This is a genomic window from Flagellimonas eckloniae (assembly GCF_001413955.1).
GTDB lineage: Bacteria > Bacteroidota > Bacteroidia > Flavobacteriales > Flavobacteriaceae > Flagellimonas > Flagellimonas eckloniae.
The window spans coordinates 2,219,900-2,335,242 of the sequence record NZ_LCTZ01000002.1 but is presented as its reverse complement, the minus strand read 5'-3'; the positions used below and the strand labels follow the sequence as shown (position 1 = coordinate 2,335,242).

General features: G+C 37.3%; 100 protein-coding genes and 1 tRNA gene (2 of these 101 running past the window's edge). 81 read left to right on the top strand and 20 right to left on the bottom strand.

Annotated elements, in window-relative coordinates; all coding sequences use genetic code 11:
• The 31 genes from AAY42_RS09880 to AAY42_RS09730 form a co-directional block, all read left to right on the top strand.
• Positions 1-349: the final stretch of a tetratricopeptide repeat protein gene (locus AAY42_RS09880; RefSeq protein WP_055394701.1), read on the top strand. Its footprint begins 791 nt before the window's first position; 349 of the gene's 1,140 nt are visible here — the last part of the coding sequence; the start codon falls outside the window, past its left edge; it ends in the stop codon at positions 347-349.
• A 92-nt stretch (positions 350-441) separates the two neighbouring features.
• A complete protein-coding gene (locus AAY42_RS09875) occupies positions 442-915 on the top strand; it encodes a hypothetical protein (protein ID WP_055394700.1) in 474 nt (157 codons plus the stop codon).
• 3 nt (positions 916-918) lie between these two features.
• Positions 919-1,470, top strand: coding sequence for a crossover junction endodeoxyribonuclease RuvC (gene ruvC, locus AAY42_RS09870; RefSeq protein WP_055394698.1), 552 nt, complete (start codon positions 919-921; stop codon positions 1,468-1,470).
• 21 nt (positions 1,471-1,491) lie between these two features.
• Positions 1,492-2,646, top strand: coding sequence for a radical SAM family heme chaperone HemW (gene hemW / locus AAY42_RS09865; RefSeq protein ID WP_055394696.1), 1,155 nt, complete (start codon positions 1,492-1,494; stop codon positions 2,644-2,646).
• Positions 2,643-3,389: a cyclase family protein gene (locus AAY42_RS09860; protein ID WP_055394694.1), complete on the top strand. Its 747-nt coding sequence runs from the start codon at positions 2,643-2,645 to the stop codon at positions 3,387-3,389. The genes hemW and AAY42_RS09860 overlap by 4 nt, the downstream gene beginning before the upstream one ends.
• 2 nt (positions 3,390-3,391) lie before the next feature.
• Positions 3,392-3,754 (top strand): DUF4260 domain-containing protein, encoded by a 363-nt coding sequence (locus tag AAY42_RS09855; protein WP_055394692.1) that lies wholly within the window; start codon positions 3,392-3,394, stop codon positions 3,752-3,754.
• A complete protein-coding gene (locus tag AAY42_RS09850; protein ID WP_055394690.1) occupies positions 3,747-4,373 on the top strand; it encodes a DUF4230 domain-containing protein in 627 nt (208 codons plus the stop codon). The genes AAY42_RS09855 and AAY42_RS09850 overlap by 8 nt, the downstream gene beginning before the upstream one ends.
• A 2-nt stretch (positions 4,374-4,375) precedes the next feature.
• Positions 4,376-4,774, top strand: coding sequence for a Dabb family protein (locus AAY42_RS09845; RefSeq protein ID WP_055394688.1), 399 nt, complete (start codon positions 4,376-4,378; stop codon positions 4,772-4,774).
• A gap of 2 nt (positions 4,775-4,776) precedes the next feature.
• Positions 4,777-5,133 (top strand): MmcQ/YjbR family DNA-binding protein, encoded by a 357-nt coding sequence (locus tag AAY42_RS09840; protein ID WP_055394686.1) that lies wholly within the window; start codon positions 4,777-4,779, stop codon positions 5,131-5,133.
• A gap of 133 nt (positions 5,134-5,266) precedes the next feature.
• Positions 5,267-5,665 (top strand): response regulator, encoded by a 399-nt coding sequence (locus AAY42_RS09835; protein ID WP_055394684.1) that lies wholly within the window; start codon positions 5,267-5,269, stop codon positions 5,663-5,665.
• A gap of 78 nt (positions 5,666-5,743) precedes the next feature.
• Positions 5,744-6,286 carry a heme NO-binding domain-containing protein gene (locus tag AAY42_RS09830; protein ID WP_055394682.1) on the top strand — a complete coding sequence of 181 codons (543 nt, stop codon included), beginning with the start codon at positions 5,744-5,746 and terminating at the stop codon, positions 6,284-6,286.
• The gene (locus AAY42_RS09825) at positions 6,279-8,666 is read left to right on the top strand and encodes a PAS domain-containing sensor histidine kinase (protein WP_055397881.1); all 2,388 of its coding nucleotides are present in this window, start codon (positions 6,279-6,281) and stop codon (positions 8,664-8,666) included. The genes AAY42_RS09830 and AAY42_RS09825 overlap by 8 nt, the downstream gene beginning before the upstream one ends.
• Complete coding sequence (locus tag AAY42_RS09820) at positions 8,656-9,783, top strand: FIST signal transduction protein (RefSeq protein ID WP_055394677.1); 1,128 nt, start codon at positions 8,656-8,658, stop codon at positions 9,781-9,783. The genes AAY42_RS09825 and AAY42_RS09820 overlap by 11 nt, the downstream gene beginning before the upstream one ends.
• Entirely contained in the window at positions 9,784-10,842 is a 1,059-nt protein-coding gene (locus AAY42_RS09815) for a sensor histidine kinase (RefSeq protein ID WP_055394668.1), read from the top strand.
• Positions 10,832-11,158 (top strand): Hpt domain-containing protein, encoded by a 327-nt coding sequence (locus AAY42_RS09810; protein WP_245625611.1) that lies wholly within the window; start codon positions 10,832-10,834, stop codon positions 11,156-11,158. Before AAY42_RS09815 ends, AAY42_RS09810 begins: the two co-directional genes overlap by 11 nt.
• Before the next feature lies 1 nt (position 11,159).
• Complete coding sequence (locus AAY42_RS09805; RefSeq protein WP_055394666.1) at positions 11,160-11,870, top strand: LytR/AlgR family response regulator transcription factor; 711 nt, start codon at positions 11,160-11,162, stop codon at positions 11,868-11,870.
• Positions 11,871-11,971: 101 nt separating this feature from the next.
• Positions 11,972-12,274, top strand: a complete 303-nt coding sequence (locus tag AAY42_RS09800) for an STAS domain-containing protein (RefSeq protein ID WP_055394665.1) — start codon at positions 11,972-11,974, stop codon at positions 12,272-12,274.
• A 27-nt stretch (positions 12,275-12,301) separates the two neighbouring features.
• Positions 12,302-13,147 carry a glycosyltransferase family 2 protein gene (locus AAY42_RS09795; RefSeq protein WP_055394663.1) on the top strand — a complete coding sequence of 282 codons (846 nt, stop codon included), beginning with the start codon at positions 12,302-12,304 and terminating at the stop codon, positions 13,145-13,147.
• A gap of 272 nt (positions 13,148-13,419) precedes the next feature.
• The gene (locus AAY42_RS09790) at positions 13,420-13,785 is read left to right on the top strand and encodes a response regulator transcription factor (protein WP_055394661.1); all 366 of its coding nucleotides are present in this window, start codon (positions 13,420-13,422) and stop codon (positions 13,783-13,785) included.
• Positions 13,786-13,790: 5 nt separating this feature from the next.
• Entirely contained in the window at positions 13,791-14,990 is a 1,200-nt protein-coding gene (locus AAY42_RS09785; protein WP_055394658.1) for a sugar transferase, read from the top strand.
• On the top strand, positions 14,990-15,727 hold the full coding sequence (locus tag AAY42_RS09780) for a TolC family protein (RefSeq protein ID WP_055394656.1): 738 nt from the start codon (positions 14,990-14,992) through the stop codon (positions 15,725-15,727). Before AAY42_RS09785 ends, AAY42_RS09780 begins: the two co-directional genes overlap by 1 nt.
• A gap of 2 nt (positions 15,728-15,729) precedes the next feature.
• Entirely contained in the window at positions 15,730-17,961 is a 2,232-nt protein-coding gene (locus AAY42_RS09775) for a GumC family protein (RefSeq protein ID WP_055394654.1), read from the top strand.
• Between the two features lie 50 nt (positions 17,962-18,011).
• On the top strand, positions 18,012-19,304 hold the full coding sequence (locus AAY42_RS09770; RefSeq protein ID WP_175288748.1) for an oligosaccharide flippase family protein: 1,293 nt from the start codon (positions 18,012-18,014) through the stop codon (positions 19,302-19,304).
• On the top strand, positions 19,304-20,779 hold the full coding sequence (locus AAY42_RS09765; RefSeq protein WP_055394650.1) for an O-antigen ligase family protein: 1,476 nt from the start codon (positions 19,304-19,306) through the stop codon (positions 20,777-20,779). The genes AAY42_RS09770 and AAY42_RS09765 overlap by 1 nt, the downstream gene beginning before the upstream one ends.
• 18 nt (positions 20,780-20,797) lie before the next feature.
• Positions 20,798-21,694, top strand: coding sequence for a glycosyltransferase family 2 protein (locus tag AAY42_RS09760; protein ID WP_055394648.1), 897 nt, complete (start codon positions 20,798-20,800; stop codon positions 21,692-21,694).
• 131 nt (positions 21,695-21,825) lie between these two features.
• Positions 21,826-23,178 (top strand): UDP-glucose dehydrogenase family protein, encoded by a 1,353-nt coding sequence (locus tag AAY42_RS09755; protein ID WP_055394646.1) that lies wholly within the window; start codon positions 21,826-21,828, stop codon positions 23,176-23,178.
• Positions 23,179-23,195: 17 nt separating this feature from the next.
• Entirely contained in the window at positions 23,196-24,404 is a 1,209-nt protein-coding gene (locus tag AAY42_RS09750) for a glycosyltransferase family 2 protein (RefSeq protein ID WP_082433392.1), read from the top strand.
• 3 nt (positions 24,405-24,407) lie between these two features.
• Entirely contained in the window at positions 24,408-25,565 is a 1,158-nt protein-coding gene (locus AAY42_RS09745) for a glycosyltransferase family 4 protein (RefSeq protein ID WP_055394644.1), read from the top strand.
• Position 25,566: 1 nt separating this feature from the next.
• Positions 25,567-26,760 carry a glycosyltransferase gene (locus AAY42_RS09740; protein ID WP_055394642.1) on the top strand — a complete coding sequence of 398 codons (1,194 nt, stop codon included), beginning with the start codon at positions 25,567-25,569 and terminating at the stop codon, positions 26,758-26,760.
• A gap of 9 nt (positions 26,761-26,769) precedes the next feature.
• Positions 26,770-27,411 (top strand): acyltransferase, encoded by a 642-nt coding sequence (locus AAY42_RS09735; protein WP_245625610.1) that lies wholly within the window; start codon positions 26,770-26,772, stop codon positions 27,409-27,411.
• Between the two features lie 26 nt (positions 27,412-27,437).
• Entirely contained in the window at positions 27,438-28,646 is a 1,209-nt protein-coding gene (locus tag AAY42_RS09730; protein ID WP_055394640.1) for a glycosyltransferase family 2 protein, read from the top strand.
• On the opposite strand, the gene AAY42_RS09725 is transcribed toward AAY42_RS09730, so the two are convergent.
• Complete coding sequence (locus tag AAY42_RS09725) at positions 28,643-29,761, bottom strand: hybrid sensor histidine kinase/response regulator (protein ID WP_055394638.1); 1,119 nt, start codon at positions 29,759-29,761, stop codon at positions 28,643-28,645. The genes AAY42_RS09730 and AAY42_RS09725 overlap by 4 nt on opposite strands.
• 219 nt (positions 29,762-29,980) lie before the next feature.
• Here AAY42_RS09725 and rfbB point away from each other — a divergent pair, with 219 nt between their 5' ends.
• The 4 genes from rfbB to rfbD are packed head-to-tail and all read left to right on the top strand — an operon-like array spanning position 29,981 to position 33,325.
• On the top strand, positions 29,981-31,018 hold the full coding sequence (rfbB, locus tag AAY42_RS09720; RefSeq protein ID WP_055394636.1) for a dTDP-glucose 4,6-dehydratase: 1,038 nt from the start codon (positions 29,981-29,983) through the stop codon (positions 31,016-31,018).
• 10 nt (positions 31,019-31,028) lie between these two features.
• Positions 31,029-31,889 (top strand): glucose-1-phosphate thymidylyltransferase RfbA, encoded by an 861-nt coding sequence (gene rfbA / locus AAY42_RS09715; RefSeq protein WP_055394634.1) that lies wholly within the window; start codon positions 31,029-31,031, stop codon positions 31,887-31,889.
• Between the two features lie 2 nt (positions 31,890-31,891).
• The gene (gene rfbC, locus AAY42_RS09710) at positions 31,892-32,440 is read left to right on the top strand and encodes a dTDP-4-dehydrorhamnose 3,5-epimerase (protein WP_055394632.1); all 549 of its coding nucleotides are present in this window, start codon (positions 31,892-31,894) and stop codon (positions 32,438-32,440) included.
• Positions 32,441-32,455: 15 nt separating this feature from the next.
• The gene (rfbD, locus tag AAY42_RS09705) at positions 32,456-33,325 is read left to right on the top strand and encodes a dTDP-4-dehydrorhamnose reductase (RefSeq protein ID WP_055394630.1); all 870 of its coding nucleotides are present in this window, start codon (positions 32,456-32,458) and stop codon (positions 33,323-33,325) included.
• Positions 33,326-33,680: 355 nt separating this feature from the next.
• On the opposite strand, the gene AAY42_RS09700 is transcribed toward rfbD, so the two are convergent.
• The 10 genes from AAY42_RS09700 to AAY42_RS09655 all read right to left on the bottom strand — a co-directional run bounded on the left by AAY42_RS09700 (position 33,681) and on the right by AAY42_RS09655 (position 43,695).
• A complete protein-coding gene (locus tag AAY42_RS09700) occupies positions 33,681-33,995 on the bottom strand; it encodes a YdhR family protein (RefSeq protein WP_055394628.1) in 315 nt (104 codons plus the stop codon).
• A gap of 107 nt (positions 33,996-34,102) precedes the next feature.
• Positions 34,103-34,969: a helix-turn-helix domain-containing protein gene (locus AAY42_RS09695; protein ID WP_055394627.1), complete on the bottom strand. Its 867-nt coding sequence runs from the start codon at positions 34,967-34,969 to the stop codon at positions 34,103-34,105.
• A gap of 242 nt (positions 34,970-35,211) precedes the next feature.
• On the bottom strand, positions 35,212-36,216 hold the full coding sequence (locus AAY42_RS09690; protein WP_055394626.1) for a hypothetical protein: 1,005 nt from the start codon (positions 36,214-36,216) through the stop codon (positions 35,212-35,214).
• 193 nt (positions 36,217-36,409) lie between these two features.
• A complete protein-coding gene (locus tag AAY42_RS09685; protein ID WP_055394623.1) occupies positions 36,410-36,859 on the bottom strand; it encodes a hypothetical protein in 450 nt (149 codons plus the stop codon).
• 80 nt (positions 36,860-36,939) lie between these two features.
• Positions 36,940-37,413, bottom strand: a complete 474-nt coding sequence (locus AAY42_RS09680) for a Crp/Fnr family transcriptional regulator (RefSeq protein ID WP_055394621.1) — start codon at positions 37,411-37,413, stop codon at positions 36,940-36,942.
• 168 nt (positions 37,414-37,581) lie between these two features.
• Positions 37,582-38,043, bottom strand: coding sequence for a hypothetical protein (locus tag AAY42_RS09675; RefSeq protein WP_055394619.1), 462 nt, complete (start codon positions 38,041-38,043; stop codon positions 37,582-37,584).
• Between the two features lie 107 nt (positions 38,044-38,150).
• Positions 38,151-39,251, bottom strand: coding sequence for a DUF4407 domain-containing protein (locus AAY42_RS09670; RefSeq protein WP_055394617.1), 1,101 nt, complete (start codon positions 39,249-39,251; stop codon positions 38,151-38,153).
• A gap of 121 nt (positions 39,252-39,372) precedes the next feature.
• The gene (locus tag AAY42_RS09665) at positions 39,373-41,802 is read right to left on the bottom strand and encodes a M56 family metallopeptidase (protein ID WP_055394615.1); all 2,430 of its coding nucleotides are present in this window, start codon (positions 41,800-41,802) and stop codon (positions 39,373-39,375) included.
• A 2-nt stretch (positions 41,803-41,804) separates the two neighbouring features.
• Entirely contained in the window at positions 41,805-42,170 is a 366-nt protein-coding gene (locus AAY42_RS09660) for a BlaI/MecI/CopY family transcriptional regulator (protein ID WP_055394613.1), read from the bottom strand.
• A 136-nt stretch (positions 42,171-42,306) separates the two neighbouring features.
• A complete protein-coding gene (locus tag AAY42_RS09655) occupies positions 42,307-43,695 on the bottom strand; it encodes a dipeptidase (RefSeq protein WP_055394611.1) in 1,389 nt (462 codons plus the stop codon).
• A 184-nt stretch (positions 43,696-43,879) separates the two neighbouring features.
• On the opposite strand from AAY42_RS09655, the gene AAY42_RS09650 reads away from it, so the two are divergent.
• The 21 genes from AAY42_RS09650 (at position 43,880) to AAY42_RS09550 (ending at position 77,268) form a co-directional block, all read left to right on the top strand.
• The gene (locus AAY42_RS09650) at positions 43,880-48,256 is read left to right on the top strand and encodes a response regulator (RefSeq protein WP_082433390.1); all 4,377 of its coding nucleotides are present in this window, start codon (positions 43,880-43,882) and stop codon (positions 48,254-48,256) included.
• A 38-nt stretch (positions 48,257-48,294) separates the two neighbouring features.
• Positions 48,295-48,672 carry a response regulator transcription factor gene (locus AAY42_RS09645; RefSeq protein ID WP_055394609.1) on the top strand — a complete coding sequence of 126 codons (378 nt, stop codon included), beginning with the start codon at positions 48,295-48,297 and terminating at the stop codon, positions 48,670-48,672.
• Between the two features lie 8 nt (positions 48,673-48,680).
• Positions 48,681-50,375: an adenylate/guanylate cyclase domain-containing protein gene (locus AAY42_RS09640; protein WP_055394607.1), complete on the top strand. Its 1,695-nt coding sequence runs from the start codon at positions 48,681-48,683 to the stop codon at positions 50,373-50,375.
• Positions 50,376-50,397: 22 nt separating this feature from the next.
• Positions 50,398-50,976 carry a Pycsar system effector family protein gene (locus AAY42_RS09635; protein ID WP_055394605.1) on the top strand — a complete coding sequence of 193 codons (579 nt, stop codon included), beginning with the start codon at positions 50,398-50,400 and terminating at the stop codon, positions 50,974-50,976.
• Positions 50,977-51,051: 75 nt separating this feature from the next.
• A tRNA-Leu gene (locus tag AAY42_RS09630) sits at positions 51,052-51,133 on the top strand.
• Positions 51,134-51,263: 130 nt separating this feature from the next.
• Positions 51,264-52,319 (top strand): helix-turn-helix domain-containing protein, encoded by a 1,056-nt coding sequence (locus tag AAY42_RS09625; RefSeq protein ID WP_055394602.1) that lies wholly within the window; start codon positions 51,264-51,266, stop codon positions 52,317-52,319.
• A 94-nt stretch (positions 52,320-52,413) separates the two neighbouring features.
• Positions 52,414-52,986 (top strand): NUDIX hydrolase, encoded by a 573-nt coding sequence (locus tag AAY42_RS09620; RefSeq protein WP_055394600.1) that lies wholly within the window; start codon positions 52,414-52,416, stop codon positions 52,984-52,986.
• A 266-nt stretch (positions 52,987-53,252) separates the two neighbouring features.
• On the top strand, positions 53,253-56,009 hold the full coding sequence (locus tag AAY42_RS09615; RefSeq protein WP_055397870.1) for a helix-turn-helix and ligand-binding sensor domain-containing protein: 2,757 nt from the start codon (positions 53,253-53,255) through the stop codon (positions 56,007-56,009).
• Between the two features lie 240 nt (positions 56,010-56,249).
• Complete coding sequence (locus tag AAY42_RS09610; protein ID WP_313777881.1) at positions 56,250-59,303, top strand: SusC/RagA family TonB-linked outer membrane protein; 3,054 nt, start codon at positions 56,250-56,252, stop codon at positions 59,301-59,303.
• Between the two features lie 11 nt (positions 59,304-59,314).
• Positions 59,315-60,865, top strand: coding sequence for a RagB/SusD family nutrient uptake outer membrane protein (locus AAY42_RS09605; protein ID WP_055394595.1), 1,551 nt, complete (start codon positions 59,315-59,317; stop codon positions 60,863-60,865).
• Between the two features lie 12 nt (positions 60,866-60,877).
• Complete coding sequence (locus AAY42_RS18285) at positions 60,878-62,656, top strand: LamG-like jellyroll fold domain-containing protein (protein WP_055394593.1); 1,779 nt, start codon at positions 60,878-60,880, stop codon at positions 62,654-62,656.
• Between the two features lie 36 nt (positions 62,657-62,692).
• Positions 62,693-64,057 (top strand): glucoamylase family protein, encoded by a 1,365-nt coding sequence (locus AAY42_RS18280; RefSeq protein WP_055394591.1) that lies wholly within the window; start codon positions 62,693-62,695, stop codon positions 64,055-64,057.
• A gap of 2 nt (positions 64,058-64,059) precedes the next feature.
• Positions 64,060-65,433 (top strand): glucoamylase family protein, encoded by a 1,374-nt coding sequence (locus AAY42_RS09590; RefSeq protein WP_082433574.1) that lies wholly within the window; start codon positions 64,060-64,062, stop codon positions 65,431-65,433.
• 47 nt (positions 65,434-65,480) lie between these two features.
• The gene (locus AAY42_RS09585) at positions 65,481-67,217 is read left to right on the top strand and encodes a family 43 glycosylhydrolase (RefSeq protein ID WP_055394587.1); all 1,737 of its coding nucleotides are present in this window, start codon (positions 65,481-65,483) and stop codon (positions 67,215-67,217) included.
• Between the two features lie 27 nt (positions 67,218-67,244).
• Entirely contained in the window at positions 67,245-69,500 is a 2,256-nt protein-coding gene (bglX, locus tag AAY42_RS09580) for a beta-glucosidase BglX (RefSeq protein WP_082433572.1), read from the top strand.
• Between the two features lie 46 nt (positions 69,501-69,546).
• Positions 69,547-71,169 (top strand): sulfatase family protein, encoded by a 1,623-nt coding sequence (locus tag AAY42_RS09575; RefSeq protein ID WP_055394585.1) that lies wholly within the window; start codon positions 69,547-69,549, stop codon positions 71,167-71,169.
• The gene (locus AAY42_RS09570; RefSeq protein WP_055394583.1) at positions 71,166-72,005 is read left to right on the top strand and encodes an endonuclease/exonuclease/phosphatase family protein; all 840 of its coding nucleotides are present in this window, start codon (positions 71,166-71,168) and stop codon (positions 72,003-72,005) included. The genes AAY42_RS09575 and AAY42_RS09570 overlap by 4 nt, the downstream gene beginning before the upstream one ends.
• A gap of 475 nt (positions 72,006-72,480) precedes the next feature.
• Complete coding sequence (locus AAY42_RS18150; protein WP_055394581.1) at positions 72,481-73,104, top strand: hypothetical protein; 624 nt, start codon at positions 72,481-72,483, stop codon at positions 73,102-73,104.
• Positions 73,105-73,131: 27 nt separating this feature from the next.
• Complete coding sequence (locus AAY42_RS18275; protein WP_055394579.1) at positions 73,132-73,752, top strand: collagen-like protein; 621 nt, start codon at positions 73,132-73,134, stop codon at positions 73,750-73,752.
• A gap of 19 nt (positions 73,753-73,771) precedes the next feature.
• A complete protein-coding gene (locus AAY42_RS09555) occupies positions 73,772-74,185 on the top strand; it encodes a lipocalin-like domain-containing protein (protein ID WP_055394577.1) in 414 nt (137 codons plus the stop codon).
• A gap of 134 nt (positions 74,186-74,319) precedes the next feature.
• Positions 74,320-77,268, top strand: a complete 2,949-nt coding sequence (locus AAY42_RS09550) for a response regulator (RefSeq protein ID WP_175288747.1) — start codon at positions 74,320-74,322, stop codon at positions 77,266-77,268.
• 59 nt (positions 77,269-77,327) lie between these two features.
• Here the strand turns inward: AAY42_RS09550 and AAY42_RS09545 are convergent, their stop codons facing one another.
• Positions 77,328-78,230 carry a universal stress protein gene (locus AAY42_RS09545; protein WP_055394572.1) on the bottom strand — a complete coding sequence of 301 codons (903 nt, stop codon included), beginning with the start codon at positions 78,228-78,230 and terminating at the stop codon, positions 77,328-77,330.
• An 87-nt stretch (positions 78,231-78,317) separates the two neighbouring features.
• Complete coding sequence (locus AAY42_RS09540) at positions 78,318-79,007, bottom strand: Crp/Fnr family transcriptional regulator (RefSeq protein ID WP_055394570.1); 690 nt, start codon at positions 79,005-79,007, stop codon at positions 78,318-78,320.
• Positions 79,008-79,126: 119 nt separating this feature from the next.
• Here AAY42_RS09540 and AAY42_RS09535 point away from each other — a divergent pair, with 119 nt between their 5' ends.
• From AAY42_RS09535 to AAY42_RS09495, 9 genes are all read left to right on the top strand, one after another.
• A complete protein-coding gene (locus AAY42_RS09535; RefSeq protein WP_055394569.1) occupies positions 79,127-81,499 on the top strand; it encodes a heavy metal translocating P-type ATPase in 2,373 nt (790 codons plus the stop codon).
• 69 nt (positions 81,500-81,568) lie between these two features.
• A complete protein-coding gene (gene ccoS, locus AAY42_RS09530; RefSeq protein ID WP_055394566.1) occupies positions 81,569-81,799 on the top strand; it encodes a cbb3-type cytochrome oxidase assembly protein CcoS in 231 nt (76 codons plus the stop codon).
• Entirely contained in the window at positions 81,780-83,960 is a 2,181-nt protein-coding gene (gene ccoN / locus AAY42_RS09525) for a cytochrome-c oxidase, cbb3-type subunit I (RefSeq protein ID WP_055394564.1), read from the top strand. Before ccoS ends, ccoN begins: the two co-directional genes overlap by 20 nt.
• A 24-nt stretch (positions 83,961-83,984) precedes the next feature.
• A complete protein-coding gene (locus tag AAY42_RS18480; protein WP_055394562.1) occupies positions 83,985-84,170 on the top strand; it encodes a cytochrome c oxidase subunit IV in 186 nt (61 codons plus the stop codon).
• 4 nt (positions 84,171-84,174) lie between these two features.
• Entirely contained in the window at positions 84,175-85,128 is a 954-nt protein-coding gene (locus tag AAY42_RS09515) for a cbb3-type cytochrome c oxidase N-terminal domain-containing protein (RefSeq protein WP_055394560.1), read from the top strand.
• A gap of 72 nt (positions 85,129-85,200) precedes the next feature.
• On the top strand, positions 85,201-86,610 hold the full coding sequence (ccoG, locus tag AAY42_RS09510; RefSeq protein ID WP_055394558.1) for a cytochrome c oxidase accessory protein CcoG: 1,410 nt from the start codon (positions 85,201-85,203) through the stop codon (positions 86,608-86,610).
• An 11-nt stretch (positions 86,611-86,621) separates the two neighbouring features.
• Positions 86,622-87,068: a FixH family protein gene (locus AAY42_RS09505; protein WP_055394556.1), complete on the top strand. Its 447-nt coding sequence runs from the start codon at positions 86,622-86,624 to the stop codon at positions 87,066-87,068.
• Entirely contained in the window at positions 87,068-87,781 is a 714-nt protein-coding gene (locus tag AAY42_RS09500; protein WP_055394554.1) for a sulfite exporter TauE/SafE family protein, read from the top strand. Before AAY42_RS09505 ends, AAY42_RS09500 begins: the two co-directional genes overlap by 1 nt.
• A gap of 10 nt (positions 87,782-87,791) precedes the next feature.
• A complete protein-coding gene (locus AAY42_RS09495) occupies positions 87,792-89,060 on the top strand; it encodes an acetyl-CoA hydrolase/transferase family protein (protein ID WP_055394552.1) in 1,269 nt (422 codons plus the stop codon).
• A 92-nt stretch (positions 89,061-89,152) separates the two neighbouring features.
• On the opposite strand, the gene AAY42_RS09490 is transcribed toward AAY42_RS09495, so the two are convergent.
• Positions 89,153-89,974 (bottom strand): universal stress protein, encoded by an 822-nt coding sequence (locus AAY42_RS09490; protein ID WP_055394550.1) that lies wholly within the window; start codon positions 89,972-89,974, stop codon positions 89,153-89,155.
• A gap of 17 nt (positions 89,975-89,991) precedes the next feature.
• Entirely contained in the window at positions 89,992-91,350 is a 1,359-nt protein-coding gene (gene hemN / locus AAY42_RS09485) for an oxygen-independent coproporphyrinogen III oxidase (RefSeq protein WP_055394548.1), read from the bottom strand.
• Positions 91,351-91,511: 161 nt separating this feature from the next.
• Here hemN and AAY42_RS09480 point away from each other — a divergent pair, with 161 nt between their 5' ends.
• Together AAY42_RS09480 and AAY42_RS09475 are read left to right on the top strand one after the other, a co-directional pair.
• Positions 91,512-93,359: a glutamate-cysteine ligase family protein gene (locus AAY42_RS09480; RefSeq protein ID WP_055394546.1), complete on the top strand. Its 1,848-nt coding sequence runs from the start codon at positions 91,512-91,514 to the stop codon at positions 93,357-93,359.
• A gap of 3 nt (positions 93,360-93,362) precedes the next feature.
• Positions 93,363-94,559: a succinylglutamate desuccinylase/aspartoacylase domain-containing protein gene (locus tag AAY42_RS09475; protein ID WP_055394544.1), complete on the top strand. Its 1,197-nt coding sequence runs from the start codon at positions 93,363-93,365 to the stop codon at positions 94,557-94,559.
• Positions 94,560-94,616: 57 nt separating this feature from the next.
• Here AAY42_RS09475 and AAY42_RS09470 read toward each other — a convergent pair whose 3' ends face one another.
• From AAY42_RS09470 to AAY42_RS09460, 3 genes are all read right to left on the bottom strand, one after another.
• Entirely contained in the window at positions 94,617-95,342 is a 726-nt protein-coding gene (locus AAY42_RS09470; protein WP_055394542.1) for an energy transducer TonB, read from the bottom strand.
• A 91-nt stretch (positions 95,343-95,433) separates the two neighbouring features.
• The gene (locus AAY42_RS09465; protein WP_055394540.1) at positions 95,434-96,150 is read right to left on the bottom strand and encodes a DUF2490 domain-containing protein; all 717 of its coding nucleotides are present in this window, start codon (positions 96,148-96,150) and stop codon (positions 95,434-95,436) included.
• Between the two features lie 78 nt (positions 96,151-96,228).
• Entirely contained in the window at positions 96,229-97,215 is a 987-nt protein-coding gene (locus AAY42_RS09460) for an ROK family protein (protein WP_055394538.1), read from the bottom strand.
• Between the two features lie 181 nt (positions 97,216-97,396).
• Here AAY42_RS09460 and AAY42_RS09455 point away from each other — a divergent pair, with 181 nt between their 5' ends.
• The 6 genes from AAY42_RS09455 to AAY42_RS09430 all read left to right on the top strand — a co-directional run bounded on the left by AAY42_RS09455 (position 97,397) and on the right by AAY42_RS09430 (position 104,082).
• The gene (locus AAY42_RS09455) at positions 97,397-98,188 is read left to right on the top strand and encodes a universal stress protein (protein WP_055394536.1); all 792 of its coding nucleotides are present in this window, start codon (positions 97,397-97,399) and stop codon (positions 98,186-98,188) included.
• A gap of 22 nt (positions 98,189-98,210) precedes the next feature.
• Positions 98,211-100,049, top strand: coding sequence for an SLC13 family permease (locus AAY42_RS09450; RefSeq protein WP_055394534.1), 1,839 nt, complete (start codon positions 98,211-98,213; stop codon positions 100,047-100,049).
• Positions 100,050-100,066: 17 nt separating this feature from the next.
• Positions 100,067-101,695 carry a phosphoenolpyruvate carboxykinase (ATP) gene (gene pckA, locus AAY42_RS09445; protein ID WP_055397851.1) on the top strand — a complete coding sequence of 543 codons (1,629 nt, stop codon included), beginning with the start codon at positions 100,067-100,069 and terminating at the stop codon, positions 101,693-101,695.
• 12 nt (positions 101,696-101,707) lie between these two features.
• Positions 101,708-103,027 (top strand): ATP-dependent 6-phosphofructokinase, encoded by a 1,320-nt coding sequence (locus tag AAY42_RS09440; protein WP_055394532.1) that lies wholly within the window; start codon positions 101,708-101,710, stop codon positions 103,025-103,027.
• A gap of 84 nt (positions 103,028-103,111) precedes the next feature.
• Positions 103,112-103,411 (top strand): ribosome hibernation-promoting factor, HPF/YfiA family, encoded by a 300-nt coding sequence (hpf, locus tag AAY42_RS09435; RefSeq protein ID WP_055394530.1) that lies wholly within the window; start codon positions 103,112-103,114, stop codon positions 103,409-103,411.
• Between the two features lie 41 nt (positions 103,412-103,452).
• Positions 103,453-104,082 (top strand): hypothetical protein, encoded by a 630-nt coding sequence (locus tag AAY42_RS09430; RefSeq protein WP_245625609.1) that lies wholly within the window; start codon positions 103,453-103,455, stop codon positions 104,080-104,082.
• Positions 104,083-104,427: 345 nt separating this feature from the next.
• On the opposite strand, the gene AAY42_RS09425 is transcribed toward AAY42_RS09430, so the two are convergent.
• Entirely contained in the window at positions 104,428-105,660 is a 1,233-nt protein-coding gene (locus AAY42_RS09425; RefSeq protein WP_055397842.1) for a 3-deoxy-D-manno-octulosonic acid transferase, read from the bottom strand.
• A gap of 89 nt (positions 105,661-105,749) precedes the next feature.
• On the opposite strand from AAY42_RS09425, the gene AAY42_RS09420 reads away from it, so the two are divergent.
• The 6 genes from AAY42_RS09420 to odhB all read left to right on the top strand — a co-directional run bounded on the left by AAY42_RS09420 (position 105,750) and on the right by odhB (position 113,862).
• On the top strand, positions 105,750-106,904 hold the full coding sequence (locus tag AAY42_RS09420; protein ID WP_055394528.1) for a DegT/DnrJ/EryC1/StrS family aminotransferase: 1,155 nt from the start codon (positions 105,750-105,752) through the stop codon (positions 106,902-106,904).
• Between the two features lie 2 nt (positions 106,905-106,906).
• On the top strand, positions 106,907-107,923 hold the full coding sequence (galE, locus tag AAY42_RS09415) for a UDP-glucose 4-epimerase GalE (protein ID WP_055394526.1): 1,017 nt from the start codon (positions 106,907-106,909) through the stop codon (positions 107,921-107,923).
• Positions 107,924-108,059: 136 nt separating this feature from the next.
• Positions 108,060-109,337 (top strand): metal-dependent hydrolase family protein, encoded by a 1,278-nt coding sequence (locus AAY42_RS09410; protein WP_055394524.1) that lies wholly within the window; start codon positions 108,060-108,062, stop codon positions 109,335-109,337.
• 53 nt (positions 109,338-109,390) lie between these two features.
• Positions 109,391-109,723, top strand: coding sequence for a hypothetical protein (locus AAY42_RS09405; protein WP_245625608.1), 333 nt, complete (start codon positions 109,391-109,393; stop codon positions 109,721-109,723).
• Positions 109,724-109,821: 98 nt separating this feature from the next.
• Positions 109,822-112,617, top strand: coding sequence for a 2-oxoglutarate dehydrogenase E1 component (locus tag AAY42_RS09400; protein WP_055394520.1), 2,796 nt, complete (start codon positions 109,822-109,824; stop codon positions 112,615-112,617).
• Positions 112,618-112,644: 27 nt separating this feature from the next.
• Positions 112,645-113,862 (top strand): 2-oxoglutarate dehydrogenase complex dihydrolipoyllysine-residue succinyltransferase, encoded by a 1,218-nt coding sequence (gene odhB / locus AAY42_RS09395; protein WP_055394517.1) that lies wholly within the window; start codon positions 112,645-112,647, stop codon positions 113,860-113,862.
• Positions 113,863-113,889: 27 nt separating this feature from the next.
• Here the strand turns inward: odhB and AAY42_RS09390 are convergent, their stop codons facing one another.
• The gene (locus AAY42_RS09390) at positions 113,890-114,330 is read right to left on the bottom strand and encodes a retropepsin-like aspartic protease family protein (protein ID WP_055394515.1); all 441 of its coding nucleotides are present in this window, start codon (positions 114,328-114,330) and stop codon (positions 113,890-113,892) included.
• 37 nt (positions 114,331-114,367) lie between these two features.
• On the opposite strand from AAY42_RS09390, the gene AAY42_RS09385 reads away from it, so the two are divergent.
• Positions 114,368-115,135 (top strand): TatD family hydrolase, encoded by a 768-nt coding sequence (locus AAY42_RS09385; RefSeq protein WP_055394513.1) that lies wholly within the window; start codon positions 114,368-114,370, stop codon positions 115,133-115,135.
• A 7-nt stretch (positions 115,136-115,142) separates the two neighbouring features.
• Positions 115,143-115,343 carry the 5' portion of an asparaginase gene (locus tag AAY42_RS09380; RefSeq protein WP_055394511.1) on the top strand. 831 nt of this gene lie beyond the right edge of the window, so 201 of the gene's 1,032 nt are visible here — the first part of the coding sequence; the start codon lies at positions 115,143-115,145; the stop codon falls past the right edge of the window.

Genomic DNA, 115,343 nt, shown 5'->3' with positions numbered 1-115,343 from the left:
AGAAAAAAAATTGGATAGTGCAGAGACCTATTTTAAGAAATCAATAGAAGAACGAAAGTATGTTTTTGACAATGAGTATAGGAATCTGGGACGTATAGCACGCTTAAAAAATCAACTTAAAAAGTCATTGGACTATTATACCAAAGCTTGGGAAGAAAACAAAGCGAATTTCATCAACTACTATCAAGTCTGTGTTTTGGCAGACGAGTACTATAAAGATCCCAAAACTAGATTAGAGTATTATGAGAGACTATTAACCGATTTTAAAAATGTCCCATTGTTTATATCCGAAAGGGTAAAAAAACGTATTTCCGAATTGAAAGAGGAGATTCACTATAAATCTGATTGAAGATTGATTAGGTGTTACTCTTCCATTTCTATTGTTGGGTTAAATTTATTTTGTCCAAAAAATCGTAATTTCAGCCAAACATTTGGGGCTGTATGCAGAAGTTTTTATTGATATCTTGTTTAGCTTTGTTTGCCTCCTGCGAACTGTTTATGTCCAAAGAGGACAAGACCCAAAGAATTGTCAATGAAGAACTTTTGGCGATTGATTGGAACGATGTGGACCAATATCCACTATTTGATAATTGTGATGAAACAGCAGCCAAACAAGCTCAACGGGATTGCTTTCAAAGTGAAATTTTGAATCATTTTTCACAAGCATTGGACAGCTTGCAATTTCAGGTTGATACTGATTTAAACGATACCTTGTATGTTGATTTTTTAGTAGATGAGCATGGCTTTATCACTGTTTTAAACATAGAGGAAAATCCAAATATCCTTAACGAAATTGAAGAATTCAATGCTGAGGTAACTAGTAGGTTGCGAGATTTAACAGTGGCCCCAGCACTAAAAAGAGGAACACCGGTAAGTTTACGATTTAGACTTCCCATAGTAGTAAACACCAATTAAAATTTGGCAGAGGAGAAAATCATTTTAGGGATAGACCCGGGAACAACAGTTATGGGTTTTGGAATCATTAAAATTGTGAACAAGCAAATACAGTTTGTTCAAATGAACGAGTTGTTGCTAAAAAAGTACAATGATCCCTATACTAAGTTAAAACTGATTTTTGAACGTACCCTTGAATTGATAGATACGTTTCACCCGGATGAAATAGCCATTGAAGCTCCTTTTTATGGCAAAAATGTGCAATCCATGCTCAAACTTGGAAGGGCTCAGGGAGTAGCGATGGCTGCGGGACTTTCAAGACAAGTTCCCATAACCGAATATATGCCCAAAAAAATCAAAATGGCCATTACCGGTAATGGAAATGCTACTAAAGAACAAGTAGCTAAAATGCTTCAAAGCATGTTGAAGCTAAAAACCTTGCCTAAAAATTTAGATAGTACGGATGGATTGGCCGCTGCGGTTTGCCATTTTTACAATCAAGGGAGGGTAGATGTTGGGAAACAATATACAGGGTGGGAGGCTTTTGTAAAGCAGAATCCTAAAAAAGTCAATTAGCATTGATAATTGAACACTGAAATGAGCGGAATTTACATTCACGTGCCGTTTTGCAAACAAGCATGCCATTATTGCGACTTTCATTTTTCCACACAATTGGGAAAGAAGGAAGCGATGGTAAAATCACTTCAAAGAGAGCTTGAATTACGTAAAGCCGAGTTTCAAAAGGAACAAGTGGAAACCATATACTTTGGAGGAGGTACGCCATCCGTATTAACAAGTACGGAGCTTGAGGCCATATTGCAATCTGTTTATGACAATTATAGTGTAGTTGAATATCCAGAAATTACTTTAGAAGCTAACCCCGATGATTTAATGTCAGTTCGAGCGCAGTCGAGAACTATTTTTCAAGACTATCAAACTATTGGAATCAACCGTTTAAGTATTGGAATCCAATCTTTTTTTGATGAAGACTTAAAATTGATGAATCGTGCGCACTCATCTGATGAGGCTGTTGAGTCATTATCAGCAGCAACCAGACACTTTGATAATATTTCCATTGACTTAATTTATGGAATTCCAGGAATGGACAATAAGAAGTGGAAAGCAAATATTGAAAAAGCACTTTTATTTAAACTACCACATATTTCAAGCTACGCGCTTACCGTCGAGCCAAAAACTGCACTTAAAAAGTTCATTGAAAAAGGAATTATAAATGATGTAAATGATGAACAGGCACAGGAACAGTTTCATATTTTGGTAGATGTATTGGAGCAACAGGGGTATATAAACTATGAAATATCCAACTTTGGAAAGGAGGGGTATTTTTCAAAAAACAACACCTCCTACTGGCAAGGAAAAAAATATATGGGTATTGGTCCTTCGGCACATTCTTTTGATGGACAAAACAGAGGCTGGAATGTGAGAAATAATTCGAAGTATATAAAAGCGTTGCAGCAGGATACATTGTCAATGGAAACCGAGACCTTATCAAGAAAAGACAATTACAACGAATATGTTATGACCGGATTACGTACTATCTGGGGTGTGTCCTTGAAGAGAATTGAAAATGATTTTGGCATTAGCTATCTAAAATATATCAACCAACAGGCTGAAAAATATTTAGAACAAGAATTGCTTTTTGTGGAGGATGGAAAATTGCTGTCCACCAAAAAAGGCAAGTTTTTAGTGGATGGTATTGCTTCAGATTTATTTATGCTTAATTTGGGTCAATGATTGTTTCAATCAAATACAACTCAAAGAACATAAAGATTGATTTGTCCAAACCTTTGGATATTTCTATTCCACTTCAAGGAGGAGATGGTAATGTAAATGCCTGGTATTTGGACCCGCCTAGAATAGAGCCCCATCAAGAAGAAGGTTTTATTGGAAAGGTGTCAGAAGGAGCTTCAACCAACTTTAATAATATTTGGTTCAATCCTCATTCCCATGTGACGCATACGGAATGCCTGGGTCATATAACCAAAGAGTTTCATTCCATAAACCAAAAGCTAAAACAATTCTTTTTTTTGGCTGAGGTTATTACCGTCGCTCCGGAAAAACAAGAGGAAGATTTTGTGATATCGGAAAAGCAATTGAAATATGCGCTAGGAAACAAAAAAAGGGAAGCATTGGTTATTAGGACCATTCCAAATCTGGAAAACAAGAAATCAAGGCAGTACTCCAATGCGAACCCACCCTATTTATTGGAAGAGGCTGCACGTTTTTTGGCGACTAAAGGAATTCAACATTTGCTAATTGACCTTCCTTCGGTGGATAAGGAAAAGGATGGCGGGGCTCTTTCGGCACACAAAGCATTTTGGAACATGGATGGGAAACCAAGGGAATATGCAACAATAACCGAGTTTATTTATGTGGCAAATGCTATTGAAGATGGTTGCTATGTACTGAACCTTCAAGTTGCCCCTTTTGAAAATGATGCCAGTCCTAGTAGGCCTGTTTTATATAAAATTGAATAAATATGAAAGGTATTTTAAGGTTAGAAGAATTCTCACTCTTACTCCTTGGTTTTTTTCTTTTTATGAGAATGGATTTATCTTGGTGGTGGTTTTTTGTGCTGCTGTTAATACCTGATATCGGAATGCTCGGTTATTTGGCTGGAAATAGGGTAGGAGCATTTACCTATAATTTGTTTCACCATAGAGGTATTGGTATTTTGCTATACCTTGTTGGTGTAAGTTTTTTAAACCTTCCAATTTTGGAATTGATTGGGATTATCATTTTTTCGCATGCTGCTATGGATAGAATGTTTGGATATGGTCTTAAATATGAAAAAGGATTTAAATTCACCCATTTGGGAGAAATAGGAAAAAATAATGGATAGCATTTTAGAAGCTTTTTTAGGTTTACTTCTAGGAGCGATACTTATGTATTGGCTATTCTCCTTGTTTCGAAAGAAAAAAAGCAAAGAACTCACCAAGCAGCAATCCACTGTATTATTGGATAAGATACAAAGCGTTTGTAAGTTGATTTCCGTTGAGGGTGATTTTGCAGAGATTTATCATTACGAAAACACTAAAGAAGGTTTTCTTAGTCTTTTAAGTAGTAAGAAAAAGGCGCTGATTGTGGTGAAGGCCAAAGCACATATTGGATACGACCTAAAAAAGTTGAACCTTAAAGCTGATAACGAAAAGAAACGCATTATTCTTGAAGATTTTCCACAACCTGAAATTTTATCCATTGAACCGGACCTTCAGTTTTACGATATTAAAAATGGATTGTTCAACAGTTTTTCCCCAGATGATTTAACCAAACTAAATGTGGAGGCCAAAGAACACATCAAACAAAAAATACCGGAAAGCGGATTAATGGATACCGCCAGAAAGGAAGCATTGCAAGCTGTATTTTTGGTAGAGAAAATTGTGGAAACCATCGGGTGGACCTTGGATTACTCCGCTTTGGAAATTAAGAATATTGAAAAACATTTTTTAGAAGAAAACTAATTATGAAAAGAGGAATTGTAACTTTAGTATTGATTGGCGTTGCTTGCGCCACAAGTTTTGCACAAACCAAAGACACTATGAAAACTTTTGACCCTGCTTTTGCGCATACCGTTTATTTTTGGTTTAAAAACCCAGATAACGAAGCCGATAAACAAAAGTTTGAAACTTCACTAAAAACATTTTTAAAGAACTCCAAATATGCCAAGACCAATTTTATTGGCACACCCCCACCAGCTATTCGGGATGTGGTTGATGGATCATTTACCTATTCGTTAATAGTAACGTTTGAGTCAGCTGAGGCACAAGAAGGTTATCAAGGTGAAGAAGCTCATTTAATCTTTATTGAAGAGTGCAAGGATCTTTGGGACAAGGTTATTGTTTATGATTCCAACGGAATATAAAAATGAACGTTGAAGAGTTAAGGAATTTTTGCGTCAGTAAAAAAGGTGTTACGGAAGAGTTTCCTTTTGATGAGCATACATTGGTATTTAAAGTAATGGGCAAAATGTTCGCTCTACTACCTTTGGAAAGAGTACCAAGTCAGTGCAATTTAAAATGCGACCCAGAAAGAGCCGTAGAACTTAGGGAAGAATATGATGGAGATATTACTCCGGGCTATCATATGAGTAAAAAACATTGGAATACCTTATTTTTGGAAAACCTCCCCCCAAACATAATCATTGAATTGGTGAATCATTCATACGAGCTTGTAGTATCAGGTCTTACTAAGAAGTTAAGAGCCGAGTTATCAATGCTCTAAGGTTGATACTAAAAATATTTTATAATTCACCGTATGATTTCGACCATTCGTCGATAGTTTTTTTTAATTTGACTAAATTGTAGTCCTTTTCTTAATGTGAATTTGGACTTTTGTATACTAAATGTAAAACGCCATGAATGTACTGTTCATTGAAGATGATATGATAGAGACAATGAAATTGCAACGAGCAATTTCAAAATTTCAGTCAAAACATAAAATTATCGAAGCCAAAAATGGGGAGGAAGCCATGGAAGTTTTAAAGAGTGGTGACCTGCCTGAAATTATTCTTCTGGATCTTAATATGCCAAGAATGAGCGGAATAGAATTCTTAACTCTTTTGAAAGCAGATGATAAACTTAAATATCTTCCTACAATAATTTTGACCACATCGGAAAATAGAGTGGATTTATTGAAGTGTTTTGAAATTGGCATAGCAGGATATATCATAAAACCCTTAAAATATGAGGATTACGAGTCTAAACTTAAAAAAGTTTTTGACTATTGGGAGGTTAGCGAGCTAGTTAAAGCCTAACAAAATTCTTTATTTCACAACATTCTTTTTTTAATTAGGTAGTACAATTCCTACTTTTAATCATAATATTCTCACATTATGAAAGGAATTGTTTTTACAGAGTTTCTGGAAATGGTCGAGTCAATTTATGGCCTTGAAACCGTTGACTCTTTACTGGAAAATTGCGATCTCCCTTCTGGAGGTGCATATACTTCAGTAGGCACATACGATTTTAACGAAATGGTAAGCTTAATTTCTGAGCTCAGCCAAAAAAAGGATGTTCCCCAAGAAGACTTACTTTATTCTTTTGGGCATCATTTGTTTGTAGGTCTTGTAAGTGCTCATCCAGATGTGGTCTCAAGTTATAGAACTCCAATAGGTCTTCTCAACTCCATTGAGGATCATATCCACATCCATGTAAAGAAACTCTATCCAGATGCTGAACTTCCACAGTTCAAAATTCTGTCTAAGACAGATACAGCACTAGAGCTCATATATAGCTCATCACGTGGGTTATATGCCTTGGCGCATGGACTTATAGTGAAAACATTTGAACATTTTGAGAGATCCGCTACTATAGATTACAAATTATTAAATGAAGACGGTACAGAAGTCAAGTTTACTATCTCACAAAATGGATAGTAATGAAATCCCCATATTAAAACGTGCTTTGGCCCGAGAGAAAAAGGCCAGAAAAAGCGCTGAAAACCTTCTTGAAAATAAGGCAAAAGAGCTTTATGATGCCACCTTGCACCTTAAGGAGGCAAATGGCCGTTTGGAGACTCTGTTAAATGATGGGGGAACTCGCCTGGACAATGCTTTTGTAAATATTATTGACCCCTATGTGGTCATGGATATGATGTCCAATGTGATCAACATGAATACCTCTGCAAAGGAATTCTTGGGATACGATCATACAAAGGAGAAAATATGTCTTTCAGATTTAGTGCATCCAGACTATTTGGAATACACCGCAGAATCGTTTCAAACACTGTTGCAGGTTGGGATTCTTAAAAACTACAATGCAAAGATTGTTACAAAGGGACTCGAGGAACGATTTGTAAATATTAATGCCAGTCTTGTTTATAATGATAATGGCAGCCCAATAGGCGCCCAAGGTGTAATTAGGGATATTACTAGTGAGGTTGAGATAAAGCAACTTTTAGAAAGTCAAAAGAAACAACAAGATATCATTGTTGAAAATTCTTCTCTTGGAATCTTACTAATTGTAAAGGAGAAAATAATAAAGGCAAACAAGGCTTTTATTGAGCTTTTAGGATACTCAGAAATAGAACTGAAAAAAATGTCATTAAATGATATATCCACATTGGAGGATAGCAATTTGTATGATGATTTATTTCAAAAAAGTTTGGTGAGTGACACCAAGAAATTCTCTATAGTTAGAAAATTTCATAAAAAGAATGGTAAAACTTTATTTGGAAAAACTTCCATGAGCTCTGTTATGGATTCCAAAGGTAATATTGAGTACAGTGTTGCCATGATAGAGGATATTACCCATGAAAAAATCTCTGAGGAAAAACTAATAGCATCAGAAGAACGAATGGCGACCCTGATCAAGAATTTACAAACAGGGATTTTGCTTGAAGATGAAAACAGGAAAATAGTTCTGGCAAATCAGAAATTTTGTGACCTATTTGGAATCCCAGTTTCTCCAGATGTTCTAAAAGGAGTATGTAGTGAAAAATCCATACATAAGTACAAAAGCTTGTTCTTGGAGCCAGCCCTCGAAATAGATAGAATAAATGAGGTAGTTGATCAAAAAGACTCCGTCACGGCAGATGAAATGGAGCTTGTGGATGGTAGAACTTTTGAACGCGATTATATTCCATTATTTAATAATGGAGAATACCAGGGTCATTTATGGAGCTATAGTGATGTTACCTTAAGAAAGAACTATAGGAAGAATCTAGAAATTCAAAAGGAAAAGTATGGAAGTATTATCGCCAATATGAACCTTGGCTTGGTTGAGGTTGATATTGATGGTAATATTTTAATGGTCAATCAGAGTTTTAGCGATATGGTTGGCACCACTGCAGATGAATTGATAGGAAGAAATGTTTATGAAGCTGTACCTATTATTAATAATAGTACGGAAGAGCAGAAACTTCAGGACAATAAGAGGAAACAAGGAATCTCCGACTCCTATGAGGTAGCAGTAAGAATTGCCAATGGGGAAAAAAGATTTTGGCTCATTAGCGGTGCTCCAAGATATGATGATGCAGGAAATATAATTGGTTCCATAGGCATACACTTGGATATCACTGCCCAAAAACACCTTGAACTACAAAAAGAAAACCTATTAAGTGAATTAGAGGCAAGTAATAAAGGATTACAGGAATACGCCCATATAGTTTCCCACGATTTAAAATCCCCATTAAGAAGTGTAAGTGCTTTGGCCACTTGGATGTATGACGATTATAAAGATTCTTTGGATGAAAATGGCCGCTATAATCTAAAAATGATGCAGGAGAAGATTGAGGGAATGGATAAACTAATCAGTGGAATCCTAAAATATTCAACTGTTAATAATGATGTTTTGGACCATACCGAAGTTGATGTAAATGAAGTGATTCATGAAATTAAAGAGATCATCTATATACCAGAACATGTTACCATAAAAACAAAAAAGAAGCTCCCGCTTATTAAAGCCGATAAAACAAAAATACATCAGCTGTTCCAGAACTTTTTGAGCAATGCCGTTGTAAACATTGATAAAGAGAAGGGATTTGTAGTTGTAGATTATAAGGAAGAACCAGAACATTGGGAGTTTAGCATAAGTGACAATGGTGTAGGAATACCAAAAGAATATCACGAAAAGATTTTCCAGATTTTCCAATCTATTGGAAACAATGAACGATCTACGGGAATAGGACTTTCAATTGTCAAAAAAATAATTGACAGATATAATGGGAAAATTTGGTTAGAGAGTAAAATTGGAGAGGGAACCACTTTCTATTTTACAATACAAAAAACTTTAAAAACAAAAGACAATGAAAATTAATCAAGCAAAACGATTAAAGGGAGGTAAATGGGAGTTTGATCAAAATGTATCCCTAAAAGAGCCATTGGTATTGGTGTTTGCGGATAGGTATCAGTTAGAATCCAAAGATATATTCAATGAAGTGAAAGAACTCTACCCTGATGGACATCTAGTGTTTGGATCAACCTCAGGAGAGATTATGGAAACCAATGTGTATGACGAAAGCATAGTAGTAACAGCAATTGAGTTTGAGCAGACAAGCTTTACCATAGTAAGTGAGAATGTGTCTGACTATGTGGATATAGAAAAAATGGGCCTTGCCATTTCAAATAAGTTCGACAAGGATAAATTAAGGCACATGTTCATTGTATCAGATGGGAGCTTTGTTAATGGAAGTGGTTTAATTGAAGGATTGGAATCAGCGAAAGGATTCAAAGCATCCATTACTGGTGGACTTTGCGGTGATGGAGCCCGTTTTGAAAAAACGTTGACCTCTTACAACGAAAACCCAAAACAAGGCGAGGTGGTCGCTATTGGTTTTTACGGTGATGCATTGGAGGTTTCCTATGCCAATTTTGGAGGTTGGACCCCATTTGGTCCTGAGCGTACCATTACCAAGTCCGAAGGAAACGTACTTTTTGAAATTGATGGAAAACCCGCATTGGATCTTTACAAAAAATATTTGGGAGATAAGGCAGATGAACTTCCGCAAGCGGCACTTTTGTATCCATTGACGGTGCAACAAAATACAGAGTCTGAACCTTTGGTTCGTACCATTCTTAACATTGACGAAAAAGAAAATTCCATGATTTTGGCAGGTGATGTTCCAATGAATTCCAAAGTACAATTGATGATGTCCACAACGGACGATATTGCCGAAGGCGCATCCAATGCAGCCGAGCAAGCTATGGAGAATAGGGAAAACAAACCTGAATTGGCAATACTGGTAAGCTGTGTGGGAAGAAAATTGGTTTTGGACCAACGAACGGAGGATGAAATTGAAGAGGTTGCCGAGGTCATAGGAGACCAGGCGCGAATTACAGGATTTTATTCCTATGGTGAGATGGCACCATTTGCAGGAAAAAATGAATGTCAATTGCACAATCAGACCATGACCCTAACCTTATTGAGTGAGTAAATGCATTCGTTACTTAAAAGACAAATAAAGAAATTTTTACCCAAAGAATTTGTGGAGCGTCCAGAAATGGAAAGCCTCTTTGATTCGATAAGCAAGTCATATTCAGATTTTGATGAAAAACTGAAAATGATTCAGCGGGCAACGTCTTTGAGTTCCGAAGAATTGTACCTGGCAAATAAAAGATTGATTCAGGAGACCGAGAGTCAACAAAAAGTTCTGGAATCTCTTAGCAAGGCTGTGGTGTCCATGCAAGATAAAACCAACGACCAGGTAAATAGAGGTGTTGATTTAAATCCACAGAAGTTAGTGGAAGATATAGAGAACCAAGCTGATATGTTGGTAAAAATTACAGCGGAAAAGGATACGCTTCTTAAAAATTTAGAGCAACAGAACGAATCCTTGAACAATTACGCGCACATGGTTTCCCATGACCTAAAGTCACCAATAAGAAATGTACACTCATTGGTAAGCTGGGTGTTTGATGATGCACAAGATGGGTCTAAAGAAATGAGCAAGGAAAATGTACAGCTCATTTTTCAAAACCTGTCCAAAATGGATAGTTTGATTGATGGTATTCTAAGACATTCAACCATAGATTCTATACAGGAAAATGCGGTTATTGTAGACCTTAACTTATTAATAAATGAGATTGAGCGAACTGTTTATGTTCCCGATAATATTACCATTAAAAGGAGTAAAAAACTTCCTAAACTATATACAGGCAAATATAGAATTGAACAGTTGTTCAAGAACTTAATTACCAACGCCATTACGGCCACTGAGAATATACAGGAAGGTTACATTATGATTGATGTAAAGGAAGAGGCGGATGGATGGTTGTTCAGTGTAACTGACAATGGCAAAGGAATTCCCGAACACCTTCAAACTGGAATTTTTGGAATGTTTAAAAAGTTGGAGAACAACTCTGGCGCTACTGGAATTGGTCTTGCGCTGGTAAAGAAAATTATAAACTATTACAAGGGGGATATTTGGCTTTCTTCACAAGAAGGTAAGGGAACCACATTCTTTTTTACAATTAAAACCAATCATGATGATTGAGCAACCAAATCTAGATTATATAAAGGAAATTTCTGGAGGTAATGCGGATTTTGAAAAGAAATTCTTGACCATAATCCAAACAGAATTTCCAAAAGAGAAGCAAGATTATATAGAAACTCTTGAAGGGAATGAATTAGAAGAGTCCGCTAAGATTGTGCATAAAATAAAGCACAAACTTGGTATTCTTGGGCTTACCGAAGGATACAAGCTCGCTGTTAAATATGAAGAAGATTTAAAGTATGGGAATACAAATCTTAAAGGCGAGTTTCTTAAAATTTTACAAAGTGTTGAAGAGTTTATTTCAAAAATAGCATAAGGTGAGATGTATTATAGTAGATGACGAGTCAAGTGCAAGAGCCATAATAGCGGAGCTTTGCAAAATCATTCCAGATATGGAGGTGGTAGCAGAGCTACCAGATGCTTTGGAAGCGCTTAAATTTTTAAAGCACACCCAAGTGGACCTCATTTTCATGGATATCCATATGCCTAAACTTACTGGTGTTGATTTTATTGAAACGGTAAGTAACCCGCCAAAAATTGTGTTAACAACATCTGACAAGGATTTTGCCATTGAAGCCTATAAATATGAGTTTATAGTTGACTATTTGGTAAAACCGATCACACATGAACGGTTTCAGAAATGTGTGCAAAGATTAGAGAAAACCTTCGAAAAAACACAGCAAGAGCATTCAGAAAAAGGGATGAATCAAAATGAGGATGAAGACTTATATATCAATATAGATCGTCGATTGATCAAACTAAAATTCATGGATATTCTTTTAATAGAGGCCCATGGAGACTATATCGAAATACAAACCCAAAAAAATCGGTATCGCGTACATTCCACGCTCAAAAAAATAAAAGAAAAGCTTCCAGAATCCAGATTCCTCCAAATACACCGGTCATTTATCATTAACTTCACTCAAATAATTGATATACAGGATAATAGCGTGTTAATTGAGCGAAATGTTATCCCCATAAGCCGGTCTAACAGACCTGAGCTGATGCAGCGATTGAATCTTTTATAAAAAGAAGGAAAAATACTACAATATATATTATCTGACACGTTAGTATAGATAGACACTTTTTGAAAATGTTAAATAGATCAATAACTAAATCCTTTTAACATATGTCATTAGAAATTAGGGAAAACCGGGGAATCTTTGAAATTTTAGGAAATGTATCAATTCAACATGTGGGTACATTAAATTCATATTTTGATTCAATATTAGAACAGCATGAAAATTTTGTGGTCAGTTTAGAAAAAGTGACCACGTTGGATTCAGCTGCCGCCCGTTTCTTTGAAAAGCTATATCAAAAATCTGCAAAACAAAATAAGGTGATTTCACTTATTGGAAGGCAGAATAGAAGTATTTCTGAAATAATGAATACTACAAAAACAAATTATATCTTAAGTACAGATAGGGTTTAAACTAGAATATTTCAAGGAAATTCAAAAATGAAAGTCACAGCGTATAAGCCATATTTTGGAGCAACACCTAATAGTATCAATGATGCTGATTTCAATAGATTAATTACCTATTTTGAATTATTGGGTGCCGTTAAAAACCCTACAGTAAGTCTTATTATACCGGTTTACAGGGCAAAGGAAACTTTGGTTGCCCATATTTTTTCTTTGGCCAATCTTAAAACGATTATACCTTATGAAGTTATTTTCGTTGAAAACAATGCAGATAGCGAGACGCTTTCAATACTTGAGCAACTTGGCGCCAAAGTGGTCAGTGAAAAGGAACAAGGAATAACGTTTGCCAGGCAAAAAGGACTGGAAGAAGCCAAGGGGCAAATTATATGTAGTATGGATCCAGATTCTATTTATGATCCATATTATATAGATAAAATGGCTCTTCCTTTTTTTATGGATAAGGAGTTGGTGCTTTGTTATTCCGTTTCCAAAAGTTATGAAAATGATTTTCAGCTTTCATCAAAAATGCGTTTTCGAAACCGTGTGAAGAATATATACTTCAGATGGAAACTATCGCAAGGTTTTACAACAAGAATAAAATATATTAGGGCAGTGAGCATGGTAATTAAGAAGGAGGCAATTCTTCCCATTGGTTATGAAACAGATTTGCGTGTAGTATCCGGATGTGATGATGGAATGTTGGCAATTAAACTTCATTCCATTGGGAAATTCAAGTATATTCCCGTTGATGTTTATACTGCATTACCACCAAAAAGAGAACCTGCAAAACCATTCCCATTTTGTAATGAAAGGTTCATGCCTACGAAAAAGGTAATTGAAGAAACTTGTAAGGAATTAATTATTGAAGAAGTATCTCAATAGGCATATTGCTCTGTTTATAAAGTTTTTTCCTTTCCCATTTACATTTTCAAACAGTCATCTCTGAGAATTTATCATCTGGTTTTTAAGTATGCACTTATGTTATGCAAGAATTGACGATGGCATTAGGATTCTACCACAAATACCGTAACTACCAATAACTAGCAGCTTACAACATACTCCCTTGGTTTTACAACATAGAATTATTGATAAGTAATATTTATCCTACTTTTCGATAATGTTAAGTACTACAAATAATTATAATCAATAATACCATGAAAATACTAGTAGTAGATGATAAACAATCGCTAAGCGAATTGGTATCGCAGTTTTTAGGACAATCGTACAATGTCAGCACAAAAGAAGATGGTTTGGCGGCTTTGGCATGGATGCAGGAAGGCAATATCCCGGATTTGATCATTACAGATCTGGAAATGCCAAATATGGATGGTTTTGGACTTATTCAAAAGGTAAAGGAAAGCGGATATTTTTCGAACATTCCAATAATCGTTTTGAGTTGTCGTGACAGTAGCTCGGATCGCATTGAATGTTTGCGATTGGGTGCCGATGATTACCTGGTGAAACCCTTTAATCCGGAAGAACTATTAATACGAGTGGAAAAGCTACTTATACGTGCTTAAAGATCATGGAAGTAATATCAGATAAAAAATTATGTCTTCTCTATGTAGGGGCGGATCAAAAAGTCGTGGACCAGTTCATGGATTGCGACGAAAAAGTAGATTTTCATATTGTCAAGAATTCACTGGTAGCCTTAAAATGGCTTAAGGAACATAAAACTGCTGATGCAATTTTATGTGAAAAAGAAATTCCTGGGCAGTCTGGTATTGAGTTTCACAGTGTTTTGAAGGAAAAATTTAGTGACATTCACTCCATACCTTTTATACTTATTGCAAAGGATAAGGATAAAAGTGATCTGTCCAAGGCGGTTAAAAATGGAATTGATGATTTTTACGTTCAACCATTTTCAACAAAGAACATTCTTGAAAGGATTCAATTTTTAAAGGAGCTCAAAGCAAACCTGAAAAAGGAAAAGATTATACCTGCTAAATCGAAAACGGGCAAATATAAAATTGGGTTTTGGAAACGGAGTTTTGATATTGGTGTAGCTAGTGTGGCCCTTCTGTTTGCCTCACCCTTTTTGCTTTTGTTCATTATAGCAATTCGGTTGGAATCCAAAGGAAAAGTGTACTACATCTCCAAAAGGGTGGGGACGGGTTATAAGGTGTTCGATTTTTATAAACTACGTTCCATGTACCCAGATGCCGACAAGCGTATTAAGGAGTTTGAGCACTTAAACCAATATGCACACAATGAGAATGAGAAAGATTTGGAACATACAAGTGCAGGAACCCAAAATGTGAAATCAGGAGGAACGATGTTGATTGGGGACGATAACACTGTTGATGAACAAAAACACAATACTAGACGAAAGGAAAGTGCCAAGAATGCCTTTATCAAGTTTGATAATGATCCAAGAATAACCAAGGTAGGAAAGATTATTAGAAAGTTGAGTATAGATGAACTTCCCCAATTAATAAATGTTCTAAAAGGAGACATGTCCATAGTTGGGAACAGACCATTGCCTCAATATGAAGCCGAAGTGTTGACAACGGATGAATGGACAGATAGATTTAATGGCCCAGCCGGAATAACCGGACTTTGGCAGGTGGAAGCAAGGGGAAGAAGCTCAATAATGTCTACCGAAGAACGCAAGAACTTGGACTTGAAATATGTAGAATATGCTAACAGCAAGCGCGCTTTCTTGATTGATATGTGGATTGTACTTAGAACGTTTAGGGCAGTCTTTCAAAAAGAGAATGTATAATGAAGAAGTTTTGGGGCTTTTTATTGGTTTTTTTAATACTGCAGACATCGATTGGACAGTCTATAAATGATTTTATTGAAAAAGGACTGAAAGAAAACGATATCAGCAAAAAATTACCTCCAATAGATTCCTTGGTTCAAATGGCCAAAGAATATTCGCCATTCATAAAAGTTACGGTCTCAGAACAAAAATATAGAGATGGTGTTGTTTCTTCAGAACAAAGAGCTTGGTTGGAATACATCAATTTAGAAGCAGGATATAATTATGGGATTTTTGACAACTTGAGCAATTCGCAGTTGGCAGGAGATCCTGGAAGCCAGACCTTATTTTCAACTGAACAAAGCAGATATAATGTTGGAGCCTCAATTCGTCTTCCACTTTCAGCAATTTTAAATAGAAGGGCAAGAATAAAAAGTGCAAAAGGAGAAGCGGAAAAAGCACGCTTTGAAACACAGGTGGCTGAGGTGGAATTGAAACAAAAGGTTGTTGAAATGTACAATGACCTACTAAAGACTCACCGGTTATTTTTTATTTCCGGTTCCATTGTTGACAATTTTAGGGTACAATCGTTAAGAGCAGAAAAAGACTTTGCAAATGGTATAATCAATGTTACCGAATATACCAGATTACAACAAATGATGAACCAAGCAACAATGAATTTCGAACTGTTGCGATCGGAATTTATTTCATCGGTAATGGCCTTGGAAGGCATTATTGGGGCTGATTTGAATATTTAGTAATGAAGTTTAATCTTTTATTTTTTATTCGCCTATTGCTTAGGCACATTGGTTTGCTTATTGCAATGCCAATAATCTTGGCTTCTTTGGTTTTCTATTTCACCTTAGATGAACCAAAAGCATACAATTCAAAAGCAAGGGTGTATACAGGAATCGCAACGGGATCCAACATTGAACTTGAAAACACCAAAATTGACTTTAGGGCTACCAATACTGCATACGATAACCTCTTAAATCTTATTAAGGCACGAACAACAATGGAAATTGTAGGGCTAAAGTTGTTTGCCCAACATATGGTCCTGGAGAATGCAAACGTTAAGGTGATTTCATCTGAAAAGTATCAGAAACTAATGCAAGCAGTACCAAATGAGGTAAAACAATTAGTTGTAAAAGGTGATGTGAAGAAAACCTATGAAAACTTTATAAAACTGAAGGAGTCCAATCATACCAACTTTATTTATCAGTTGATCAATTTGGACCATCCGGATTATAGTATAGAAAAGATTTCGAGTAAGGTAGGTATTAGGAGAATTTCAAATAGTGATTTTGTGGACATTGAATTTGAATCTGAGGACCCTGCTATTTGTCAAAATACTTTGCTGATTCTTTGCGAAGTTTTTGTCCAATTGAATGCTGATATCAAGGTTAACCAATCCGATGCTGTTGTAAAGTACTTTCAAGGACAGTTGGGAAAATCTACCATAAGTTTAAGGGATGCAGAGGATGAGTTACTTCAATTTAACCAAGCCAATAATATTATCAACTACTATGAACAAACAAAACACATAGCCGCCGAGAAAGAAGAATTTGAAATAAAATATCTTGAGGTATTTAGAGAGAACAGCGCTGCAAAGGCCGTGATGGGAATTTTGGAATCCAAGCTTGAGGTTCACCAGTTAAAGAGAGTCTCTAGTGAACGTATAATGCGATTGCGCAAACAACTGTCCGCCCTAAGTTTTGATGTTTCCATGTTGACCTTGGGAATGGAGACCGATTCGGTTAATCAAGATAAAAAAGCAAGGGAAGTAGCCGATAAAATGGAGAAAATAGCTGCAGTTGAAGAGCAATTGGCCCAAAACATTGATACCATTTACGAAACCGAATATGACCACAAAAGCTTGGCGTCGACAAGTGTTTTGTCAGATTGGCTTCAAAAAACAATAGAGTTTGAAGGAACCAAAGCGCAACTAAAGGTTATGGACGAAAAGCGTAAGGAGTTCCAAAAGCTATACCAAAAATTTTCTCCTTTGGGCGCGACCATGAAACGGTTAGAACGTAAAATTGACATTGCTGAACGTGAATATTTGAGCTTGCTTCATAGTTTGGGACTCGCCAAATTACGCCAGCAAAATGTGGAGCTTAAATCCAATATTAAATTAACGGAAGCTCCATTTTTTCCAATTAACCCAAAACCCAGCAAAAGAGCACTTTTAATAATAGTTGCTGCAATGGTTGGCTTTATTTTGGTGGCGGCCACTATCCTATTGCTTGAGCTGTTGGATGGAAATCTGAATACGGCCAAAAGGGCTGAAGATAAAATTGAGCTTAAAGTATCTTCTATTTTTCCGGTTATTAGTGCCAAGAATAAAAAAATAGATTACACGTATCTTGGAAACAAAGCTGTAAATGCCATTTCAAGAAATATAATACTCAATCAATTTAAAAAGGAAAAAGAAAATGTTCCTGTAATAAATATGCTGTTTTCAACTCAGGAGAATGAGGGCAAGACATTTATTTGCAAACACCTGATTGCTAAATTATGTGAACTGGAATATAAAATTCTACACATAACCTACGATGAAGAGAATTTGGGATTAGTAGGGGAAAATTACCATAGGATTAGCTACGAAATAAGTGATAAACTATATAAGATTTCGAATGTTCAAGAGTTTGATACTGAAAATTCAATTACAGATTTCAACACCTTCGATTTTGTGATTCTTGAAATTCCAAGTATCATCAAAAACCCTTTCCCGGTTAAATTGGCAGCTACAATGGATTACACCTTTCTGGTAACACGAGCAAACAGAGCGTGGGGCGAAGCTGACAAAAATGCGCTGGATCTTTTCAACGAAGCTACAACTGGCCCGGAGCCAAGTATTATTTTAAATGGTGTAAAAGTTCTGGAAATGGAAACTGTGGTTGGCGATCTCCCCAAGAAAAGATCCTTGATTCGAAGTTGGGTTAAAAAGATAGTTCAGTTTAGATTTTTCACTAAAGAATCAGTTGCCTAATGTTGGGAAAACTTAAAAATATAGGTAAGGAAAAAAACCTGTCCTCGTTAATGGCAAACGTTAGCGTAGCCTTTTTGGGCTTGGTCAGCTTTATGTTACTTACAAGGCAATTGAGCAAAGAACTTTTTGGAGAATGGGTTTTGTTTATAACCCTGGCCACTTTTGTAGATCTTTTGCGCTTTGGGTTAACACGCACTTCTTCAGTACGTTTATTATCTGGGGCAGATGATCAAAAACAAAAATGCATATTGGGTTGCACATTTAGAATCAATCTTAAGCTCTTGGGAGTATTGACATTTGTATGTTGGGGAGCTCACATGGCTCTGCTTTTTTTTAGCTTGGAGATTAATAACGGATATCGATTGTTCTTGTTTTACTATCCGTTTTTGGCATTATCCAATCTAAGTTGGAACAATGCCATGTCCTTATTTCAAGCAGAACAAAATTTTAGACGAATGATGATGGTAAGGCTATCCAATGTTGGCCTGTTCTGTTTGTTTCTCATTTTAAACCAGTGGTGGCTAAAACTGGGCCTTTTAGAAATCGTTTGGGTAAATATTGCAGTAAACGCCATTTCAGGTATTTGGTGTTCCATCAAAAACTGGGATGGGCTGATCTATGTGAGACATGCAACCAGAACAGTGGAAAAAGAGTTGGTGAATTTCGGTAAGTATTCTATGGGAACGCTGGTAAGTTCAAGTCTACTGAAGAGTTCTGACACTCTTATTATTGGAATGAGTCCAATTTTAGGGTCGGCCGGAATTGCCATGTATGCCATTCCATTAAAATTGACAGATCTTTTGGGGATACCATTACATAGTTTTGCCATGACTGCCTATCCGCGAATGTCCAAAAAATCAATTGAAGGTGACCTGGCAGCGGTTAAGAAGATTTTTTATTCATACGTGGGCATTGTCACATTGTTGTTTTTCCCGGTGGCTTTAACAGCTTTTGTCTTTGCAGAGCATATGGTGCTTTTCTTGGGGGGAAATGAATATTTGGATTCACTTCCATTGTTGACCTTGATTTTTAGAGTATTTACAGTCTATATTATGTTATTGCCCATAGATCGTTTTACTGGAGTTTTGTTGGATAGCATCAATAGGCCAAAATTGAATTTGTATAAAGTTTTGGTGATGACTTCGGCGAATATAATCCTGAATTTTTTAGCGGTATTCGTTTTCAAAAGTTTAGTTGCTGTTGCTGTAGGAACTGTTGTTTTCACAATAGTGGGAATGTTTTTAGGATTCTTCTATTTGAAAAGAGAGATTCAAATTCAAAGCAAACAAATAGTCTCTGAAAGTGTTCTCTTTCTTAAAAACCTTAAAGCACATTTGGGCTAATGAACACTTTTGAAACTACACAAGGCTCGGATTATCTAAGGAAACCATTACCTATTTTAATGCTTTTGTCGGTGGTGTTCGCTACAGCACATCTTACTGCAACCAAGGGGCTGGTGGCTGGGATTGGGGTTATGGTAGTACCTTTTGCAATTGTATATTTAGGAGCACTGTTTTTAAACCCTAGAATAGGGGTGATAACCGTACTTATTTTCAACTTTTTTGTTTTGGGTATTGGTAGATATGTTCCCATGACATGGGGATTACTAATGGATGGATTGATGGTTCTCATGTATCTGGCACTGTTCTTTAAGGCATTCCGAATAAAAGTACCTTGGAACAGAGCAAGTTCCCAACTAACAATTTTGGCCTCCGTTTGGTTTGGTTACGCCATATTTCAGATAGTAAACCCAGAAGCAGTAAGTATTGCCGCCTGGTTTTATGCAATGAGGGGGTTGTCTCTTTATATGTGGATGTTTATTCCTTTGGTTTTTATTCTTTTTAACAAACCAAAAGACCTTCAATTGTTCTTTATTATTTGGGGGGCTTTGTCCCTTTTGGCCACAATGAAAGGAATGCAACAATTAATTTTTGGAGTTGATCCTTTTGAACAAGCATGGTTAGATGCCGGTGGGGATGTAACTCATATATTATTTGGAAAACTTAGAATATTCTCTTTTTATTCCGATGCAGGTCAGTTTGGTGCCGCACAAGGGCATGCTGGAGTTGTTTTTGGAGTATTGACACTTTTTGCAAAGAACAAAAAATTTCAGATTTTTTGCGCTATTGTCTGCTTGACTGGGCTTGTGGGAATGATGATTTCCGGAACGCGTGGCGCAATTGCCGTGCCGGCAGCGGGAGGTATGATGTTCATAATTATAAGAAAACATATACCAAGTATTGTATTGGGAGTGTTAGCAGGAATAAGTGTTTTTGTATTCTTCAAGTATACTACCATCGGTAATGACAACGATCAAATACGCAGAATGCGAACAGCGTTTGATCCCAATGATGCTTCCTTACAGGTTCGGTTTGAAAATCAGGCAAGATTAAAAGGATATCTGGCCACCAGACCTTTTGGTGGCGGTATAGGCTCCACCGGAAACTGGGGGAAACGCTTTTCCCCGAACACTTTTTTGGCTAATACAGCTACAGATAGCTGGTTTGTGGCCGTTTGGGCAGATACAGGAATTGTTGGACTTTATCTGCACCTGTTCATACTCTTTTTTGTTTTGATTACGGGCGCATATAATGTAATGTACAAGATACGGGACGGTTGGCTAAAAGGGCAAATTGCCGCCTTGGTGTGTGGTATGTTTGGAATAATGGCAGCTTCCTACGGAAATGGAATTTTCGGGCAATTCCCCACTTGTATATTAATGTATGCAGGAATGGTATTTATGTTCATCGCCCCAAAACTGGACAAAAAAATAATGGAGAAAAAAGAAGCTGAATTGGCATTGGATGTTGCATCCTAACGAAGAAATAAATCAACCATGAAACCACTTGTATCAATTATCACCATCAATTATAATGAATCTGGAGTTACGCTAGACCTGCTGGGATCCATTAGAAATTTGTCCTACCCAAGTTATGAAGTGATTGTAGTTGACAATGCGTCACCAAATGACAATCCGGATATCATAAAAGAAAAATACCCAGAAGTTATCCTGATAAAAAGTGACGAAAATCTCGGTTTTGCCGGAGGCAACAATTTAGGGGTTAAACAGGCCCAAGGAGATTATCTACTTTTTATAAATAATGATACTATTGTTCCCAAAGACTTTATTGAACCTTTGGTGAAAACACTTCAAGAGGATAAAACCATTGGAATGGTGAGTCCAAAGATTAAATTTCATTGGGACCCAACTTTAATCCAATATGCAGGATATACGCCAATGAATCATTGGACAATTCGCAACAATAGCATAGGATACCATCAAAAAGATAATGGGAATTTTGATCAGGAGGGAGAAACCCAATCCATACACGGAGCGGCAATGATGATTCCCAAAACGGTGGTTGAAAATGTGGGAATGATGACCGAAATCTATTTTCTTTATTATGAAGAACATGACTGGGCCGAAATGGTAAAAAGAGCAGGCTATAAAATTTACTATCAACCAAAATCACATATTCTACATAAAGAATCTGTCTCCACAGGAAAATTTAGTCCCTTGAAGACCTATTACATTTCAAGAAACCGGATTCTCTTTGCACGGAGAAACTTTAAACCATTGCAACTCTGCATTAGCCTTTTGTTCCAGTGCTTTGTATCTATACCTAAAAACACGCTCGTTTTTATTGCAAAAAGAGAGTTTCAGCACTTAAGAGCTTTTTGGCGAGCCATTTCCTGGAATTTGACCCATGGAAGAACGGTCAACCAAGCATAAACAAAGGGCTATTATAGCTTAGCAAATATATACTTGTCTTTCCTTTACAACACGAATCAGGCTCTATACAACAAATACTTTTCTTTCTTAAAATGTAAGATAATATTTACAATATCAAATTATTTTATACTATGAACATTACAGTTATTGGTACAGGTTACGTTGGTTTGGTAACGGGTACTTGCTTCGCAGAAACAGGAATTAACGTGGTCTGCGTGGATATAGATGAGAAAAAAATTGAAAAACTGCGCAATGGCGAAGTTCCCATTTATGAACCAGGTCTGGACTTGCTTTTAGAGCGGAACATAGATAAGGGAAGAATTTCTTTTACCACAAGTTTAGAGAAAGGAATAAAAGGGAGTGATGCTATTTTTATAGCAGTAGGTACTCCCCCGGACGAAGATGGAAGTGCTGACTTAAAGTATGTTCTTGGTGTTGCTAGAGAGATTGGCCAACATATGGAAGATTACAAGGTGATTATTACCAAAAGCACGGTTCCAGTGGGAACATCTTATAAAGTAAAAGCTGCCGTGGAGGAAGAACTGGCGAGCAGAAATGTTCGTATTCCTTTTGACGTGGCTTCAAACCCTGAATTCTTGAAAGAAGGAAGTGCGGTCGATGATTTTCTAAAGCCAGATCGTATAGTGGTCGGTATAGAAAGCAAACGAGCGGAAAAGGTAATGAATAGACTCTATAAGCCTTTCCTCATGAATGGTCATCCCATACTGTTTATGGATATTTTCTCTTCGGAAATGACAAAGTACGCTGCAAATTCCATGCTGGCTACCAAGATTAGCTTTATGAACGATATTGCCAATCTATGCGAACTTGTTGGAGCCAATGTGGATTTAGTTAGAAAAGGGATTGGCTCAGATTCCAGAATTGGGAACAAATTCATTTACCCTGGAACGGGCTATGGAGGAAGTTGTTTTCCAAAAGATGTCCAGGCTCTGGTAAGGACCGCAGATGAGTACGGACATTCGCTTGAAGTCTTAAAAGCTGTTGAAAGTGTCAACTATAGACAAAAATCCGTATTGGTTGATAAAATCAAAAGTCATTTTGGAAAAGACCTAAAAGGCAAACAATTTGGACTTTGGGGATTGGCGTTCAAACCTAAAACAGATGATATGCGTGAAGCACCATCCTTGGTCATTATTGAACAATTAAAGGCCCTAGGTGCTACAATTAGAGCTTATGATCCGGTTGCTATGGAAGAAACAAAGAGAATGTTGGGGGATAAAATTGAATATGCCAAAGATGAATATGATGCCATAATTGATGCCGACGCTTTAATTGTGGTCACCGAATGGTCGGAATTTAGAATGCCCAACTTTAGAATCCTTGAAAAGTTGATGAACAACAAAACCATTTTTGATGGTCGAAATATTTATGATACAGACGAAATGATCGAGCAAGGTTTCACTTATTATAGTATAGGTAGAGATGTTGTCAAGGGAGAAAAAACGGAAGCCGTAAGTGTTTAATTATAAAGGATGTATAGATGGATACAATTAAGTTTTTATTATATGGTCTTGAATACCTTTTACTAGGTTATTTTGGATTTGCATCCATCTATATTTTTGTTTTCTCTTTTGCAGGGCTTTTTAAGAGAAAAAAACGGAATGAAATATTTAATAAACAGCGAAAGTTTGCTGTTTTAATCCCGGGCTATAAAGAAGATAGCGTTATTGTTGAAGTTGCAAAAAGCGCGCTGAATCAAAGCTATCATTCTGGGCTTTATGATGTTGTTATTATTGCTGATTCCTTCAAGGAAAGCACTTTGAATTCACTTAAACAATTGCCACTTCGTTTAGTTGAGGTTTCTTTTGAAAAAAGCACGAAGTCCAAAGCACTTAATCGAGCTATGGAAGTTATTGGTGATGCCTATGATGTGGCTTTGATTCTGGATGCTGATAATATAATGGAAGACCGATTCATTGAAAAGGTCAATACATCATTCAATCAAGGTTACAAAGTAGTCCAAGGACATAGGGCAGCAAAAAACACCAATACCTCCTTTGCCATATTGGACGCCATTAGCGAAGAGGTCAACAATCATATTTTTAGGAAAGGACATCGTGTTCTTGGTCTGTCTTCGGCCCTTATAGGTTCAGGGATGGCATTTGATTATTATTTCTTTAAGAACACCATGGCCAATGTGAATGCCGTGGGTGGTTTTGACAAGGAACTGGAATTAAAACTATTGAAAAACGGAACCAAAATTGAGTATCTGGACAATGCTTTGGTATTGGATGAAAAGGTTCAAAAAGCAGAAGTGTTTTCTAACCAGCGCAAGCGCTGGCTTTCTGCCCAGTTTGTTTATTTTGGAAGATATTTTGTCCCTGGTCTAAAAGAATTATTTGAAAAAGGAAATATTGATTTTTTTGATAAAGTGTATCAAATGGTATCGCCTCCAAGGGTATTATTACTTGGGTTAGTGGTAATCATTTCTTTCCTGTATTTTATCTTTAATACATTTTTTCCAACAGGTCTTTTGGCAGTTTCAGCATCATTTTGGTATGTGAGCTTATTACTGACCATACTGGCCTTTTTCTTTGCTATTCCCAGAAATTTTTATAGTGTAAAAACAGTGCAGGCTATACTCACCTTACCCAAGGCATTTTTACTCATGTTCCTGTCTCTTTTCAAACTAAAGGGAGCTAATAAAAAATTTATTCATACCCAGCACGGTACAATTAACGGTCAATAAAAAATGAAAATAGGGATAGAAGGACAACGTCTTTTCAGAAAAAAGAAACATGGGATGGACATGGTTGCTCTGGAGCTCATTAAAAACCTTCAGAAAATTGACCATAAAAATGAATATGTGGTTTTTGTAAAGCCAGATTTTGATGACACCTGCATACCTAATGCACCCAATTTTAAAGTAGTTCAATTGGAATCCAAATGGGGTTATCCAGGCTGGGAACAGCTAGCATTGCCCAAAGCAGCTCATAAGGAAGGTTGTGATGTTTTGCATTGCACTAGTAATACTGGGCCATTATTTTCCAAAGTTCCTCTGGTAACCACCTTGCACGATATTATTTATTTGGAAAGTATAAGTGTTTTTAAAAAAGAAGGAACATGGTATCAGAAATTGGGCAATATGTACCGACGGTATTTTGTGCCCCCGGTAATCAAGAAAAGCAAAAAGGTCATTACCGTTTCCAATTACGAAAAAGATCGGATCAATAACCATTTCGGATTTAAGGATGATAGATTAACTGCCATATACAACGGTGTTGGTTCGCATTTTAAAAAATTGACCGATCAAGACAGTTTAAGGGATATAAAAGATACCTATGCGCTGCCTGATAATTTCTTTTTCTTTCTTGGAAATACGGACCCAAAGAAAAATACCAAAGGTGTGTTGAAGGCATTTTCAGATTTTAATAAAGTGTATCCCAACCAATACAAATTGGTTATGTTGGATTATGATGAAAGAGAGCTTCAAAAACTTTTAGCATCCATTGATAGTGAAGAAATAAGACCACTGATTCATTTGACGGGATATGTTCCAAATACAGATTTACCGGCTATCATAAATCAATGTACAATATTCTTATACCCGTCGTTACGAGAAAGTTTTGGCATACCAATTCTTGAAGGGATGGCATGCGGGGTGCCTGTAATTACATCAACTACTTCATCAATGCCTGAAGTAGCTGGTGAGGATACTGCTTTAATGGTAGATCCCTTTAATACATTGGAGATAACTAATGCCATGAAGACCTTGGTCGAAGATAAAATATTGGCCCAGGTTTTGGCTGAAAAGGGAATTAAAAGAGCAAGACACTTTTCATGGGAAACCATGGCAAAGAATGTATTGGAACTATATGAAGATGTCCACAGCGAAATAAAAAATAGCTAGTATGATTAAAGGTCAAGATATTATAGTTGTAGGGATACAAGCTTGGGATATTGAAATTGGCAGTAACTGCAAAAATATTGCTGCTGAATTTGCCAAGCACAACAGGGTACTTTATGTAAATCCACCATTGGATAGGTCTACCTTGAGGAGAGGGAAAAACACAGAAAGAGTTCAAAAAAGAATTAGAATCAAAAATGGGGAAGAAACAGGATTGGTTCGTATTAAGGACAATCTTTGGAATTTATACCCAAAATCCATGACCGAGTCTATCAATTGGATTCCCTTTCATTCCATATTCAAGAAATTGAATAGAAGGAATTCGAAGATTTTTTCTAGTGATATTCAAGAGGCAATGCATCAATTAAAATTTAAGGATGTTTTGCTTTTTAATGATAGTTCCATGTTTTTGGGATTACATCTTAAGGAATTTTTATCTCCTAAAACGTATACCTATTACATGAGGGATTATTTGATTCGAGTTCCATATTGGAGAAAACATGGAGAGCGTATTGAACCGCAAATTATTCAACAAGCGGATACCGTTGTAAATAATTCCACACTTTACGCGGAATACGGATCTAAGTTCAACCCAAATAGTTTTATGGTGGGCCAAGGTTGTGATGTTTCCTTGTTCAATGATGAAAAAGATACAATTCAAATCCCAAAAGAATTTGATGCCATTCCCAAACCTATTATTGGATACGTTGGATATTTAACCAGCATGCGATTGGATATTGAACTCTTGGAGCATATGGCCAATACCAAGAAGAATTGGAGTATAGTTTTGGTTGGGCCTGAAGACGAAGATTTTAAATCATCAAAATTACATGAGTTGGACAATGTATTTTTCTTAGGAAGCAAGGATGGATCAGAGCTTCCAGCATATGTTAAAGGTTTTGATGTAGCTATGAACCCGCAGGTGGTAAACGACTGGACCATTGGAAATTACCCGCGTAAGATTGATGAATATTTAGCAATGGGCAAACCTACATTGGCAACTAGGACCAAGGCCATGGAAATGTTCAAAGAACATGTTTATCTGGGAAGCAATAAGGAAGAATATATTCAACTGGCAGAAAAAGCTTTGGCGGAAAACACCCCTGAACTGGTAAGAAAACGGATTGAATTTGCTAAAAGTCATACTTGGGAGAACAATGTTAGGGCTATTTATGACGCCATTAAAAAATCAGCATAGAATCAAAAAATGATGGGTTTAAAAGACAAAATAAAGAATAGTGAGGGCATTAAAAAATTTGTGCATTGGCTGCTAGTTCCTAAAAATCAGGCAAGACCTCGTTTATGGGTGAAATGGTTTGTCAACCCTTTTTATCATAAAAAAGGTAGAGGCGCGACAATTCGAAGAAGAACACGGGTGGATGTTCTGCCCTGGAACAGTTTTGAACTAGGGACAAATTCTACCATAGAAGATTTTTCAACCATTAACAACGGCGTTGGAGCAGTAAAAATTGGAAATAGAACACGGATAGGTCTTGGAAATACCATCATTGGTCCGGTTAGTATCGGGGACGATGTCCGTTTAGCACAAAATGTGGTGCTTTCTGGATTAAACCATAATTACGAAGACATTTCACAACCCATTCATGCACAAGGGGTATCCACTGCTAAGATTATTGTTGAAAAAGAAACATGGATAGGGGCGAACAGTGTTGTCGTTGCCGGGGTTATCATAGGGAAACATTGCATTATTGCAGGAGGAAGTGTGGTGACTAAGGATATTCCAGACTATTCTGTGGCGGTAGGTAATCCAGCAAGAGTTGTAAAGACATACAACCATGATACGGGAGAATGGGAAAGAGCCATCAAAAAAGATCTTGTAGCAGTATAATTCATAAATGAATTAAAAAAAGCAAAATGGAGTTTTTAAAAATATTTTTTTGGGTTTCACTTTTCATAATCTTTTACTCCTATTTGGGGTATGGCATATTATTGTTCTTAATCATCAAGATTCGAAGAGTTTTTGGGTTGGCCAAAAAGTTTGAAGGCAATAAGGAATATGAGCCAGAAGTAACCCTCTTTGTTACGGCCTTTAATGAAAAGGATTTTCTGGACCAAAAGGTTAAAAATTCCAAGAGTTTAAATTATCCCCAGGACAAGGTTACCCAGATTTGGGTAACGGATGGATCTAATGACGGAACTCCAGAGTTATTGAAGAAATACGATGGGGTTGAGGTATACCACAAGGATGGAAGGGCTGGGAAAATCGCAGCCATGAACAGGGGGGTGAAATTTGTAAAAACCCCTATTGTCATCTTTTCAGATGCCAATACCGATTTGGGAAAAAATTCCATAAAGGAAATTGTTCGCCTGTTCCGTAATCCAAAAGTAGGATGCGTTTCTGGTGAAAAGCGAATTTATTCCAAAGACGCGGATAGTGCTGCAGGTGCGGGAGAAGGAATGTATTGGAAATATGAGTCGCAGCTTAAAAAATGGGATGCGGAACTCTACTCTGTGGTCGGTGCCGCAGGAGAACTTTTTGCCATACGAACGGAGCTTTGGCAAGAGGTGGAAAAAGACACCTTGTTGGACGATTTTATGATTTCGCTACGGGTGGCCATGTCTGGTTATACCATTCAATACAATCCAGAAGCCTATGCAATTGAAACGGCATCTGCCAATGTGAAAGAGGAACTGAAACGAAAAGTTAGAATTTCTGCGGGTGGAATTCAATCTGTAGTTAGATTGAGAACCTTGCTGAATTTTTTCAAATATGGGACGCTCTCGTTTCAATATATTTCACATCGGGTTTTACGATGGACATTGACTCCACTGCTACTTCTTTTAATAATCCCAATAAATTTTGTTTTAGCCCAAAATGAAGGATTGTTCTCCTTAGGGTTGTTCAATGTATTATTTTGGGGGCAAATATTATTTTATGCAGCAGCATTGTTGGGTTGGTTTTTAGAAAATAGACAGATTCGTTTAAAAATACTTTTCATCCCATATTATTTCTTTATCATGAATCTCTCCGTGTTTCTTGGTTTTGGAAGATACATCAAGGGGAATCAATCGGTAAATTGGGAGCGTGCCAAACGCGATGTGCAGGCTGAAGCAGTTGCTTAATCTTGTTCCGAATAAACAGGTAGCTCGAAATAAAAGGTACTTCCTTTTCCAAGTTCACTTTTAATCTTTAATACTCCACCATTTTTTTGGACAAAATTTTGACAGAGTACAAGACCCAACCCTGTTCCAGGTTCTTTTTCAGTACCTAATTTGCTGAAATGTTCGTTGGGGTTCAGGATTTTTTTAATGTCTTCCTTAGAAATTCCATTGCCATTATCCTCGATTTCTATTGTAACTTTATTTTTTCCGGGTTTTGCGTTAATTTGAATAACTCCTTCAACCGGTGTGAATTTTATGGCATTGGAAAGTATATTTCGCAGTACTGTTTTGATCATATTGTTATCGGCAAAAGCGAAAACATCTGTAGTAACATTGTTTCGCATTTCAATTTGTTTATGATCACTACCCAATTTCAAAAGTCGAAATGTTTGTTCAACCAAATCGCTTAGGTCCAGCTTTTCTGGAATCATTTGAATTTGATTGCTTTCAGATTTGGCCCAACCCAATAGATTTTGAAGCAAGTTTAATGCTTCATCCATAGTTTTTAAAAGGTCATAAACAGTTTCGCCCAAAAATTTATCATCTTTTGGATCAATAATACCACGCATGATAAAGTCCATTTTTAACTTGGCGGCACTCAATGGGGAACGTAAATCGTGACCTATAATGGAAAACATCCTGTCCTTAAGATCATTTGACTGTCTAAGATTTTTGGCCTGTTCTTCAATTTGATTTTTGGCACGTATCAATTCAACATGCGTTTGAATTCTAGCAATTAATTCTTGCTCATTAAAAGGTTTAGTGACATAATCCACACCACCTACCTCAAAGCCTCTGACCTTATCTTTAACATTTACTTTCCCCGTAAGGAATATAACAGGGATATTTTGGAATTTTTTGACACTTTTTATTTTTTCACAAAGCTCAAAACCTTCTATTTTGGGCATGATAACATCGAGAAGAATTAGGTCTGGTTTACGCTGCTCTAGAAGTTCAAAAAGGTATTCATCATCACTGGTGCCCTCAAATTGATATTCATTTCGTTCTAAAATAAATCGTAATAATTCTAAATTTAGCTGTTCATCATCAACAGCAACGATATAAGGTTTTTCCATTTTAAGATATAAATACCTATCACTAAAGTAGGAAAAAGATTTAATATATAATAAGTATTATCTTTCTGAAAGAGAATTATAAAGCGATTTATTGGTTTACTTTGCTTTAAAGTATATATTAAAGTGTTCTACCAACAAAAATCAACCTTTCACAACAATAATTGAATGCAGATAAAAAGTAGGATTATATTTACAAAACAGTAATAAAGAGTAATCTTCATGATAAATATTTTGGTTACGGGAGGAGCAGGATTTATAGGTTCCAACTTTGTCCCTTATTTTTTGGAAGCAAATAAAAATGTCAATCTTATCAATATTGATGCCCTTACCTATGCCGGTAATTTGCAAAACTTGGATGAAGTTGAAACGCATGAGCGATATACATTCATCAAAGGGGATATTTGCGATAGAAAACTCATAGAAAAGATATTTGAACAATATACAATTCAGGGGGTAATTCATTTTGCTGCTGAATCTCATGTGGACAATTCCATTATTAATCCAGATGCTTTTATGCAGACCAATATTTTGGGCACATTTAATTTGATAGATGTTGCCAAAAAGTATTGGATGGTTGGGCCGGAAGTATATAAAGAGGCATTTAAAGATTCACGATTCCATCATGTGTCAACAGATGAGGTTTATGGAACATTGGGAAAAGAAGGTTTGTTTATGGAAACAACGCCATATGCGCCCAATAGTCCATATAGTGCTTCAAAAGCATCTTCAGATTTCATAGTAAGAAGTTACCACCATACCTATGGTATGAATGTGGTAACCACCAATTGTTCCAATAATTATGGGCCAAAACAACATGGTGAAAAGTTGATTCCAACCATAATACGAAAAGCTTGGGCGGGAGAACCCATTCCCATTTATGGCGATGGTTCCAACATACGGGATTGGTTATATGTTTTAGACCATTGTAAAGGAATAGCCCTTGCGTATTTCAAAGGTATTTCAGGTGAAACATACAACATTGGAGGAAGAAATGAGCGAAATAACCTGTACATAGCCCAAACGGTATGCGATATTTTGGATAAAAAACACCCGAGATCAGGGGGTACTTCCTATAGCGACTTGATCACCTATGTGAAAGATAGGGCAGGGCACGATTTTAGATATGCAATTGATGCTTCTAAAATTGAAAATGATCTAGGCTGGAAGGCAGATGAAAATTTTGAAACTGGCATTGAAAAGACCATTGATTGGTATTTGAACAAATTCATTCATAACCAATCCAAAAGTTTGGCTTAAAACGGATACGATGAAAGGAATAATATTGGCAGGAGGCTCGGGAACAAGGTTGCACCCCTTAACATTGGCGGTTAGCAAACAACTGATGCCCATCTACGACAAACCCATGATTTATTACCCGCTTTCAACATTAATAGAATCGGGAATTTGGGAAATACTAATTATATCAACACCACACGACCTACCCATGTTCCAAAGACTTTTGGGAGATGGCAGAAAGTATGGCTGCAGATTTGAATATGCTGTTCAAGAGCACCCGAATGGATTGGCGGAAGCTTTTATTATTGGGGAAGAATTTATTGGTGATGATAAAGTAGCTTTGATACTGGGCGACAATATTTTCTACGGGACAGGATTGGAAACGTTGTTGCAATCCAATAATGATCCAGATGGAGGCATTATTTATGCATATCATGTTACAGATCCAGAGAGATATGGTGTTGCTGAGTTCGATGAGAATGGAAATGTAATCTCCATAGAGGAAAAGCCACAAAAACCAAAATCCAATTTTGCCATTCCAGGGATTTATTTTTATGATAATGATGTGGTGGAAATTGCAAAAAACATTCAACCAAGTAAACGGGGTGAATTGGAAATAACCGATATCAACCAAGAATACTTAAAAAGAGGAAAGCTGAAAGTGAGCATCATGGACAGAGGTACGGCTTGGTTAGATACAGGAACCTTTCAGTCATTAATGCAGGCATCGCAGTTTGTTCAGGTTATAGAGGAAAGACAAGGGCTAAAAATTGGTGCTATTGAATCCTCTGCCTACAAAATGGGCTTTATTACCAAAAGCCAATTTAAAAAATTGACAGAGCCATTTTTAAAGAGTGGCTATAGCAAACGTTTATTAGAAGCATTGACATAAGAATGAAAGTTAATAAGACAGAAATAGAAGGTTGCTTTATTATGGAACCTACCGTGTTCGAGGACAAAAGAGGGTACTTTTTTGAAAGCTTCAACCAAGAAAAATTTGAAACCTTGACCGGTGCAAAACCATTTTTTGTCCAGGACAATGAATCTTTCTCCTCAAAGGGTGTGCTTAGGGGGCTCCATTTTCAAAAAGGGGAACATGCCCAGGCCAAGTTGGTTCGAGTTTTGGATGGTGAGGTGTTGGATGTAGCTGTTGATATAAGACCAAATTCCAAAACTTTTGGAAAAGTGGTTTCCACATTACTTTCATCAAACAATAAAAAACAGATGTTCATTCCACGGGGATGTGCACATGGTTTTGTAACTTTAAGCGATACAGCTAAGTTCTCGTACAAGTGCGATAATTTTTATAATGCGGCATCCGAGGGAGGGATAATTTATAACGACCCCACATTCAATATTGATTGGATTTTGGAAAGTGAGGATTTGATCATTTCAGAAAAAGATAAATTTTTACCTGTTTTTAAAGAAGCAGTTCCCCATTAATTTTACACCTATACTATGAAGATATTGGTTACCGGAGCATCTGGGCAATTGGGAAGCACATTTAAATCCCTTGTTGCTGAAGGAGGTACAAAAGATTTGGATTTCGTTTTCAAATCCTCCTCAGAACTGGATATTACGGACTTTGATGAAGTACGTGCTGAATTGGTTTCTTCCGATTATGCCTATTGTATCAATTGCGCTGCATTTACAAATGTAGACAAAGCGGAGGCCGATAATGATTTGGCGTATAGGGTGAATGTAACCGGGGCCAGAAACTTGGCCATGAACTGTAATAAAAGCAAAACCGTTTTAATCCATATTTCCACAGATTTTGTTTTTGATGGTTTTCTCAACACGCCTTATTTGGAGGATGATATTGCAAGACCGATTGGTTTTTATGGCGATACCAAGTATAAAGGTGAACGCGCCATCATCAATAATCTAGAAGAACATTTTGTTATTCGTACCTCATGGTTGTATTCAGAATTTGGGAATAACTTTATGAAGACCATGCTAAAGTTAGGTGCCGAAAGAGATGAACTTTCCGTAGTGTACGATCAAGTGGGAACTCCAACCTATGCCTTGGATTTGGCCAAGGTGGTTTTACATATTGTAAAAGCACATAGTATAGAGTACGGAGTGTATAATTATAGTAACGAAGGCGTCGCCAGTTGGTACGATTTTGCAAAGGCAATTTTTGAAGGGTACAATATCGATATCGATTTAAAACCCATCCTGTCAGAAGCATATCCTACCCCAGCGGAACGACCAAAATTTAGTGTTTTGGACAAAACCAAGATCAAAAATACCTTTGGATTGCAAATTCCACATTGGAAGGACAGCCTTGCTGTTGCTTTGAAAGCCTATTCCAAAATCAATATCTAGTACTTTTTTACATTTTTTTCTTTCAATTTCTGGGAAAACTTCAGTTTTCAGTAGATTTTCGTAGGTATTTGATTTTAGTGTATATCCGCGCCAAACTCTTGGTAGCATAAGCTTTAGTTTATATAGTTTGTAAAGAACGTGATTGTGAATTGTTGGTTGCGAAGGCAATAGTTTTACTGCCTTTTTCTTCATTACGGGATTTTATAGTATACCATCCAAATCCAATTGTTAGATGATATCTTCTGTTAGTTTTCATTTAGAAAATAGTATAAAGTAAATGAGAAGGGCTTTTTATTTTTAAGAACGAGAAAAGTAATCGGTCATTAGTAGTTTAAATGACCGATTACGAAGGTTGTTATGACAAGACAGACTCATTTAATACAATTGCCATATTGTATTCTTCCACTCTAAGCGTTTCCGCAATCACACCATAGCGTTCAGGTATTTTGGCCGCTAATTCAGAAGTCCAGAAAGCGTTTCTTGCGCTTTTTGTTTCAAATAAATAAATACCACTAATTGCTCCTGTAGTTTCCTCGGCTATGTAATACTTTTCAATAAGACCAGATACATTTCTAAAGAGATTCAAATCTTCATTACAGACTTCCATTAGCCTTTCTTGGCTATGGGAAGAATTAAATTTTACTGATAATACCGCTGTTACATTTTTCATTGTTATACATTTTAAATGATTATTAATTACAGCAGCAAAAGTATATGCGAGAAGCACCTATCGAATAGGCTAAAAAGTTTTAAAAATAGACTTTAAGGTTTATATGCTTAATGTGTTTGAAGATTGCGATATTGCAAAGGTGTGGACTTATATTTTTGTTTAAATACACGAATAAAATGGGATGGGTCTTCAAAACCGCATTCAAAGGAAAGTTGATTGACAGGTAGATCTGTATGTAATAAACGATGCAGTGCTAAATCTAATTTACGCTGCTTTAGCCAGTGGCCAGGTGTTACTTTATAATGGTCGTTAAAAGCTTTTTTAAATTTTGACAAACTCATATGACAAAGTTTTGCATAGTCCTCGATTTTCAGATTATAGCCAAAATTTTCTTCCATGATACGCGTCATATGATAGGTCTGATTTTGACATATGGAAATTAAATAGTCAGTAAGATGTTGATGTTCTTTATTTCCACAAAGACTTAATAACAGTTCTTCAAATTTTAGTTTTAACAATTCAGTGTTGGGTTTCTCATCTAAAGTGAGATAAGAACATATAGATTCACAATAATTTTCTAGTAATTTATTCGATTTTACTCTTAGCACAGCATCTTGGTCGGACAACTGTTTTTGGGCTGCATCTAAAAAGGAAGCGTTTTTTGTAAAAAATGATTTGATGAAATTGTCAGGAATAAAAAAGAAAATAGCACAGAACTCATCATCAAAAAACTGATGGGTAAGGTTGGCTCCCTTTTTTATGAATAGAATATCGCCTTTTTCAGCTTCATAATCATGATAGATACTTCGCCACATTTTTTTGCCAGAGGTGACAAAGGCAAAATAGTTGCTATCTGACCAGATTCCGAATTTTGTCTCTTCTTGTATACAGGTGTATTCAACAAATAGTAATTCGTTTACTTCCAGTTTATGAAAGCTGTCATTCTGTTTAATAAAAGAATACAAATTTACCATGTCATATAAATATTGCCGACGATTAAGATATGATTTGTTTTAATAAATTATATTCTACGATACGTGAAGTTCGGAAATTTTAATCTAAGATTCAATGGTATATTGATGGAAGTGGATTGTGGACTAACAAAGTTGTGATGGATAAATGGTGGCTCCATCCTTTGGAAAATGAAGATGGGTTGAAACAAAGTCAAAGTATCAAAACAGAAGGGATTGCACTTATAACCATTGTTGGCAATTTGTTATTTTGTTTTTTCTGTCCATTCGATGAATTTCATAAATTGCTCATTCCAATGTGATTTTTGTCCTTGTTCTGTTTCCTCCTGATAAGAATGGTCGCAACCAATACAAACTTCAAAAGTCAAATTTTCTTTCCTATTCTCAATAAATTTTACAGGAAGTAAATAAGCAGTTTCAATAGGTGTGCTTTCATCTTCTGTTCCAAAAAGGGCATATATTGGAATAGTCAGTTCAGTTAAATAATCTATAGGTGCTTTTTCATAGGAAGACCAGCGTTTGTTCGTAAATCCAAAATGGTCAATTTCTGTTGAATTAGGATTTTTAACTACCGACTTATACCAGTCTAGAATACCCATTATATTTTGATGAGCTGCCTTATCAGTGATGTCACCTTTTAAAGACTCAATTCTATTGAAAAGTGAAAACTCATAAAAATTATTTAGAACGTTTCCTGACCAAAATCCTAAATGAGTAATTTTTTTGTTCATTGTAGCTAGTGTAGCTCCAATTGCAGCACCTTCTGAATGACCATAAATGATAATTTTTTGAGATTTGGAAAGATGGTTGTTGATTATATGATTAATTGATATATCAATTTGATTTATTCTGTGATCAAGGTGGTTTTTGTCATAGTAGCTTTGAGGAATACTTATCTCTCCATCTTTATAAATCCCATCCATTCCTGGCTTCGGTATAATAGCATATGTATATGTCGAATCTAAATTTTTATAATCATCTCCAAACCAACGGTTAAAAATAGTTTTATCGTTTTTAACGGAATAGGAAAATATCGGATTAGCATCTGTGCCTTGTATGAAAACAACTAAATTTTCAGGTTTTACGTTGTAATTTTTTAGATAATAGGTAATAGTATCATTATTATTAACTATTTGTTCTTGAATGAAATCATACTTCAGAAGAGCATCAGTTATAGTTGGGTTGTCATTTATTTGAGCTAGACAAATAGAGGAAATAAGAGTGAAGAAAATAGCGATACATAGTTTCATTGATTTGTGTTTGATATTTGACGATTTATAAGCTTAAATGTTGCAGGTTTTGGGTCCCAATGATTGCCAATGTGCTAGTACAAGGGTAGTAGCGGTTATTTACACTTATTTTCAGAAAACAATATACCTAAATTAACGCAATAGCGGTTTGAATTAACACCCAAACCGCTATTGCGTTCATACAATGTTGTATTTATTCAGTAAGTTTCTCATTACGAGTTTTAAAATAAACGTAGAAACTCAAAATAATTGCTAATGAAGAAACAATTGTCATAACAGTTCCTGGCATAAAATTTACATAACCACCTAAATCCATAAATAGGAAGTATCCTAAATCTGCTAAGCCACCACAAATTGCAGCAAGAAATATGGCATTTTTATTTCCTTTCCAAACATAAAACGCTGATATGAAAGTGACAATTCCAATCCAAAAAAGGTTGAACCCATGTTGACCAATAATTGCTCCTGATGCTTCTGAATAATCCATCTGTAAAAGACTTGGTTCAATTGCGTCTGCAATCCCAGCAACTGAAGCTGAAATATCTCCTGTTAATATTCCTTTCATTGTAATTACTCCTGCTAAAACGTGAACCAAGCCCCAAATAATCCAGAGTACTGCTGATATCTTCAATAAATTTTTCATTTCTGTATGATTATGTTTTTTTGAAATGCAAAATTAAATCTGGTAGAAAACCTGTGCATTATGATTTCATAAGAAATGAATTAACTGCCTTTTTTCAAACGTTTAGCCTTGGCAGCACTCAGAGTTTCAGGATTAACACCAATGTACGATGCAATCATATGTTGCGGAACACGCTGAGCTATATTTGGATAGGTTTGAATGAAATATTCATAACGTTCAATGGCGTTTGTGCTGATAAGCATCAAAATACGTTTTTGCAATGCATTCAATCTTTTTGTAAGCGCTCCTACATTTTGTTTTTCCCTTTCAAGGTCTTTCTTCAATACAATAACGGTCGAATCTTCTAACGCATCTATAAAGAGACTTGACTTTGATTCAGGTTCACATGTGTCTGCTATAACCCATCCTTCAGGGGCGAACATGAAAACATTTTCTTTACCATTATTATCAATTGAGTAACTACGCAAGAGTCCAGTTTTGACATGGTACACTTTCGTGCCAAGTTCTCCACTTCGTTGAATTATTTCACCTTTTTTGATCTTTACTTCTTTCAAGGAAATTTATTTTCTAATGGCATACAATGTTAAGCTAAGGACTGTTTTAATTGTTTTTAGCGATTGATACGTGAAGTTCGGGAATTTTAATATAAGATTCAAAGGCTAATGGACGGATACTGATTTTAGAAAACAACCAAGCATATGCCTTTATACAAGCTGTTAAGCTCAATGTTGCTTTATCCAATTTTCTTCAAGTGCTTTTTTAAGTCGTTCTGGCTCAGGAGACCCGACCATAACCGATTTTCTTTTTCCGTTACTTGTATATTCTATGCTGACTGCCTTTGCCCCTTGAACGTTATATAGCATTCCTTTTGGAGTTAGTCTGATGCCAAGTCCGTAATACCAAGGGATTTTGATTATCTCCGCTTGTTCCAGTTCATCAATCTTTAATTTGATTCTAATCAATCCAATGCCATAAGTCAACTTTAGAGTTGAGCTGCTGAGTTCAACCGTTAGTTTGTAGAACATGAAGCATATAACCACAAAAATTGACACCAGAACCAAGAATGGAGTTGAAGGAAGTGGATTATTCCCCCATTGGTTTGCATACACCAAATAGGGAAGAATGATTATCAGTGCAAAAATCAATAGTACAACCCAGCCGATTTGTGATTTCTTGTATTTCATGAACTTCGTAAAATTGACCTTTACTTAAAGGATATGATTCGTTTCAATAAATTATATCAACAGATACGTGAAGTTAGGGATTTTTTAGCCTAAGATTCAAAGGCCAGCTAAAGCCCTTTAATCTGCACTTTATGAAAAGAATCTGCCTGTAGTTTAAGCAATTCTTCGGCCTTCTCCTTTTTGTAGCGGTACAATTCCTCTTCGTTTTTAATATCCTCGTAGATTTTCTGGTTGAGTTCCCCATCTGTGGAAAACAATAATTTACGTTGCGCTACTTTTTGTGTTACCCAAGTGGCCACCACACTTTCCTGCTCTTCAAACTTATAGTCATATTCTCCCTTTGGAGCCAAAAGTTTGGCAATAATGGGAGCGGTTTCAATGGCAAGAAACAAAAGGAAAATAAAAAAGGAAGGCAACCATGGCAATTTGTTCAAGGCATTGATACGTGCCATTAATCCATCAAAACCATCAATTATAGGCTGTGAATTGGTCACTGCTGTATCGTAGTCAGTTCCTAAACTGGCTATTTGGGCTTCAATAGCCTGTATTTTTTCTGTATTGGTTTGCTTAAGTGTACTCAATTCGGTCAAATAGGCATCATGCTTTTCACGTTTTTCCGCATAAACAGGTCCCTTTCCCAAAAGCCCCGTTCCTGCCGTACCCTCAGCTTCTGAAATATAGGTATCGTACAATGCATTGGTTTCTGCTTCTTTAACAGCAATTTCGTTTTTTAGTCGGGTGATTTCCTGATTAAGTCCCTCAACTTTAGGAGTGTATTGCAAAGCGATCTGTTCTTGGTTTGCCAAGGTCATGGCATTTTTTTCTTCCAGTAATACCTGATTTATTTCTTTCTCAAAAATCTTCATTTCAAGAGGTTTGGAAATCACAACGGCTATAATGATGGCCAAGATGATTCGCGGTGCCGCTTGTACAAGCTCACTTTTAAAATTGTCTCGTTTTTTTATGGTGGATACAATGTAACGGTCTAGATTAAAAATCAATAGACCCCAAATCAATCCAAAGAAAACAGAGGTGTAAATGTTATCAAAAACAGTGTAGAGCGCATACCCACTTGCAATAAAAGCCATTATGGCCGTAAAGAAAACAGTGGCGCCGATTCCAGCGTATTTGTTGCGTTCTCCGTTGGAACAAGTGTCTAAAATTTGGGTGTCCGCCCCGGAGCAGAAAATAAAAAAGCGTTGTAACATGATAGTGTTCGTTTGGTTCTGATTGACTATTAGAACGCAGTTTGTATGATTTTGTTACACAAAAAGCCTTCGAAATGAAGGCTTTAACAGTGATTTGTGATTTGATAAAGTGTATGGACGCCTAATTCTTTTTCCAAAAATATACTTTTGGCTTTCCATTTTTTGAACTCTTGGTATTTACCCTTTCTATTTCAGTGTTTTGGGTTAACCATAATGCTCTTTCGGTTGAGATAGGTTTGTCATTATAGAAAAATGAAGCCTCTTTTTCAATCATTTCCGTTAGGTCGATAAAAGAATTGGGATTCTTGTTTTTATTGGGATTCTTGTTATAGGAAACTTTGCTCAAATCGGTCAATACAACGGCATATTCATCTTCAGTGTAATCTTCAGTCGTCACTTGTATTGATCTATTGTTTTTTAACAACTGATAGGCTTTTACCGATGATATCTTGTTGCCGTTATAATAAAATGTTGGATTCTTTGTTGATTGTCCTTCAAGCTTTTTGCCCTGACGGTCCACTTGTTCCCCTTTAGTATTGAAATAGCTCGTTATATCATTTTTAGTACTGTAAAATAGCTCGTTTCCATTTACGGTTATGTTGCCTGTTTCCAAATTTATTTTTGAACCAGATGATTTTTTAACTCGAATGGGGCTTTTGGAAATTTTGACCTTTGGGTTTTTTGAGTTGTGCCCGGTGGTTTCGATATTCAGTTCTTTGTTTTTCTTTAATAATTCTATAGCACGATCTGAGGATATTTCTTTTCCTTCAAAATAAAACGTAGCTCCGTTCTTGGCCATATCAATAACATGGTCTAATGGTGATTGAGGGGCAGGTGGTACTTGAGGTTGAATAAACTTATCTTCCTTATGGGCTAACTCATAGTAGTTGGTATACAGTTCCATTATTTTGTCAAACTCAACATGTAAACTTTTCAGGCTCCCTTTTTCGTCTTTTCTATAGGCTTGTACATTTTGTTCGTAGGCTAACACACTATTTAAATATTGATTGAGAGCAGAATTTAATTCAGAAGAATAATTGTCTGTATTTACATGTTTGGCAATAGCAGGCGCAGGCGGTGGGAGGGTTGCATAATCATTTCCACGCGAGTTTGGATTTATACCAGATGATACAACCCATTGACTTTGGTTTTTAGTTTCAGGTTTTGGTGCTGAGGCTATTAGTGTATCTAATGACGTTGCATTTGTATAAGCGGCCTCGGCTATGCTGAATCTCAATCCAGGGGATTGGGGAGTATCAGGGGAAACTTCTTTAGGTGGTTCAGGGGCGGACGGCGGTTCAGGAAAATTGGGAAAAGGCTCTGCATTTGCTCTTTGTTTATCGGACATTAATCCGTGGAGATATTTCAATCGTTCTATATCTGCTCCTTCGATATGAAAATCACCTTGTTTGGATAACATCTCATTATACTTTTTGGCTATAGAGTTGTATTCGGCCATTTGTGCTCTAGTAGCGTTAATTTGGAAGTTTTTCTTTGTGGAAACGCCCCCTGCTATATCGCCGTTATCCTCTTCTATAGCTGGCGTGTCTTGGGCTGTAAAATTTGTTCTGCTAAACATTTCTTTGGTATTCTCATCTCCCGATTTTATGATTTCTGATGGTAGAGTTGGATTTTGATTGCTATTTGGTGGTGAACTACTGTCTTTTTCAACATATTTAATCTCGCTAAACCCATAAAGTAATAAGGCACATACGGGAAAGAGTAAAAGAGTTCTTAGTAATACAGCTTTTTTAGATGTTCTTTTTTTCATGATTGTAAATCGTTTTTTGATTGATGAATAATTAATGGAATTTGACATTCCGGTTGACTGATACTTTTTTAAACTTTCATGTGATAAGTATGATAGTAATGTATTCTGATAATTAACTGTGTCCCGCTCCTCTTCAATAACGGCTCTGTCCGCTAAAAACTCATGATTTAGTTTTATGCTTTTTTTGAATAAATAGATAAGTGGGTTGAACCAAAAAACCACCTGTAAGAGTTCAATGAAAAGAACATCTACACTATGGTATTGTCTGGCATGGGTTTCTTCGTGAGTCAGGATTTCTTTAGGAATGGTATTGGACTCAAAATTTCTTTTGTTCAAGAAAATGAAACTAAAAAAGGTATGTGGAGGCATTTTTTCCCTTAGCAATACCTTCGTGATAAAATTTTGTTTGATTTTTGGATTGTTCTTAATCCGCTTTAAAATTTGAAAAAGGTGCCTAAAAAACCGAAAACCAAAACCTACAATGCCTAACCCATAAACTGACCATAAAATTAAAGACCAGTTTAGTGTATTTATATCTTTTGGTTGTTCATTTATAATGGGTGAATACTCCTCATATGAAACGGGGAAAATGGTATTGGAAGTTAGTGCAGGTTCTACATACTCTACAAAAACAAGACTTGGAATAATAAAAGATACTATGATCCCTCCCAAGAGATAGAATCTTTTAAATTTATGGATGCTTTCTTTTTCCAATAGTAGTCTATAGAATACTAGAAATACAGCCAAACAAGCAAAAGTTTTTAATAGATATTCCAGCATGATTATCTTTTTTTGATTTCGTTGTCGATCAATTTTTTCAAAGCCTCTAACTCAGATTTACTGAGATCTGTTTCTTGGGTAAAGAATGATGCAAACTGTGAAGCACTATCATTAAAGAAGTTCTTGATAAGTCCATTTACATGTTTTGAAAAATAATCCTTCTTCTTTACCAAAGGATAATACTCCCTTGAGCGTCCAAAACTCTTATAGGCTATAAATCCTTTGTCTGACATACGTTTTAGTAAGGTGGCCACGGTTGTAGTTGCCGGCTTTGGCTCTGGATAGGTGTCCAATAAATCTTTCATAAACGCTTTTTTGTGTTTCCACAAAATATTCATGAGTTCTTCTTCAGATTTTGATAACTGCATTCTCTACAAGATTAGAATTAACTCTACAAACATAGAGCAAATATTTAAATTCTACAAATGTAGAGTAAAATTTAAAAAATAAACCCCAAATCTTATAGATAAGGGGTTTTGAATTTTTGTGGGTAAATGTTTTTTTTTAACTATTCATTTCTGTGAAGTATTTATAGAAATAAGGTATTGTCTCAATACCTTTTAAATAATTCCAAACCCCAAAGTGTTCATTGGGGGAGTGAATAGCATCACTATCCAATCCAAAGCCCATTAGAATGGTCTTACTTTTCAAGACTTGTTCAAAAAGGGCAACAATGGGGATACTTCCACCAGTTCTTTCCGGTACCGGGGTCTTACCAAAAGTGATTTCATAGGCTTTTGCAGCAGCTTTGTAGCCGATACTGTCCATATTTGTTACGTATGGAAGTCCGCCATGATGAGGTGTAACCTTAACTTTCACACTTTTTGGTGCAATAGCTTCAAAATGTTTGGTAAACAATTCGGTAATTTCATCTGGGTCTTGGTCAGGTACCAAACGCATGGATATTTTTGCATAGGCTTTACTGGCAATAACCGTTTTTGCTCCTTCGCCAGTGTACCCGCCCCATATTCCATTGACATCCAAGGTGGGTCTGATGGAATATCTTTCTGAGGTTGAATACCCTTTTTCACCTTGCACATCATTAATATCAAGGGCTTTCTTGTATTCTTCTAGGTGAAAAGGTGCCTTAGCCATTTCTGCGCGCTCTTCATCTGAAACCTCTTCTACTTTATCATAAAACCCAGGTATTGTAATATGATTGTTATCATCATGCAGGGAGGCAATCATTTTATTTAAGACATTGATGGGATTGGGTACTGCACCACCGTAGATTCCGGAATGAAGATCTCTGTTTGGTCCAGTAACTTCTACTTCAACATAACTCAATCCACGTAATCCTGTTGTTATGGATGGAACATCGTTGGCCATTATCCCAGTATCCGAGATTAGAATGATATCATTAGAGAATTTTTCCTTATTCGCTTCCAAAAACTCACCCAAACTATCACTTCCAACTTCTTCTTCACCCTCAATCATAAACTTTACGTTACAAGGCAGTTGGTCAGTTTTGACCATGAATTCCAAGGCCTTCACATGCATGTACATTTGCCCTTTGTCATCACATGCGCCTCTTGCAAATATGGCACCTTCAGGATGTAAATCCGTTTTTTTGATAACGGGCTCAAATGGAGGGGAAGTCCATAATTCCATTGGGTCGGGCGGTTGCACATCGTAGTGCCCATATACCAAAACTGTTGGAAGCTTCGGGTCGATTATTTTTTCCCCATAAACAACAGGATATCCTTTGGTTTCGCAAATTTCAGTGTTATCACAACCAGCATCCTTCAAAGATTCCTGAACTATTTTAGCCGTTTCAATCACGTCTTTAGAAAAGGCAGTATCTGCACTAATGGAAGGAATCTTTAAAAGTTGGATGAGCTCATTGATAAATCGGGTCTTATGAGTGGCAATGTAATTGTTGATTTTTTGCATAAAATTTTAAAAAGCCTTAAAAGTACAAAAAACAAGTTTTTAATCTTAGTAAAGTAGCTTGTGTAAGGAAGTCCTTACTAGTAAAACATTATCGGGGCTTACCAATAGTCGTTACATTTTTTTTTGTACATTTAAAACCATTGCCTAAGGTCAAGATCCATAGGTATTGATATACCAACCAAACATGCATAAACCTCTCGTTCGATCTATAAGAAGTATAGAGCTATATTTCTTATCCTCACTTTTTTCTTTTTTTTCTTTTTCAGTTGTTGCCCAAAAACAGGTGGGTCAACCGAAAATAACCAATTACTATTATCAAGATTATGGTGCACAACCCGTTAACTGGTGGGTTTTGGAGGGTGATGACGGCATCATGTATTTTGCCAATACTTCGGGGGTCCTGGAGTTTGATGGTGTTAATTGGAGAACCATACCGCTTAAAAATTATGTAAGTGCCCGAAGTCTGGCCAAAGACGATAACGGCACTATTTTCGTAGCGGGAGAAGGGGAACTTGGCTATCTAGGGGTTAATGATTTAGGAGAATTAAACTATGTTTCTTTAAAAGATAAAATACCTGAAGAGCATAGGGCACTTGGTACTGTTTGGGAGGTTGATTATTTCAAAGGAAGAATGGTTTACCGAACCAACGATAAATTATACATATGGGATGGCAATACTTTTGAAGTTGTTGTGCCAGAAGGCGGTCTGCATGTGGGCCAAGTCGTTCATGACAAATTATACATTAGGATATGGGGGAAGGGACTTTGTATTTACGAAAATGGAAAACTAAATGTTGTTCCTGGTGGAGAAAAATTTGCAAGTGAACGCATCTACACCATGTTGCCCTATGATGACAAAACCATGCTTGTTGGTACAAGAACACAAGGATTTTACTTGTATGATGGTAAAACATTTACACCGTTTAAAACAGAATTGGATGAGCTTGTAAAAGGCAGTTTGTATTTACCTGGAGTCGCATTGGATGATGGTAGATTTGTATTCAATACGTTTAGTAATGGCGCCTATTTAATGAGTCATGATGGTGAATTGTTACAAAGTTATACAGTGGATACCGGATTGCAAGATGGTACCGTTGATTATTCTTATGTAGACTCTAGGGGTGTACTATGGTTAGCTATATTCAAAGGCATCTCTAAAGTTGACCTGAATTCTCCTTTCACATATGTAACTACGGCCTCAGGTCTAGGAACCAGTAGTGTTTTAGATGCCCATAGATTAGATGATTTTGTATACTTTACTACGGGTAACGGAATTTACTATTTAAGGGATGGGGATAGTGAAGTAAAATTCATGGAGGGTACCATTGGTCAAGGCGGTAACTTTACCGAAACTCGAGGTCGACTTTATACCGGACTCGGTGCAATGGGTATGTTCGAAATCAAAGGGAAAACCTTTGAGTATGTTAGAAAAAGTATAGATTATAATTTTAGATCCCGCTATTCTATCATATCTACTTACGATGAAAATAGAATGTTCGCTTTTCACGAGGGCGGTATAACCAGTTTGTATTTTGATGAATCAGAAAACCAGTTTGTTTTTGAATCGGAAATTGCAAAAAACCCAAACGGCGGATTTTTTGAAGATTCAGATGGGAATATTTGGTTGGGTAGCCGAAACGACAGTGAAATACTATTACTTGACACACAATTCAATGGTTCAAAACTAAATCTTGATGCTTCCAAGGTTAAAGTTTATGATATTGAAGATGGTCTCCCTAAAGACGTAAGTATGTCTATTACAAGTGTTTTTGGGGAACCCCATTTTTTTTCCTCAGAAGGTAAAACGTATGCCTTTGATAAAGAAAACCAGAAATTTTTTGAAAAGAAATTTTTCTACAGTGAATTGATAAGCCTTGAAAATCCTGGGTTTTTGTTTCCAGAATTAGACTCGGAAAATAGGTTTTGGTTCAATGTTGGTTCAGGTATTACCATAGCAAAAAAGAACGAAGATGGTACTGTAGATTTGGATACGGAAACCTTACGAGAACTAAAGAATAACGACTTAATCAATGTACATGTTGAAAAACCGAAATCAGATGGCTCGCAAATAGCTTGGTTTTCAGGCCCTGATGGTATTATCCGTTACAGCGGTAAAATGAATAAAAGGACTTTGTCCAAATTTGATTTAAAAATTAGATCAATGAAAGTAGCTGGTGACTCATTGATCTATGCTGGCTCAAAGGAGTTGCCAAAAGACTTGAAATTAGATTTTCAAAACAACACATTGAGTTTTGATTATGCTGCGCCTCTTTTCATCGCACAAAATAATATGCAATATGCCACCAAGTTAGATGGGCTTAACGATAAATGGTCAGATTGGAGTAAGCAGACCACTAGGGAATATATTAATCTACCAGCAGGGTCATATACCTTTAATGCCAAAGCAAAGAGTCTTTTTGGTGATGAAACCGAAGTCACATCCTTCTCGTTTACTATAGCACCACCATGGTATAAAACGTGGTGGGCCTATTCACTTTATGCTTTGGGTATTTTAGGATTTATTTACTTTTCAGTAAAAGCACGAACCAAGATTCTTTTAAACCAACAGAAAGAACTTGAAGAAAAAGTACAGGAACGTACCAAAGAGTCCAATCAGAGGCTAAGTGAACTTGCAACGGTAAATCAAGTAAGTAAAGCACTTAATGATAAATTGGAATTGGACGCATTGATACAATTGGTAGGTAACCAAATGAAGGAGGTATTTAAATCTGATATTACCTATTTGGCCATTCTTAACCCAGATACCGGAATCATAGATTTTCCGTATCAAGACGGAGATGATATGCCACCAATGAAGTATGGGGAAGGACTTACTTCCAAAATTATTCAAACCGGTGAGCCATTACTTATTAATAAGGATACGGATATAAAGGCAGAGTACACAAAAAGCGGTATACAACAAACAGGGAAGCAGGCCATTTCGTATTTAGGGGTTCCCATACCTGTGGAAGATGTTGTTATTGGTGTACTCAGTGTTCAAAGTGTGCAGCATGAAAGTAGATTTAATGATGAGGATAAAAGACTTTTAAATACCATAGCCATAAATGTGGGTATTGCCTTGCACAATGCAGAATTGTATGAAGATGCCAAACAGGCAAAAGCAAAAGCGGAAGATGCTAATGAAGCTAAAAGCGCGTTTCTGTCAACAGTCAGTCATGAACTTAGAACACCGCTTACATCTGTTTTAGGTTTTGCCAAAATCATCCGTAAACGCTTAGAGGATAAAATTTTTCCTGCGGTTACCGTTGACGATCAAAAGATAAAACGGACCATGAAACAAGTAAGTGAAAATTTAGACGTAGTGGTGTCTGAAGGTGAAAGACTTACCAATCTTATTAATGATGTGCTGGATCTTGCCAAAATAGAGTCAGGTAAGATGGAGTGGAACATAAGGCCAGTTTTTCTACAAGATGTGATTCATAGGGGTATAGCTGCTACTTCTTCCTTGTTTGAGCAAAAAAGCCTGGTTTTAAAGAAAAATATACCGGAAGACTTGCCAATAATAAAAGCTGATGAGGACAAATTAATTCAAGTGATAATCAATCTCTTGTCCAATGCAGTTAAGTTCACTGAAAAAGGAACTGTAAGTGTTGAAGCATATCAAGACAAAGGACAGCTTATTTTTGAAGTTCAGGATACAGGCATTGGAGTAGCAGAAAAGGATAAGCACAAAATTTTTGAACGTTTTAGGCAAGCTGGTGATACGCTAACAGATAAACCACAGGGAACAGGTTTAGGCCTTCCTATTTGTCGTGAGATTATTGAACACCACGGTGGCATTATCTGGATGAAGAGTGAATTCAATGTAGGTAGCACGTTCTTCTTTTCCATACCTCTTTTAGGAGAAGCAGCCGTACAGGAGCCAATACAATTAGACCGAATTCTCAGGAGTCTTAAAAAACAGATAAGCCATAGCTCGAAGAAAAACGAAGACGGTAAGCCCACCATTTTAGTGGTTGATGATGATACACCCATAAGATCACTGTTAAGACAAGAGTTGTCAGATACAGGATATAGAGTTCGTGAAGCCGCAAATGGCAAAGCAGCTTTGGATATGGTACGGTTGGAGAAGCCCGATCTCATTATCCTAGATGTGATGATGCCAGAAATAAATGGTTTTGACGTTGCCGCTGTATTAAAGAACGATCCCGCTACTATGGATATTCCCATTATTATTTTATCCATAGTGCAGGACAAAGAACGTGGATTTAGAATAGGTGTAGATCGTTATTTGACCAAACCTATTGATACTGAAAAATTGTTTCATGAAGTAGATGAATTATTGGAGCAAGGTGTATCAAAAAAGAAAGTTCTGGTGGTTGATGAAGATGCATCAGCAGTAAAAACACTTACCGAAGTTTTGAGTGCAAGGGGCTATAAGGTCGTGAAGGCTAGCACTGATAATTTGTTGCAAACGGCATCAGAAGCAATGCCTGATATTATTATGCTCAATTCGGTCTACAATGGGGATAAAAACTTTATCAAGGACCTAAAAGTTCAAAAAGGTATGGAGAACGTAATGTTCTTTGTCTATGAATGAAAAAATAAAACTAAACTAGCTTAATTCAGAAATAACGAATGGATAAAAAAATATTGATTGTAGATGATGAATCCCATATTAGAATGCTCATTGAACAGACTTTGGAAGATTTGGAAGATGAGGGCGTAGAACTGCTTTTTGCAGAAAATGGAGAAGAAGCCTTGAACGTCATCAATGAATCAAGACCAAACCTTGTATTCTTAGATGTAATGATGCCAAAGATGAACGGAATGGAGGTGTGTCAAAAAGTAAAAAAAGAACCCAATTCATCAGATATATATATTATTCTTTTAACTGCAAAAGGACAAGAAATAGATAGACAAAAAGGATTGGAGATGGGAGCGGATAAATACATGACCAAGCCTTTTGATCCAGATGAGATGTTGGCAGTTGCTGAAGAAATTCTCAAGAGCTGATTCTAAAAATGACCGAAAAAACCACTTCTTTACTAGTAAAATCACTAAAACATGTACTTCAGAAAGACATTGCATCAATGTCCCTGATAAAGAACGTTGCCTTAAGTGAGGGAGTAGATTTTTTTGTTGCTGATAGTAAGGAAAATGTGCTTTGGGGAGAAGAGAGTGGATTTCAGTTTCAACAGGAACTCACACATGAATCCATTGTTTTTGGAATTTTTAAATCAAAAAGTGATAAGGGGAAATATATTTCTGATCTAATTAAACTTTTGGTTCAAAAAGAATTTGAGAAAAAGAAAATAGGAAAAGAAGTCTTGAACCTTTATCGTGAGATAAACATGATTTATGGTTTGAGCGAGATGATTTCTGAAAAAATAGATACTAAATCGATAGCAGAGATTGCACTACAGGAGTCTTCCCAAATTATTGGATCTACCCATGGTTTATTTTTAATGTATGAGCCTGATGAAGATAAAGTATTTGAACTCGCTTCTTTTGGGGATAATCCAGACAGCGAAAAAAATATAGTGGAGCAAAACGAGGTTCTAAAAAACCTTATTTTAAAGGGTAGCTCTGCCATTGTTCCACAAGAGCGAATTAAGGATAACGTATCCCTACAACATCTTAAAGCAGTTATGTACGCCCCACTTAAGGTAAAGCACAGGACTTTGGGAATGGTGATTTTGGGCAATAAAGAAAAAAAAGAATTTACAGCTGCAGAATTAAAATTACTGACAACAATCACATTACAGTCCGCAGCTGCTATTGAAAGTGCCCATCTCTATCAAAAAGGATTAAAAGAGGCAAGGGATAGGGAAGAGGCAATTAGACGGATACATGAAGTAAGCCAGAAATTTGTACCATCAGAATTTATTAAATCTTTGGGCAAACAAAATATTACGGAAGTAGTATTGGGAGATTTGGTTGAGAAAGAAGTAACAGTGGTTTTTGCCGATATCAGGGAGTTCACTACAATTTCCGAAGGAATGAACCCTGAAGAAAATTTTTTATTTGTCAATGCATTCAACAATAGAATGGGCCCTATAATCCGAAAAAACAACGGATTCATCTTGCAGTATTTGGGGGATGGTTTTATGGCACTTTTTCCAAAAGGATCTCAATACGCTATAAGGGCATCGGTAGAAATGCACAAAGCGCTACAAGATTACAATAAGGACCGTGTTGCAAAGAAGAGGCTGCCTATTAAGGTTGGTATGGGTATGCAGAATGGGAAGCTTATTATGGGCATTACGGGAGATATAGAAAGATTGGATGCAGCAATAATTTCAGATACGGTAAACACCGCTGCTCGAATAGAAGGCTTATCAAAACATTATGGCACTTCAATATTATTGACTCAGGAATGTAAGGACAAATTGACCGATCCTGAAGAATTTGATTTTAGGTATTTAGGTCCAGTACAGGTTAAAGGAAAGCAAAAACCCATTGAACTGTATGAATGTATTAATGGAGACGAATTGTCGTTGTTAAACCATAAACTTATGACCCTTCCTACTTTTGACCATGCAATGAATTTATACTTTAAAAAGGAATTTGCAATGGCAGCAGTCACCTTTCAGCAAATTTTTAAAATGAACATAAACGACAAAACAGCGAAGCTTTTTTTAAACAAATCTGCCCACCTTATCACCCAAGAAATAAATGATAGCTGGAAAGGAGTTGAAACAATGACTACTAAATAATTTTTTTTGAAAAAGTAAACCTATGGAAGAAAAAGAAGTAGTTGATACATCTGTTCAAGAGAATTATGTTAAGAACAAGCATACAGATGATTTAGTAGACCATTATTGGGGTACAATCAATTATATATTAAGCCTGATCAAAGCATCTGAAGTTAAAGCCGGACTAATACTTTCCTTCTACGGTTTGGTATTCAATCTTATATATCTGAGTCAAGAAACTATCTCAGATAAAATTGGCTATGACCCAGTATTCTATATACTTTTTAGTATTTGGGCTCTTTGTATATGCATATCCATTTACTATAGTATAAGATGTTTTATCCCAATTTTTAAAAAAGAATATGATAGTAATATATTCTTTTTTGGCGATGTGATATCTGCATTTGGTGATATCAAAAATTTCTCTAAGACATTTTATGATATTAGTGTGGACGAAGACCGTGTCTTTGATCAATTAGGACAGCAAATTTATATAAATTCCAAAATTGCAACTGAAAAATTCCGCAGTGTAAACTTCTCTATTAAGTTTTTGGCCGTTGGTTTGATTATAGGTTTTGTAATGACATTGTACTTTTTTGTTAGCAGTATGTTTTTTACGTAATGGTAAAATCAGATAAAAATTTTCGAAAAGGAACATTTTTCAATTGAAAAATTGAATTATATTTGCACTCCTTTTGCGGGCGTGGTGGAATTGGTAGACACGCTAGACTTAGGATCTAGTGCCGCGAGGTGTGAGAGTTCGAGTCTCTCCGCCCGCACTTAAAGCTCTCGAATTTTTGAGAGCTTTTTTTGTTTAAATATTTTTTGCAGGTGTTCTGATGATTAAGTTATTTATCCTATTGTATTTTTGATTGCTTCTCTTTTGGTAACCAAAAAAATGGCAGGTCTATGGAAACAGGGATTTTACAGCAGTTAGAACTGCTTTTGGGCAGTATAGGTGTTATTTTGGGATTTTTTTTTTCTGCGGTATTGTTTGGAGGCAGAAAACAACAACCAGTATACAATATATTTCTGGGAGTTTATCTTGCGGCATTCAGCTTGAGAATAGGTAAATCTATTTTCCATTATTTCTATGATTTAGATTCCGCTATTCGTAATTTTTTTCTTTCTATACTTTTCTGTGTTGGACCATCACTTTGGTTGTATACAAGCTATCTGATACGTAAAAAAGAAAGTTTCTCAAGAAAGCACCTTGTGCATTATAGTGTTTTTCTTTTTCTACTTCCCATATGCTGGGCTATTCCCAACAATGGTCCTGAACAGTATTCCATATGGTTCGTTATTTTTTATAATGCAATAATTGTACATATGGCGGGCTATTGCCTGTTCAGTTTTTTCTGGTTTCTAAGTAACAGGGAAAAATACCCTAAGAAAGAGGTTCAAATAGTAAACAAATGGCTTTCCTATTTTTTAGGGCTCAATGTAGTATTTGTTATTGCCTATGTCCTAGTCTCCAAAATAGCATTCCCATTTTATATCGGATTGTCGTTTCTGTTTTCTTCCATGATTGTTATTCTTGCTATTTGGGCTCTAAAAAATCCTGTCGTTTTCAATAAATCCATTCGGAAGTACCGACTTTCAAATATCGATGAACAGGCTGCTGGGGAAACAATGGATTTGATAAAGGACTATTTCGAAAGAGAAAAACCTTATTTAAATCCAAACCTTACCTTAACCCTTCTTAGCAAGCAATTGAAAGTTTCGGCAAAGGAACTTTCGCAGAGTATTAACCAACAAGAGCATTTGAACTATTCCCAATTTATACTTATGTACCGAATTGAAGAGGCAAAGCGCTTATTGCTTTCAGATACCCACAAAAATTTTAATATTGCTTCCATTGCTTATGATTCGGGTTTCAATAGTATCTCGTCTTTTAACACGGCTTTTAAAAAACTAACGGGTACCACCCCATTGGCTTTTCAAAAAACATCCAGGGAAACATAACGAGTTTTTGGTTTTAGTTTATCAGATTCATGAATATGATAGAATCTGTAGTTGACTGTCTTCATATTTGCGTCAAACAATAAAACAAAATAATATGAAAACGAATTTCTTTTTGTCAGTAATTGGCTTCTCCTTGTTTTTGCATTGCACTTATGCGCAAAACAACCAAAACATGCATAGGGACCCCACGCATAATTTTACCATGCAACGGTTACTTATCGTAAACGAGAATAATGAAATACTAATGTGCAAAGAAGACTATGTTTGGGCGCCCCCCTCCGGTATGTATAGTCAGCGACAGTATATAAGGGAAAGCCTGGACAGCATTGCACATGCTTATGGTGTCAGTATAAAAGCACCCCAATTACATGGGTATTTTAGTTATAAATATGATTACCATCCATTTTCAACGTTGCGGAGTTACTATGTTGCAGAATATGTCAGTGGAGTGCCAAAGCTCCCAGAAGGAATGGATGAGGTAAAGTGGATGCCCATATCCGAGGCCATAAACCAAACAACGGTTACCTCTATAAAACAAAGTATGAATCAAATTCTGAATTTTCCGAATACCGTTTGGGGAGGTTCTTTTATGGTGTCTAGGGAAAAAAAGGGACATCCAACTAAAAAGACCGAAGAGTTCTACCCTCTTTTTGATTCAAAAAAATAAATACTTGTTTTTGAAACCTTACTGGGTATATTAACGAAGATTTTTGCTAGCGTGTTATAACTGTTAGACGTCAGACATAGAATCTAGTGCCGTGAGGTGAGAGAATTCGAGTCTCTCCGCCCACACCTTGAAAAAGCTTCTCGTTCTTGAGAAGCTTTTTTTATTCTCAAATTCTTCCAACAAAGTAGAAGTTATAAACGCGAAGTATTGCACAAGTATCTTTTGTATCTTGATGCGATTACCTATTTTTAATAATGGGTCCAAGTATGAAAAAGAGGCTAGACTTATTTCTTCTATTGTTTTCATTTTCTTTTTTGATCAATGGTCAGAATTTGCTACCACCAGTTTATAATTATAAGACAATTGAATATGGTGCGGCAAGTAAGAACTGGGGAATTTCAAGCAATGAGGACGGAGAGTTGTTTGTGGCAAATAATAGCGGGTTATTGCACTTTAATGGCGAAGAGTGGACACTCTACAAACTTCCCAATAACACCATAATACGATCGGTATTTTGCCATAAGGAAAGAATTTTTACGGGATCTTATGAAGAATTTGGGTACTGGGTAAAAAATGAACTCGGGAGTCTTGAATATACATCCTTAACCCATTTGATCAAAGATCATACGTTTACAAGCGAAGAATTTTGGGAAATCATCTCGTTTGATGGAAAAATAATGTTCAGATCTTTTTCTTCGATTTACAGCTACGAAAATGATAGCATTAAAGTAATAGACCCCGTTCAAATAATCTCGCATTTCATTGAGTTCAACGATAAAATAATTGTGGCCAGTAGCGGTAAAGAACTATTTGAGTTGCAGGGTGATGATTTAGTACCTCTTAGTGACCAAGATCGGTTGAACAACAAAACAATAACCGATATGGCCCTAATTGGGGATAGGTTGCTAATAGGAACCAAACTTAACGGCTGTTTTTTGTATGATAAAGACGGTAGGTTGACACCTTGGAAATCAGAATTGAACGATCAATTGAAAAAACAGCAGTTAAACAAGATTGCTGGTGTCGGTAATGATAAGATTGCATTTGGCACCATAAAGAATGGTATTTACATCTATGATTTAAAGAATGAAATCTACGAAAACATAAATAGACAGTTGGGATTGCAAAATAATACCGTACTCTCAATGCTGTATTATGACAATCAATTATGGCTGGGTCTTGACAATGGAATAGATTATATAAAATTAAATAACCCCATACACTATTACACCGATTTCACGGGTGTATTGGGTACGGTTTACGACATTGAAACACATAACGGAAAATTATATATGGGTAGTAATACCGGAGTATACTTTTTCGAGGATGGTAAACTTGAATTCGTTGATGGCACCCAGGGCCATGTTTGGGATTTGGAGGTTATTGATGGCGACCTATTATGCGGACACAATTCAACCACATATAAAATTAATGGAGGTAGTTTGGCTAGAATTTCCGACGTAGCTGGAGGCTACAAAATAGTCAAAGTACCCGAGAAGACATTAACGTATATACAAGGCAATTACAATGGCCTGGCAAAGTTTGATAAGAAGGATTTAGGGAATTGGAAAGTTGATAGAGTTGAGGGGTTTGAGTTCCCTACAAAACAATTGTGTTTTGAGAACCCCAGTACAATTTGGGCCGCACATCCATATAAAGGATTGTATAGGATTAAAATGAACAAGGAAAGTAGTGAAGCAATAAAAGTTAAGCAGTTTAAGGATGAGGGGATTACGGACGATTACAATGTGAGATTGTACAATATCAAGAACCAAATTGTTTTCAACAACAGGGGATTATGGTATAAATATGACCCTATTCTAGATAAAATTATCACTTTCAAGGAATTTGAAACTTTTACCAATAGAGAACTTCTATATTTTGATGACGATTATTTCTGGTTTGCAGATACGGAAGGGAACAAGGAGATAACCTACACAAATTTAAGGTCAGATAGTTTGGTGATAAGCTATCCGCAGCTTCAAGAGCGTTTGGTGCCGGAAGCCCAGAAAATTATAAAGCGCAACGATTCCATTTTTCTGTTTACACTCTCTGATGGTTTTGGAGAAATCAATCTGTCAAAATTAAAAAGACAATTGGACGGCTTTAGTTCACCTAAGCCAAAATTGAGTTCGTTTAAAGATGAAACCGATTTTTACCCGATAAGCTCGGATAGAAAGGATATCCCCTTTAAGAATTCCCAAAACATTATTGTTAAAATAGCTTCACCTAAATTAAGTCAGGCCCGTTACTATTACAATTTAAAGGGTACTCTGAACAAATCTGGTTACCAGGATAGTGGAGAGTTAAATTTTCAGAATTTGCCTTATGGGGATTATGAGCTTAGCATATCTTCCGTTAGTATTGATAACAAAATTTCGGAGCCCAATACGGTTTTATTTAAGATTGCTCCTCCTTGGTATTTATCCCATTTAAGCCTAATTCTCTACTTTTTATTGGCTTTGTCAATTATGTATTTGATACTGACATACAATAAAAGAAAGTTGAGGCGCAAACAGCTTCAATTGCAAAAACAGATGCAGCGTGAGCAGCATGAAAGGCTGATGGAAATAGAAAAAGAGAAATTGGCAAAAGAAATCAAGATTAAACAGAATGAACTTACCAGCACAACATTAAATATTGCCAAGAAAAATGAAATGATCTTGGAATTGAAAAATATGTTGGAAATGAACAAGGAGAAATTCCCCAATTCACAAAGGTATAGGTCGTTTTTGAAAAAATTGGATAATTCAATTCATGATACCGAGGATTGGAAACGTTTTGAATTCAATTTTAAAGAATTGCATGAGGATTTCTTTGAAAGACTCTTGAAAGAATATCCAAATCTTACTCCAAAGGATTTAAAGTTATGTGCCTATTTAAAAATGAACTTGTCTACGAAAGAGATTGCACCCTTGATGGCAATTACGGTAAGGGGAGTTGAAATACATCGGTATAGACTACGCAAAAAACTGGAGATTGATAGTTCAAAAAACCTTTCCAACTTTCTTATAACCTTTTAGAATTCTTATATAATTGGTTTACTGATGTTCTAAAAGCATTTTTAGACTACATCATTGGTACATCACAATGTTAAAATTTATTTTGAAAAGCAAAGATAGACTACTGCATAAGCCTTAAAAATACGGTCTCAGAAGGAATTTTGGGATGATGTAATTTTTATGTAATCCTAATGTTATTGGGTACTGGCCTCTATTATTAATTTAGCAATAAACAAACTAAACTTTTGAACAATTATGAAAATGAGTAGATACTTTTTATCAATATCATTTTTTCTTTTCCAAGTCCTTATTTACGCCCAAGATAATATTACGGTCTCGGGGGTAGTTAATGATGACCAAGGAAGCCCGTTGCCAGGTGCTAGTGTCATTGTTAAGGGTACAACAAATGGTATTCAAACAGATTTTGATGGCAACTATAATTTGGGAGATGTTCCCAGCAACGGAATTCTTGTATTTAGCTATATCGGTTTTACGGCACAAGAGATTCCTGTAAATAGTCAGAACTCCATAAACGTAGTTTTGCAGGAAGATACCCAATCACTTGATGAAGTAGTTGTTATAGGTTATGGTACCCAGAAGAAAGCAGATTTAACAGGCTCAATAGCTACTATAAAATCTGAAGATATCGTCCGAACTCCATCGGGAGCTGCCATGCAGTCACTTCAAGGAAAAGTAGCTGGTCTGCAGGTAGTTAGCAGTGGAGCTCCAGGTACAGGTCCCACAATTAGGGTTAGGGGCTTGGGTTCTTTTGTTGATGGTGCCTCAGATCCACTTTATGTAGTTGACGGGGTATTTTTTGACGATATTGATTTTTTAAACCCCGAAGATGTTGAGAGTATTTCGGTTTTAAAAGATGCGTCCGCAACTGCAATTTATGGGGTAAGAGCAGCGAATGGTGTTGTTTTGATTCAGACAAAATCGGGTAGAAAAAACCAGAAACCACAAATTACGTATAATGGGTATCAGTCAGTTCAAATAGCCCAGAATTTGGTGACACTTTCAAACACAGAACAGTTTGCCACTTTAGCTAGAGAGTCTGGATCAGATGCAGAAGCACAGTTTATTGAAAACGCCATCCAACGTTATGGTAGAAGTCGGATAAATCCGGATGTGCCGGATGTAAACACGGATTGGTATGATTTAATTCTGCGTGATGCGCTTCAGCAAAATCACAGTTTTGGGGTTACCGGAGGTGCGGAAAGCATAACGTATTCAGTAGGGTTAAATTATTTTGAACAAGAAGGAATTCTTAAGATGAAGAATGATTATGAACGATTTAATATTAGGGGTAAACTAAACTTTGATGCAAGTGATCGTTTAAATATTGGACTATCGACACTTTTCAGCAATTCCACAAGATATCGCCCTGAAGATACAGCATTTGCACTGGCTTACTATGCCGTCCCTGTAATGCCCGTCCTCGATCCATCAAAAACAGATGCATTTCCCAGGCCTTATGCAAATGCACAAGACTTAGGTTATAGAGGTACGCAAAACCCTTTCCCGGTAATGGAAAATACCGAGAATAGAAATAAAGGTAGAAACGCATTGATGACGATTGATTTGAGTTATCAATTGGTCCCAGACAAACTGACTTTTAAAACGGCATATTATCATAATTTTGAGACACTTGAAGTTAGGGAGGTTCGGCTTCCATACTTTTTCGGTAATGGAAATGCCTTTAGGGAAAATGCCACTTTGATAAAAAGAAATGAAACATTATCCGAGCAGACTTGGGACAATACCTTGACTTATAATGATAGTTTTGGTAAACATAACCTGACCCTTTTAGCGGGTACTGCTTTTAGGGACCGCTCATGGGAACAGTTGGAAATAACTGGCTTGAATTTCCCCAATGGTCCCGGAATTGGAGATGAATCCTATTTTTTAGACTTGTCCGATACCATAGATTTGACAGAAGGAAATGATGGTGATAGGGCAACCGGAGATGATGGGTCTAGGCAATACTTCTTCTCCTATTTTGGAAGGGTTGCATATAATTTTGACGATAGATATTTACTTTATGGAACATTTAGAGCTGATGGTACCAACAAGTACCAAGAAAAATGGGGTTATTTTCCCGCTATTGGTGCTGGTTGGGTAGTTTCGGAAGAATCTTTTTTTCCTAAAAGTAAAACGCTAAATTATTTAAAGTTACGGGCAACTTGGGGCGAATCGGGAAATGCCAATGTAGCTTCAAGTTCAGGTGGAATTACCTCGGAGGAGGTTACGGCAGCATTTGGAGACACACCATTTTCTGGATTGGTAACAAGTAGTGATTTTGAGGCCTTAAAATGGGAGGTTACAGAGACCACAAACTTTGGTATTACAGCTAGATTGTTCGATAATCAATTGTCCTTGGAAGCAGATTACTTCAACAGAGTTACCCGAGATGCCGTAATTCCAGTTTCCAGGCTTTTAGTACCGGGAACAACAAGGCAAAATGTTGGTGAAATAAAGAATACTGGTTTTGAAATTGTCATGAACTGGAACAAAAGGGTTTCTGATAATTTCAGTTACAGTATAGGCGCAAATTTTGCAACGCTGAACAATGAAGTGTTGGATTTGGCAGGCCAAGAAAATTTAACCAGTGGGGGAGATCTTGCTCAAAGGACTGTTATCGGTGGAACCATTGATCCTTTCTTCGGACTAGAGGTTGCAGGGGTATATCAAACACCTGAAGAAATACAAAATGACCCAGCTGCACAAACTGCAATAACAAATGGATTGACAGTTGAACCTGGAGATTTCAGGTTTGTGGACCACAATGGGGATATGATGATTGATGCCCAGGACAGGGTAGATTTGGGATCATACATACCTACTTATACATTCGGTTTCAATCTTGGACTTAATTACAAAGCATGGGATTTTTCCATGAATGTAATTGGGCAAGGGGGTAATGTCATTGCCAACCAAAAAAGATTTAATATCCGACAGACTCCTGACCCAAATATTGATAGAGACTTTGCTGTCAATAGATGGAATGGTGCAGGAACTTCGAATACCTATCCTTCAGCAAGAGGTATAAGAAATCCTTGGAGCAATCAGTTTCTCAACAGTTTTTTTGTTGAGAAAGGAGATTTTGTAAGATTACAGAATGTTACGTTAGGGTACACTCTACCTCAGTTTGGTGGGGATTTTAATCCTAAAATAAGATTTTACCTTACCGCTGAGCGTCCTTTAACGTTATTCGACTACAACGGTTTTACCCCTGAAGTTCCAGATGGTAGAGATAATCAAACTTATCCAATACCTGGTGTTTACACCTTTGGCGTAAATATTACAATCTAAAAACAATAGCTATGACATATTTAAGAATAAACAAACTTTATACACTCCTTGTTTTTATGGGGATTATTATTACAAGTTGTTCAAGCGAATTAGATCAACCGGAGCTCAATAATAATTTTGCTGGAGGCACGGATTTTTCAAAGACTGATGATATGGTTTTTTCACTCATCGGGGTTTACCAAACAGTTACGTCCAGAGGATGGGAACAGCCATTGGTCGTTTCTACAAGGGGAGATGATGTAAACGCGGCAGGAGACCAACAGGGCCTTATCAACCAAGACAGGTATGTTTATGACAATTCATTTTTTGGATCACGAACCTTATGGGAAACGTACTATGGTGATATTATTGCTGCCCACACTGGGATGGAGCAAATTGAAAGATATCAAGAATTTGCAGATGATGAGGGCGTTGCCTTGGGCAACCAATATATTGCAGAGGCCAAGGTTTTAAGGGCAATTCTGCTTTTTCAACTGTCACAAGTGTATGGTGCAGTATTTATTCCTGAATCCTCCGATCTTAATGCATTTGCAGATGTTACTTCTGTACCCACGAAAGATGAGGTAATGCAACATATTTCGGATCAGATGGATGAGGCCTTACCGTTCTTATTGGATATGCGCCCCAATGAGCGCACAGATTTGCCAGGTGGTGTTACAAGATATACGGCTTTGATGATCAAAGCAGTGGCAAATCAAGAGTTGGAGAATTATCAAGCCGTTGCAGATGCAACTGGTGAAATTATCAACTCTGCAAAGTTTAACCTTTTCAATGATTTTTACGAACTTTTTAAAACACCGGGGAAGTTGAGTGATGAAAGCCTATTCGAATTTCAATATTCTGATTTTGGCGTAGGTGAAGGCGATAGGGTAAGCCACCTTTATAATCCTTATGGCCCCACTAGTTGGGATCCCACAATTGCAGGTGCAAGCAATGGTTGGGGATTTTTTGAACCTACTCTAAAATATGTAGAGTTCATGTTGGATAGAGAAGAAGATGTACGTTTGGAAACCTCAGTATTCTTTTCCCAAAGAGGAATAGATAGTCTTATAGCTTCAACACCATATACTGAAGCTACTTTACCTAGTTTTGTTTCTCCCACTACAAGAGATGGTGATACCAACACTTCAACGGTAAGGTCAATATTTTCAAGTGGGAAACATTATTTGCCTACAAATCAATTGATACCTGGGAGAACGGCCTATGGGAGTAATAAGCACTACATTGTTTTCCGTTATGCCGAAACACTTCTAATATATGCAGAAGCACTTTTACAAGGAGCTTCACAAACTGCCATATCGGCTGATGACGCAATAAACTTAGTTAGGTCCAGAGCAGGTCTGGCCCCATTAAATGGTGTTACTCTAGATCAAGCTATAGATGAGAAATATGCTGAGCTTGCTATGGAATGGGGCAAGCGGTTTTTTGATATGGTTAGATTGGAAAGATATGATGAATTGAGTTTTGGAGGCAGGACATTTACTCCTGATAGGACCTTTGTAACCTATCATCAAGACCAAATAGACGAATTCCCAATATTGGGTGATATCGTAAACAATTAAAAAATTGCAATTATGAGAACTATAAAAACTTTAGCACAAAGTATATTGGCTGTGGTATTGTTCTACAGCTGTGACCAAGGCATAGATGGTCTTACCCAAGTAGACCCAGGAGCTGATGCCTCAGCTCCACAAGTGACCATTAATTATCCACTTGAAGGTACAACGATCAAAGTATTGGAATTGGTAACTTCAATCACTGTAGATTTCGAGGTAACCGATGATATAGAAGTGGCCACAATTGAAGCATCAATAGACGGCAACAAAATTGCTACAATGAACAACTTTTTGGATTATCGCCGTGTTGTGGTAGATGATTTAAACTATGATGGTTTGGATGATGGGGACCATATTTTTACAGTAAATGCCACCGATCTTGATGGTAAGACCACATCCGTTACCGTTAACTTTGTTAAAGAACCGGCCTATGTGCCCTTATATACTGGTGAAACATTATATATGCCCTTTGATGGAGATTATTTTGATTTGGTAGGCTTAAGACCTGCCGATGAAGCAGGCTCTCCAGGCTTTTTCGGAGAAGGTTTTGTGGGTCTAAACGCCTACGAAGGAGCATTAGAATCGTATTTGACCTTGCCAACGGAAGGATTGCAGGAATCTGAATTCAGTGCTGTTTTTTGGATAAATGTTAACGACGCTGCCAATATAGTAGGGTCAAAGAGGGCAGGAGTGCTCATAATGAGTCCCCCTATGATTGATGGTACATCAAACGATTTAACGAAAGGGTTCCGGCTTTTTAGGGAAGAAGTTGGGGGAAATCAACGCTTTAAGTTGAACATTGGCTCTGGTAGCTCTGGCCACTGGTTCGATGGCGGTGAAGCGGCAGATGTCTCACCCGATGCTGGTTGGACCCATATGGCGATTACCATGTCGCAAACCACAGCAACCGTCTACATCAATGGAGAGGTTGTAAGCACTGGCGATTTTCCTGGTTTGGACTGGACAGATTGTGATATTCTTTCCATTATGTCAGGGGCTCCAAACTTCACAGGTTGGAACCACTGGTCGGACCAAAGTAGTATCGATGAACTCCGAATGTTCAATAGAGCACTTTCCCAGGGAGAAATACAAAACATCATGACCACTGAGGCGGGAGGTTTTGTGGGTACTTTCGATGGTGAAATGTTCTACATGCCTTTTGAAGGTGATACCATGGAAATGTTTACTGCCAGTGAAGCAGCTGTTGTGGGGTCTCCAGGATTTGCAGGCGAGGGTGCCTTCGGGGACAATGCATATGCAGGAGGAATCGACTCCTATCTTACTTTTCCAACTGGGGGTATAACTACATCCGAGTTCAGTGCTACAATGTGGTATAAAGTAAATGCTGACCCGAATAGGGCAGGTATTTTGGTGATGGGTCCTCCAATGATTGATGGTACATCAAACGATTTAAACAAAGGTTTCCGATTTTTTAGGGAAGATGCTGGGGGAATGCAGCGCTTCAAATTGAATGTTGGTTTTGGAGATGGGGGAAGCTGGTTCGATGGCGGAGCGGCCGCTGATGTTGACCCAGCTACAGACACAGGTTGGATACATCTGGCCTTTACCATTTCAGGTACTGAAGCAGTCGTATATATAGATGGTGAAGTTGTATCGCAAGGTGCCTTTGCCGGTGTTGACTGGACAGATTGTAATGTCCTTTCAATTATGTCCGGTGCACCAAATTTTACAGGTTGGAACCATTGGTATGACCTAAGCTATTTGGATGAGCTTCGTCTCTTTGATAAAGCATTGTCACAAGAAGAAGTACAGTCTGTTATGAATTTAGATCTATAACCTTTAGATAACATAAGTTTTGAGTTAGTTAGTTTTATGAAGTTAGTTGTAATTTCAGTTGTTTTGGCTGTTGCATCCATAGTAGCGGGGTGCAATGGCCGAAAAACTTATAAAAAGGAGCTTGTAGCTCAAAATACGTCCAAGTCCAATCAATATTCTGATAATGACCTGATGGACCTGGTACAACGACAGACCTTTAATTATTTTTGGGATGGAGCTGAACCCATATCAGGTCTTGCAAGAGAACGTATCCATCTTGATAATATATACCCTACCCACAGCAAGGACATTATTACAATTGGAGGTTCTGGTTTTGGATTAATGGCAATTTTGGTTGGCGTGGAACGAGGTTTTATTACTCGGGAACAAGCTGTGTTGCGATTTGAAAAAGCCATTGATTTTCTGGAAAAAGCGGAAAGGTTTCATGGAGCTTGGCCACATTGGCTCATGCCCAACGGTAAAACCGCTCCTTTTAGCCAAAAGGATGATGGCGGAGATTTGGTAGAAACCGCTTTTTTGGTTCAGGGTTTGTTGACGATAAAAGAATTTCTTGATCAAAACAATAAACGAGAAAAAACCCTTGCTGATAAAATACAACAGCTCTGGGAGGAAGTTGAATGGGATTGGTATACCAAAGGTGAAGATGTATTGTACTGGCATTGGTCTTCCAATTTTGGTTGGGAAATGGATTTTCCGGTTGGAGGTTACAATGAGGCGCTTATAATGTATGTTTTGGCAGCAGGATCACCCACTCATTCAGTAGATAAAAGCGTGTACGAAAAAGGCTGGGCGGTAAACGGTACAATTTCCAATGATACCATATACTATGATTTACAGACTGAACTGAATCACTATGAACATGATAAATCTCCCGTAGGACCACTTTTTTGGTCACATTATTCCTATTTGGGATTAGATCCCAATGGTTTAAACGATCAATTTGGGGATTACAAAAAGTTAAATACAAATCATGCACTCATCCACTACAGGCACTGTGTGGAAAACCCCAAAAATTATAAAGGTTACGGAGAAAATAATTGGGGTCTTACATCAAGTTACTCCATGAAAGGTTATGCAGGACACAGACCTGATCATGATTTGGGGGTAATTTCCCCAACGGCTGCACTTTCGTCCATGCCCTACACGCCCAAGGAAAGCATTACGTTTTTAAGATTTTTGTATACGGAACAAGATAGCCTTATAGGTAAATATGGCCCTTATGATGCTTTCAGTTTAGAAAAAGATTGGTATGTACCACGGTATTTGGCCATTGACCAAGGTCCAATTCCAGTAATGGTGGAAAATTATAGAAGTGGAATGTTATGGAAGCTATTTATGGCCAATGCGGATGTACAAAAAGGACTCAAAAAGTTGGACTTCAAGAGTCCTTATTTAAACTAATGATGGGTAAGTATACTATTTTTCCTCTTTTGTTTTTTTTGATAGTTCTTTTTTCATGTGGAGGTAAAGACGATTTTACGTATACTCCAATAGAACCCTCAGATGATGATCAGGGTAGCGAGCCACCTATTAGCGATACGGAATTATTGGATCTTACACAGCAGGAAACCTTCAAATATTTCTGGGATTTTGCAGAGGAAAACTCTGGGGCCTCAAGGGAAAGATACCATCCTGATAACCCATCAAGAGATGCAAATGTTGTAGCGACTGGGGGAACAGGTTTTGGATTGATGGCCATTTTGGTGGGTATCGAAAGAGGATATATTTCGAGGGAAGAAGGATATGATCGTTTACAAACCCTTTTAGATTTTTTAGAAGGTGCGGATAGGTTTCATGGAGCATGGTCGCATTGGATAAACGGCACCAATGGTGTTGTAATTCCGTTTAGCGCAAAAGACAATGGGGGAGATTTGGTGGAAACTGCATTTTTGACCCAGGGCCTTATCTGTGTTAAAGAATATTTTAAGACTGGGACAGAAACAGAGCAGGCTCTAGCCCAACAGGCAGATGACCTTTGGAAAGGAGTTGAATGGAATTGGTATACGCAGAACAAAAACGTTTTGTATTGGCATTGGAGTCCAAGTTTCAATTTTGATATCAATTTAGAACTTAAAGGATACAACGAAGTCTTGATCACATATGTTTTGGCCGCTGCATCACCCGATTATAGTATTTCAAAAGAGGTATATGCCAATGGTTGGGCTTCAAATGGGGGGATTACCTATCCTAACAATCAATACGGATATCCTCTTTTGGTACGGCATGGGAATTCTCTTCCCTACGGCGGTCCATTGTTTTTTTCGCATTATTCATATCTCGGTTTAAACCCAAAAACCCTTTCAGATGACTACGTCAATTATTGGGATGTCAATGTAAATCACTCTAAAATAAATTATTCCTATTGCGTGGACAACCCTAAAAATTATATGGATTATGGGGAAGACTGTTGGGGGCTTACAGCCAGTTATGGCAGAAATGAAGATGGAACTATTGGTTACAATGCGCACCATCCTACGAACGATACAGGGGTTGTTTCACCAACTGCTGCCATTAGTTCAATTGTCTATACCCCGGATGAATCGCTTAAGGCGCTTCACTATTTTTATGAACACAGGGATGAACTGTTGGGACCAGCCGGTTTTTATGACGCTTTTAGTCCTGAATACAATTTTTGGGTTGCAGAAGCATATCTAGCCATTGACCAAGGACCCCAAATCATAATGATTGAAAACCATAGAACAGGTCTTTTGTGGAATTTGTTTATGCAAAACGAAGATATACAAGCAGGTCTGGATAAATTGGGTTTCAACTATTGAAGTAAGATAAAATGATAGGATGGTAACACCTACTTTAAGATTCAACTATGAAGAATATTTGTAATATATATTGTTTCTTTTTTCTGTGCTTGTCCTTCACAATTATGGGGCAAAATGGGCAGCAAACGTATTGTAATCCAATAAACTTGGATTATACCTACATGATCTATAATGCCCATAAAAATTTATCCTATCGTTCAGGGGCAGATCCCGCGGTGGTCAAATTCAAGGATGATTATTATATGTTCGTTACCCGTTCCATGGGATATTGGCACTCAAAAGACTTGACCAATTGGACATTCATTACTCCCCAACAATGGTATTTTCAAGGGTCAAATGCTCCAGCTGCTTTCAACTATAAAGATTCTGTATTATATGTAGCTGGCGACCCATCCGGCGCAATGAGTGTACTATACTCTGATAGTCCTGAAAAGGGATTATGGAAAGCTACCCCAGCCATTCTAACAAGATTGCAAGACCCCGCACTTTTTATAGATGATGACGATCAGGCATATATGTATTGGGGTTCTTCCAATAAATTTCCAATCCGCGCCAAAAAATTGGACAAAGAAAAGCGTTTTAAACCTTCGGAAAAGGTATATGAACTTTTCAACCTTCAACCTGAGAAGCATGGTTGGGAACGTTTCGGTGAAAACCATACTGACACAATTTTGGGCGGTTATATTGAAGGACCATGGATGACAAAACACAAGAATAAATATTATTTGCAATATGCGGCACCGGGTACAGAGTTCAATGTGTATGGCGATGGAGCCTATGTAGGAGATTCACCATTGGGGCCGTTCACCTATGCGCCGAACAATCCCTTTTCATATAAACCAGGTGGCTTTATTAATGGAGCAGGTCATGGAAGCACGGTAGTAGGTCCTGGAAGTGTCTATTGGCACTTTTCCTCAATGGCCGTAAATGTAAATATAGGTTGGGAGCGTCGAATTGGTGCATTTCCAACGTTTTTTGATGATGACGGAATTATGTACTGCGATACCTATTTTGGGGATTATCCACATTATGCGCCATCGGTTTCCGATAAAGAAGGAAGTTTTAGGGGCTGGATGTTGCTTTCTTATAAAAAACCCGTAAAAGCGTCGTCAGAAAGAGAAAATTACGGCGTTAAAAATCTGGTTGATGAGAGTATCAAAACTTTTTGGTTGGCAGAGAGCAACACGGATGATGAATGGATAGAAATAGATTTGGCCAAACCTTCATTGATTCATGCAGTTCAAGTAAACTATAATGATTATGAATCTGATATGTATGGTAAAATTCCAGGATTGTACCATCAATATACTATTGAAGGTTCTTTGGATGGAAGAAAATGGTCAATGCTTATCGACCGAAGTGCCAATAAAAAAGATACTCCCAACGACTATAATGAAATTAAAATCCCTAAAAAAGCCCGTTTTGTTCGCTTTAAAAACATACATGTTCCCACTCCTTATCTTTCTATTTCCGGTATCCGGGTTTTTGGCAAAGGCAATGGGAAAATACCTAAAGTACCCAAAAACCTTACAGTGACAAGAAAAAAGGACAAAAGAGATGTGAAAATAATTTGGGATAACGTAAAAGGAAGCCAAGGATATAATGTACTATGGGGCATTGCTCCTGATAAGTTATACAGTTCTTGGTTGGTTTATGGGGAAAACAGTTTGGAATTGAAATCCTTGAATACAGACCAGAATTATTATGTAACCATTGAAGCTTTCAATGAGAATGGCATTTCAGAAAGGTTGGATCCCGTTAGCATGGAACAAGACATAAAATAAGATATGAAAATGATGAAATATGGCATGATGAAATCTACGATGATTCTCCTTTTTTTGGTCGTCTCTATTATGCGTGGACAAAATTTGATTCCAGAAGTGGAGGCTCTATTGGAAAAAATGACCTTGGAAGAAAAGATAGGCCAATTGAATCTGCTAACCCCTGGGGGTGGTATTGCAACGGGCTCCGTGGTCAGCAAAAATGTGGAAACTAAAATAAAAACCGGTAAGGTAGGTGGGATTTTTGGAGTTTCGGGACCGGACAGGGTACGGATTGCGCAAGAATTTGCAGTAAACAATACACGCTTAAAAATTCCATTGTTAATAGGTGCCGACGTGATTCACGGGTATAAGACTACCTATCCAATTCCTTTGGGACTTTCCTGTAGTTGGGATATGGATTTAATAGAACAAGCAGCCCAAATGGCGGCAAAAGAAGCCACTGCAGATGGAATCAATTGGAACTTTTCCCCCATGGTCGATATTGCACGTGACCCGCGTTGGGGCAGAATTGCCGAAGGGGCGGGAGAAGATCCGTATTTAGGTGCTAAAGTAGCAGAGGCAATGGTAAAAGGCTATCAACAGAACGACCTTTCAGCATCTAATACCATGCTCGCCTGTGTAAAACACCTGGCACTTTATGGAGCCCCAGAAGCTGGACGTGATTATCATACGGTGGATATGGGCAAGGTGAAAATGTTCAATCAATATCTTCCTCCATACAAAGCTGCTATTGATGCTGGTGTTGCTAGTGTTATGACTTCTTTTAATGACATTGATGGAGTGCCCGCTTCAGGCAATAAATGGCTGTTGACCGAATTGCTTCGGAACCGATGGGGTTTTAATGGTTTAGTGATTTCCGACTATACCTCAGTCAATGAGATGATAGCTCACGGTCTTGGAGATTTGCAAGCTGTATCCGCACTTTCCTTAAAAGCTGGATTACACATGGACATGGTAGGGGAAGGTTTTTTGACCACCTTGAGAAAATCGGTTAAGGAGGACAAAGTAACGGAGGCAGAGATAACCCATGCCTGTCGAAAGGTATTGGAAGCAAAATATAAATCTGGACTTTTTGAGGACCCTTTTAGATATTTGGATACGGATCGACCTAAAAAAGATATCCTTACAGCCGAAAATAGAGCGTTGGCCAGAAAGTTAGCAGCACATTCTTTTGTTTTGCTCAAAAATCATGATAACATCCTTCCCATAAAAAAGGATGCAAAACTAGCTTTGGTTGGTCCCTTGGCGGATAGTAGAAACAATATGCTTGGTACCTGGGCCCCTACTGGAGATCCAAATCTGGCCGTTACAATACTGGAAGGTTTTAAAAATGTGGCTTCAGGGGCAAGAATTACTTATGCAAAAGGAGCCAACATATCCGATGATCCTGAATTTGCCAAGAAAATCAATGTTTTCGGACCGCGAATCTCAATTGATAAGCGTTCATCTGAAGAGTTATTGCAAGAGGCACTAGCTGTGGCAAAAACATCTAATGTAGTTGTTGCGGTAGTTGGTGAAGCTACTGAAATGAGCGGAGAGGCGGCAAGCCGAACAGATATTTCAATCCCAGATAGTCAAAAGAAACTGATTCGTGAACTAGTGGCAACTGGTAAGCCTGTAGTTTTGGTGCTTATGAGTGGGCGACCATTGACCATTCCGGAAGAATTTGACTTACCAGTGGCCATATTACAAGTTTGGCACCCTGGAGTTGAAGCTGGTAATGCTATTGCTGATGTGGTTTTTGGCGATTACAATCCATCAGGCAAGTTAACCACCACTTGGCCAAGAAATATGGGGCAAATCCCTATTTATCACAGTGTAAAAAATACAGGGAGACCAGCTCCCAAAGACAAATTCGAAAAATTCAAATCAAACTATTTAGATGTGGACAATACACCTTTGATATCCTTTGGTTATGGATTGAGTTATACCACTTTTGAGTATTCGAACCTTACTTTGAATAAGAAGAATATAATGCAGGGAGAATCTGTGGATATCACGGTTACTGTTGAAAATACTGGAAATTATGATGGTGAAGAAATAGTTCAGCTTTATCTGCGAGACTTAGTGCGTACCATTACACCTCCCATACGGCAGTTAAAAGGTTTTAAAAAAGTGTTTTTGAAAAAAGGAGAGCGTAGAACAGTAAATTTAGAATTGACTCCTGATGATTTGAAGTTCTATAATGGCAGTTTGGAGTTTGTTTCGGAACCAGGTGAATTTGAGGTTTTTGTAGGAACCGATTCCAACGCATCACTTAAAAAATCCTTTGTTCTAAAATAGTCATCAATATCATATACAGTTTAAAACCCAAGTCCAAAATATAAGTATGAGCTGTAAGCCAATTATTTTATGCTTTTTATTGTTCTTTTTCGCATGTAAACAAAAAAGTATCGAGCAAGAAGGATTGCCTCCTAACATCATTTTTATCATGTCGGATGATCATGCGTTACAGGCAATCAGTGCCTATGGGCATGAAATTGGCAAATTGGCACCAACACCAAACATTGATAGGTTGGCAACAAATGGGGCAATTTTTCAGAATAGCTTCTGTACAAACTCTATCTGTGGGCCTAGTAGGGCAGTTATTTTAACGGGCAAACACAGCCATGTAAATGGTTTTAGAATGAACGGTGAGCCATTTAATGGCAATCAGGCTACTTTACCAAAACATTTGCGAAAGGTAGGATACGAAACTGCAATTATTGGCAAATGGCACTTGCATGGCAAACCCACTGGATTTAATCATTGGGATATTTTGAATGATCAGGGCAATTATTATAACCCTGAATTCATAAAGGAAAACGATACCAGTATTATCAAAGGATACGCCACCGATATCATCACCAAAAAAAGTTTGGATTGGTTAAAGCAACGTAACAATATTGACTCCCCTTTCTTTTTAATGGTACACCATAAAGCACCGCACCGGAATTGGATGCCAGCTTTGAGGCATCTGAACAAATATGATTCCGTTACATTTCCATTGCCTGATACCTATTTCCCTGATTTTAAAAATCAACAAGCTGCAAAAGAACAACAGCAGACCATTTATGAGGATATGTACGAAGGTCATGATCTAAAAATGTCTAAAGCATTTGGTAGTACGGAACTGGCGCACAATCCGTGGACCACAGATTTTGAGCGAATGACCGAAGAGCAACGCAAAGCATGGGATAAAGCTTATTTGCCAAAGAATAATGCTATGCATAAGGCTGACCTATCGGTGGAGGAGCTGGCTATTTGGAAAGGCCAAAGATATCTTCAAGATTATATGGCCACTGTTGCTGCGGTTGATGAAGGCGTAGGTCAGTTACTTGATTATTTGGAAGAGAGCGGATTAGATGATAATACTTTGGTTGTTTACACATCAGATCAGGGATTTTATCTTGGTGAACATGGTTGGTTCGATAAAAGGTTCATGTACGAAGAATCTTTGAAAATGCCTTTATTGATGCAACTGCCTGGTGTAATAAAACCTGGTAGTACTATTGAGGCAATGGTACAGAACCTTGATTTTGCCCCTACTTTTCTGGATTTGGCCGGCGGTTCCAAGTATAGTTTTGATATGCAGGGCGAATCATTCAGAAATCTATTGGATGGCTCACAAGAAGAATTTAAGGATGCGATTTATTACCATTATTATGATTTTCCTGCTTTTCATATGGTGAAGCGACAATATGGAGTGCGTACCAAACGCTATAAACTTATTCACTTTTACGATGATATTGATACGTGGGAATTTTATGATTTGGAGAATGACCCCAACGAAGTGCATAATGCAATAAATGACAAAAAATATGCTAAGGAAATTGCAATTATGCATCAAAAATTAGATAGCTTGCAACAACACTATGGAGTAACCGAAAAAGAGTTTGAAACCACACCAAAAGTCGAAATCGACAAAGCAAATGATGCATTTAGGCGATTGCGTGGAACACCAATAAGATGAAAAACCCCATTGTTTTATGCCTTCTTATTTGCTATGTTCAAACTAGTTTTGCACAGTCTTTTGACCTGCTCACGTATAACATAAAATACGATAATCCCAGAGATAGTCTCAACAATTGGGACAATAGAAAAGACTTTCTTATTTCACAATTGAACTTTTATGCTCCTGATATCTTTGGTACCCAAGAAGGTTTGAAACATCAATTGCATGATATAAAAAATGGACTTAAAGACTACGCTTTTTTTGGAGTTGGAAGAGATAATGGAGACGAAGAAGGAGAGTTCACGGCTATCTTTTACAATATGGAAAAGTTCACATTACTTTTTGAAGATACCTTTTGGCTTTCCAAGACTCCTGAAAAGCCCTCAAAGGCTTGGGATGCCGCATTGCCCAGAATTTGCACCTATGGTCTGTTCAAAACAAAGAAAGATAACAGACAATTTTATGTTTTCAACACCCATTTTGATCATGTAGGTGTTGAGGCTAGGGAAGAAAGCGCTAAACTCATCTTAAACAAAATTGAGGAACTTAATAGTAACGATTTGCCCGTTATTCTTATGGGAGATTTTAATCTTGAAAGTACTAGCGAAGCCATCCAGAATATTCTAAAGAGTTTTACGGATACTCACATCAAAACGGATATTAAGGAACAGGGAGTTTATGGAACATTTAATAGGTTTGATACTACTGTTGCAGCCAAAAGAAGAATCGACTACATCTTTATAACCCAGAATAGTTTGGACGTACTTAAAAATTCTATTTTGATTGAATCCATGGACGGGAGATATCCCTCAGATCATTTTCCAGTTTATTCTGAGTTAAAATTTAAGGATTAAATAGTTTAAAAACTGCATACGGAACTAATCCGAAATCATCTGTTCCTGTTCCTCTAAATTTCTGGAATTCCCAATAAAGGAATATTTGCGTGTGAAAGACTGTTCATTTCAAAATAGGCTCCTACGTCATTTTTTCCATATAACTGTGGCAGTAATTTTTCAAGGCGTTATAATTTCAAAATACATCTTTAGAGACATCCGATTTTTTGCTTCAACCTCAGAAGGATTGAACCACATTTCCTTTTAAATCTTCCTTTGCATAAAAAGAGGTGTTGTTTAGGCTAGACAGCTGTTTTTGGTCCAAAACCAATGGATGTTACATAAGTGAAAGCTTATGTTACATATGGAATAAGGACTCAAAACACCTCAAATTACTTTTACCATGTTTTATAATTATTCTGTCTTAAAAATGGAGTAATGTATAACACAAGACTCCCCCATTAACCTATAATTTATAACTAATAAAACAAGGATTATGAAAAAAATCAATGGAATTTCAAAGCTGTTGCTCCTCACTGTATTTATCGGCTTGGGTGGATGCTCTGCTGAAGATGGAACTGACGGATTACAGGGGGAGCAAGGTATTCAAGGCGAACAAGGCGAACAGGGGGAACAAGGTATTCAAGGTGAACAAGGAGAACAGGGTATTCAAGGTGAGGACGGAGAAGATGGAGAGGACGGTAATGCCAATGTCATTTATTCAGATTGGTTAGATGCTGATTGGAATAGTCAGGACACCCCTAGCTCGAAGATAATGAGAATACCCATCACTGAAATCTCACAAATTGAACTTCGGAACGAAACACTAATATATATGTATTTGAGGCAATGGGGCACTTCAAGCATATATACTATGCCAAGCAGTGGTAGATGGTCAGATGTGTTCTACTCTTTTACTTTTGGAACAAATTCTGTAGGGTTTGAAGGAATACTAGTGAGATTGGTTACGACTGATGGCGGTGATTTGGATGAGCTTCAATATGCTGCATTTAGGGGAAATCGATTTCGATATGTTATAGTGCCCCAGAGTGGTCAAACAAGCAAGCTGGATTATTCAAATTACGAAGCGGTAAAAGCATTTTATAACCTCCCAGATTAATAACCATCAAAACTAAAAACCAGTAGCATGAAAAAGCAGAACAGTATTATAAAATATTTATACATTATTCTAATTATAGCATTAACTGGGTGTTCCAGTGAGGATGGCGCTGTTGGGCCACAAGGGCCTCAAGGCGTTCCAGGGGAAGATGGTTCTCAGGGAATTCAAGGTGAGCAAGGTTTGCAAGGTCCAGGCGGTACTGATGGAATGGATGGCAATGCAAATGTAATCTATTCCGATTGGTTCTTTCCAGATTGGAATGAATTTGACGCTCCAAGGGCTAAGCGAATGATAGTTACCGACCCTGAATTTGGGCAGAATTATGATGATGGTGTAATTCTCTTTTATTGGATTACCAATAACGGATCTACATTTCTTGTTCCTTGGAATTCATATAGTACAATTACTGGGGCTTTAAATATTTCAAGATCAATGAATGTTAGAGGTATATCCGGCGATGTATGGATAACCATTAGACGGTATGACCAAGATTTTGAAGTACGTGACACGTTTGGTCAATTTGAAGGGATTATCTACAATCGACTTCGATATGTCATAATTCCAGGTAATATAAATGTAAGCGGAAAATCAACATTGGATTATAATGATTATGAAGCGGTAAAGGCATTTTACAACCTTCCAGATTAATAACCAAAACCAAAATATTATGAAAACAATAAAAACAATTAGTATTCTAGGCCTTTTATTTTTGTCGTTTGCCTGCAGCGATAATAATGATGATGACGATTTATCGGAAATGCAGAAAACAGAAAATTTACTGACTTCAGGCAAATGGTATCTAGAATCAAAAACACCTGATGACTTTTCAGCCTGTGAAAAAAATGGCTCTCTTCAATTTAATGATGATGGTTCAATTGTACAGGAAAATTTTGAAGAAAATTCGGGGACTTGTGAGTTAGAAGAAACTATCACAGCTACTTACACCTTAAGTGGTTTGTCTTTGGAAATTACGTTTGGTTCTGAGATTGTTTCAGCAACTATTAATAGTATTACTGCAAGTGAGTTATCACTAACAGACTCAAGTGGAGATATCATTATACTTGATAAAACACAGGGTTGATATATTGGCAACGTTAAAATTTGCAGTATACCTGTTTAGAGGGATATAAAAACAAATTGGATTTTTAAGATGTTTCTATTTACGTGATGAAAAATCAAATTTTGTATCTTTTTGGAGTAACCTCACTAAGCAGTATGAAAACCAACCTTTGCTTTTTAATTACCTTCTTGTTGTATTACTTGAGTTGGAGCCAGGAAACTCCGCAAATAGATTCGTTAAAGAGACTTCTAAAACAAAAGATAGAGCCGGCAGAAACCGTTAAGATTTCAAATGAACTCTTTGAGTCGTATTTATATACTTCTTTGGATTCTGCCGACTTTTATCGAAAGCATATTGGTGAGATTTCAAAAAAAAACTCATACCAACAGGGGAACTATTTTTATAATTCCCAAAGCGGAAGGTTCTATTTTGCAAAGTCAAATTTAGACAGCGCTCTTTTTCATATCAAAGCAGCTGCAATTTTAGCTGAAAAACTGGGCAACAAAGCCTATATGGCTGATAATTATAAAAAGATTTCTATTATTTATGATGTTTGGAGAAACGATTCTCTCTCCGTAAAGTTTATCAATAAAGCTTTGGCAAGTGCAAAGGAGACGCAAGACTGGCGTTTACTATCCTCGATATACGTGGCGCTGGGGAATAGGAGTTTTCAATTCACCCAATATCCAAAAGCATTATCCTATTACCTAAAATTGGATTCTATCTACACTGCCCAAAATAGCTTAGATAAATCTTTGGCTGCGGCATACTCTAATATTGGTCTCATTTATTCAGAATTTAAAGACTCACGTGCAGTAAGGTACATGAAAAAGAGTATTGATGTGTATCAAAAACTGGGGCATCAAGAAGGGGTGCACTATGGCGAAGCGGCTCTGGGAATTCACTATGAACTTCAGGGTAATTGTAAAACATCAATACAACATTTGTTAAGGGCAAAAGACTTTTATGAGGGATATGAGGATGCCAACATGCTTGCAGAAATATACATGAGACTGGGTAGCTGTTATTTGGAGGAAGATATAGAGAAAGCTGAAGAATATCTTTTAAAAAGTAATGTGCTTTCAGAAGATGAGCAACGGATTACATTTTTGGCTACCAATAATACGGCATTGGGTGACCTTTATAGTGCCAGAAAAGAATATCGTAAAGCAATATCGCACTATAATAAAACAATTGAAATAGGAAGCGGTCTAGAGAATAGCAAAACAGAGGGACTTAATATTTTGGCGGCCTATAGAGGTTTGATAGCTGCCTATACGAAGATGAAGGATTTTAAGGGGGCTGTGACAAGTTATGAGAAAAAAGCTGTTTTGGAAGATAGTATCAGAAGATTTCAAAACCATTTGGTGGTTGAGGAATTAGAGAAGAAATATCAGACAGAAAAGAAAGAGCAGGAAATAAAATTTCTTACCTCACAAGCAGAGCTGGAAAAACAAAAAACAAAAAATGAGAAGGGCCTTTTTACTGCGGGGATTTTAATTTTGACGCTTGCAGTAATCACACTTTATATCCTTTTTAGGAACAAACAAAGAATCAATGATAAATTAAGGCAGTTAGAGGCTGCCAAATCTAGATTTTTTGCAAATATTTCCCATGAATTTCGCACACCACTTACCCTTATCTCCGGACCCGTTGCACATCAATTGTCAAAAGATCAATTATCATCAGATGATAAAACGGACTTGGGTTTGATCCAACGAAATGCAAATAGATTGTTGGATTTGGTTGATCAACTCTTGGATTTATCCAAGATTGAAGCAGGACGTAGAAAACTAAAATTATCAAAAGGAAGTCTGGATTTATTTCTTAAACATCTTGTTGAACCTTTCAGTTACCAATCTGCTCGTAAAAACCTAACCTTTAATACTAACATTAATCTTCCTGATCAGGCTTGGTTTGACCGGGACTTAGTAGAAAAAATCGTGGGAAACCTCTTGTCAAATGCCCTTAAATACAGTGATAAAAACGGAAACATTGATTTTAAAGCAGAGGTTGTTAACGATGAGGTTCGAATCAGTGTTATCAACGAAAATGAAAACTTGACTGAAAAAGAACTTCCTAAGTTGTTTGATCGTTTCTACCAGAACAATTCTGTGAATCAAGGATTTGGGATAGGATTATCCTTAGTTAAAGAACTATCTCATTTGTCTTATGGGGAAGTTAAAGCGGATAAACCTAATGCTGGAACGATAAGGTTTAGTGTGACTTTGCCAATATCAAAAAATGCCTTTACAGATGAAGAGTTGGCGTCTGCAAATAATCTTTTGGAAAAATCCACATCTGAATCAAATACAGAAATAATACTTCAAGAGGAAGAAGTACAAATCAATAATGAATCTTTACCATTGCTACTGATTGTTGATGATAATGAAGAGATCAGACTTTTTATAAAATCATTATTGAAAAACGACTATCGTGTACTACAGGCGGAAAATGGAAAAGAAGGGGTAGAGGTAGCCTTTGAAACGATACCAGATTTAATAGTTTCTGATATTATGATGCCCGTTGAGGACGGAATTTATTTGAGCAACAAACTTAAATCAGATGAGCGTACTTCCCATATTCCCATTGTGCTACTAACGGCAAAATCTGCAGAAGAAGATGAATTGGTAGGACTTAAAACAGGAGCGGATGCGTACATGATAAAACCTTTTAAAGAAGAAAAATTAAGAGTTGTCATTGAAAAATTGATTGCTTCAAGAACTGCCATTCAGGAAAAATTTAGCCAACAGGTATTTCTTAAGCCCCATGAAATTGAGTTGACCTCAATAGATGCTCAACTGCTAAAAAGAATACAACAGATACTTGATGATCAACTGACTGATCCAAATTTTAGTGCAAAGGTGTTTTCCGATCAGATTGGGTTAAGTAGGATGCATTTGCACCGTAAATTAAAAGCCCTTACTGGGTTTTCCACAACAGAATTTATAAGAGCTCAGAGACTTAAGCTGGCATCGCAGCTTTTAAAAGATGGGGGCGTGAACATTTCAGAAATTGGATATACGGTTGGGTTTAATCAGCCAGCCTATTTTTCCACGTGTTTTAAACAGTATTTTGGATGTTCTCCTTCAGAGTATGTTTAGCAGATGTGAAGTTAAAGTTAGGGCAATGCCCGGATAGAAAAATGGATATAAAAAAGAAACTAATCCGAAATCATCTGTTCCTGTTCCTCTAAATTTTTGGAAATACCCTCCATTCCCAATTCTGGAATTACCAATAAAGGAATTTGGGTATGAAATGCTGTTCGTTTAACAATGGGCTCCCTGGTCATTTTCTCCATATAGCTATGCTGATAATTCAATAGGGCCAGTAAGTGAATGTCCAGTTCTTTTGAAAAGATTTCCAATGTTTTTGAAACCGAATTAAGTTCAGATACAGTGTGCACATAATGCTCAGTTTCTCCAAGATAACGTCTAAGCATATTTAAGTTGAACTGTTGTAGTTCGGATAGTGCCTTTATTCCATATTGTACATGGACAATACGAATTGTAGCTTGGAACATTTCGGCTAGTTCCAGCAGCGGGTTCAATTCCGAAGTTGTATAGAATCGATTAAAATCCGTTGCAAAGGCAATTTCACTAGGTGTAATAAAATCAAAATGCTGCGGAATGGCCAGTACTGGACATCTTTTGGTGCTTTTTATAATCCGAACCGTATTGCTTCCCATAAAAACTTCATCTATCCCAGAAGCACCTTTGGTTCCAGTAATCACAAGATTAATATCAAATGCATCTACAATATCCTTTACTTCTTCAACCAATAAGTTAAAAGATGAAACGATTTCAAAACTATGGTTGGGATTGCCATACTTGGTCTTTATGCGGTCAATGGTTTTTTGCAAACCTTGCTCGGAAGAGTTTCTTACTGCATCCACAATACTTACTCCATCAATCATTTTGGCCATAAAACGGCTGCTGGGAATTACTGGGGTATACGTATTTAGTAAATAAAAAGTACATTTTTTATTTCGAAACAATTGCATGCCATAATCAATGGCATTCCAGGCATTTTCTGAAAAATCCGTGGGAATTAAAATCTTCTGCATAGTGCTAATTAATAAAGATGGAATAAAATTAACACTATGGAAAAAGGGATACTATGACAATTATCAGGTTTTGATTTGGGCGCAGTTTTAGAAGCCTTCGACCAATTCAGCTAGCTTACGCTCATTTGTTATACCTACTTTTTTTCCGGAGGTATGAATCAATCCTTTTTTCTTGAATTCTGAAATAATTCGAATGGCAGACTCCGTAGCGGTACCCACTACATTTGATATGTCTTCTCGAGAAAGTGTTAAGGCCAAAAAGCCATCTTCATCTTCCCCAAAATTATTTTTCAGGTACAAAAAAGCTTCTGCAATACGTTGTTTTACAGTTTTTTGAGACATGTTTACGATAACATCATCGGCTTCTTTAAGATCATGTGCCATATGTCGCAGAACCTCGAGGGTGAAATTCGGATTGCTTTGTAAAGTATTGTTAATGCTTTCTTTGGGAATAAAACATACTTCCATATCATTGACAGCTATCGCGGAAAGATTGGTGCATTCTTCAGCTATCACGGACCGTTGTCCAAGCACTTCTCCTTTGGTTGCCAATTTTACAATTTGATCTTTTCCATTGGCACTGAGTTTGGAGAGTTTAGAAACCCCATCGCGAACACAAAAAACACCATTCAATTTCTCACCTTCCTCAAAAAGAGGCTCTCCTTTTTTGACTTTTTTTGTGGTTTTAGAGTCGGATACTTTCTTCAATTCTTCTTTGCTCATTGCCCTTAGCGAATTGAATTGTCTAATGATACAATTTTCACACCTGCTCTCCATAACGTTTTGATTTACCTGATAGCACAAAATTAAATCTAAAGTATTGAACAAGAACTGATAAATGTCATGTTTTAACAATAAAATGTGTGACAATTTTGCCTTGGGTAAAGCAAATGTAAATGGCAAACATGAGATGTTATCATTGTGGGGATGATTGCAATCGCACACCGGTTCTTTTCGATGAAAAGGAGTTTTGTTGCAATGGTTGTAAAACGGTCTATGAGATTTTTACTTCCAATGGGTTGTCCAATTTCTATGATATTGAGGCTAGGGCGGGTACCACACCAAATGAAATTCAGTACAAGTACGATTTTCTGGATAATCAGGATATTGTTGAAAAGCTTGTTGAATTTAATGAGGAGGGAGTTCAAGTTGTCAATTTGAGCATTCCGTCTATCCATTGCAGTTCGTGTATTTGGGTATTGGAAAATCTGAATCGCCTACATTCGGCTATATCAAATTCACAGGTAGACTTCCCCAAAAAGACCATTCGGGTAACCTATAAGTCACAGGATTTTTCTTTGAAGGCACTTGTACTATTGTTAAGTGCCATAGGCTATGAACCTTACATTTCCTTGGAAGAGTATACCAGGAAAAATACCAAGGTAGACCGCTCGCTAATCTATAAACTTGGTGTTGCAGGTTTTGCTTTTGGCAATGTAATGCTATTCTCTTTCCCTGAGTATTTTGAGGTTGAAGAGTTTTGGTTGGACCAGTACAAACCTGTATTTCGTTGGTTAATGTTTGCCTTTTCGCTACCCGTAGTATTTTATGCAGGGCAAGATTATTTTATTTCAGCCTATAAAGGTCTACGTTCCAAAGTATTGAATATCGATGTTCCCATTGCATTGGGAATCTTAACCCTGTTTTTAAGGAGTACAGTTGATATTATTTTTGATTTGGGATCTGGCTTTTTTGATAGTCTGACGGGTTTGGTATTTTTTCTTTTATTGGGAAAGTTTTTCCAGCAAAAAACCTACTCATTTCTCTCTTTTGAAAGAGACTACAAATCGTACTTTCCTATAGCTGTGACACGGTTGAATGCTAACGGGGAGGAAGAAAACATTCAAATCTATAAAATAAAGACTGGAGATAGGCTCTTGATCAGGAGTATGGAAATTATTCCTGTAGACAGTATTTTGATTAAAGGTAATGCCGAAATAGACTACAGTTTTGTAACCGGAGAATCCAATGTGGTTTTTAAGGCTTCTGGAGAAAAACTCTTTGCAGGGGGAAAACAGCTTTCAGGGGTTTTGGAAATTGAGGTTGTACGTTCAGTTTCACAAAGTTATCTCACCCAACTATGGGGCAATTCGATATTTTCAAAAGATAAGATAACCACCTTTCAAACATTAACGGACAGCATTGGAAAGCGATTTACTATTGGAGTTTTGAGTGTTGCCATTTTAGCAACCGTTTTTTGGTTGTTTTATATGCCTAGTATGGCTCTCAACGTGTTTACAGCTGTCCTTATCATTGCATGTCCCTGCGCAATCGCTCTTGCCGCTCCATTTACGCTGGGGAATATGCTTCGCATATATGGCAAGCACAAATTCTACCTAAAAAACACCAATGTCATAGAGCGATTGTCAAAAATTGACACCGCCATATTTGATAAAACAGGAACCATAACAACAACCGCAAAAGATGCCATTCTATATGAAGGGATTGAATTGACCGAGGAAGAAATCACATTGTTAAAAACCACCTTGCGCGCATCCAACCATCCATTGAGTAGGTCTTTATATGAGATATTAAAATCCAATGCCATAACTACTCTGGATGAGTTTCAAGAGCATACTGGCAAGGGAGTGGAAGGGAAATTGAATAAGCATACCATTAAGGCAGGTTCCGCCAGCTATGTTGGAGAATCTATGCCAAAACTTGTATCAGATACAGCTGTTTATATTAGTTCTGATGAAGATTTCAAAGGTAGGTTTGTGTTTAAGAATAAATATAGGGATGGGGTGGAAGATCTTTTTGCCACCTTGGGCAAAACTATGAATATAGGAATATTGTCTGGTGATAATGATGGTGAAAGAAAACAGCTGCAAGGCATACTTCCTGCTAAAACCAATTTACTGTTCAACCAAAAACCTAAGGACAAATTAGATTATATCAAACATCTACAAAAAGACCATAGTGTACTTATGGTTGGTGACGGACTTAACGATGCTGGTGCTTTGGCCCAAAGTAATGTGGGTGTATCCATTTCTGAAGATATCAACGTTTTTTCACCGGCATGTGATGCCATTTTAGATGCTTCAAACCTGACCAAACTTCCTGCTTTTCTGAAGCTGTCAAGAAAATCAATTCAAATTATAAAGCTCAGTTTCCTCCTCTCATTGTGCTATAATGTTATTGGATTGTATTTCGCGGTTACGGGCCAGTTAGAACCTGTAGTTGCGGCAATACTTATGCCTTTGAGTTCAATCAGCATTGTGATTTTTACAACCTTGTGTACAAACTTTTTAGGAAGAAAATTAAAATAATAAAAGCTGATATATGTCATTTTTTAGGCAAACATGTCAATGTAGTTTTACGCTAGAATTCAGGTAGGTATGAGTGTTATATATGTGTTGTTGGCCATAAGTATTTCAGTTGCGCTGGTCTTTTTTGTTGCTTTTGTCTTTTCGGTCAAAAGTGGACAATATGATGATGCATATACACCTTCCGTCCGTATGCTTTTTGAGGATGAATTAGTAGGTGATTTAGAAGAAAACGAAGCAGAAATTATAGAAATCAAACAAAGTAAAGAACAAACCAATATATATGGAAATACAACAATTTAGCTACGATAACAAAATCGTACAAAAGTTTTTATACGCTACCATGCTATGGGGCGTTGTTGGAATGCTGGTAGGACTGCTACTGGCGTTTATGTTTTTGTTTCCCAATATCACAGATGGTATTTCGTGGTTGAGCTTTGGACGTTTGCGCCCATTGCATACCAATGCCGTGATTTTTGCATTTGTCGGGAACGCCATCTTTGCCGGGGTTTATTATTCCACCCAAAGATTGCTGAAAGCGAGAATGTTTAGTGATTTTCTGAGCAATTTTAATTTTTGGGGCTGGCAACTAATTATTGTGGCTGCCGCCATTACATTGCCTTTGGGGTATACCACATCTAAAGAATATGCAGAATTGGAATGGCCCATAGATATTGCCATCGCCGTGGTTTGGGTTGTTTTTGGTTGGAACCTGATTGGAACCATCTTAAAAAGAAGACAACGCCATCTCTATGTTGCAATTTGGTTTTACCTGGCAACATTTGTTACCGTTGCGGTACTTCATATTTTTAATAGTTTGGAGTTGCCCGTAGCTGCTTTAAAAAGTTATTCGGTGTATGCAGGTGTACAAGATGCTTTGGTGCAATGGTGGTACGGACATAATGCCGTAGCCTTCTTTTTAACCACACCATTTTTGGGATTGATGTATTATTTTGTTCCCAAAGCAGCAAATAGGCCTATATATTCTTATCGCCTTTCCATTGTCCATTTCTGGTCATTGATATTCATTTATATCTGGGCAGGACCTCACCATTTATTGTATTCGTCTTTACCAGATTGGGCTCAAAACTTAGGGGTTGTTTTCTCTATTATGTTGATTGCTCCATCTTGGGGGGGTATGATCAATGGACTTTTAACCTTGAGAGGCGTTTGGGATAAAGTGCGTAGTGACGCCACTTTAAAATTTATGGTAGTTGCTATTACAGGATATGGTATGGCCACATTTGAAGGGCCTATGCTATCCCTTAAAAATGTAAATGCCATTGCGCATTTTAGCGATTGGATTATTGCTCACGTACATGTGGGGGCACTGGCTTGGAATGGATTTTTGACCTTCGGTATGATTTATTGGCTGGTACCAAAAATGTTCAAGACAACACTGTATTCAAAAGGATTGGCAAACTTGCATTTCTGGATTGGTACCTTAGGTATTATCCTATATGCATTGCCCATGTATGTTGCTGGGTTTACCCAAGCCCTAATGTGGAAAGAATTTAACCCAGATGGATCATTGGTCTATGGAAATTTCTTGGAAACCGTTACCCAAATCATTCCAATGTATTGGATGCGTGCTATAGGAGGTACCATGTTCCTTGTTGGTATGTTGATCATGGTCTACAATGTGATTGTCACAATTAGAAAAGGAAGCTCAGTAGAAGATGAATTAGCTGAAGCACCTGCTCTGACAAGAGTCTCTAAAAGAAGAACTGCAGGAGAGACTTTCCACAACTGGTTGGAAAGAAGACCAGTGCAATTGACCATTTTGGCCACAGTTGCCATTTTAATAGGAGGGATTATCCAGATTGTGCCTACTATTCTGGTAAAATCCAATATTCCTACCATCACAAGTGTAAAACCATATACACCTTTAGAATTGGAAGGAAGGGATCTATACATTCGTGAAGGTTGTGTGGGTTGTCATTCCCAAATGATCAGACCTTTTAGAAGTGAAGTGGAGCGCTATGGCGAATATGCCAAAGCGGGAGAGTTTGTGTATGACCATCCTTTCCTATGGGGTAGTAAGCGAACTGGTCCAGATTTATTGCGAATTGGAGGGAAGTACTCAGATAATTGGCACTTGAACCATATGTATGATCCCCAAAGTACGTCTTCAGGGTCTATTATGCCTGCCTATCAGTGGTTGGTTGTAAATGAACATGATAGAAGCGCCGTACAAAGTAAAATGGAAGCTATGGTTAGTCTTGGTGTGCCTTATACGGATGAAGATATAGCCAATGCGCCGCAATCTATGGCTGAACAAGCCATCCAGATAGAGAAGAATCTATATACAGATCCAGAATTTGAAAGAACCTATGAGGCCGATAAAAAATATGCGCAAGAAAATGGAGAGGATTTTATTGAAATGCGTGATAGGGAGATTGTTGCATTGATTGCTTACTTGCAACGATTGGGAACTGATATTAAAGTAAAAGAAACAAAGTAATTACAATCTCAAAACAAATAAGCCATGTTGAAATTTGTGAAAAACCATATGGAAAGTATAGAAGGTATTGCAAGTTATCCTATGATATCCTTGTTAATATTCTTCGTGTTTTTTGTCCTCTTGTTTTGGTGGGTATTTACTGCTAGCAAAGCACATATAAAAGAGATGGGAGAACTGCCTTTAGATAACGATCAACAAAATAAACTATAGCATTATGAGCACAAGAACACCTTGGTGGATACGTATTCCACTGCTATTCTTCATCATCTTTGGATTAATGGAATACTTCATAGATTCTGGTGAAAAACCAGCTATCATCGAATATCCAATTACGCAGTTTTTTCTGTTGATGGTATTGTTGATATTGATTGCCATAGAACTTATTTTAAGTTCCATTGAAAATGTAATGTTCCAAACACTTTCAGAAGAGGCGAAAGAACGTTACTTGGCATCCAAGGCCAAGAAAAGGGAATGGACATGGGTTAAAAGCATCTATAAGCGCCTTACCAAGACCAAGGAGATTGAAAAAGAAGGTGAAATAATCTTGGACCACAATTATGATGGAATTAGGGAGTTGGACAATGTTTTGCCGCCTTGGTGGGTATACCTCTTTTATGCCACTATCATTTTTGCAGTAGTTTATCTCATACGCTTTCATGTTGCTGGCGACTATGACCAGAAATTGGAATACGAACAGGAAGTGGCAGCAGCTAAAATCGCCATTGAAGAATATAAGAAAACCGCTAAGGATTTGGTCGATGTCAATACCGTGGAATTTTTATCCGAAGCTGCAGATTTGAGTGCTGGAGAAAAAATATTTACAACAAACTGTGTTGCATGTCATATGGCTGATGGTGGAGGTGGAATCGGCCCCAACCTAACTGATGAATATTGGATTTTGGGCGGAGGCATCAAAAATGTATTCAATACTATTTCTGAAGGTGGACGCGATGGTAAGGGTATGATTGCCTGGAAACAAAGTCTAAAACCTGTAGAAATGGCACAAGTGGCCAGTTATATATTAACATTGGGAGGTACAACCCCAGCAGATCCAAAAGCACCAGAAGGTGAAATTTGGGTTGATCCAGATGCACCTGAATCAGAAGAAACTATTGAAGAAACTCCAACGGAACAGGTTTCTGATTCTACAGATGTAGCAATGAATTAAAAGAACCGGCACCTTATACCTCAAGAAGAGGTGCAGATTTAGAAATACTGTTGAGGTTAAAATACAATTGCAATGGAAGAGAATTTTAGGGATTCCATAGGGACAATATCTGAAGAGGGCAAAAGGGCATGGATTTATCCTAAGAAACCTAAAGGACGATTTTTTGAGTATCGCAAATATGTTAGCTATGGACTCTTACTTTTTTTGATTGCATCGCCTTTTATTAACGTAAACGGTAATCAGTTTCTACTGTTCAATGTATTGGAAAGAAGGTTCAATATTTTTGGATTTCCTTTCTGGCCACAGGATTTTCACCTAGTTGTAGTTTCTATGATTGCAGGTGTAATTTTCGTATCGTTATTTACTGTAGCGTATGGACGTATTTTTTGCGGATGGATGTGTCCCCAGACTATTTTCATGGAAATGGTCTTTCGAAGAATTGAATACTGGATAGATGGAGATCGTGGGGCGCAAATGAGACTGGACAGATCACCCTGGAATGGTAAAAAGATTCGGAAAAGAGTATTAAAGTGGACAGTCTTTTTTATTATTTCATTTTTGATAGCCAATGTTTTCTTGGCCTATCTGATTGGAAGTGATAAACTGATCAGGTATGTTGTTGATGGGCCATTGGCCCATATGGGAACCATAATTCCATTGCTCATTTTTACAGGTGTGTTCTATTTTGTGTTTGCCTGGTTTCGCGAGCAAGTGTGTATCATAGCATGTCCTTACGGAAGATTGCAAGGTGTGCTTTTGGATGATAAATCCATTGTGGTGGCCTACGACCACAAACGGGGAGAGGGAGATAATGGGCGTAAAAAGTTTCGTAAAAACGAAGACAGGGATGCCTTGGGCCATGGAGATTGTATAGATTGTTTTCAATGCGTCAATGTTTGTCCAACCGGAATAGATATTCGAAATGGAACCCAATTGGAATGTGTCAACTGCACGGCATGTATTGATGAATGCGATCATATTATGGACAGTATTCAAAAACCAAGAGGGTTGATTCGTTACGCGAGCGAAGATGAGATAAACAAAAAAGCAAAATTCAAATTTACCGCTAGAATGAAAGGCTATACTGCGGTGCTTGTTATACTAACAGGTATTTTGATTGGCATGCTTTTTCTTAGAAATGAATTGGAAGCAAACATCTTAAGATTACCTGGTCAGCTGTACGAAAGAAAGGCCAATAACAATATCAGCAATGTATACACCTACAAATTGGTGAACAAAACATCCAAAGATATAGATAGTGTAGGCTTTAGATTATTGTCCCATAAAGGAGAGATTAAAATGGTATCTCAGGATAAGTTTAAAGTTCCTGCAGAGGAAATTGCGGAAGGAACATTATTTATAGAAATCAACAGCTCTGTACTGACAGGAGATAAGGATAAGTTAAAAATTGGAGTTTATAATGGCGAAAAGCTTATTGAAACAACGACAACACAGTTTTTGGCACCAAGAAGTTATCATTAAAAAATAGCACTATGAAAATAAATTGGGGAACAAGTATAGTACTGGCTTTTACAGCATTCATCAGTTTCATATTATACTTTGTGATTAGAATGAGTACGGATAACAGTGCCAATCACGATTTGGTTACCGAAGAGTATTATAAACAAGAATTGGCCTACCAGAATGAAATTGATGCAGTAGAATCTGCTTTGAAGATGAATGCGAGTCTAAAATTGGTGAAATCTGAAAAAGGAATCACAGTTTTATTTCCAGAACAATTCAATCCAGAACATATTAATGGCACAGTGTCCCTTTATAGACCGTCTAACAAGCACTTGGATTTTAACTTTCCTATAAGTTTGTCCAATGCACATTTGCTCATACCTGACAATAGCTTGCTGGACGGTCGCTGGGACATTACCATCAAATGGAATTATAAGGATAAAATCTTTTTACACAAAGAAAAACTGTTGTACTAATGGTATTTCTATCGGCAATTATATTAGGATTTTTGGGAAGCTTGCACTGTTTGGGAATGTGTGGTCCTATTGCTTTTATGCTGCCTTTAGATCAAAATAGCACAACCAGGAAGGCAACACAACTGTTTATCTATCATTTTGGAAGACTCCTGGCATATGGAATCATTGGATTGCTCTTTGGTTTCTTGGGAAAAGGGTTATCGTTATTTGGTATTCAGCAGAAACTATCTATTGTAATTGGAGTGCTTATGATCGCTCTGGTATTGATTCCCAGCAAATATCTTTTGAGCGGTAGGCTTTCCAGACCAGTTTATACCATACTGGGAAAATTAAAGTCAAAACTTGGCGCAGAACTCAAAAAAAAGACCCCAGATGTTTTCCTGACCATTGGGTTTTTAAACGGCTTTTTACCCTGCGGATTGGTCTATATGGCACTTTTGGGGGCTATAGGTCTGGCACACGGTCTTCAAGCAGGTGCCTATATGATTTTATTTGGCCTCGGAACCATACCATTAATGACCTTTGTTGTTTTCTCTAGAGGATTAGTGAAAGGTGCCTTACGGCAAAACCTAAAAAAAATCGTTCCCGTATTTGTTATACTGATTGGGGTTTTGTTTATTATTAGGGGTTTGGGACTAGGAATTCCTTATGTGTCCCCAAAACCGGTTCAAACGGATTTGGCCACAGTAACCATAGAATGTCATCAACCATAAAAACATAAAAATGCTTATTACATCACCAGAAAAGGCAGTAGAAGTAATTAAAACAGGAAATCGTGTTTTTTTTCAAGGAGCGGCCATGACTCCCAATGAACTTATAGATGCGATTTGCGACCGACACAAAGAGATTAAGGATATTGAAATTGTATCCATTCACACTGAGGGGGAAGCCAGATACACACAGGCACCTTGCAATGAAAGTTTTACGCTGAACAGTCTTTTTGTGGGAGGGAACGTGAGGAAGTTTGTGAATGGTTACAAAGGGGATTATGTGCCTATTTTCTTGAGTGAGATATGTTTGCTGTTCCGTAGAAATATTTTGCCGTTGAATGTCGCATTTATACAAGTATCGCCTCCAGATAAACATGGGTATTGTTCTTTAGGGGTTTCGGTTGATGTAACGCTGCCTGCTATTGAAATGGCTAAAAAAGTGGTGGCACAGATCAACCCCCAAGTACCCCGTACCCATGGAGATGGTATCATCCATATTAACCAGATTGATTTTGCCATTGAGGTAGACAGACCAATTCACGAGCATGAACCTCTGGAAATTTCTAGGATAGATCATCAAATAGGAAACCATGTTGCTTCTTTGATTGATGATGGCGCTACCTTACAAATGGGGATTGGGAATATTCCTAATGCCGTATTATCCAATTTGGGCAATCATAAAAGATTGGGAATTCATACTGAAATGTTTTCGGATGGTGTTTTGCCTCTCATTGAAAAAGGAGTTATTACTGGAGAAGAAAAAGCTGTAAAACAAGGAAAGATTGTGAGTTGTTTTGCTGTAGGCTCAAGAAAATTGTATGATTTTATTGATGATAACCCGGTTTGCGACTTTAGGGAAGCAGCCTATACCAATGATACTGCACGCATCCGAAGAAATCCAAAAGTTACCGCAATTAACAGCGCCATAGAAATTGATTTAACCGGGCAAGTTTGTGCGGATACGATTGGGAGTCGCCAGTTTTCTGGAGTCGGAGGGCAAATGGATTTTATAAGAGGGGCTTCACTTTCTAAGGGAGGTAAACCTATTTTTGCCATGTCTTCGGAAACTAATAAAGGCGTTTCTAAAATAGTGCCATTTTTAAAAGAAGGAGCTGGTGTAACCACGACCAGGGCCCACGTGCATTACATTGCTACTGAATATGGAGTTGTAAATCTTTATGGGAAGAACCTAAAACAGCGCGCTCATGCATTGATATCCATTGCACATCCAAATCATAGGGAATATTTGGAGAAAGAGGCAAATAAAAGATTTAATCTGTAATATTTTGGCGATACATAACATAAAAAAGGGAAACTTGTAAAGCTTCCCTTTTTCAATTTAAATAAAACAAAACCCCATCAAAAAAACAATCATTAAATTTTAAAGGTTATGACCGGAATGTTGGAATGATTGGCTATATCCTCTCCAATGCTTCCCATGAAAAAATGTGATAAGCCCTTTCTACCATGGGTAGGTATTCCAATAAGGTCGGCGGCTACAGTTTCGCTATAGTTTAGAACTCCTTTTTCTACACTGTAGTCGTTGTAAATTTCAACTTCAAGTCCAATCTTGGCAATGTTCAGAAATTTTGAGATTCTACTGTAAGCATCTTCCGTACTTAAGAATTCATCTCCAGGTGTATTGATATAGACCAAATGCATTTTGGATTTGAACAACTCAGAAATTGCCAAAGCCCTCTTCAGTGCAGGAATACTTTCCTCTCTATAGTCACTGGCAAAAACAAAACGTTCCACTTTAAATTTTTTAACATCGCCTTTAATAACCAAAACAGGAATCTCAGAACTGCGTACTACCCGTTCAGTATTGGAACCTATGAAAATTTCTTGTAACCCATCTGTGCCATGAGATCCCATAACAATTAAATCGGCATCGTGTTGTTTGGCAACCTCATGGACTTCTTGAAATACTTTATAATGTTTTATAATTGGAATGATATTTACGCCTTTTAAATAGGGCTTGTCCAAAAACTCGTTAAAACGCTTTTCTCCAGTTTTTATAAGGTGTACCACATGTTCTGGAGCTATAAAACCAGACTCACTCATAATCGCTGGTGAGAGCTCTAGCATGTGTAAAATCAATAATTGGGCATCATTTTTCTTTGCTAGGGATGCAGCTACCTTTAGAGCATTTTCTGATTGCTCTGAAAAATCAACTGGTACAATAATACTTTTCATTAGATTTGGTTTTATAATTAAACTGTCATTGAAAATAACCTGGTATCAGGCTTTTTTCGGTGTAATTTTAAGTCAAAGGCCATACTTACATTACGTACAAAAGGTCTTCCTTTCTGTGTAATTTTTATGCAGTCGGTCTCAATCGCAACCAAGCCATCAAACTCTAATTCGGATAACTTGTCAAAGATTTTTTGAAAATCAGTTATACGTGCTTCCCCAAGCCCCCAACCTGTTTCAAACTGGCACATAAGATTAAGAATATGCTTTCTTAGAATTTGATCTTCTTCGGTAAGGATATGTCCTCTAAAAATTGGAAGAACTCCATTGGACACCAAATTTTCATACTCTTCCACGCCTTTAACATTTTGGGCGAACCCATACCAACTATCACTTATGCTCGATGCCCCCAAACCTATCATGAGTTTGGTTTTGGATGGGGTATACCCCATAAAATTCCTGTGTAGATTACCATTTATCATTGCTTCATAAAGGTCATCGGATGGTAGGGAAAAATGATCCATTCCAATATCAACATATCCAGAATCCGTCAATATCTTTTTTCCAATTTCATATTGAACCCTTTTCTCAGTTCCCGACGGAATATCCTCATCCCTATAACCGCGCTGCCCGCTACCTTTTAACCATGGGACATGGGCATAACTGTAAAAAGCTATTCGTTCAGGTTTAAGTTCAATGGTCTTTAAAATGGTTTCTTCTACATTTTCCAATGTTTGAAAGGGTAAACCATAGATAATATCATGACCAATGGAAGTATACCCTATTTGCCTAGCCCATTCCGTCACATTTTTAACATTTTCAAAGGGCTGAATTCTGTTTATCGCTTTTTGAACAGTTTCATTATAATCCTGCACACCAAAGCAAACCCTTCTAAACCCTAGATCAAAAAGAGTTTGTAAATGAGCTTTTGTTGTATTGTTCGGATGCCCTTCAAAGCTAAATTGATATGTCTCCGCTTTCTTTCCATGTTGAAGAATACCTTCCATTAGTATTCTCAGGTGCTTAGGAGAGAAAAAAGTAGGCGTGCCTCCACCAAGGTGTATTTCTTTAATTGTGGGTTTGGTATCGAGAAGGGCACAATACAATTGCCATTCTTTAATAATGGTCTTTATGTAGGGCAACTCTAGTTCATGTCTTTTGGTTATTCGCTTATGACAGCCACAAAAAGTGCACATACTCTCGCAAAATGGAAGGTGAATATAAAGACTGATTCCTGTTTTAGGATCTTCTTGAAATGCTTTTACCACACTTGCTTTCCAGAGCTTACCAGAAAAGTTGTCCAAGTCCCAGTAAGGAACAGTGGGGTAGCTGGTATAGCGAGGTCCGGGAACATTATATTTTTGAATTAGGTCACACATAATCGAATAATGGTATTTGTCAAAATTAACCTGCCATGTTTTTAAAAAACATGATAAATGTCAGGACAGTCTAGAATCTCAAGCATGACAAGAATCATATTTTATGGTCTGAACACTTTGTAGTTTTATTCGAACCGTAAAGAAGTAGTAAGTTCTTGGATATGGGCGAAAACATTTGTAAAAGCAAATTTGATCAAAATGAGCGCAAGGCTTTTGTGGAACACTTGATTGATGATATCAAAGCTTTGGAACTTCTTTTGGAACAAAACCTAATTGAAGATGATGTTATAAGAATAGGCGCCGAACAGGAAATCTGTCTTGTTGACGATAATTACAGACCTTCTGGGAAATCTCTTGAACTTTTAGGTACTATCGATGATTCCCATTTTACCACAGAATTGGCAAGTTTTAACCTGGAAATAAACCTAGATCCGTTTGAACTTGAGAAAAATTGTTTTTCAAAGGTTGAAAAACAGCTTACAGAAATGCTGAATAAGGCAAAGACCGAGGCAAAGAAGCTGGGTATAAATATCGTGTTGACGGGAATTCTTCCCACTTTGAGCAAGAATGAATTAGGAATAGATTTTATGACTCCTGTTCCTCGCTATTATAAACTAAATGAAATTTTAAGCTCATGGCGAGGAGAACATTTCACTCTTAAGATAAAAGGGGTGGATGAATTAACCATTCGTCATGATTCTGTGCTTTTTGAGGCATGCAATACCAGCTTTCAACTCCATTTACAAGTTACACCAAAGGATTTTGTAAAGAGTTATAACTGGGCACAGGCAATTGCGGGCCCTGTCTTGGGAATTTCGTGTAATTCTCCATTGCTAATGGGGCGCGAGCTTTGGAAAGAAACTCGAATCGCATTATTTCAACAAAGCTTGGATACTAGAAAATGGACCTATGCCCTAAAAGAGCAATTTGCAAGGGTGGGTTTTGGAAATCAGTGGCAAAAAAAATCGGTGGTAGAGATTTTCAAGGAAGACATCTCTACCCATCGTATTGTTTTAACAAAGCCTATTGGGCAAAGCTCATTACAGCTTATGGATAATGGGAAAATTCCAAAACTGGAAGCGCTGAATCTATATAATGGAACTGTCTATCGCTGGAACCGTCCTTGTTATGGAGTTGGCAACGGAAAACCTCATCTGCGCATTGAAAACAGATACATTCCATCCGGACCCACAATAATTGATGAGATTGCCAATTTTGCTTTTTGGGTAGGTTTAATGGTGGGCAGGCCCAAAAAATATGATGATATGCCATCTATAATGCACTTTAAAGAGGCCAAACTTAATTTTATAAAGTCAGCCAGAACGGGTAGGCAAACAGTGATTTCATGGTTGGGAAAACCAATAACCCTTAAAAAACTTGTTCTCAAAGAACTTCTTCCAATAGCATATGAAGGATTAAAAAAGTTTGATATTGATAAAGTTGATATTGATAGGTTATTAGGGGTCATTGAAGCAAGAACGAATAATGGTACTGGGGCAGAGTGGCAGATTAGAAATTGTAGGGAGTTAAGAAAGCATATGAAGTTGGATAGTACTTTATTGGAATTGACAAAAGCTATCTCAATCAACCAAGAAAAAAATATACCTGTACATGAATGGCCATCTATAAAAAAAACAAACAAAGCAACAACCTCCTTTCATTGGGTGGCTCAGATAATGTCCACAAAGCTTATGAAATTATATGAAGATGACTATGTGAGTTTGGCCTTAGCCATAATGAAATGGAACAACATCCATCATATTCCAGTGGAAAATAATAAAGGGGAACTGGTAGGTCTTTTAACATGGAGTCATATAGAGAGCCTAGAAAAAAACAAAGGAAAAGAAGAGTCCAAAGTTTCAGAGATAATGATTAAAAAAGTGATAACAGTCCGACCAAGGACAAAAATAGAAACTGCAAAAAGGCTAATGAAAGAGTACCAAATAGGTTGTTTACCAGTATGTGTAGGGTCAAATATGGTGGGTATTCTCAGTAAGGTTGATTTTTAGATTATGTCAAAAGTGTACAGTGTTGCCCTCAATGAAACCATAGAAATTGAAAGAATCATAGGTCATATCAAGGGTGAAAAAGAAGGGCCAACCGTGATTTTTTTTGGAGGAATCCATGGTAATGAACCAGCTGGGGTGTTTGCACTAAAACATGCACTTCGAGAATTAAAGCTTCAACAACGTTTCATTTATGGAGAAATATATGCCATTGCAGGAAATCTGACAGCACTTAAAAAGAACGTAAGATTTCAATCGAACGACCTGAATCGGATATGGTCACCAAAAAAAATTGAAGTAATTAAAAAAAATAAAGAGAAATGTACTGATGATGAAAACGAGCTTTTGTCATTATATGGTCTATTCCTTGAAATTCTTGAAAAAGGGCAGCCTCCATTTTACTTCATTGACCTGCATACCACCTCAAGTGAAACATCGCCATTTATTGTTCTTAATGATAGTTTATTAAACAGGAAATTTGCCTCCAACTATCCGCTCCCAATTGTTTTAGGGATTGAGGAATACTTGGCAGATGCAATGTTGAGCTTTATCAATGAACTGGGATACGTATCCTTGGGTTACGAAAGTGGTAAACATGAAGATATAAATGCAATACGCAACTGTATTGGTTTTATCAAGTTTACATTGGGAATTACAAATTCCGTGCTTTTTACCAAAGATGAATTAAAAAGGCTTAAAGATGAACTTTTGGAATCTGGAAGGGTTTCCAATAAGTTTTATGAAATATATTATCAATACAATATAGAAAGTGGAAGTGACTTTAAAATGCTGCCCGGGTTTGTGAATTTTCAACAAATTGCAAAAGGTGAACAGATTGCCATAAACAATGAAGATGTACTTTTTACCGATGGAAAGAGACAAATTTTTATGCCCTTATACCAAAGTAAAGGAAAGGAAGGGTTCTATTATGTAAGGCCAATTCCAAAAGTACTTCTTTGGATTTCTAAATATCTGAGAAAACTTAAAGTAGACCACCTCTTGGTACATTTGCCCGGAGTAAAATGGGAGTCTCTGAAGAAAGATGCGTTGTTGGTAGATCAAAAGGTGGCCAAGCTGCTGGCTAAATCAATTTTTCATTTACTGGGATATAGAACCCGACAATTGGATAAGACACATTTAGTGGTCAAAAGCAGGGATACTGCTTCTAAAAATGATGAGTATTTGAGCGCTAATTGGTTTTAAATAAAAAAGGCTCAAGATTTTATTCAAGAGCCTCTGTTTTTTTAGAACTTACAATGATTATTGCATTACAAAATTTATGGGTATTCCGTACTTAACCTTTACTGATTTGCCCCTTTGTACACCTGGCTTTATTTTGGGTAAGGCTGCAATGATACGTTCCGCTTCCTGTTCCAATAATCTGTCCGGCCCTCTTTTTTGAATGTTTCTTACCTTTCCATTGGAATCTATTACAAATTGTACATAGACCCTTCCAGTAATATTCATTTCAAGTGCAGCTTGGGGGTATTTGAAATTATTTTTAACATGTTCCTGCATCTTTTGATTAAAGCAAATTTTACGCTCTTCTTCGGTGGTATAGGTTTCACAACCGGGAAAAACGGGAACATTTTCAATCAATGCAAAAGGAACGGTGATATCTTCTTCAACTTCGCCCACTTCAAGATCATCTACAGCAACAATGGCATCTTCAATATAAGTATCCTGACTACTTTCTGTACTTTCTATAACAGTTTCCTCAATATCTTCAACATCCTCAACAATTTCAATTACATCCGGTGCTGAAGGCGGCGGAGGCGGAGGGGTTGTCAACACGGTTTCTGTTATTGGAACATCTTCATCAAGTTCATCAACAACTTGAACCAGATCATGAGCTCTAAGCTCCTTTTCATAGGTTTTAACCTCGAATGATTGCCAAATTATAAACAAGACAAAATTGAGACCTATCATAAAATAAAGACTGCTGTTGCGTCCTATATCTGCTTTTGGGTTCTTTTTTGGTTTCATGATTTTTCCTATTTAATTAAGATAAAGTTAGATAGGACAATCGTCAAAAAGTATGATAATAATCAGGTCTTGGCAATACCTCTTTTACCTATTATTGTTTGGAATGGGTTGCCGTAAGTTGGGCAATATCTTTTTTCGTGAAGTCTGTTTTAAAGGTCACACCCATTCGGATAACATCATGATCTGAGGTCTTGAAATGATTTTTTAAGTAGCCAATGTCTAACTTAATAGAGGGAGTTAATATATGCCCCAATCCGATATACGCCCTATTTTGATTAAAAAGTGGGCGTTCAAGATTTAGAAAGATTTCGTTGAAGGATTTGATATAAGTATTTTTGGAAAGTGGCTTAATATATAAAAGTCGATACCTGACCCTGTTATTAATATGTAGGCTTTCTGTATTTTTTTTCCATCTTGTTTCCAATCTCCACCTATGGGAAAAAGCATTCATTTTTAAAGTGTACTCTTCATAAACCCAAAATTGCGTTGCATTTTTGAATTCTTCGGACCCTGTGTAATTTTTTGAACTGAGATATGCTACGCCAGTCGTAAAAGTTGATGATGGATTGAGTTGATAGGATACTCCGGTCCTGAAAAAGGCAAACTCATATTGTTCCAGAATATCATGATGCCTTAGAATTCCAACAGTTGGTATACTCCAACGTTCATGTATCTTATTGTTTCCGGAAATAACAAGCCAAGACCCGGCCCTATTTTCATCTAAAGTTTGTGTGTAGGAAATAAAGTTGGTAAAAACAAAGAGTAGAACGAAGAGGAAACAAAATAAGAATGGTTTGGTGTACCCCATAATATTGGTCTTTATTTCTGGAGTACAAAGTTTTGCGTTTATTGTTGCAAAAAAGTATGATACTTGTCAGTTCCGGTATTAAATCCTATCCATTTTGGGCTTAGATTGGGTTTCCTGGATTTCCCATATTAAGGCAGCCGCTCCACAAATTGCCGCTGTTTTTCCGTGCATGCCCGATTCCAACAATTTTACCTTGCCTTTGTAGACATCTAAGAGAAATTCATTAAAATAAGATTCAAGCGGTTCTTTTATCCATTTGCCGCTATTTGTCAAACCTCCCATTAGAATAAAGGCTTCAGGTTGTGTAAAGGCCGTGAAATTAGCTAGCGCCTGAGCCATAATTTTTGCTGTATAATCAAAAGCCTTTAAGGCAATTATATCTCCTTCTTCGGCTGCTTTCGTAATATCTTCGCCATGTAAATCGTTGTATGCAATATTCCTAAACCTACTATCAACCAAATACTTGCTTAACATGTACATTATAGTCCGTTTTAGGCCGGTGGCAGATACATAGGCTTCCAATCCACCTCGAATCCCCAGTCCCGTTAGCCTGCCATCACCTATGGTCATATCTACATGACCCAATTCCCCGGCAAAACCATCATATCCGTCAATTAATCTTCCATTTGCAACAATCCCTGCGCCAAAACCTGTACCAAGTGTAATTACTATAAAATCAGTTAGGTTTTGAGCTCCCCCAAAAAGCATTTCGCCCAATGCGGCAGCACTTGCATCATTCATAATTCTCATGGGCATATCCATCCTCTCCCTTAATTTTTCAAGAATTGGAACACTGCCCTTCCATACCAAATTACTTGCATTTTCTATTGTGCCATTTTTACTGGAGGCATTTGGAGCACCGATGCCACAACCTAAAATGGTTGTTTTTTCATCAATACTTTGGATGAGTTCATTTGAAACACCCTTGACTTTATCTAGATAATCTTCCAAGTTGGGGAATTCCCTTGTTCTAAAAACAGCCTTTATATGGCACTTCCCACTTTTATCAACCAATCCAATCTTTGTTTTGGTTCCTCCAATGTCTATTCCTAAAACTAATTCCATGACCCCGTGCTTTTTATTGAGATACTTAAAGATAAATAATATGGAGTTCATAAAAGGATTTAAAACAATATGATAGCGTGTTTTAATGCTAAAATTTTAAAACCTGATTTCTGTCATATTTTAGGTCAAGGTGCGGTTCTATTTTTGAAGTGAAGATTTTTAATAATTTAATTTTTTTGGTATGAGTAGCATTAATAAAATTTTGGTCCCATTCGATTTTTCTGAAGCATCCATCAATGCTTTGGCTTATGTAATGAACTTTGCCGGGCCTAATAGAGTTGTTGATATAGAGACCTTATATGTTTCAGTTATGCCGATTACGGAGTCTGAGGAGAAAAGGTTGAGATTGGACTTTGAAAATGTTATTGACTCATTTTCAGCCAAAACAAAAAAAGCTCCAAAACTAGCCGTTGTTACAGGTGAAGTCATTGAAAGTATTCTTGCCATGCAGGAAGAAAATGAGGCTGATTTGATTATGATGGGAACTATGGGCGATAAAGTTACGGATGAAGCTATAACCAATACATCAAAATTAGTGTTGAACGCTAATTGCCCTGTTGTTTCCATTCCTTATGGATGCAGTATTAAAGAACCCAAAGAAATCGCCTTGGTAATGGGCAACGAGGAAATTGAGGACAAGGAAGTTTTAAAGACCCTTTTAGATCTTGCCCGCACCTTTAATTCCAAGGTACATGTGCTTACCATTTATAAGGAATCTGTTTATGCAGAGGAGTCCATTGTTGATAGTACAGAAAATTTATTGGAATATTATTTAGAGCATTTTTATGTGGAACATACATTCAATAAAAATCAAGATGTTGAAGAAGGTATTCTAAATTATATCAACAAGAAAAACATTGATCTTCTTGCCATTTTGCCAAGAAACCATGCCAGATTGAGTTCTCCTTCTGAGGGACGATTGACAAAGCTGTTGACCCTGCATTCGGAGATACCGGTTTTAAGCTTGGACTGATGATTATTCCAACAGAAAAGATATGTTCACATTATTGGTAATACTGGGTATTACAATCCTATTATTTATTTGGGGCAAGTTTCCACCGGATGTTGTGGCGCTCATGTCCATGTTGTCACTCTATCTAACAGGCATTTTGGATGTTAAAGAAACCTTGTCGGGCTTTAGCAATTCAACAGTTATAATGATTGCTGCTTTGTTCATCATTGGAGAAGGACTTTCCAGAACAGGATGGACTGCATTGGCAGGGCAGCGTTTTGTGGGTTGGGCAGGAAAGAGTATCCCAAAACTATTGGTCATTGTCACTTTGGGAGCTAGTGTTCTTTCGGGCTTTGTAAGCAATACAGGAACGGTAGCGGCCTTGTTGCCCGTCACAGTGTCCGCCGCGTGGAGTGCCGGCACTTTGCCATCAAAATTACTTATGCCCGTGGCTTTTGGCTCAAATACTGGAGGACTTTTAACCCTTACAGGGACACCTCCCAATATCATTGCTAGCAACGCCTTGGTTGAAAATAATTTTGAGGGGTTCTCATTCTTTGAATTCAGTTTGATAGGATTGCCGTTGTTGATTATTGCAATTGTGTATTTCAGGTACGTTGGCTACCGCTTATTGCCCAAACGAAAAACTAATGAAAGACCAGCCAATATTGATGCTGAAATGCACAAATGGATTGAAAATTATAGTATCGGGGATAACCTATATCGTCTAAGGATACGCTCAATGTCCCCTTTTATAAATACTAGGATAGGGCATTGGAATTTTGAAGATGAACACAATATATCAGTAATGCGTTTAAAACGCAGACATCCCAGTCCATTACAACACAAGGTCCCTCAGTTTGTTGAATTGCCTGACCCTGATACCGAAATGCGATATCATGATATTATAACTGTGGAAGGTGAACCAGAGGCAGTCGATAAATTGGTTTTACGATATAATTTGGGCATTGTTCCAACCAAGGCAGAAAGAGATACCCTTAAAAATGAGCTGATTAATCAAGAAGTAGGAATGGCTGAAATGCTGATTACCCCAAACTCTGTATTCGTAGGTAAAACCATCAATTTGGGAAATTATCTAAAACAAGCCGGGGTTCAATTATTGGCAGCTTCAAGAAACAATAGAGCCCTTAAGGGCAGAATAAAAATTGCAGCTGGTGATGCCTTTGTAATTCGCGGATCCTGGACAAACATAGAAACACTAAAGTCTTTGTATGAAAACGTATTGATTTCGGGGAGTCCAGAATCAATGTCAAAAAATGTGGCTATACTAAATGCACGTAGTTATGTTGCTATTGGAACACTTATACTTATGATTTTGTTATTGGTATTTAAGATACTTCCAGGAGCCATAGCCGCTTTAATTTGTGCAGGAATCATGTTGTTAACACGATGTGTTCCTATTTCAAAAGCATACAAAGGAATTAGTTGGACAAGTGTAATAATGATAGCGGCAATGATTCCTATGGGGATTGCACTGCAAAAGACGGGTGTGGCTCAATTGGCTGCCAATAGCTTGGTAAACTCACTTGGGAGCATTCATCCTATAGCACTTTTGGGAGGAATATTTTTATTGACCACCACACTCAGTCAAACGATAAACAATTCTGCAACCGCAGTTTTAATGGCGCCTATTGCCATTGTGGCCTCAACTACATTGGGAGTGTCCCCCAAGCCATTTATGATTGGAGTGGCAATTAGTGCCTCTACCGCTTTTTTAACTCCGGTTGGAACGACTACCAATGCCATGGTAATGTCATCTGGGGGATACAAATTTATAGACTACATAAAAGTGGGAGGGCCATTACTGCTCCTATTTTTTGTTGCAACATTAATATTGGTTCCATGGATATGGAACTTTTAACCTTAAAAACAAAAATTATGAATGAAGTCATGGAAAAAGCTAAAGATTTAAGCAAGTACGGAATACAGAATACTACTGCACTTTGGAATTTAGATGCTGAGACCTTGCAACGCATTACCGTTGAAAAAGGTATGGGTGCCGAAACTGAAAATGGAACACTATCTATAAATACAGGAAAGTTTACAGGACGCTCACCTAAAGATCGTTTTTTGGTAAAAGATGAATATACAAAAGATAGGGTGTGGTGGGGTAGAATTAACAAACCAATCTCCCCTGCGAACTTTGATAAATTGTATGATGAGATTGCCAAGTATCTATCAAACAAAGAAGTATATGTAAGGGATGCTGCAGTTTGTGCTCACCCAGACTATACCATGAACGTTCGCACGATTACGGAATATCCTTGGTCCAATTACTTTATCAAGAATATGTTCTTGAGACTTTCAGAAGAGGAATTACAAGACTTTGATGAAGAATGGTTGGTACTATGTGCGCCTGGTTATGAAGCACCTAATCCAAAGGATTTTGGAATCATCGCAGGTAATTTTTCTATTCTTAATTTTACTCGCAAGATTGCTTTAGTTGGAGGATCAGAATATCCAGGGGAGATGAAGAAAGGTATCTTTTCCGCATTGAATTTAATACTTCCAATAGATAAGAATGTGTTGCCTATGCATTGTTCTGCCAATGTGGGCGAGAAAGGCGATACCGCTATCTTCTTTGGTTTGTCCGGCACGGGAAAAACAACCTTGTCTGCAGACCCCAATAGAAAATTAATAGGTGATGATGAGCATGGTTGGACAGCTGAAAACACCATCTTTAATTTTGAAGGAGGATGTTATGCCAAGGTTATAGACTTAACCGAAGAAAAAGAGCCAGATATCTACCGAGCTATTAGACCTGGAGCGCTGTTGGAAAATGTTGTTTTCAAAGAAGGAACCAAAGAGGTGGATTACTTTGATAGCTCCATTACCCAAAATACGAGGGTAAGCTATCCTATTGATCATATTGACAATATCCAGATACCATCTTATGCAAAAAACCCAAAAAACATCTTTTTCTTAACTTGTGACGCCTTTGGTGTATTGCCTCCGGTTTCTAAGCTGACCCCCGGGCAGGCGGCTTACCATTTCATTTCTGGATATACTGCAAAAGTTGCTGGTACAGAAGCAGGGATCAATGAACCGGTACCTTCATTCTCCGCATGTTTTGGAGAACCATTTATGCCTTTGCACCCTGCGGTTTATGCAGAAATGTTGAGTAAGAAAATGACCGAAGCAGGTGTTAATGTATGGCTGGTGAATACTGGATGGAGTGGTGGTCCCTACGGTGTTGGTTCAAGAATTAAATTGAAATATACCAGAGCAATGATTTCGGCCATTTTGGAAGGTGACTTGGATAAAGTAGACTTTGATGCCCATCCTATTTTTGGATTACACATGCCCAAATATTGTCCGGGAGTGCCGACTGAGATTTTGGACCCTATGAATACTTGGTTGCAAAAAGGAGCTTATGTAAGCAAAGCAATTCAATTGGCACATTCATTCCATATTAATTTTGATAAATTTGCTAGTGAAGCGTCAGAAGAGATTCTAAATGGTGGGCCACTGATTGATTCACACCATAGCTTGGATGGGCATTTTTAATTGTAAGACAAAGTGAGTAATAAAATCGAATTCCAAATAGAAAATTTAGGAGTTCCTAAATTAAAATCTCCCCTTCAGTTAAGTACTGTAAGGGGAGATGATATTTTTACATTTATCAGCGAAACCGACAAAATGGTTTTCGATACTTCTTTGGAAGGCTATGCCAAATGTTTGGCCAATAATGAAGAACCATTATGTTTTGAAAAAGCTGGTCCAAGGCAGAATATTCATTTTGATCCAGAAAATTCCACTGCCGCTATTGTTACCTGTGGAGGGCTTTGCCCAGGAATCAACAATGTGATCCGCGGAATAGTGATGGCACTTCATTATTTTTATGGAGTCAAAAAGATTTTGGGGGTTCCCTATGGATTTGAAGGGTTAAATCCTGAAATGGGACATGGTTTTATAGAGCTCACTCCTGATAAAGTAAAGGACATTCATCAGTTTGGTGGCACTATTTTAGGCTCCTCAAGAGGAGCACAAGATGTTTCGGTAATGGTTGACACCTTGTTGAAAAATGATGTTCAAATGCTCTTTACAATAGGAGGTGATGGTACCCTAAAAGGATGCAATGCCATTGGTGAAGAAATTATGAAAAGAGGTCTGGATATCAGTGTTGTCGGAATTCCCAAGACCATAGATAATGATGTTGATATTATTGATAAATCTTTTGGTTTTGAAACGGCATTTGATATTGCAAGTCCAATTTTAAAAGATGCACATAATGAAGCTGCTGGAGCTTATAATGGCATTGCAATAATTAAGTTAATGGGTAGGGATAGCGGTTTTATTGCTGCATCCGCTTCGCTTGCTATGCCAGTAGTGAACTTTGTCCTTGTTCCAGAGTTAGATTTTGAGCTTTATGGTAAAAATGGCTTTTTGGAGGTTTTAAAAAGTAGATTGGAAACCAAGCATCATGCGGTCATTGTTGTTGCAGAAGGCGCCGGACAACATCTTTTTGAGAAAAATGATGTAATGACCGATGCCTCTGGAAATGTTCAACATGATGATATAGGGATATTTCTAAAACAAAAAATAAAGGACTACTTCTCAGATGTTTTTCCGGTGACAATCAAATATATCGATCCAAGTTATATTATCAGAAGTGCTGCAGCAAATTCTAGTGACAGTGTTTTTTGTAGTAGCTTGGCATACCAAGCCGTGCATGGTGCAATGAGCGGAAAAACAAAATTTGTTGTGGGTAAGGTCAATGATAAATTTGTGTATCTGCCAATTTCTGCAGTTGTTTCCAAAAGAAAGAAGATTGACTTAGAAGGCGGTTTTTGGTTTTCAGTACTTCAAAGTACGGGGCAACCATTTTTCCTTGGATAGCTCCTAAAGCTCCAAAACTGACAATTGTCATTTATTTTCTTTCTTTTCTACAATAGTTTTGAATTAACCAAAAACAATTCGGAAATGGTAGTAAATATTCAGTATCAAAAAATGAACACAAGTGAATCTATGAGTAGTCTTCTAACTAAGAAATTGGATAGACTGAGTAAAAAATATAACTGGATCATAAAGGCGAATGTGATTTTTAAAATTGAAAATGACAAGGCCAAAATGGACAAGGTGTGTGAAATAGAACTAAGTGCACCGGGTCCACGACTTTTTGCTAAATCAAGGAACAATGATTTTGAAAAGGCGATGACCGAAACCGTTGATGAGTTAAAAAGACAATTGGAAAAGCGGCAAGAATTATTTGTAAGACATTAACCGTTGTGATTTAGACAAATACAATAACTTTTTTAAACGTAATGATGAAAGTAAAAATTGTTTCTATCTGTATATTGCTTTTGGTAGGGTGTTCCACCACAAAATTGGTGAGTACCTGGAAAAATCCAGATATCGTTTTGTTCGATGCATATAAAGTACTGGTGGTGGGAATGACACAGGATGAAAATGTACAACAGATATTTGAAACAAGATTACAAGAAGCCCTTTCGGCCAAAGGTGTGGAGGCAATGCGCAGCATTGATGTTTTTGATGTTGAATTTACTTCTTCGGAAAAGTCTGAGGAAGAACTCTCAGCTGTTGAGCAGCAACTTTTGGACAAGGGTTTTGATGCCATTCTTTTTACCAAAATAATCGGCACTGAAAATAGAAGGACATTTAAGGAAAAGATGAACAATATCAGTGAGATGTATACTCGTTTTAGTGCCGATTATCTTGAACATCAGGATATATACTACAACCCAGAATATTATGAAACCTTCAATATTTATCGTGCAGAAACTTCATTGTATTGTATTTGTGTAGACAAGGAAAGAGAGCTTATCTGGAGGGGTAACATAGATGTTACGGAACCGGTGAATATGGAAAAAACCATTGACTCTTACATTAAGCTTATAAAAAGCAAAATGGGCGAGGAAGAAGTGATTTTTTAGAGAGTCCTCTAGACTTATGTATTAAAACCGTCTGTGGTTGAATTATGGGATAGTTATCCCAAAATCCCAATAAAATCCAATAAAATACAAACTGGAATAGCGATTAAAATAAGGACAAGTACAAAAACCATCAGTCGTAAGAAACCAACTAGCATTCTATTGCCAAAAGAAATTTCAGTGCTCATAATAGTGTAATTTCATTCAATTTACGGAATAATTCATGTATAGAATATAAATTATAGCCCGTTATTCGATTAAATGATGCCTTTTTAGTGTGTTCTGTTCAAGCAGAGGTTGAAATTAAAAAAAAACGACTAGCGTCGATAATAGGGAATATTAAAAAAATCAAAGTACAGATTTAATGTAATCCAATATCTTTTGGGTAGCTCCAACATTCTCTTGAATGTATTCCAAATTTATTTTACCCATTTTTTCTTTAAAAGAGTCATCCTCAAGAAAAAGCGACATTACATCATTAAATTCTCGGGCATTTGAAATGGGATGTATCCCTTTTTTGTTAACAAGGTCTTCAGCTTCTTTGAAGCCTGTATAGTTTGGGCCAATCACAACAGGGATTCCAAATACTGCAGGTTCAAGGGTGTTGTGAAGTCCTGTGGCAAAAGCTCCGCCAACGTAAGCTATATCAGCATAACTATAAATTTTGGTCAACAGCCCTATAGTGTCTATAATGATGACTTCACAGTTTGAAAGGTCATTTCCCTTGTTAGAAAAACGAATTGTTTTTTTTGTAATTCCGGCTTCAATTTTTTCAATATGGGCAGGTTTTATGGTATGGGGCGCAATCACATATTTAATGGGTTCTTGGGAAGTATTAATGAAATCAATTAGAATTTCTTCGTCTTTCTGCCATGTGCTGCCTGCTACCATACAGAGGCTATTACCTTTAAAACTATCCATAAAATCCAAGGAATTTTCCTTCCCTAAGATTTCGGTAACACGATCAAAACGGGTATCCCCACTAATAGTGACATTTTTGATTCCTATTGAGTTCAGAAGTTTTTGGGAATTTTGGTCTTGAACAAAGAAATGGTTGAAAGACTTGAGACTGTTCCGCATAAACCCGCCGAATGGTTTAAAAAAGATTTGTCTTTTAGAAAAAATCGCAGAAACCAAAATGGTTTTAACGTTGCGAAGTTTTAATTCTCTCAGGAAGTTGGGCCAAATTTCATATTTTATGAATATGGCTATTTCGGGGTTAATCGTTTCGATAAATTGTTTTGCATTTTTTTGAGTATCCAATGGTAAATAAACCACACAATCGGCTGGAGTTTTGTCTTTTTTTACTTCGTAGCCTGAAGGTGAAAAAAATGTAAGCACAATTTTATATTTTGGATATTCACGTTTTAATCTTTCTAGAATTGGCAACCCTTGTTCGTACTCGCCAAGTGAAGCCGCATGGAGCCAGATGGTGGAATCACCGGTAAGAATTTTCGAATTTAAAATGGAAAAAGTGTTTTTTCTTCCTGAAACGAACAATTTTATCTTGGAACTAAAAATCGCAATGATTTTTAAAACATTCCACGAAACAGAGACCAAAAAACTGTATAGAAAATGCACAGACGTGATATTTCCGCTAAAATACATTCTTTCGGCAATAGGTGGTTATGGTACCTTAATTTCTTAATTTTGTGAGATAATTCATTTGAATGAAAAAAATACAGATGGTTGACCTTAAGGGTCAATACGAGGGCATAAAAAATCAGGTGAATACCTCCATTTCAGAAGTCCTTGATTCTACAGCATTTATAAATGGGCCTCAAGTACATGCTTTTCAAAAAGAGCTCGAAGAATATCTTGGGGTGAAACATGTAATCCCATGTGCGAATGGCACGGACGCCCTTCAAATTTGTATGATGGGGCTTAGATTGGAACCTGGTGATGAAGTAATAACTGCAGACTTTACTTTCGCGGCTACGGTGGAGGTGATTGCATTGTTAAATCTTACGCCAGTTTTAGTAGATGTTGAAATTGACACCTTTAATATTGACATAAGTGCAATTGAAAAGGCAATTACACCAAAAACAAAAGCGATAGTTCCAGTGCATCTTTTTGGGCAATGTGCCAATATGGATGCCATTATGGAATTGGCTGAAAAGCATAATCTCTACGTAATTGAGGATAATGCCCAGGCCATTGGAGCTACACATACATTCCAAAATGGAAAAAAACAAAAAGCAGGAGCCATGGGCCATGTGGCATCCACTTCTTTTTTTCCATCTAAAAATTTGGGGTGTTACGGGGATGGAGGTGCTATTTTCACTAATGATGATGATTTAGCCCACACAATTCGGGGAATAGTGAATCATGGAATGTACAAAAGATACCATCATGATGTGGTTGGGGTTAATTCTCGATTAGATTCTATGCAGGCAGCTATTTTACGGGCAAAACTTCCGAATCTAGATGTTTATAACGAGAAACGAAGAGAGGCTGCAAAGAAGTATTCCAAGTTCTTTGAAGGTGAACCGAATATTGTGACTCCAAAAATGGTCAGTGGCTGTGAAGGTATTTGTGATTCTTGTGACTGTCATGTATTTCATCAATATACTCTTCGAGTTTTGAACGAAAAAAGAGACAAATTAGCACAACATTTAAATGAAAATGGCGTTCCATGTGGGGTGTATTATCCAATTCCTTTGCATAAACAAAAGGCTTATGTGGATGAGCGCTACAAGGAAGAAGATTTTCCAGTGACCAACAAATTGGTCGAAGAGGTAATCTCGCTTCCCATGCACACAGAACTAGATGATGAACAAATTGAATTTATAACCAAGTTGGTCATTGAGTTCATAAACAAATAACCATGAAAATACTTGTTACCGGAGGATTGGGATTTATAGGTTCCCATACAGTAGTTGAGCTGCAAAACGAAGGTTTTGAAGTTGTTATTATCGATAATCTTTCCAATTCCTCAGAAGAAGTCTTGGTCGGTATTGAGGCAATTACTGGTAAAAAACCCATTTTTGAAAAATTGGATTTACGGGAAAAACCAAAAGTTCAAGAGTTTTTCAAAAAGTACCAAGATATAGAAGGAGTAATTCATTTTGCTGCAAGCAAAGCAGTTGGTGAGAGTGTTGAAAAACCTTTACTTTATTACGAAAACAACCTGGGAGTTTTGGTTTATATACTTCAAGAGCTTTCAAAAAAGAATAAAGCTAGTTTTATTTTTAGTTCTTCATGCACTGTTTACGGTCAAGCGGATAAAATGCCCATTACGGAGGATGCTCCTGTAAAACCTGCTGAATCACCGTATGGGAACACAAAACAGGTTGGTGAAGAAATCATAAGGGATACTTGTAAAGTTAATCAGCAACTTTCGGCAATTGCCCTTAGATATTTTAACCCAATTGGAAGCCATCCCTCTGTAGAAATAGGTGAACTTCCCATAGGAGTGCCGCAAAATTTGGTCCCATTTATTACGCAAACCGGGGTTGGATTAAGAGAACAGCTTTCAGTTTTTGGAGATGATTATCCTACTGAAGATGGCACCTGTGTTAGAGATTATATTCATGTTGTTGATGTAGCAAAAGCCCATGTTGTTGCCCTACAACGGTTATTGAACAAGAAAAATGAAACCAATTATGAGGTTTTCAATCTAGGAACAGGTAAGGGAAGTTCTGTATTGGAAGTGATTCAAAGCTTTGAGCGAGTATCCGGAAAAAAATTGAACTATAAAATTGTTGATAAAAGGCCTGGAGATGTAATAGAAGCCTATGCGGATACTAGAAAAGCGAATAAGGCATTAGGATGGAAAGCTGAATCCGCATTAGATGATTCCATGAGGTCCGCATGGAACTGGGAACAAAAAATAAGAAGTTGAAAAACTATACTTAAAAGACTAAAGAAAGCCTGTCCATTTGACGGGCTTTTTTATTGGCCCGATTCAATTCAGTGTTGTTTTATTGTAAAACAGGAATGTATGCTTATTTTTAAGAACATATTCAACTAACTCAAACATGAAAAACAGTATTCTATTTTTAATTCTATTATCCAGTTCAATTCTTTTTGCACAAGAAACCTATCTCCATTGCGGCAATATTGTTGATGTAAAATCTGGGAAAGTTCTTTCAGAAAAAACAATAGTAGTTTCCGGGAAAAGCATAAAATCCATTCTGAACGGTTATCAAGCTGGTAATGCTGAAGCTATTATTGTCGATTTAAAAGACAAAACAATACTTCCTGGATTTATAGATATGCATGTGCACATAGAAAGTGAATCCAATCCAAAATCCTATGTTGAAAGATATACGCTAAATGATGCTGATGTGGCATTTCAATCAACGGTATATGCAAAAAGAACATTAATGTCAGGGTTTACAACAGTGCGTGACCTAGGTGGGACGGGTGTCAATATTGCACTCCGAAATGCAATCAACAAAGGAACTGTAGTAGGGCCAAGAATTTTTACGGCAGGAAAATCCATAGCTACCACAGGTGGTCATGCAGACCCGACCAACGGCATGAAAAACGTTTTGATAGGAGACCCTGGTCCAAAAGAAGGTGTTGTCAATTCGCCGGAAGATGGAAAGAAAGCTGTGAGACAACGGTATAAAAATGGAGCGGATGTCATAAAAATAACTGCAACTGGAGGTGTGCTGAGTGTTGCCAAAAGTGGTCAGAATCCGCAGTTTACAATTGAAGAAATTAAAGCGATAACAGAGACTGCAAAAGATTACAATATGCTTACTGCGGCACATGCGCATGGCGATGAGGGAATGCAACGAGCAGTAAAAGGAGGTATCAAAACCATTGAGCACGGAACTTTGATGAGCGAGGAAACTATGGATTTAATGGTGCAGTACGATTCATATTTAGTACCCACAATCACAGCAGGCAAACAAGTAGCAGAAAAAGCCAAAATTCCTGGATACTTTCCAGAGGTGGTTGCAAAAAAAGCAAGTGAAATAGGTCCACTTATCCAAAGCACATTTGCAAAGGCCTATAAAAAGGGAGTGCCTATTGCTTTTGGCACGGATGCAGGTGTATTTCCACACGGGCTCAATGCAAAGGAGTTTGGTTATATGGTGGAAGTAGGAATGCCCATTATGAAAGCCTTGGAATCTGCAACGATTACCAATGCCACGCTTTTAGGCATGGGAGACAGTCTTGGACAATTAGAAGAAGGTTTTTTGGCAGACATTATTGCTGTTGATGAAAACCCTGTATATAATGTAGATACCCTTGAAAATGTTGTCTTTGTTATGAAAGAGGGACAAATATTTAAATCGGAATAAGTTTTCAAGAAGTTGTTCGTTCATACCTTATGTTGACCAATTTTAATACTAGTATGGAAGTTTTGGAGTTGGCCCAAGAGGAAATGCTATACAAAAACCTGTTATCTCAATTGAAAAAAGACTTTGAGCTTGCCAATGTCAAGTTATCTTTTTCAATGGAAGTTGGGCCAGCTGAACTGAAGGATGTCTTAAAAGAGAAAATTTACTTTCTGCTGTTGGAAAATATTCCTGAATATCAGAACTTATTGTATATCGTAGATATTCCCGAACATAAAATAACCGAGCTAAAGTCATTGGATGTTGTTGATGTTTCTGAAGAAGTATGCTTCTTGTTGTTAAAAAGAGAGTGGCAAAAAGTATGGTTCAAGAATAAATTTACATCTTAAAGACATATTGTGAAATATGCCTGTGTTTGTTTATCTGCCTATAGTATTTATTGTATTTTTGTCTAAATTTTTAGATAAGTTTTAGCTAAAAACTATCAATGGATAAATATTCTTTTTTGAATGCTGCGCATACTTCATTTTTTGCGGAGTTATATGATAAGTACCTTAAGAGTCCCGATAGTCTAGAGCCTAGTTGGAAGGCTTTTTTTCAAGGATTTGATTTTGGTCTGGAAAGTTCCTTGGATGAGTTGGATTTATCCAGCGAAAATGGTGCATTGACACTTGTCAATGGACAGCAAATTGAAATCCCCCAGTCGTTACAGAAAGAATTTCAGGTAATCCGCCTAATTGACGGGTATCGTTCCCGGGGGCATCTCTTTACCCAAACAAATCCAGTAAGGGAACGAAGAAAGTATATTCCTAGCCTGGAAATTTCCAATTTTGGATTGTCCCAAGAGGATATGGAAACGGTTTTTGATGCCGGTAAGATTATTGGCATTGGGTCAACTTCCCTCAAAAAAATAATAGCACATCTTGAGCGCATATATTGTGATGCCATTGGGGTTGAGTATATGTACATTCGTACTCCCGAGCGCATACAATGGATTCAGGAGTGGTTAAATGTAAATGACAATCATCCAAATTTTTCCCCAGAGGAAAAGAAAAATATTCTTAGAAAACTTAACGAAGCTGTTTCGTTTGAAAGCTTTTTGCATACTAAATATGTTGGCCAGAAACGATTTTCGCTTGAAGGAGGAGAGTCTCTTATCCCAGCTTTGGATGTAATTATAGAAAAGGCGGCAGATGCTGGAGTAAAACAGTTTGTCATGGGGATGGCACACCGTGGGCGGTTGAGTGTCCTTACCAATATTTTTGGAAAATCACCTAAAGATATTTTTAGCGAGTTTGATGGTAAGGATTATGAGGAGGCCATCTTTGATGGAGATGTAAAATACCATTTGGGGTGGACTTCAATGCGGGAAACCGATTCAGGAAAAATGGTCAATATGAACATTGCACCAAACCCATCCCATTTAGAAACCGTTAATTCCATTGTTGAAGGTATTACCAGGGCAAAACAAGATAGAGATCATCAAGAAAATATTTCTGAGGTACTTCCCATTTTGGTGCATGGGGATGCAGCTTTTGCAGGACAGGGGATTGCTTATGAAATAATACAAATGGCCCGCTTGGATGGATACCACACAGGAGGAACCATACATATAGTAGTCAATAATCAAATAGGATTTACAACTAATTATCTGGATGCACGCTCATCTACCTATTGTACAGATGTTGGCAAGGTCACCCTTTCGCCTGTTTTACATGTTAATGCAGATGATGCCGAAGCCGTTGTGCACGCAGCAACGTTTGCATTGGAATATCGCATGCGTTACAAAAGGGATGTCTTTTTAGATTTATTGGGATATCGGAAATATGGACATAATGAAGGTGATGAACCCAAATTCACTCAACCTCTATTGTATAAATCTATTTCCAAACACCCAAATCCAAGGGATATCTATGCCGAAAAGCTTATTGCTCAGGGGATAATAGATAAGGATTTTCTAAAAAATCTGGAACTTGAGTACAAGAAAAATCTAGAAGAAAACTTATTGGATTCTCGAAAGGTTGAGAAAACTAGAATTACACCCTTCATGCAAGATGAATGGGAAGGTTTTGGTCAAGTTGCAGAAGACGCCATGCTAAGTGTTATTGATACTTCGTATCAGCTTAAAAAACTGGATGAGGTAGCAAAAAGTATTACAGGTCTTCCAGAAGGAAAGAAATTCCTTAGAAAACTGGAACGATTGGTTGGAGCACGAAATAAAATGTATTTTGAGGACAATCAATTGGATTGGGCAATGGGTGAACTTTTGGCATATGGTTCCTTAATTGAAGAAGGTTATGATGTTAGGATGACAGGTCAGGATGTGGAACGTGGAACGTTTTCACACCGTCATGCCGTAATTAAAACCGAAATGCACGAGGAAGAGGTCATTCTATTGAATGAGATGGGGGAAAATCAAAACGGGAAGTTCCACATTTATAATTCCTTACTTTCAGAGTATGCAGTTATGGGGTTTGATTATGGATATGCCATGGCAAGCCCAAAGACCTTAACTATTTGGGAAGCACAATTTGGGGACTTTAGCAATGGGGCACAAATAATCATTGATCAATACCTTTCTTCAGCGGAGGACAAATGGAAGCTTCAAAATGGTTTGGTGTTATTGCTGCCCCATGGGTATGAAGGTCAGGGTGCTGAGCATTCATCAGCACGAATGGAAAGATATCTTCAATTGTGTGCAAAGGACAATATGTATGTGGCCGATGTTACCACTCCGGCAAACATGTTCCATTTATTACGAAGACAAATGAAAGCTGGTTTTAGAAAACCTTTGATTGTCTTTACGCCAAAGAGTCTTTTAAGGCATCCAAAAGTCTTATCGACCAAAGAAGAAATGGCGAACGGAAGTTTTCAGACCTTAATTGATGATGAAAAGGCACTTGCGTCCAAAGTTAAAACCTTGGTGTTCTGCACCGGTAAGTTTTATTATGACCTGTTGGATAAAAAAGAAGAATTGAAAAGAGATGATGTTGCCTTGGTGCGGCTGGAACAATTGTTCCCATTGCCAACAAAGGAAATACAGATCACTATCAAAAAATATAAAAATGCAGAAGATGTGGTCTGGGCCCAAGAAGAACCACGTAATATGGGGGCATGGGGTCACCTACTAATGCATTTTGAGGAAGCAAAACAATTTAGGGTGGCCTCTAGAAGATTTTATGGGGCGCCAGCAGCTGGGAGTGCGGTACGTTCGCAACGCAGACATGCACAGGTAATAGAATATGTCTTTGATAAGACTAAAGACAACATGCAAAGAAGTTAATTTAGAAAAGAATAAAACTAAAATAAGATGGTTTTAGAAATGAAAGTTCCCTCACCGGGGGAGTCCATAACCGAAGTTGAAATTGCAGAATGGTTGGTGCAGGATGGAGACTATGTGGAAAAAGACCAAGCAATTGCAGAGGTTGATTCGGACAAGGCAACTTTGGAACTTCCTGCTGAGGAAAGTGGGGTCATAACCTTAAAAGCTGAGGAGGGTGATGCCGTTGCTGTTGGTGAGGTTGTCTGCCTTATAGACACCAGTGCCGCAAAGCCTGAAGGTGATGCTTCCCCTGTGGCGGAAAAGGAAGTCGTAAAAGAAGAACCTGTTAAGGCAGAAACACCAAAAGCCGAAGTTAAAAAAGAAACCTATGCATCTGGAAGCCCATCCCCAGCCGCAAAAAAGATTTTAGATGAAAAAGGAGTAGCTCCTTCTGCTGTTTCTGGTACCGGAAGAGATGGACGTATCACTAAAGAAGATGCGGTAAAAGCTGTTCCCTCTATGGGTACACCAACTGGCGGAAGTAGAGGGGAATCCCGTTCCAAACTATCCATGCTGCGCAGAAAAGTTGCCGAGCGTCTTGTGTCCGCCAAGAACGAAACCGCAATGTTGACCACTTTCAATGAAGTGGATATGTCACCAATCTTTGAATTACGGAAACAATACAAGGAAACTTTTAAGGAGAAACATGGAGTAAGTTTAGGTTTTATGTCCTTCTTCACCAAAGCTGTTGTTCGGGCTTTGGAACTATACCCTGCTGTAAATTCTATGATTGATGGGAAGGAAATGTTGTCCTATGATTTTTGCGACATCAGTATAGCGGTTTCTGGTCCAAAAGGATTAATGGTCCCCGTTATTAGAAATGCTGAAAATTTAACCTTCAGAGGTGTTGAAGCTGAGGTGAAAAGATTGGCAATTAGAGCGCGCGAAGGTGAAATTACGGTTGATGAAATGACCGGAGGGACTTTTACCATTACCAATGGTGGTGTTTTTGGTTCCATGCTATCAACACCTATTATCAACCCTCCACAAAGTGCCATTTTAGGAATGCACAACATTGTAGAGCGTCCTATTGCCAAAAATGGTCAAGTGGTCATTGCCCCAATTATGTATGTAGCGCTTTCTTACGACCATAGGATTATTGATGGTAAAGAATCTGTTGGGTTTTTGGTTGCTGTAAAAGAAGCTCTTGAGAGCCCAGAAGAATTATTGATGGATGGCAATGTGAAAAAAGCGTTGGAGCTGTAAAGCTAAACTTTTTAAATACTAATGGCCTTACTTTTTTAAGTAAAGGCTTTTTTTGTCATAATCAATTATGGCCTTACCTTTTTTAAGAACGTCGGCCCCTATAATGCCATCTACAGGTAGGGAATTATGAGAGGTTAGTGCTTCATTGACATGGACTAAATCAAACAATACTATTTTTTGCTTGCTTTTTTTCCATTCCCCGATTTGGATTTTATTTTTGGAAGAGACCAAGGTTTCCATTTCGGTTGCACCAGCTCCTGCCGCTTTTATATCTGAAACCTCGGAAATCATTTTAAAAAAATCAATTTTGTCCATCCCAACACAGGTGTTGGAAGCTCCTGTATCCAAAATAAATCGTCCAGAAACCCCATTTATTTTGGCGGCAATTTCAAAATGGTTGGTTTCCGTAAGAACCAAAGGGATTGTGAGGTAGTTTTTTGATTTCAGAAACTTTTTGAGGGATTTCATCAACAATTTTTCTTAAAGATAAACCTATTTTTGCTTTATGGTAATAACGGATACGCATACCCATTTATATAGTGAAGCTTTTGATGATGACCGCGATGAGGTCATCAATAATGCCATGGAATTAGGTGTTGAGCGATTCTTTATTCCCGCAATTGATTCCACCTATACACAAAGTATGTTGAATTTGGAGGCCAAATACCCTGACAATGTTTTTTTGATGATGGGATTGCATCCAACCCATGTGAAGGAAAACTATAAGGAAGAGCTGTTCCATGTGGAAAAATTGCTATCGGAAAGAAAGTTTTGGGCGGTAGGTGAAATAGGAATTGACCTATATTGGGACAAAACCTTTTTGAAGCAGCAACAAGATGCATTTGTATATCAAATTCGTTTGGCCAAGAAATATAAACTACCCATAGTAATTCATTGTAGGGAATCTTTTGATGAGATTTTTGAGATTTTGGAACATGAGAAAGACGAAGGCCTCTACGGAATTTTTCATTGCTTTACAGGAACCTTGGAACAGGCGCACCAAGCTATGTCCTATAATATGAAGCTAGGTATTGGTGGGGTTGCTACATTTAAAAATGGAAAAATTGACCAATTTTTGAATCAGATTGATTTGAAACATATTGTTTTGGAAACGGATTCGCCTTATTTGTCTCCAGTTCCATACCGTGGAAAACGAAATGAAAGTGCTTATATAATTAAGGTATTAGAAAAATTGGCTTTGATATATGATATGACGCTCGAAGATATAGCTTCAATAACGACTGATAATTCCAAAAAGGTTTTTGGTATTTAGAATTAGTATGCAAGACAAAACCAACATTCTGCTTATCTATACCGGAGGTACTATCGGTATGATAAAGGATTACAAAACAGGAGCGCTCAAGGCTTTTAATTTTAAGGAGTTGATTCGAAACCTTCCAGAATTGAACCAATTGGATTGTAAGTTAAAAGGAGTGTCCTTTGATGAGCCAATAGATTCTTCAAACATGAATCCGGATTAT

Coding starts and splice junctions, on each gene's coding strand:
- AAY42_RS09875 (WP_055394700.1), top strand. CDS start 442: ATGCAGAAGTTTTTATTGATATCTTGTTTAGCTTTGTTTGCCTCCTGC.
- hemW (WP_055394696.1), top strand. CDS start 1,492: ATGAGCGGAATTTACATTCACGTGCCGTTTTGCAAACAAGCATGCCAT.
- AAY42_RS09860 (WP_055394694.1), top strand. CDS start 2,643: ATGATTGTTTCAATCAAATACAACTCAAAGAACATAAAGATTGATTTG.
- AAY42_RS09855 (WP_055394692.1), top strand. CDS start 3,392: ATGAAAGGTATTTTAAGGTTAGAAGAATTCTCACTCTTACTCCTTGGT.
- AAY42_RS09850 (WP_055394690.1), top strand. CDS start 3,747: ATGGATAGCATTTTAGAAGCTTTTTTAGGTTTACTTCTAGGAGCGATA.
- AAY42_RS09845 (WP_055394688.1), top strand. CDS start 4,376: ATGAAAAGAGGAATTGTAACTTTAGTATTGATTGGCGTTGCTTGCGCC.
- AAY42_RS09840 (WP_055394686.1), top strand. CDS start 4,777: ATGAACGTTGAAGAGTTAAGGAATTTTTGCGTCAGTAAAAAAGGTGTT.
- AAY42_RS09835 (WP_055394684.1), top strand. CDS start 5,267: ATGAATGTACTGTTCATTGAAGATGATATGATAGAGACAATGAAATTG.
- AAY42_RS09830 (WP_055394682.1), top strand. CDS start 5,744: ATGAAAGGAATTGTTTTTACAGAGTTTCTGGAAATGGTCGAGTCAATT.
- AAY42_RS09825 (WP_055397881.1), top strand. CDS start 6,279: ATGGATAGTAATGAAATCCCCATATTAAAACGTGCTTTGGCCCGAGAG.
- AAY42_RS09820 (WP_055394677.1), top strand. CDS start 8,656: ATGAAAATTAATCAAGCAAAACGATTAAAGGGAGGTAAATGGGAGTTT.
- AAY42_RS09815 (WP_055394668.1), top strand. CDS start 9,784: ATGCATTCGTTACTTAAAAGACAAATAAAGAAATTTTTACCCAAAGAA.
- AAY42_RS09810 (WP_245625611.1), top strand. CDS start 10,832: ATGATGATTGAGCAACCAAATCTAGATTATATAAAGGAAATTTCTGGA.
- AAY42_RS09800 (WP_055394665.1), top strand. CDS start 11,972: ATGTCATTAGAAATTAGGGAAAACCGGGGAATCTTTGAAATTTTAGGA.
- AAY42_RS09795 (WP_055394663.1), top strand. CDS start 12,302: ATGAAAGTCACAGCGTATAAGCCATATTTTGGAGCAACACCTAATAGT.
- AAY42_RS09790 (WP_055394661.1), top strand. CDS start 13,420: ATGAAAATACTAGTAGTAGATGATAAACAATCGCTAAGCGAATTGGTA.
- AAY42_RS09785 (WP_055394658.1), top strand. CDS start 13,791: ATGGAAGTAATATCAGATAAAAAATTATGTCTTCTCTATGTAGGGGCG.
- AAY42_RS09780 (WP_055394656.1), top strand. CDS start 14,990: ATGAAGAAGTTTTGGGGCTTTTTATTGGTTTTTTTAATACTGCAGACA.
- AAY42_RS09775 (WP_055394654.1), top strand. CDS start 15,730: ATGAAGTTTAATCTTTTATTTTTTATTCGCCTATTGCTTAGGCACATT.
- AAY42_RS09770 (WP_175288748.1), top strand. CDS start 18,012: ATGGCAAACGTTAGCGTAGCCTTTTTGGGCTTGGTCAGCTTTATGTTA.
- AAY42_RS09765 (WP_055394650.1), top strand. CDS start 19,304: ATGAACACTTTTGAAACTACACAAGGCTCGGATTATCTAAGGAAACCA.
- AAY42_RS09760 (WP_055394648.1), top strand. CDS start 20,798: ATGAAACCACTTGTATCAATTATCACCATCAATTATAATGAATCTGGA.
- AAY42_RS09755 (WP_055394646.1), top strand. CDS start 21,826: ATGAACATTACAGTTATTGGTACAGGTTACGTTGGTTTGGTAACGGGT.
- AAY42_RS09750 (WP_082433392.1), top strand. CDS start 23,196: ATGGATACAATTAAGTTTTTATTATATGGTCTTGAATACCTTTTACTA.
- AAY42_RS09745 (WP_055394644.1), top strand. CDS start 24,408: ATGAAAATAGGGATAGAAGGACAACGTCTTTTCAGAAAAAAGAAACAT.
- AAY42_RS09740 (WP_055394642.1), top strand. CDS start 25,567: ATGATTAAAGGTCAAGATATTATAGTTGTAGGGATACAAGCTTGGGAT.
- AAY42_RS09735 (WP_245625610.1), top strand. CDS start 26,770: ATGATGGGTTTAAAAGACAAAATAAAGAATAGTGAGGGCATTAAAAAA.
- AAY42_RS09730 (WP_055394640.1), top strand. CDS start 27,438: ATGGAGTTTTTAAAAATATTTTTTTGGGTTTCACTTTTCATAATCTTT.
- AAY42_RS09725 (WP_055394638.1), bottom strand. CDS start 29,761: ATGGAAAAACCTTATATCGTTGCTGTTGATGATGAACAGCTAAATTTA.
- rfbB (WP_055394636.1), top strand. CDS start 29,981: ATGATAAATATTTTGGTTACGGGAGGAGCAGGATTTATAGGTTCCAAC.
- rfbA (WP_055394634.1), top strand. CDS start 31,029: ATGAAAGGAATAATATTGGCAGGAGGCTCGGGAACAAGGTTGCACCCC.
- rfbC (WP_055394632.1), top strand. CDS start 31,892: ATGAAAGTTAATAAGACAGAAATAGAAGGTTGCTTTATTATGGAACCT.
- rfbD (WP_055394630.1), top strand. CDS start 32,456: ATGAAGATATTGGTTACCGGAGCATCTGGGCAATTGGGAAGCACATTT.
- AAY42_RS09700 (WP_055394628.1), bottom strand. CDS start 33,995: ATGAAAAATGTAACAGCGGTATTATCAGTAAAATTTAATTCTTCCCAT.
- AAY42_RS09695 (WP_055394627.1), bottom strand. CDS start 34,969: ATGGTAAATTTGTATTCTTTTATTAAACAGAATGACAGCTTTCATAAA.
- AAY42_RS09690 (WP_055394626.1), bottom strand. CDS start 36,216: ATGAAACTATGTATCGCTATTTTCTTCACTCTTATTTCCTCTATTTGT.
- AAY42_RS09685 (WP_055394623.1), bottom strand. CDS start 36,859: ATGAAAAATTTATTGAAGATATCAGCAGTACTCTGGATTATTTGGGGC.
- AAY42_RS09675 (WP_055394619.1), bottom strand. CDS start 38,043: ATGAAATACAAGAAATCACAAATCGGCTGGGTTGTACTATTGATTTTT.
- AAY42_RS09670 (WP_055394617.1), bottom strand. CDS start 39,251: ATGTTACAACGCTTTTTTATTTTCTGCTCCGGGGCGGACACCCAAATT.
- AAY42_RS09665 (WP_055394615.1), bottom strand. CDS start 41,802: ATGCTGGAATATCTATTAAAAACTTTTGCTTGTTTGGCTGTATTTCTA.
- AAY42_RS09660 (WP_055394613.1), bottom strand. CDS start 42,170: ATGCAGTTATCAAAATCTGAAGAAGAACTCATGAATATTTTGTGGAAA.
- AAY42_RS09655 (WP_055394611.1), bottom strand. CDS start 43,695: ATGCAAAAAATCAACAATTACATTGCCACTCATAAGACCCGATTTATC.
- AAY42_RS09650 (WP_082433390.1), top strand. CDS start 43,880: ATGCATAAACCTCTCGTTCGATCTATAAGAAGTATAGAGCTATATTTC.
- AAY42_RS09645 (WP_055394609.1), top strand. CDS start 48,295: ATGGATAAAAAAATATTGATTGTAGATGATGAATCCCATATTAGAATG.
- AAY42_RS09640 (WP_055394607.1), top strand. CDS start 48,681: ATGACCGAAAAAACCACTTCTTTACTAGTAAAATCACTAAAACATGTA.
- AAY42_RS09635 (WP_055394605.1), top strand. CDS start 50,398: ATGGAAGAAAAAGAAGTAGTTGATACATCTGTTCAAGAGAATTATGTT.
- AAY42_RS09625 (WP_055394602.1), top strand. CDS start 51,264: ATGGAAACAGGGATTTTACAGCAGTTAGAACTGCTTTTGGGCAGTATA.
- AAY42_RS09620 (WP_055394600.1), top strand. CDS start 52,414: ATGAAAACGAATTTCTTTTTGTCAGTAATTGGCTTCTCCTTGTTTTTG.
- AAY42_RS09615 (WP_055397870.1), top strand. CDS start 53,253: ATGAAAAAGAGGCTAGACTTATTTCTTCTATTGTTTTCATTTTCTTTT.
- AAY42_RS09610 (WP_313777881.1), top strand. CDS start 56,250: ATGAGTAGATACTTTTTATCAATATCATTTTTTCTTTTCCAAGTCCTT.
- AAY42_RS09605 (WP_055394595.1), top strand. CDS start 59,315: ATGACATATTTAAGAATAAACAAACTTTATACACTCCTTGTTTTTATG.
- AAY42_RS18285 (WP_055394593.1), top strand. CDS start 60,878: ATGAGAACTATAAAAACTTTAGCACAAAGTATATTGGCTGTGGTATTG.
- AAY42_RS18280 (WP_055394591.1), top strand. CDS start 62,693: ATGAAGTTAGTTGTAATTTCAGTTGTTTTGGCTGTTGCATCCATAGTA.
- AAY42_RS09590 (WP_082433574.1), top strand. CDS start 64,060: ATGGGTAAGTATACTATTTTTCCTCTTTTGTTTTTTTTGATAGTTCTT.
- AAY42_RS09585 (WP_055394587.1), top strand. CDS start 65,481: ATGAAGAATATTTGTAATATATATTGTTTCTTTTTTCTGTGCTTGTCC.
- bglX (WP_082433572.1), top strand. CDS start 67,245: ATGAAATCTACGATGATTCTCCTTTTTTTGGTCGTCTCTATTATGCGT.
- AAY42_RS09575 (WP_055394585.1), top strand. CDS start 69,547: ATGAGCTGTAAGCCAATTATTTTATGCTTTTTATTGTTCTTTTTCGCA.
- AAY42_RS09570 (WP_055394583.1), top strand. CDS start 71,166: ATGAAAAACCCCATTGTTTTATGCCTTCTTATTTGCTATGTTCAAACT.
- AAY42_RS18150 (WP_055394581.1), top strand. CDS start 72,481: ATGAAAAAAATCAATGGAATTTCAAAGCTGTTGCTCCTCACTGTATTT.
- AAY42_RS18275 (WP_055394579.1), top strand. CDS start 73,132: ATGAAAAAGCAGAACAGTATTATAAAATATTTATACATTATTCTAATT.
- AAY42_RS09555 (WP_055394577.1), top strand. CDS start 73,772: ATGAAAACAATAAAAACAATTAGTATTCTAGGCCTTTTATTTTTGTCG.
- AAY42_RS09550 (WP_175288747.1), top strand. CDS start 74,320: ATGAAAACCAACCTTTGCTTTTTAATTACCTTCTTGTTGTATTACTTG.
- AAY42_RS09545 (WP_055394572.1), bottom strand. CDS start 78,230: ATGCAGAAGATTTTAATTCCCACGGATTTTTCAGAAAATGCCTGGAAT.
- AAY42_RS09540 (WP_055394570.1), bottom strand. CDS start 79,007: ATGGAGAGCAGGTGTGAAAATTGTATCATTAGACAATTCAATTCGCTA.
- AAY42_RS09535 (WP_055394569.1), top strand. CDS start 79,127: ATGGCAAACATGAGATGTTATCATTGTGGGGATGATTGCAATCGCACA.
- ccoS (WP_055394566.1), top strand. CDS start 81,569: ATGAGTGTTATATATGTGTTGTTGGCCATAAGTATTTCAGTTGCGCTG.
- ccoN (WP_055394564.1), top strand. CDS start 81,780: ATGGAAATACAACAATTTAGCTACGATAACAAAATCGTACAAAAGTTT.
- AAY42_RS18480 (WP_055394562.1), top strand. CDS start 83,985: ATGTTGAAATTTGTGAAAAACCATATGGAAAGTATAGAAGGTATTGCA.
- AAY42_RS09515 (WP_055394560.1), top strand. CDS start 84,175: ATGAGCACAAGAACACCTTGGTGGATACGTATTCCACTGCTATTCTTC.
- ccoG (WP_055394558.1), top strand. CDS start 85,201: ATGGAAGAGAATTTTAGGGATTCCATAGGGACAATATCTGAAGAGGGC.
- AAY42_RS09505 (WP_055394556.1), top strand. CDS start 86,622: ATGAAAATAAATTGGGGAACAAGTATAGTACTGGCTTTTACAGCATTC.
- AAY42_RS09500 (WP_055394554.1), top strand. CDS start 87,068: ATGGTATTTCTATCGGCAATTATATTAGGATTTTTGGGAAGCTTGCAC.
- AAY42_RS09495 (WP_055394552.1), top strand. CDS start 87,792: ATGCTTATTACATCACCAGAAAAGGCAGTAGAAGTAATTAAAACAGGA.
- AAY42_RS09490 (WP_055394550.1), bottom strand. CDS start 89,974: ATGAAAAGTATTATTGTACCAGTTGATTTTTCAGAGCAATCAGAAAAT.
- hemN (WP_055394548.1), bottom strand. CDS start 91,350: ATGTGTGACCTAATTCAAAAATATAATGTTCCCGGACCTCGCTATACC.
- AAY42_RS09480 (WP_055394546.1), top strand. CDS start 91,512: ATGGGCGAAAACATTTGTAAAAGCAAATTTGATCAAAATGAGCGCAAG.
- AAY42_RS09475 (WP_055394544.1), top strand. CDS start 93,363: ATGTCAAAAGTGTACAGTGTTGCCCTCAATGAAACCATAGAAATTGAA.
- AAY42_RS09470 (WP_055394542.1), bottom strand. CDS start 95,342: ATGAAACCAAAAAAGAACCCAAAAGCAGATATAGGACGCAACAGCAGT.
- AAY42_RS09465 (WP_055394540.1), bottom strand. CDS start 96,150: ATGGGGTACACCAAACCATTCTTATTTTGTTTCCTCTTCGTTCTACTC.
- AAY42_RS09460 (WP_055394538.1), bottom strand. CDS start 97,215: ATGGAATTAGTTTTAGGAATAGACATTGGAGGAACCAAAACAAAGATT.
- AAY42_RS09455 (WP_055394536.1), top strand. CDS start 97,397: ATGAGTAGCATTAATAAAATTTTGGTCCCATTCGATTTTTCTGAAGCA.
- AAY42_RS09450 (WP_055394534.1), top strand. CDS start 98,211: ATGTTCACATTATTGGTAATACTGGGTATTACAATCCTATTATTTATT.
- pckA (WP_055397851.1), top strand. CDS start 100,067: ATGAATGAAGTCATGGAAAAAGCTAAAGATTTAAGCAAGTACGGAATA.
- hpf (WP_055394530.1), top strand. CDS start 103,112: ATGGTAGTAAATATTCAGTATCAAAAAATGAACACAAGTGAATCTATG.
- AAY42_RS09430 (WP_245625609.1), top strand. CDS start 103,453: ATGATGAAAGTAAAAATTGTTTCTATCTGTATATTGCTTTTGGTAGGG.
- AAY42_RS09420 (WP_055394528.1), top strand. CDS start 105,750: ATGAAAAAAATACAGATGGTTGACCTTAAGGGTCAATACGAGGGCATA.
- galE (WP_055394526.1), top strand. CDS start 106,907: ATGAAAATACTTGTTACCGGAGGATTGGGATTTATAGGTTCCCATACA.
- AAY42_RS09410 (WP_055394524.1), top strand. CDS start 108,060: ATGAAAAACAGTATTCTATTTTTAATTCTATTATCCAGTTCAATTCTT.
- AAY42_RS09405 (WP_245625608.1), top strand. CDS start 109,391: ATGGAAGTTTTGGAGTTGGCCCAAGAGGAAATGCTATACAAAAACCTG.
- AAY42_RS09400 (WP_055394520.1), top strand. CDS start 109,822: ATGGATAAATATTCTTTTTTGAATGCTGCGCATACTTCATTTTTTGCG.
- odhB (WP_055394517.1), top strand. CDS start 112,645: ATGGTTTTAGAAATGAAAGTTCCCTCACCGGGGGAGTCCATAACCGAA.
- AAY42_RS09390 (WP_055394515.1), bottom strand. CDS start 114,330: ATGAAATCCCTCAAAAAGTTTCTGAAATCAAAAAACTACCTCACAATC.
- AAY42_RS09385 (WP_055394513.1), top strand. CDS start 114,368: ATGGTAATAACGGATACGCATACCCATTTATATAGTGAAGCTTTTGAT.